Raw genomic sequence first — 109083 nt, forward strand, 5'->3', positions numbered from 1 at the left:
TCGCCCAGGTCGACCGCGATTCCCACACGGTGGACCTCTACGCGCAGGCGGCAGAGGAGGGACGGCATGAGCCGGGCGACGCCGCGGTGCTGAAGCGGCACGTTGTCGACCGCACTGCCCAGAGCACCCTGCGAGCCGCAGTGTACGTGGCGAGCTCATTTTCCGGGTCGGAACAGGTCGCGGAGGCGCTGCGCTTCGCGGCTTTGGCGGCTGGCGCGGGGGTCGCGATGGTCACCGGCGCTCTGCTTGGAGCCCTACACGGGGTCAATGTGCTGCCGGTGGAGGTGGTCAGTCGTCTCGAGTTGGCGTGGGCCACCGACATTGTCCGTGGCCGTGCCAAAGTCCCCGCTGGTGGCCATGGAGAAGTCCCCGCTGATGGCCAGGTAGGTCCTCGTCCTCGCTCGTCGTGTCGATCGTGAGCTGAGGCCCTGGGCGGTGACGGTGGCGGTGTCTAGCCAGTCACCGCACCGCCCAGGGGAGCTCCATTGAAGTCTGCGAGGGAAGAGTTGGATGTGTTGACGGCCTACCGCGAGGTGGGCAGCTACCGGGGAGCGGCCGCGATCTGCGGCACGACCCACAAGACGGTGAAGCGGATCGTCGCCCGGCACGAGGCCGGCGGGCAGCGTCCGGTCCGGGCGCCGCGGCCGGCGAACTACGAGGTCGTCCGCGAGTTGGTGGCCGGGAAGGTCGAGTCCACGCGCGGCCGGATCAGCGCCAAGCGGCTGCTGCCGGCGGCGCTGGCGGCCGGCTACGAAGGGTCGGCGCGGAACTTCCGGCGGCTGGTCGCGGCCGAGAAGAGCACCTGGCGGCAGACCAACGCCCGCAGCCGCCGGCCGGCGGTGTGGGCGCCGGGTGAGGTGCTGGCCATCGACTGGGGCGTCCTGGGCGGGCTGCACGTGTTCTGCGCGGTGCTGGCGTTCTCCCGGGTCCGGTTCGTCCGCTTCGCCACCGACGAGCGCGCCGAGACCACCCTGGCGCTTCTGGCCGAGTGCTTCGAGGTCCTCGGCGGGGTGCCGAAGATGGTGCTGGCCGACCGGATGGGCTGCCTCAAGGGCGGGGTGGTCGCCGACGTGGTGGTGCCGACCCCGGACTACGTCCGCTTCGCCGCGCACTACCGGTTCCGCCCGGACTTCTGCCGGGCCGCCGACCCGGCCAGCAAGGGCATCGTGGAGAACCTGGTCGGCTACGCCAAGACCGACCTGATGATCCCGCTGCTGGCCGACGGTGAGGCGCCGGTGGCCGACCTGGCCGCGGCGAACGCGGCCGCGGCGGCCTGGTGCGCGGAGGTCAACGGTGCGCTGCACTCGGAGATCGCCGCGGTTCCGGCGCAGCGGCTCGCGGTCGAGCGGGAGCTGCTGGGGCCGTTGCCCTCGTTGCGCCCGGCTCTGGGCCGGATGACGCTGCGCAAGGTCGACAAGCTGTCGTGCGTGCGGTTCTCCTCGGCCCGCTACTCGGTGCCGACCGCGCTGATCGGCACTCAGGTGCAGCTGCTGGCCGCCGACGGCCGGCTGACCATCCTGGTGCCGGGCACCGGGGAGGTCGTCGCCGAGCACCCGCTGATGGCCCCGGGCGGGGCCAGCGTGCTCGATGAGCACTACGGCGGCCCGCGCCGGGCCCCGCAGCGTTCGGCGCGCCCGAGAACGGCGGCGGAGAAGGCGTTCTGCGCCCTGGGCCCGGTCGCCGAGCAGTGGCTGGTCGGCGCCGCCGCCGCGGGCAACACCCGGCTGGGCCCCGAGCTGGCCGAGCTGGCCGCGCTGGAGGCCGCGCACGGACGCGACGCGCTGACCGCCGCGCTGGGCCGGGCGGTGGCCTTCGGCCGCTGGCGGGCCGCCGACATCCGCTCGATCCTGGCCGCCGGCACCGGGGTCGCGCACCCGCGCCCGGCCGGAGATGCGCTGGTCATCGAGCTGCCGGCCACCGCCACCCGGCCGCTGAGCCAGTACTCGATGGCCAACCTGAGCGGCAGCGGGGCCACGGCAGGAGGCCGGTCATGACCGCGACCGCGCCGCCGGGCCTGCCGGCCGACCTGGAGGGCGGGCTGCGCCGGCTCAAGCTCGCCGCCATGCGCGCCCTCGCCCCCGAGCTGCTGACCACCGCCAAGACCCAGCGGTGGGCACCGGAGGAGCTTCTGCGGGCTCTGATCGAGGCCGAGATCGGCGCCCGGGACGCCTCCAACACCCGGCTGCGGCTCAAGGCCGCCGGCTTCCCGATGGTCAAGACGCTCGAGGAGTTCGACCTCGCCGCCAGCAGCATCCCCGCACCGACCTGGGCCTACTTGACCAGCCTGGAGTGGATCCGCGCCCGGGAGAACCTCTGCCTCGTCGGCCCGGCCGGCACCGGCAAGAGCCACACCCTGCTCGCCCTGGGCCACGCCGCCGTGCTCGCCGGGCACCGGGTCCGCTACTTCACCGCCGCCGACCTGGTCGAGAACCTCTACCGCGGGCTGGCCGACAACAGCGTGGGCCGGGTCATCGACACCCTGCTGCGCAACGACCTGATCGTCATCGACGAGGTCGGCTTCGCGCCGCTGGACGACACCGGCACCCAACTGCTGTTCCGGTTCGTCGCCGCCGCCTACGAACGCCGCGCCCTGGGCATCGGCTCGCACTGGGCCTTCGACCAGTGGGGCCGGTTCCTGCCCGAGCACACCACCGCCGTCAGCCTGCTCGACCGGCTGCTGCACCACAGCGTCGTCATCGCCACCGACGGCGAATCCTACCGGATGCGCCAAGCCCGCACCCGAGGAGGTGACCGCCCCACCCGCTGATCAACCGCGAGGGGTGGGGACTTTCACCTGGCCACGAACGGGGACTTCAGCTTGGCCATTGACAGACATGCTGGCCCGCGACCTGGTCAGCGAGCTCTCGGAGGCGCCCGGTGGGCGCGAGCCGCTGAAGGAGACGAGGCCGGGGGAGTACCAGGTCAGCTGGCTGGAGGGCGACGACCCCGGCTGGTGGCAGCGCTATCCGGGATGGTGACCGTGAAACGCACGGCTTCGGCCTGACCGAGAGCCGACTGGTCCTCTCGCCTCATGCGGCCGACTGCAGTCGCCGCCACGTGTCTCCGGGCGCGTGGATGACTTGCGGCGACATGCGGAAGGGGCACGCGCGGTCTGGCGTACGGGAGTGGCGCGACCTCGCGGTGGCTGCATCGTTCGTGTCTGCGGCGGCGTCATGCAACCGGCGGGCACAGGCCATGCCTGTCGCAGTGGGGTCCCCGTCTGTCCAAGGTCGCTGGGGAGAGCGAGGTTAGGTCAGCTCAGATAGTCGACCTCCACGGCGGCCTGCTCCCAACTGAGCCGGTCGTCCCAGTTCGGCTCCGGCGGGAGGGCCCAGTAGGAGATGTCGCTGTTGTAGCTCCAGCGGCCGGTGCCGCGGCCGGGCCGGAAAAGCACGTTGCCCCTACGGCTGAGCTCGCCGAGGGTGCGGGCGAGGTAGGCCGACGCGGTGTACTGCGACGGCGCGAGGTGGGTGTGGCCGTGTCGCCGGACAAGCTTGCGGAAGTCCTCGGGATGGGCCTGGGCGTAGGCACGCTCGACCAGGCCGTACTCAACCCATTGCCCGGGGTAGGAGCTGAGCGCAGCGGGCAGCTCCACGTGCAGGCCGAGTGCGGCGGCCAGCCCGCTGGCGCCGGCCGCGTGGGGTGGTTCGGGGACGAAGGACCAGATCCAGGGCCCCGGCCGGGGATGGCCCTGCCGGCGGCATGCGAACACCTCGGTCTTGGCCTCGTCGTGCAGCGGAACTCCGTGGATCCCTTCATCAGCGTGGAAGGGGCAGACTTGGATCGTCATCACGAACTCCTCACAGTGCCTTGCGCCGCCGAGCCTCCCGGCGGTGACGTGCTCGTTCTCCGGTCCGGCGCAACACAGCTCCGCATCCCCGCGGCGGGGCGCGACCGTCATGCTGCCGGATGAAGTCCCCGACGGGTCTGCATGCACGGTGGAGCGGCGCTGTCAGAGGTCCCTACAGGCCAACAACAGGCAGTTACACTGTGTTGCCGTTACCGGCCCCAGGGTGAGACGCATGGTTCACTCTGCTGGACCCGACACCCCCTCGAAGACCGTCCCAAACCCGGCTCCTTCCGGCTAAAGTCCGAGACGGCGGCCGTCCGTGTTCGCCGGAACGGGGACGACGATGCCCGAACCTTGGCTGTCTGCCGACGGCATCGCCGCCCACCTGGGCGTCACGAAGGACACGGTCTACTCGTGGATCGCCGATAGAGGTATGCCCGCGCACAAGATCGGTCGGCTGTGGAAGTTCCAGGCCAGCGAGGTCGACGAGTGGGTCCGTACCGGCGGCGCTGCCGCCTCAGAAGAGCCGGCGCATGACTGAGGCGTGGCCATCCGCGGTCGGCCCAAACTGTCACAGCGTGGCGATATCTTGATCAACTTCGTTCGTGTCCAGACGGAGGAGCACGCGATGACTCGGACGTCGGGCGCATCTCGCTACGCACTGTCGTTCACCAGTGGTGCCCTCCTGATGCGCGAGGCTCCCATCGCCGCCTCGCTTCATCTCCGTGAGCAGGATTGGGGCAAGGTCCGGGAGTTGATCGAGAAGGACAACCTGCTCCAGTCGCGCACTGTGTCGACCGGCCGCCGGCTCGCCCGCGAAGTGACGCAGCGGCTCGCAGTCCTGGGCGACGACGAGCTCGAATTGTTGCTCGACTCCACCACCTCTGAGCGCGGGCATCTTCTGTGGGCTGCCGCCTGCCGCCGATACGACCTCATCGGCGAGTTCGCCGAGGAGGTGCTTCGCGAGCGCTTTCTTCTACTCGCGCCCAAGCTCGACCACGGCAACTTCGACGGCTTCATCCGGATGAAGGCGATCTGGCACGAAGAAGTCGCCGGCCTCACGGACTCCACACTGCGCAAGCTGCGATCCAACGTCTTCCGCATGCTCGTCGAGGCTGGCCTGCTTTCACAGGACGGCCACATCGTCCAAGCCGTTCTGTCTGCCCGTGTCGCTGATGCCTTCTCGTCGCGGACGCCGAGCGACCTGCGCTTCTTCCCGACGGGAGGCCCCGCCCGATGACCCGGATGAACCTGGCTGAGCAGGAGGAGCACCTCTTCAGGGTCCTGAGCGGCCAGCGCTTCCTGCGGATGGAGGGCCTCAGTAACGAGGTGCCGTTCTTCATCTACCCGTACCCACCCGAGGACGCTCTCCCGGTGGCGCAGGGAAAAAAGCGGATCAAAAACAGGCTCGGCCAGAAGGGCATCCGGGTTCGTGAGGTGAATCTCTACGAGCTGTCCGTCGCCATACTGAAGGAGCGGGGGGTCTGGGACCGCGTTCTTGCGGCGGAGTCGGCCCAGGACAAGGACGACTTCCGTGAGCTGCTCCAGGGCATGCTCGACCCGCAGCTCCACATCGCGCCCGCGATCCGCCGCGAGATCCAGGACGAGGCCTTCGACATCTTCTTCCTCACCGGAATCGGCGAGGTGTTCCCGTACATCCGGTCGCACAACGTGCTTAACAACCTTCAGAGCGTCGTGACCGGGAAGCCCATGCTCATGTTCTTCCCTGGCCGCTACGAGCAGTCCGACACCCTCGGCTCGTCACTCGTGCTCTTCGGGCGGCTCAAGGACGACCAGTACTACCGAGCCAAGAACATCTTGGAACAGGAAGCGTGACCTCATGCAGCTGAACGACATCTTTGCCAAGGACGTACAGCGCCCGATCGAGGGCGTCATCAAGGCCGACGACGTTGCGCACTTGGGCACTGAAGTCGACGAGTACGTGCTGACCAACGAGGCGGCCAAAGGTCTCGAGCTGCTGCTCGAGGCATACACCAACTACACCAACGCCAACGGGGTATGGATCTCCGGCTTCTTCGGGTCTGGTAAATCGCATCTGCTGAAGATGCTTGCGCACCTGCTCGGAGACGTCGAAGGCCAGGACTTTGACAGGGCGCAGGTCTCGGAAAGCTTCCGCTCAAAGGCGACCGGCGCGTTCCTGCCCGCCCTCCTCACCAAGGCCGACCGCATCTCGGCCAAGAGCCTGCTGTTCAACATCGACCAGAAGGCCACCCTCATCACCAAGGATCAGACCGATGCCCTGCTGAAGGTGTTCGTGAAGGTCCTCGACGAGAGTCGCGGCTACTACGGCAACCAGGGACACGTGGCGCGCTTTGAGCGTGATCTGGACAACCGAGGCCAGTACAAAGCCTTCAAGGAGGCGTACCGCCGAATCTCCGGCCGGGATTGGACGCAGGGCCGCGAAGAGGGCGTTCTTGAGGAGGCCAACGTCGCCGAGGCGTATGCCGAGATCATCGGCCGTTCTGAGGGCGCGCCGGCCAACATTCTGACCAAATACCGCAACGAGTACGCTGTGTCGATTGAAGACTTCGCCGACGAGGTCAAGGCGTGGCTTGACCGGCAGGAGGATGGCTACCGCCTCAACTTCTTTGTCGATGAGGTAGGCCAGTTCATCGGGTCGAACACGCACCTGATGCTCAATCTCCAGACCATCGCCGAGTCACTCAACACCAAGTGCGACGGGCGCGCGTGGGTGTTCGTGACCTCCCAGGAGGACATGGACAAGGTCGTCGGTGACCGGACCAGGCAGCAGGGCAACGACTTCTCCAAGATCCAGGCTCGGTTCAAGACGCGGGTCAAGCTCACCAGCGCCGATGTCGAGGAAGTGATCCGCAAGCGCCTGCTGGAGAAGAACGAGGCAGGCGCCGCCGCGCTCCGGGCGATCTACGCGAGGGAGTCAGCGAACTTCAAGACGCTGTTCGACTTCGTCGACGGCGCGAAGACGTACCGGAATTACACCGATGAAGCGCACTTCATCGGCACCTACCCGTTCGTCACCTACCAGTTCTCACTGTTCCAGGCGGCGATCGAGGGCATCTCGGACCACAACGTCTTCGAGGGGCGCAACAGCTCGGTAGGCGAACGGTCCATGCTCGGCGTCGTTCAACAGGTTGCCAAGGACATCGGCGACGTTGAGGTCGGCCGGTTGGCGACCTTCGACCACATGTACGCCGGCATCCGGGCATCGCTGAAGTCCGCGGCCCAGCGCTCCATCGACGTCGCCGAGCGCAACCTTGACAACCCGTTGGCGATCCGCCTGCTGAAGGCGCTCTTTCTCGTCAAGTACGTGGAGAGCTTCAAGGCCACTGCACGCAACCTCACCGTTCTCCTCTACGACCACTTCGGCCTTGACCTCCCCGCCTTGTCCGAGGACGTCAAAGCAGCGCTAACGCTGCTGGAGACGCAGACCTACGTACAGCGCAACGGCAACGTCTACGAATACCTGACCAACGAAGAGCAGGTCATTGAGGAAGAGATCAAGAACGTCGACATCGACTCATCCGAAGTGAGCGGTCGACTCTTCAAGATCCTCTCCGCTGACGTCATTAAGACCAACAAAATCCGTTACGCTAAGAACAGCCAGGACTTCCCCTTTGGCTACAAGCTCGACGATCAGGCCCACGGCCCCCAGCGCGATCTCTCCATCCACTTCATCACACCCGAATACCCCTACACCCCGGACGAGATCCGCATGCACAGCGCCGGCAAGGACGAGCTGCGGGTGGTCCTTGAACCGGACGAGCGGGTCCTGCCTGACCTAAGGCTGCTCCTCAAGACCGAGAAGTACATCAAGCGCAAGCAGACAACTTCCCTGACCGCGATCGAGGATCAGATCCTCCGCTCCAAGGCCGCGCAGAACGTCGAGCGCGAGAAGGAACTGATCGAGCGCATTCGCCGGGCCGTCGGCAAGTCCGCACTGGTTATCAACGCCGCCGACGCCACATCCAATTCCCAGGATGCGGTCATCCGCGTGACCGACGGGTTTCAAGACCTCATCAGCCGCACGTACACCCAGCTCAAGCTGCTCGGCGGCTTCACCTACAGCGAGCAGCAGGTAGCTGGGGCAGCAAACCCAGACAGCGGCCTGTTCGATGTCACCGGCTTGACGACGCTTTCCGCGCCGGGGGACGAGGTCTATTCATTCGTCTTGAGCAAGGAGAAGCTCGGCGAACAGGTGACAGTCAAGTCGATCGTCGACAAGTTCCAAGGCAAACCGTACGGCTGGGATCTCGGCTCCATCGAGGTGCTGGTCGCCTATCTCATCGGCAACTCCAAGGTCACGCTCACCGTCGACGGCAATACCCTCAAGCGCAGCGAGGTCGCAGCTGTCCTCCGCAACACTCAGAAGCACGCACACGAAGTCGTCGCTCCCCAGAAAACTTTCGACGAGCGAAAAGTCGCGGCATTCCGCAAGTTTTGCACGGACTTCTTCGACGAAGCGAACGCACCTAAAGACCCGCTGGAGCTGGCAAGGCACGGCGCGGACAAACTCAGGGGCAAGCTGGATGAACTCAAGGCCACAGTCACTGGCTCGAAGTACCCGTTCGTTGGGCTGCTTGCTGAGCCGATCGCACTGCTCGAAGAGGCCGTCGGCAAGCCCGACGAGTGGTACCTGAGCAACTTCGCCGTCGGAGACGAGCTGCTCGACGCCAAGGAGAGCGTGGTCGATCCGATCCAGTCCTTCCTCAACGGTGCACAGCGGAGCATCTATGACGAAGCTGCAGCCCTGCTGAGCACCCACAGCAGCAACCTGGGGTATTTGCCGGCCGGCGCCGACCAAGCAGTCCGCGGTGCTCTGGACGATCCCAACGCCTTCCGAGGTAACCGGATGGCGCAACTCAAGCAGGCTACGCACGATCTCCGCGCTCAGATCGATCAAATGATTGCCGCGAACCGGGCAGACGTCGTGGGGGCGATCGAGGTCCGCAAGAAGGAGCTGGTCGCGAGCGAGTACTACACCAAGGCGACCAGCACAGCTCAGGAAAGCGTCGTCGAAAGGATCGAGCGGACGATCGCGCGTCTGGACGCGGAGAACCAGATCGCCTTGATCCGCGAGATCGGGTCGAGCTTCGAGGCAAGCGTCTACCCCGCCTTGCTAGATCAGCTCGCCGCCTCACAGCAGGACAGTGACGATGACGCCACACCTCCGAAGCAAACCATTTCGATCAAGACCGTCTCCGTGCCCGGTCTCGCCGGAGTCCTTGAGACGGAAGAAGACCTGGATGAGTACCTCGGGGCCCTCCGCAACGCCCTCGTCCAGACCCTGAACGACGGAAAGCGAATCTCACTCTGATGGAAACCGCACCGCTCAAGGCCTTCGCTACTTGGGCGCGCATCGCGCTCATCCGCGAGGTGACAGCCCGCATTGCCGTGGTGCTGGGTCCGGCGTCAACCGAGCGGGTCGAGCAGCCGAGGACCGTCGAATCACTGCAGCGCGCGGTCAACACCGCGGGTGGCGGTGACAAGGGCAGGACAGTGGTCGCGGATCGTGTCGCCTATACATGGTTTAACCGCATCATCGCCCTCCGGTTCATGGACGCGAACGGCTACACAGGTCTCGGCGTTGTCTCGCCCGGGAGCGGAGGGGGTGGACAGCCTGAGATCCTCGCTGAAGCTAAGCGGGGCAGTTTCGACCCTGAGGTCGTCCGCCCCAGGACCCGCGATACGGTTACCGGACTGCTCGACGGCACGCGCCGCGCCGTGGATCCACAGGGCGAGGCCTACGCCCTGCTCCTTGCGGACCACTGCCGCCACTGGAACCGGGCCATGCCCTTCATGTTCGAGCGCGAGGGCGACTTCACCGAGCTGCTCATCCCGGCTAACCTCCTGGCCGACGACTCGGTCCTCAACCGCGCCGTCAACGTCCTTACCGAAACCGTCTGTCAGGACGTCGAGGTAATCGGCTGGCTGTACCAGTTCTACATCTCAGAGCGTAAGGATGAGGTCTTCGCCGGCTTCAAGAAGAACAACAAGGCTGGCGCTGCTGAGATCGCCGCTGCTACCCAGCTCTTCACCCCGCACTGGATAGTCCGGTACCTAGTCGAGAACTCGCTGGGCCGGCTCTGGATGCTGAACAGGCCGACATCGAACCTGGTCCACCAGATGGACTATTACATGTCGCCAGTCGACGAGGGCACGGAATTCGTCAAGGTCAACTCCCCTGAAGAACTCAGGATTATTGACCCGGCGTGCGGTTCAGGGCACATGCTCACGTACGCCTTCGACCTTCTTTATGCGATCTATCAGGAGGAGGGATACGCACCCTCGGAAATTCCTGCGTTGATTCTCTCGAACAATCTCTACGGGCTCGAGATCGACCCGCGCGCCGGCGCACTCGCGGCGTTCGCCTTAACGATGAAAGCACGTGCGGTACAGCGGACATTCTTCAACAAGAAGATCGAACCCCAAGTCTGCGTGTTGGAACCAATCTCATTCACACCCGATGAGCTGGATGCACTCGCTCGTTCCGACGGGGGTCGGGACGCCCAAGCAGCGTTGTGGAACAGATTTGAGCATGCCGAGGTCCTTGGATCGCTTATCCAGTCACCGGAAGCACCACACGAGCTGCTCAGCCTACTTCCGGAGGCAGACTCGTTGCCCGGGGACACACTTTTCGCATCGGATCTCCGCGATCGGGCCTCCCGGCTAATACGTCAGGCGACTTTACTTGCATCGAAGTATCACGTCGTCGTGGCGAATCCGCCCTACATGGGCAACAAGAACATGGGTGATGTACTGAGCGCCTTCGCGAAGCGCGCTTATCCAGATGCGAAATCCGACCTCTTCGCCATGTTCATGGAACGCTGCTTGGCGTTGAGTGATCGCTCAGGTCTAGTCGGCATGATCACTATGCAGTCGTGGATGTTCCTGAGCGCCTTCAAGAAGCTTCGCCTCAGTCTACTGGACCGGGTCAGCCTGCAAGTCATGGCGCATCTGGGGACAAACGCGTTTGACAGTGTCGGTGGCGAGGTCGTCTCGACGACCGCGTTCATCTCAGCCAATACCCTCAGCGAGTCTGCGGGTCAATACGTCGACCTGCGGGAAGGGCGCTCGGGTAAGGACAAGGCCGCAGCACTCCGAAGCGCGATAGAAACAGACTCTGCCTACCGCGTAACTGCGAGCCAGCTAAGGTCTATCGACGGGGCGCCAATCGCGTATTGGCTCTCTCAATCCTTCCGTCAGGCGTTTGGTAGCTTTCCACCCCTCGGCGAGAAGCTGAAGGCTGCCGTGGGTCTTAATACGGGAAACAATGACCGGTTCCTGCGATTGTGGCATGAGGTGTCGCACGATCGAATCGGGTTCGGCATAGAAACGCTCGATGACGCTCGCCATTCCGGTTACAAATGGTTCCCTTATAACAAGGGTGGCGGGCATAGGAAGTGGTACGGCAACAACGTCTATGTGATCAACTGGGAGGACGACGGTCGGGAACTAAAAGAGCTTGCGACGCTGCGAAACCAAGGACGTCACTGGTCTCGGTATATCCAGAACCTGGATGCGATGCTCAAGGAGTGCATCACCTGGTCGGATATCACGACACGAACCTTCGCGGCGCGCTACAGTCCGCCCGGCTTCTTCTTCGACGTAAAGGGGTCATCGGGCATCCCTGCGGAACATGCCGACATGGCGGATATCTTGTCGCTGCTGTGCAGCTCACTGATGCCCCAATTCATGAAAGCCTTGAACCCTACTTCAACATTCCAGGTGGGGGACCTTGCGCGAGTCCCGCTGGCCACCGGCAATGAGGCCATATCGGATCTGGGTTCCTTCCTTCCGATTATGATCGCTCGAGAGGACTGGGATAGATTCGAGCGGTCTTGGGACTTCCAGGGGTCTCCTCTGCTGACCCAAGGCCCGAGACATGGGTCTATTGAGGGGCTCTTGGACGCCGTCCGTGCTCGATGGGACTCGAAGACTGAGTTGTTGCGACGCTGGGAAGAGGACAACAGCCGCAACTTTGCTCGCCGATACAGCGTCCCTTTGCCGCCGGGCCCATCGGCGCCTGAGGATGTGACACTGACCTCTAATCCAAACTATCGCTTTCCGGGACGTCAGGATCCGGTCGAGCTTCAATCGCTTCAGCTTGCTGAAGACATGCGGGATCTCATCTCCTATGCGGTAGGTTGCATGTTCGGACGCTATAGTCTCGACACGCCAGGGCTAATCCTGGCCAGGCAGGGTGGGTCTCTTAATGAGTACCTCGATAAGGTCCCGGACCCGTCGTTCGCTCCAGATCAGGACAATGTGATCCCAATCGTCGACGGGGACTGGTTCGAGGACGACATCGTCGCGCGGTTCCGTCGCTTCCTCCGGGTTGCCTTTGGTGAAGAGCTCTTCGAGGACAACCTGCTTTTTGTCATGCAGTCGATCGGCGTGAAGGACCTACGCGACTATTTCTTACGGGACTTCTACAAAGACCACGTCCAGCGCTATAAGAAGCGACCGATCTATTGGCTGTTCTCCAGCCCTAAGGGCGCGTTCAATGCTCTGATCTACGTGCATCGATACACGCCGTCGACTGTGTCGACGGTGCTGAATGAGTACTTGCGGGAATACAAGGCCAAGCTGGAGGCCAGCCTCCAGCATCTGGAACGACTCGCGGCCGGCGGGGGTACGTCGCGACAGCAGGCTGGCGCTCTGAGGGAAGCAGATCGGCTCCGCAAGGTCCTGCTCGAGCTTGAAGAGTACGAGCACGATGTTCTGTACCCCCTGGCGTCTCGGCAGATATCCATTGACCTGGACGACGGCGTGAAGGTCAACTATGCGAAGTTCGGCGCCGCGCTGAAGAAGATTCCTGGTCTGGAGTCGAGCGAATGAGTGATGCCGCCAGCGTCCGCCCGCATCTCGAGCGCCGATTCGCGGGCCAGCGGGTCGTGTTCTGGCACGACCCAGATGGGCAGTACGCTGCCGACCTGGACGCCCTCGAGCTTTCCCAGGTACAGACGATTCGGGTAGGCAACGACGAGTACCGCATCAAGAATCGGCTGCTGCAGGAGGAGCCAACCAGCAAGTTCCTCGTCTACCGCTCGGGGCCGGTGCCGGCCGGCATCGGGAACTGGCTGCTCGATCTGGAGCTTGCCTACGGAGTCTTCACAGCGGACCGCGCCACCCTCATCGCGCAGGATCTCGGGCTCAGGCGGGAGGGCATCGACCAGGTCCTCGAGGCGCACGAGAAGTTCTTCGACTCGGCTAAGCGCGTCCAGAGCCTCAAGGCGATCTTGAGTGCGGATGATGACGCGGCGAGGCTGCGGGCAAAGATGACCGCTGTCCTGCTCGGACAGCGAGAGCACAGCCTCCTAGAGATCACCCGGACGCTGTTGGTGGAGAACTCCAAAGGTCTCCGCACGAAGTATGACGCACTCGCGGACTACGGTCTGGCGGACTTCTACTGGCGGGGAGTCGCGAGCATCTACGGCTACGAGTCGCCTTCGCCGAGCCTAGACGACCTCGTGCTGTGGATCTTCCGCAAGGCGATCGCTGGCTTCAAGTCCGAGCGCCCCAGTGGCCTTCGCAACATTCAGCTGGACTTCGCGAGTCTGCGCAACGACCGACGAAGCGAGGACGCAGTTGCAGCCCTCGCGAAGCGAGCGGCACGCGATCTCGACTATGCCTCCTCGATCGAAGACGCCAGTTTCCGTGACCTGGTAGAGGCCGACCTGTTCGAGGAGACCGACCAGAAGATCATCAGCGACCTCGCTCGCGCCGTGGCAGAGCACACAGTGACCGCCCGCGAGGTCGGTGAGGTCGTGCGGGCTCGGCAGAATAGTGTGTGGATTGACGGGTACCGACAGCTCTACACGGCGATCGGTAGTGCGTCACAGTTGCTATCCGAGCTGGCGTCGCTCGACCTAGGCATGCAGTCCTTCGATGACGGGCTGGAGCGATACCGGCGCGAGTGGTTCCGCATCGACCAACTTTACCGTCAGTTCATTCACGCCGCTCGCACTGCGGAGTACCCCAAGCCGCTGGAAGCGCTGCGGGACCAGGTCGAGAAGCGCTATACAAACAAGTTCGTCTACGAGCTTGGCAACGCCTGGCAACACAAGGTCGACGAGGCCGAGCGGTGGAGGTCCGCGGTACTCCATTCCCAAACGTCCTTCTATGCCACATATATCGAGCCGCTCGTCCGAGATGGCGACAAGAAGGCCGTCGTCATCATCTCCGACGCGCTTCGGTACGAAGTGGCCGACGAACTGGGTTCGCGCATCCGGCAGGAGGACCGCTTCGCCGCTTCTCTGGACGCCGTCCTCGGTGTGCTCCCGAGCTACACACAACTTGGCATGGCCGCCCTGCTGCCGCACTCGACGCTGAAGCACTCGGCTGATGCCAAGACGGTGCTGGCGGACGAGCAGCCCACGAACGGCACGGCCTTCCGGGCGAAGATCCTTCAGGCGGTCGGTGGTACGGCCATCCTGGCCGAGGACTTCAGCTCCCTCAGTGCGGACGAGAGGCGCGACCTCTACAAGCAGATTCGAGTCCTGTACGTCTACCACAACCGGATCGACGCCATTGGCGACAAGCCGGGCACGGAACGTCAGGTCTTCGAGGCGGTGGAGGACGCGCTGCGCGACATCGTCGACCTCGTGAAGAAGCTGGCGAGCGCCAACGCCACCAACATCTTCGTCACGGCTGACCACGGTTTTCTCTTTCAAGACGAGGCCCTGGCAGACCCGTTTTTCCTTTCGACCCAGCCTCAGGGCGACGACATCAAGGTCGTCAATCGCCGCTACGTGCTGGGGCGCGGGCTCAAGGTTGACGTCGCCTTCAGAACGTTCAACTCCGTGCAGGTAGAACTCGATGAAGACTTAGAAGTGCAGATCCCCAAGTCGATCCACCGGCTTCGCCTCGCTGGCGGTGGATCCCGATTCGTCCACGGGGGCGCGACACTCCAGGAGGTCGTTGTCCCTGTCCTCGCGGTGAACAAGAGGCGCAAGAGTGATACCCGTCCGGTCAACGTCGAGGTGTGGCCCGAGTCCGACAAGATCACTACAGGGCAAGTGGTCGTGAGGCTCTTCCAGTCCGAGCCGGTCAGCGACAAGGTCCAGCCGCGCATCCTTCGCGCCGGCCTCTACGTCGGTGAGACGCTCATCTCCAACCAGGTCGAGCTGACCTTCGATCAGCAGTCGACCGACAAGCGCGACCGTTACCAGAGCGCACACATGCTGCTCAGCCAGGACGCCAACGACCACAACAACCGCGCCGTCGAGTTCCGACTGGAGGAGCGCATACCCAACACCAACCAGTGGCGCGTCTACGCCAAGACGGTGTACACGCTCAAGCGGTCCTTCGCCTCGGACTTCGATTTCTAGGAGAGTTGTGATGAGCGAAGTGATCGAGGTCGGCGAGCAGACTGTCGAGGAGGCCGCGGGCACACCCCCGTTGCCCTCCGAGCTGGACAGGAAGATCAACCAACACTTCCCGGGCGTCGTCGTCCGCAAGGACCTGGTCAAGGCCGTCAAGGGCAACGCCATCGTGCCGTCGTACGTCCTGGAGTATCTGCTCGGTCAGTACGCGGCATCCGACGACGAAGCCACCATCCAGGCAGGTATCAACGCCGTCCGCCAGATTCTCGCCGACCACTATGTCCACCGGAACCAATCCGAATTGGTGAAGTCGACGATCCGCGAGCGTGGCCGCCACAAGATCATTGACAAGGTCACTGTCACGCTCAACGACAAGGACGACGTTTACGAGGCCGAGTTCGCGAACCTCGGCATCAAGCAGGTCCTCGTTGAGCCCGCAACGATCACAGCGCATCCGAAGCTGCTCGTCGGCGGTGTCTGGTGCATCTGTGACATCGAATACGCCCACAGCGACAGCCCGCGTGTCGTGCCGTGGATCCTGGGGTCAATCAAGCCGATCCAGCTCTCCAGCTTTGACTTCGCGGGCTACGTCACTGCGCGGCGGGAGTTCACCACCGACGAGTGGATTGACCTGTTGATCCAGTCGATCGGGTTCAACCCGGAGCTCTTTGGCCGCCGCGGGAAGCTGATCCAGCTCGTGCGGCTCATCCCGTTTGTGGAGCGCAATTACAATCTGATTGAGCTCGGTCCGAAGGGTACCGGCAAGTCGCACATCTTCTCCGAGTTCTCGCCGCACGGCATGCTGATCTCCGGTGGCGAAGTCACGGTCCCCAAGCTCTTTGTCAACAACTCTAACGGCCGTATCGGCCTGGTCGGTTACTGGGACGTTGTAGCTTTCGACGAGTTCGCAGGCAAAAAGAAGCGCGCCGACAAGGCGCTCGTCGACATCATGAAGAACTACATGGCGAACAAGTCGTTCTCGCGGGGAGTCGAGACGCTTGGCGCCGAGGCGTCGATGGTCTTCGTTGGCAACACCTCGCACAACGTGCCTTACATGCTCAAGCACTCCGACCTGTTCGACGAGCTGCCGGAGAGCTACCACGACTCGGCCTACCTCGACCGTCTGCACTTCTACATTCCCGGCTGGGAGGTCGACACGATCCGCGGGGAGATGTTCTCCAACGGCTACGGCTTCGTGGTCGACTACATCGCGGAGGTCCTGAAGTCGATGCGGGACGCGGACTATTCCGACCGTTACCAGCAGCACTTCTCGCTTGGCACTGACATCTCCACGCGTGACCGCGACGGCATCCACAAGACCTTCTCCGGCCTGATGAAGATCCTCTACCCGCATGGTGACGCGACGAAGGCGGAGATCGAGGAGATCCTCCGATTCGCTGTCGAGGGTCGCAAGCGTGTCAAGGATCAGATCCTCCGCATCGACCCGACGATGGTCGACGTCAAGTTCGGGTACCTCGATAAGGCCGGCGACTGGCACGGTGTCACGACGCTGGAAGAGGACGAGTACCCGACCTACTACGGCTTGACTTCCCACGACGGCAGCGAGGGTGAGGCCTCGGCAGCTAGGTCAAGCACTGAGCTGGAAGCGCCCGCGGCCGCGGGGGCAGCGGAGGGCGCAGGCGCGCCAGCAGCCCTGTTCGAGGGGCACAGGGAATACCAGGAGAACCAGCGCGGCGTCTCTTACGAGACTCTCCTGCTTCCGTACCTGCGCGGCGCAAGTGAGATCACCATCGTGGACCCGTACATCCGCCTGCCGCACCAGGGGCGCAACCTCGTCGACCTCCTCGCGCTGCTTGCGACGGCCAAGGATCCCGCAGATGAGATCTCGGTGAGGCTGGTGACGAAGGAGGACACGGGCGACTTCCAAAAGCAGCACCTCCTCATGCTCAAAGAGATCCAGGATGGGGCACTCGCTGTTGGAATCAAGTTCAACGTCCAGTGGGATGACACGATCCATGACCGTTCAATCCGCGCGAACAACGGCTGGAAGATCCTCCTCGGACGCGGGCTCGACATCTTCCAGAAGGGTGCTGGCGGCCAATTCGACATCGCCACGCGGCGTCAGGAATTCCGGCAGGTCGTCGCCTTTGGCGTCGCGTACATGCGCGATGCGTCCGTGCAAGCGTCGGGATAGATAGCGAGCCCGCGGTGAGTTCGCGGCTGTTGTACGTCCATGACCGAACCTTCTCGCCTAGGCTATGTCGCCGAGCTAGTCGTGGTGTCGGCGTGAGGCTCACTCGAGCGGTCGGGCAACTGCCGGGCGGATCGGGCGGAGGCCTCGTGAGCTTCTCGCCGGGAGATGTGCTCCTCAGCGATGCGGTTCTACGAGCTCCAATCCCTGCCTCGGACCTTCAGGCGCTGCTGGGCCCTCTCGGGCTCGCGGCCGAGGTACGCACCAGTCCCGGTTCCTGCCCCAGCGCATCTCGATCCCGCTGTCGACCGGCAGTCAGGTCATGCTGTACTTCCACAGCAAGGGCGCCTGGATTGTCGTGGGTCCGCTCGGGCCGCACCAGCTGGTGAGCTCACCGCGTGGCCGTTGGAGACGCCGAAGGCGACGCTTGTCGACATCGCCGGGGAGGCGGCCCGGGCGAGCATCGAGCGGCGCCCCTTGCGCAGCCCCTACTGCTGGGGCCGGGCCGAGCATTCCGTCATCACAGGACTTGCGGACGCCCTTGTCGGGCTCGGCGTGGAAGCCGGGGCCATCCACGTTCCCCGGGCCCTCGTGCCTGACATCGAGGTCAACAAGCTGGTTGGGGACGGCGGGCACCTGGAGAGGTTGGTGTTGCAGGAGGAGATGCGAGCGGCTCAGGTCGAGGTCGCGCTGAGACCCACGCTCGGTTGGACCGCCGACCTAGAGGTCCACAACGATCCGGGCCGCCCTGGGTCTGATGGAGGCGCTGAAGCCCCGGAACGGTTCGCGTGGCGCTCCGGTCGCTCCTGCTGGCCCTCGTCCTGCTGTCGGTCGCGGCCGGGAACGCCGCCGTCCGGCATGAGGCGCTGCGGCCATGAGCGAGGAGCGCCCCTGGAGGCCCCGTCTCCGGCGAAGCGCCCGCGGCCGCATCGGGCCCGGCCCCGCAGGGACCGGTCCTAGAGACGCCTGTCTACGAGACCGCCGAGAAGGGTTGAGGCGCGGAAGCCGGGAAACTCGCTAGCCCGGCCGGCGGCGTTCCACCGCTTGCGCTCACGGGAGGCGCATGCCATTGGTCGTCCAGTCGTAGGCCGCCATCTTCTCCCAGGGGTCCTCGTTGACCGCCTCGTGGTACCGACGGTCGTTGAGGGGGAACCGGACGGCGGGTGAGGACGAGGCCCACAGGGAAGCGAACAGAAAGTTTTCCCCGAGTTTATCGAGCAGCGCCTTGGCCACCTCCGGCGCGTAGTGCCAGACGAGGACCTTGGCGAACTCGTCCGGGAGCTCGTCGCCGTCGCCGTCGCTGTACGAGGCGAACCCCCGACGTTCGCTGAGCTGTCCCCACACGAACGCCGGGACGAGCGGCTCGGGGCCGCAGACTTGATCGCCCATGTCCTGCCACTCCTCGACGTGCTCGGTCTCGTGGGCGTACGCGTGGAAGACGCGATAGAGCTTGGTCAGGGCCAGGAGCCTCGCGACCGCCTCAGCCCGGTCCACCGGTTCGCCGACTGCGGTCAGGCCCGCCTCGTGGAGCGCCGACCACGCGTACCTGAGCCAGGCGTGCTCCGAACCTTGGTACCAGACGTGCGACCACTCCTGGGCCAGCTCGCCGACCACCGCCCAGCCGGTCTCCTCGTCCTCCGCCTGCGCCTCGTCCGCGTCCTGCGGCGCGTCCTCGTCGTCCTCCTCGTCGTCCTCCTCGTCGTCGTCCTCCTCCTCCTCGTCGTCCTCGTCGCGTCCCGCCGGGGGCCGCTGCACCTGCATCCAACGTTCCCAGACGGCATCCGAGTCCCCTAGTTCGCGCATCCAGGTCCCGAGCCGTCCGGGGTCCAGCCCGTGGTCCCGAGCCGTGTAGAACAGCTGGGTCAGCTCGGCCTCGCTCCAACCCCCGAGGTCCTCGTCCGTCAGCCCGTAGTCCCGTATCTCGGTGAGGAAGTCCGCCCGAAAGGCGGCCTCATCGAAGAACGGGAGGGGCCGCGCTTCGTTCGTCATGATGGCAACCTAGATTCAATCGGCCGTGGAGAAGGACAAACTCCCTGGCTTGGAGCACCCCGAGCCGTTCACAACAGCAACGTGCGCGAGGTCCCCGGCGCCACTCGTTCGGTGAGCCGGACTGGCGGCTTGAGCGCGGTCGTGGAACTGCCCCGCCGGTACCAGTGTTGTCGAAGTGCCTCTGCCCAACCGTGATCCCGGCGCGTACGGGCCCCTTGTGTCGAAGCTGGCGGGTCACGACCGGCCGGAACGCTCGGCTCGCCGGGCCGGTACCTGCCGCCGGGCTTGCGTAACCGGCTCTCGCCTGGGGGCCACGCCGCGGGGGCCTCACTCGGGGAAGAAGGGGACTGACCCCGGTCAGTCACGACGTCATGGCTGACAGACCCCTGCCGACCCGTGGAGGGCGTGCCTTATCCGTGCCTCAAGCACCGGCCAAGGTCGGTGATCAGCGGTCAGTAGCGGCCAGCATCGTGAAGGCACGGAAGGAGCGGGATTGCCCGGCCGAGCTGCGCAAACGGACATCGGGGCTGGTAAGCGCATGGAGCGGGTGACCGGGATCGAACCGGCATGGCCAGCTTGGAAGGCTGGGGCTCTACCATTGAGCTACACCCGCGAGGTGCCCGGTCAGCGTAGCCGGTCCCCGCGGTCAGTCCCGGACCGCCGTCCCGAGCACCTGGGGTCGGATCGGGTTGAGGTTCACCCGCAGCTCCGGGAAGTCGAAGCGCTCCAGCTCCTCGACCGTGAATCCGGCCGCCTCGATCGCCGCGACCGTGTCCCGCCCCGCATGGCAGCCACCGGCGAGAAAGGGCCACACCGTCGCGTCGAGCGCCCGCTGGACCCGGACGAGGGCGGGCGTGTCACCGCGCACGTGCTCCCAGAACAGCAGCCGCCCACCCGGCCGGAGCACCCGCCGGAGCTCGGCCAGCGCCCGTGCCTGGTCCGGCACGCTGCAGAGCACCAGCGAGGCGACGGCGGCGTCGAACTCGCCGTCCGCGGCCGGCAGTGCCTCGGCGTCCCCGTCGACGACCCGCACCGGCACCGGTGCGGCCACCGCGGCCTCGGCGGCCAGCGCGCGCAGCCGCGGCTCCGGCTCCACCGCCACCACCTCGGTCACCGCGGGCGGATAGTGCCCGAAGTTCGTGCCGGTGCCCGCGCCGACCTCCAGCACCCGCCCTGCCGCAGGGGACAGCAGCCGGTCCCGCAGCTCCGCCGTCCCCTGGCGCTCGCCGGCGGCGGCGAGCCGCGGCCACAGCCGCGCGAACACCGGGTGCGACACACGTGCCATCGGCGACCACCTCCCGCGCCAGCCGACCGGCAGCGTGATCCCGGGGCCGATCCCGCGTCAAGCAGTGGGGCGGCCGTACGGCGCGGCCACCTAGACTCGTTCCGCCACGGGGTGTGGCGCAGCTTGGTAGCGCACCTGCTTTGGGAGCAGGGGGCCGCAGGTTCAAATCCTGTCACCCCGACACCGCGCCCCGGCGCCGTCCCGCACGTCTCTAGACTCGTGGGTCGACCCGCGTCGTCCGCCCCGCCCGACGCCATCCCCGACTGCGAGACCCGAGGAGCACTGCGCTGTGAAGAGCACCATCGAGGAACTGGGCCCCACGCGGGTCCGGATGGCGATCGAGGTGCCCTGGGGGGACCTGGACCACGCCTTCGGTGAGGTCTACAAGGAGCTGCGCAACCAGGTGCGCATCCCCGGCTTCCGCCCGGGCAAGGTGCCCAACCGCATCATCGACCAGCGCGTCGGCCGCCCCGTCGTGCTGGAGCAGGTCGTCAACCACGCGATCCCCGAGGCCTACTCCGAGGTCGTCCGCGAGAACCAGGTGCGGGTCGTCGGCCAGCCCGACATCGAGGTGACCAAGCTCGAGGACAACGACAGCCTCGAGTTCACCGCCGAGGTCGACGTCGCCCCCAAGCTGGAGCTGCCCGACCTGGGCTCGCTCGCGGTCACCGTCGACGACGTCGAGGTCACCGACGAGGAGATCGACAACCAGGTCTCCGTCATGCGCGAGCGCTTCGCCATGCTCAACGGCGTCGAGCGCGCCGCGCAGGACGGCGACTTCGTCTCCATCGACCTGGAGGCCAAGCTCGACGGCGAGGTCCTCGAGGACGGCTCGACCAGCGGCATGTCCTACGAGGTCGGCACCGGCCAGCTCATGGAGGGCCTGGACGGCGCCGTCCGCGGCCTGTCCGCCGACGAGTCGAAGACCTTCGAGACCGCGCTGCTCCAGGGCCCGGACTCCGGCCGCATGGCCGAGGTGACCGTGACGGTCCGCTCGGTCAAGGAGAAGGAGCTCCCCGAGCTCGACGACGACTTCGCCTCCACCGCCAGCGAGTTCGACACCCTCGAGGAGCTGCGCGACGACGTCCGCACCCGCCTGTCGCGCACCAAGGTGCTGCAGCAGGGCGCGCAGGCCCGCGACAAGCTGGTCGAGCACCTGCTGGAGACCATCGAGGTGCCGATCCCGGAGAACCTCGTCGAGCGCGAGGTCGAGTGGCGCAACAACGCCATGAGCCAGGAGCTGCAGAAGGCCGGCATGGACTGGGACGGCTACCTGTCCATGGCCGGGGTCGAGGACCGCGAGACCTACGACGCCGACCTGCGCAAGAACGTGGAGGAGGCGGTCAAGACGCAGTTCCTGCTCGACGCGATCGCCGACGCCCGCGAGGTCACCGTCGACAACGACGACCTGTCCGCCCAGATCATGGCGCAGGCGCAGCGCAGCCGGGTCAGCCCCGAACAGTACGCCCAGCAGCTGCAGCAGGGCGGCAACATCGCCGAGTTCGTCGCCGACGTCCGCCGCACCAAGACCCTGGCCCAGCTCCTCGAGCAGACCGCGATCACCGACGCCTCGGGCAACGTCGTCGACCTCGACGCGCTCCGCCCGAAGACGGTGCAGGCCGAGGACACCGCTGAGGACGCCGACGACGAGGCCGCCGTCGACGAGGCCGCCGCCGACGCCGCCGACGACGAGGCGCCCGACGCCGAGGTGGCCGACGCCGCCGCGGTCGAGGCCGCCGAGGGTGCCGTCGAGGACACCGAGGACGTCAAGAACGTCTGAGCGCTGCCCACGACATGACGACGCCGTCCCTCCCCTGACCGGGGTGGGGCGGCGTCGTCCGTTCCCGGGCCGGGGCGTCCGGTCCCGGCGCTGCGCCGAGGGCGAACACCCCGCCGGCCGGGACTCCTGCCCCGGGGCCGCGCGTTAGGGTCGACAGGACTCAGGCGAGCCCCGGGGGAGACCCTTCCGGGCGGCGCGCCCCCGGGCCCTGCACCACCTGCGAACCACCCATCCCCGAGACCGAACGTCCGACCGTCCTACGGAGGTCACCACACCCGTGAGCACCCACCCGAACCAGGTCAGCGCCCCGCAGCTGCGCGGCGCGGCCGGGGGGATGAACCTCAACGACTCGGTCTACGAGCGCCTGCTGCGCGAGCGGATCATCTTCCTGGGCACCCAGGTCGACGACGTGATCGCCAACCAGCTGGCCGCGCAGATGCTGCTGCTGTCCGCCGAGGACCCCAAGAGCGACATCCACCTGTACATCAACTCGCCCGGCGGCTCCGTCAGCGCTGGCATGGCCATCTACGACACGATGCAGTTCATCGACTGCGACGTCGCCACCTACGGGATGGGCCTGGCCGCCTCGATGGGCCAGTTCCTGCTGACCGCCGGCACCAAGGGCAAGCGCTACGCCCTGCCGCACGCGCGGATCATGATGCACCAGCCCTCGGCCGGCGTCGGCGGCACCGCGGCCGACATCGCGATCCAGGCCGACCTGTTCCGCCGCACCAAGCGCGAGCTCAACGAGCTGCAGTCGCAGCACACCGGGCAGAGCGTCGAGCAGATCGAGAAGGACTCCGACCGCGACCGCTGGTTCACCGCGCAGGAGGCCCTCGAGTACGGCTTCGTCGACCACGTCGTCAGCCGCGCCACCATGACCGACCGCGCCAACCCGGTCACCGACAACTGAGCCCGCGAGGACTGACGACCATGAGCGGTTTCCAGCTGCCCTCCAGCCGCTACATCCTCCCCTCCTTCGTGGAGCGGACGAGCTACGGCATGAAGGAGAGCAACCCGTACAACAAACTCTTCGAGGAGCGCATCATCTTCCTCGGGGTGCAGATCGACGACGCGTCGGCCAACGACGTGATGGCCCAGCTGATCACGCTGGAGTCGGCCGACCCCGACCGCGACATCACGATCTACATCAACTCGCCCGGTGGCTCGTTCACCTCGCTGATGGCCATCTACGACACGATGATGTTCGTCCGCCCGGACATCCAGACCGTCTGCATGGGCCAGGCCGCCTCCGCTGCGGCCGTCCTGCTCGCGGCCGGCACCCCGGGCAAGCGGCTGGCGCTGCCCTACTCCCGGGTGCTGATCCACCAGCCCTCCGGCGAGGCCGGCGGCCAGGTCTCCGACCTGGAGATCCACGCCGCGGAGATCGAGCGGGTGCGCACGCAGATGGAGGAGATCCTCGCGCGGCACACCGGCCGGACGCCCGATCAGGTCCGGTCCGACATCGACCGCGACAAGATCCTCACGGCCCAGGAGGCCAAGGAGTACGGGATCGTCGACCAGGTGATCCAGAGCCGGAAGCTCAACGCGCTGCCCACCAGCAGCTGAGTTACTCCCGACCGGTGCGGGCCGAGGCGTCGCGTTGCGCGCCCTCGGCCCGTACCGTCTGGGGGGCGGAGTGCACGTGGGGTCCGAGTGCCGTGAGCGACGACACGGCCGGCCGGCCCCCGGCGCACCGGGGGCGTCGGTCCCCTGGGGCGTCGGGACCGGCGGGTACGGTCGACGAGCGCCCGATCCCCGGCCGGCAGCGCCGGGAGAGCACCTCGCGGAGCACGTCGCAGCGGGGTCGAGCACGGGAAGTCCAGCACCACATCGGGTTCGCGGAGCGGCGGACCATTTCCCCGATCTGGAGGTCAGCAGGTGGCACGAATCGGTGAGAGCGGTGACCTGCTCAAGTGCTCGTTCTGCGGGAAGAGCCAGAAGCAGGTCAAGAAGCTCATCGCTGGCCCCGGCGTCTACATCTGCGACGAGTGCATCGACCTCTGCAACGAGATCATCGAGGAAGAGCTCTCCGAGTCGTCGGACCTGAAGTTCGACGAGCTGCCCAAGCCCCGGGAGATCCACGACTTCCTCGGCCAGTACGTCATCGGCCAGGAGACGGCGAAGCGTGCGCTCGCAGTCGCCGTCTACAACCACTACAAGCGGGTGCAGGCCGGCGGCGGCACGCGCGACGAGTCGGTCGAGCTGGCCAAGTCCAACATCCTGCTGATGGGCCCGACCGGGTGCGGCAAGACGCACCTGGCGCAGACCCTCGCCCGGATGCTCAACGTCCCCTTCGCCATCGCCGACGCGACCGCGCTCACCGAGGCCGGCTACGTCGGTGAGGACGTCGAGAACATCCTGCTCAAGCTCATCCAGGCCGCCGACTACGACGTCAAGCGCGCCGAGACCGGGATCATCTACATCGACGAGGTCGACAAGATCGCCCGCAAGAGCGAGAACCCGTCGATCACCCGCGACGTCTCCGGTGAGGGCGTGCAGCAGGCGCTGCTGAAGATCCTCGAGGGCACCACCGCCTCGGTGCCGCCGCAGGGCGGGCGCAAGCACCCGCACCAGGAGTTCATCCAGATCGACACCACGAACGTGCTGTTCATCGTGGGTGGCGCCTTCGCCGGGCTGGAGAAGGTCATCGAGGCCCGCGTCGGCAAGCAGGGCATCGGCTTCGGTGCGGAGATCCGCGGGAAGTCCGAGGTCGACGAGTCCAACGTCTTCTCCGAGGTCATGCCGGAGGACCTGCTGAAGTTCGGGATGATCCCGGAGTTCATCGGCCGGCTCCCCGTCATCACCGCCGTGCAGAAGCTGGACCGCGAGGCGCTGATCAACATCCTCACCGAGCCGAAGAACGCCCTGGTGCGCCAGTACCGGCGGCTGTTCGAGCTCGACGGGGTGGACCTGGAGTTCTCCGACGACGCTCTCGAGGCGATCGCCGACCAGGCCATCCTCCGCGGCACCGGCGCCCGCGGCCTCCGCGCGATCATGGAGGAGGTGCTCCAGTCGGTCATGTACGAGGTGCCCAGCCGGGACGACGTCGCCTCCGTGGTGATCACCAAGGAGGTCGTGCTCGAGCACGTCAACCCGACGATCGTGCCCCGCAAGCCGACCCGCACCCCGCGCGAGAAGTCCGCGTAACCCAGCCCGCCTCGCACGAGCCCGCTCCCGACCTCGGGGGCGGGCTCGTCGCGTCGATGGGCCGGCCGTCGTCCCCAGCGCGTGGGCGTCGTCCCCGCACCGGCCAGGGCCGGGGCCCGGGTGGCCGGTCACGGGACGACGCCCAGCCGCTGCCGGTGGACGGCGGCGATCTGCCGGCGGCACCCCTCCGGGTCCCGGGTCAGCCGGCGGTAGCTGAAGCGCAGCACCAGCCAGCCGGCGGCCGCCAGTGCCGCGTCGCGGACGAGGTCCGCCTCGCGCTGCTCCCTGCTCCCGTGGAAGGCCGCGCCGTCGAGCTCGACCGCCAGCCCGACCTCCGGCCACGCGGCGTCGAGGTCCGCCCACCCGCTCGGCAGGACGACGCGGTGCTGCTGCGTGGCGCGGGGCAGCCCGGGCACGTCCAGCACGTGCAGGACCCCGAAGACCTCGAGCTCGCTCCGGCAGCCCTCGTCGATCAGGTCGAGCAACCCGACCAGCGCCGCCCGGCCCGGGAGCTCCGGGCGGGCGCCCAGCTCCGCCGCCACGGCGGCCGTCGGGACCCGCTCCTCCCGGGTGGCGTCGAGCAGGGCCCCGCGGACGACCGCAACCGCCCCACGGATCGCTCTGCTCCGGTGCGAGTCCCCCCACGCGTCGACCAGCGCCCGGGACAGCGACGTCACCCGGAATCCCCGCACCCGGACCGCCGCCACGGGCACGCGCGTGCGGTGCACCCGGAGGTCACGAGAACCGCGGACCCTGCGGCCGGACGGGACGGTGACGTGCAGCCGCGTCGCCTCGAAGTCGACCACGCCGTGGACCGACAGCGCGCTGAGGTGGCTGAGCGGGCCGCCGGCGTACCCGGTGGCGGCGGCGGCCCGCACCGATCACTCGTCCGCCAGAGCCGGCACGGTGACCCAGCCGGGGTGCAGCCGGACCAGGTCGCCGTCGGCCAGCCAGCGCCCGACGCTGCGGGGGCTGGCGGCGGCGGCGAGGAGCGACGTGGACGTCGTCCCCGTGGGACCGAGCAGGCGCCGGAGGTCGTGCACCGGGCGAGGATGCGGGGATCAGGCTCCGCTCGGGCCCGGCGCGGGAGATCTGTGGACAGCGGACCGGGAGCGTTGCCCCCGTGACGGCCAGCTCCGGGCCCGGAGTGGCCACGGGAGGGACAACGGTCACCGGGACGGCGGACGGCCAGCGCGGTCGGCGGTCGGTGGGCACAGGTCGGCGGGGGGCGATCCGGCGTGGCACATTCGGAGTCGTGCGCCTGCTGACCTCGCTGCCCGAGCAGGCGCGCGAGGCGTTCCGGGCCCGCGTCTCCGGAGATCCGACCGGCGCGCCGGACTGGGTCCGCGACATCGCCCGGGTCGGCACCGGCCCCGGCTGGTTCGAGCCCGACGGCGTCGTCTGGCGGGTGCACGGTGACCTCTCCACCCTCGTCGGCGGCGTCGCGGCCCTGCTCGGCCAGGGGGCGCACCCGCTCGCGCTGGCCGGCGTGCAGCGGCACTCGGCCTACCGCGAGGACCCGTGGAAGCGGCTGGCCGGGACCGCCCGCTGGCTCGTGGTCAGCACCTTCGGCTCGGCGGAGCTGGCCGAGCGGGAGGCCTCCCGGGTCCGCAGCATGCACGCGCGGGTCCGCGGCCGCGCCGGCGGGCGGGCCTACTCGGCGTCCGACCCGGCGCTGCTGCGCTGGGTGCACCTCGCCTTCACCGACGCCTTCCTCGCCGCCCAGCAGTCGGTGGGCAGGGACCTGGCCCCGCGGTTCGGCCGCGGCTGGCCCGACGTCTACGTGGGGGAGTGGGCCCGCGCGGCGGCGGCGCTGGGCGCGACCGACCTGCCGACGACGGCCGGCGAGCTGGCCGAGGCCCTCGCCGCGTACCGGCCCGAGCTCCGGCCTGTCCCCGACGAGCTGCGCGAGTTCCTCGCCGCCCCGCCCGGCCTCAGCGCGCCGGAGCGGCTGGTCTACCGCGGCCTGTCCGGCGCCGCGGCCCACGTGGTGTCCCCGGCGGTCGCCGGGTGCGCCGGTGTGCCCGGACGCGGTCGCGGCAAAGCCGCGCAGCTCGCCGTCACCCGGGCCCAGCTGCGGGCGCTGCGCCTGACGCTGGGCCGGTTCAGCCCCTCGGAGGAGGCGGCGCGGTGGCGGCTCGGACTGGGCCCGGCGCCGGCGTGGGCCGCCGACACCGCCGTCTGACCGCCGCCGACACCGCCGGCGGCGCCGGCAGCGGCCGCCGACACCGTCCCCTGACCGGAACCCCCCCCGGACCGCCCGGGGGGTTGGCCCTGGACCGGTCATCCGCACCGCGGTCGTGGCCGGCACAGGGACAACGCCCGGTCCAGGGCGAGGTCCAGGGCGAGGTCCGGGGCGAGGTCCGGGGCGAGGTCCGGGGCGAGGGCCGGGGCGAGGGCCCGAGGTCAGGTCTCCGACGCTAGCGGCGCCAGGACGACGTCCACCGACAGTGGGCCCTCGCCGGCGACCACCGACAGCTGCGCGATGCGGCCGGCCGAGGCGAGGTCGGCGCGCCCGGCCTCGACCTGCTCGACCTGCGCGGCGGGGGCGGTCACGGTCGCGGACTCGACGTCGGCCCGCATCGACTGCTTGGCCTCCGACTTGGCCTTGCGCACCGCCGCCAGCGCCTCGGCGACCACGGTCAGCACCGCGGGGTCACCGCCGGCCGGCAGCTCCGCGGCGGCCGGCCACGGCGCGCGGTGCACCGAGCCGGCCTGCCACCAGGACCAGACCTCCTCGGTGACGAAGGGCAGCACCGGCGCGAACAGCCGCAGCTGCACCGACAGCGCGACCGCCAGCGCGGCCTGCGCCGACCGGGCGGCTTCGTCGTCGCCGTAGGCCCGGGACTTCACCAGCTCGACGTAGTCGTCGCAGAAGGTCCAGAAGTACGCCTCGGTGACCTCGAGCGCGCGGGTGTAGTTGTAGGCCTCCATCGCCGCGGTGGCCTCCTCGACCACCGCGGCCAGGCCGGCCAGCAGGCCGCGGTCGAGCGGCTCGCTCACGGCGTCGGCCCCCGACGCGGACGTGGCCCCCAGCCCCAGCACGAACCGGCCGACGTTGAGGATCTTCATGGCCAGCCGCCGGCCGACCTTCATCTGCGCCTCGTCGAACGGCGAGTCCGCGCCCGGTCGCGCCCCGGCGGCCCGCCAGCGGACGGCGTCGGTGCCGTAGCGCTCCAGCACGTCGATCGGCGTGACGACGTTGCCCTTGGACTTCGACATCTTCTTGCGGTCCGGGTCGACGACGAAGCCGGAGATGGCCGCGTGCGACCACGGCGCGGCGTCGAACTCGTAGTGCGAGCGGACGACGGTCGAGAACAGCCAGGTCCGGATGATGTCGTGCGCCTGCGGCCGCAGGTCCATCGGGAAGACGTGCGCGAACAGCTCCGGGTCGGTGTCCCAGCCCGAGGCGACCTGCGGGGACAGCGACGACGTCGCCCAGGTGTCCATGACGTCGGGGTCGGCCACGAACCCGCCGGGCACGCCCCGCTGCTCCTCGGTGAAACCGGGGGGCACGTCGGACGAGGGGTCGACCGGCAGGGCGGCCTCGTCGGCGACGATCGGCGCGGAGTGGTCGGGCTCGCCCGCGGAGTCCAGCCGATACCAGACCGGGAACGGCACGCCGAAGAACCGCTGGCGGCTGATCAGCCAGTCGCCGTTGAGTCCCTCGACCCAGTTCTCGTACCGGTGCCGCATGTGGTCGGGCACCCACCGGATCTCCCGGCCGCGGGCGATGAGCGCGTCGCGCAGGGCGGCGTCCCGGCCGCCGTTGCGGATGTACCACTGCCGCGTGGTGACGATCTCCAGCGGCCGGTCGCCCTTCTCGTAGAACTTGACCGGGTGGGTGATCGTCTTCGGCTCGCCCTCGAGGTCACCGGACTCGCGCAGCATCTCCACGATCCGCTGCTGGGCGCTGAACGGCGTCTTCCCGGCGAGCTCGGCGTACACGCCGGCCGGGACGCCGTCGGGCGCGTCGGCGACGAACCGGCCGTCCCAGCCGATCACGGCGCGGGTGGGCAGCTGCAGCTCCCGCCACCAGGTGACGTCGTTGAGGTCACCGAAGGTGCAGATCATCGCGATGCCCGAGCCCTTGTCCGGCTCGGCGAGGCGGTGGGCGACCACGGGAACCTCGACGCCGAACAGCGGCGTGCGCACGGTCTGCCCGAACAGCGGCCGGTAGCGCTCGTCGTCGGGGTGGGCGACCAGTGCCACGCACGCCGGCAGCAGCTCGGGCCGGGTGGTCTCGATGTGCACGGGCCCGTTCGGGCCGGCGAAGGCGATCCGGTGGTAGGCGCCGGGGCGCTCCCGGTCCTCCAGCTCGGCCTGGGCGACGGCGGTGCGGAAGGTGATGTCCCAGAGCGTCGGCGCCTCCTGCGCGTAGGCCTCACCGCGCGCGAGGTTGTGCAGGAACATCCGCTGGGCGGTGGCCCGGGAGGACGCCGAGATCGTCCGGTAGACGATGTTCCAGTCGACCGACAGGCCGACCCGCCGCCACAGCTGCTCGAAGGCCTTCTCGTCCTCCTCGGTCAGCCGCTCGCACAGCTCGACGAAGTTCCGGCGGGAGACCGGCAGCTGGTCCTTGCCCGGCTTCGCCGGAGGCTCGAAGGACGGGTCGTAGTGCAGCGAGGGGTCGCAGCGCACGCCGTAGTAGTTCTGCACCCGGCGCTCGGTGGGCAGGCCGTTGTCGTCCCAGCCCATCGGGTAGAAGACGTGCCGGCCGCGCATCCGCTGGTAGCGGGCCACGATGTCGGTGTGGGTGTAGCTGAAGACGTGCCCCACGTGCAGCGACCCGCTGGCCGTCGGCGGCGGGGTGTCGATCGAGTAGACCTGCTCGCGCGGGGCGGCCAGGGCGGCGGCCCGGTCGAAGGTGTAGGTGTCCTCGGCCGCCCAGCGGCCGGTCCACTTCTCCTCGAGGCCGTCGAGCGTTGGCTTCTCGGGTACGTCGACCGTCGCTCCCTGGGCGGGGGTGTCCGGTGCCGAGGTGTCGAGAGCCATGTGCCTCAGTCTAGGAACCGCCCGGCTGGCATCCTGGGACGGATGAGCAGCACCAGCGCCGGTGACGTGGCCCGGGTCGAGAACGAGCTGCTGGCGCGGTGGCCCGAGACCCGGCTCGAGCCCTCGCTCACCCGGATCAGCGCCCTGGTCGATCTGCTCGGCTCGCCGCACCGCGCCTTCCCGGTCATCCAGGTCGCCGGCACCAACGGCAAGACGACGACGGCGCGGATGGTCGACGAGCTGCTGCGCGGGTTCGGCCTGCGCGTCGGCCGGTTCACCAGCCCGCACCTGCAGTCGCTGCGCGAGCGGATCGTGCTCGACGGCGAGCCGGTGAGCGTCGAGCGCTTCGTCGAGACCCACGCCGACATCGCGCCCTACGTGCAGATGGTGGACGCCGGGGCTGCGCACCCGATGTCGTTCTTCGAGGTGATGGTGGGCCTGGCGTACGCCCTGTTCGCCGATGCCCCGGTCGACGTCGCCGTCGTCGAGGTCGGCATGGGCGGCCGCTGGGACGCCACGAACGTGGTCGACGCGCGGGTCGCCGTCGTCACCCCGGTCGCGCTGGACCACGCCGAGTACCTCGGGCCCGACGTCGGGACGATCGCGGGGGAGAAGGCCGGGATCATCAAGGGCGACGCGATCGCCGTCCTCTCCGCGCAGCAGCCGGCGGCGCTCGACGCGCTGGTCCGCCGCGCGGTCGAGGTCGAGGCCGTCGTCGCCCGCGAGGGGACCGAGTTCGGCGTGCTCGACCGCAAGGTCGCCGTCGGCGGGCAGCAGCTGCGGCTGCAGGGCCTGGGTGGGGAGTACGACGACGTCTTCCTGCCGCTGTTCGGCGCGCACCAGGCGCAGAACGCCGCGACCGCGCTGGCCGCCGTCGAGGCGTTCCTCGGTGCCGGCGCGACCACCGGGCCGATCGACGTCGACACGGTCCGCACCGCGTTCGCCGCCGTGCGCTCACCGGGGCGGCTGGAGCGGGTGCGCACCTCGCCGACCGTGCTGGTCGACGCCGCGCACAACCCCGCCGGCATGGCCGCCACGGTCGAGGCGATCCGCGAGTCCTTCGACTTCACCCGGCTGGTCGGCGTCGTGGCCTGCGTCCGCGGCAAGGACGTCACCGGCATGCTGGCCGAGCTCGAGCCGCTGTGCGCCGAGCTCGTGGTCACCCAGCACGTCTCGCCGCGGGCGATGCCGGCCGACGAGCTGGGCGCGCTCGCCGTCGACGTCTTCGGCGCCGACCGGGTGAGCGTCTCGCCGCGGCTGCCCGACGCCATCACCGAGGCGATCGAGCTGGCCGAGGCCGGTCCCGACGACGCCCTCGGCGGCTCCGGCGTCCTGGTCACCGGCAGCGTCATCACCGCCGGAGAGGCCCGCAGCGTCCTCGGCGGGTCGCGGGCATGACCGCACCGGACCCGGCGCGGGCGGCGAAGGCGCTCCGCGGGGCCGCGGCCGCGATCCTCGCGCTCGAGGGCATCGCCGTCCTGTTCGTGCCGCGTGGCGTCGCGCCCACCGACGAGGGGCTCAGCGGAGCCTGGCTCACCGCGCTGCTCGTCCTCGCCGTCGTGCTGGTCCTGGCCGCCGGGCTGCAGCGGCGGCCGTGGGGCCTCGTGGTCGGCACGGTCCTGCAGGTTCCGCTGCTGCTGACCGGCTTCCTCACCAGCGCCATGTTCTTCGTGGGCGGCGTCTTCCTGCTGATCTGGCTGTACCTGCTCCAGGTGCGCAAGGAGCTGCTCGGCACGCCGTTCGGCGACCCGGTGGTCCCGGGGGACGACGGCGAGGCCACCGCCTCCTGAGCGGAGTGCCGCAGTGCAGGAAACCTGCACTCCGGCACTCCACTCAGCCCCAGTAGCGGGCGGTCGTGTCGTGCGCGACGCGGGCGAACTCGGCCACCGGCAGGCGGACCAGGTCGGAGTTGAGCACCTCCACGCTGACCGTGCCCGTCCAGCCGCGCCCGAGCAGGGCGGCGGCGAAGCGCTCGAGCTCGAACGTCCCCTCGCCCGGCCAGCAGCGGCGGTTCATCGTCTCGTCGAAGCCGTCCCCGGACCGCGGGGCCGGTGCGTCGCAGACCTGCAGGTAGGCGATCTCCTCGAGCGGGATGGCCGCGAGGTCGGCCCACGTGCTGTCGCCGCGGGAGAAGTGCCAGGTGTCGATCATGACGGCGGTCCGGCCGGGATCGGCGGCCGCGATCAGCTCGCGCGCGGCGGCGATCGAGGTCACCACGCCCAGCGGGCTGAACTCGACCGCCAGCCGGGCGCCGGCCTCGGCGACGACGTCGGCGCACCGGCGCAGCAGGGCCGCCGACTCCCCCGACGGCGGGGCGGCGGGCACGGTGAGCACCCAGGGGGCCGAGACCGCGGCCGCGGCGGCGGCGAGCTGCCCGGCGGCGGCGAGGGTCCGCTCCGCGCCCAACCCGATGCCTGCGAAGCCCGCGGTGCCGGCGGCGGCCGCGAGCTGCGCGGTGTCCGCGGTCCAGCGGGCGTCCGTGGTGAGCGCGAGGTCGGCGGGCATGCGGTGCAACCTAGCTAGGGCTCCGGGGCGCCGGCGGACCGCCGTCGCGTGCGGGCCTCCCGCCGCGGGCCGTTAGGCTGCCGCTCCGTGACCGAACGCACCCTCGTCCTCGTCAAGCCCGACGGCGTCGCCCGCGGCCTGGTCGGCGAGGTGATCTCGCGGCTGGAGGCCAAGGGCCTGCGCCTGGTCGCCGCCGAGCTGCGCACCCTGCCCCGCGAGGTGGCCGAGCAGCACTACGGCGAGCACCGGGAGAAGCCGTTCTTCCCGTCGCTGGTCGACTTCATCACCGGCGGTCCGCTGCTGGCGCTCGTCGTCGAGGGACCGCGGGCGATCGAGGCGTTCCGCGCGCTGGCCGGGGCGACCGACCCGGTGAAGGCCGGCCCGGGCACCATCCGCGGCGACTTCGCCCTCGAGGTGCAGAGCAACATCGTGCACGGCTCGGACTCCCCGGAGTCGGCCGCCCGCGAGATCGGCCTGTTCTTCCCCCACCTGTAGACCCGCCGCCCGAGGACCCGCGACCGCCGACCGGCGGGCGCGGGTCCTCGTCGTCCGCGGCCGGACGCGCCGCAGGGCCCTTGTCCGCCGAGGCGTCCATGTGATGGATTTACAGCCGTGGAACGATTCGAGTTACGGCGTCAGGACTTCCGCCTGGACGACGACCAGCAGGCGGTGCTCGAGGGCTTCGGCGAGTTCTTCCGCGAGCAGGTCCCCTCCTCGCTGGTGCGCGCGGCCGAGCCGCTGGGCTTCGACGCCGGCCTGTGGCAGCGGGTGGTCGGGATGGGTGCCACCGCCATGGCGCTGCCGGAGGCCGCCGGTGGGGACGACGCCACCCTCGTCGACCTGGTCCTGGTCGCCGAGGAGCTCGGCCGGGTCGTGGCGCCGGTGCCGCTGGTCTCGCACGTCGTCGCCTCGCGGCTGCTGGCCCGGGCCGGGGGTGCCGGCGAGCTGCTGGCCGCCGCGGCGGCGGGGGAGCGGATCGTCACCCTGGCCCTGCAGCCGGTCGTGGACGGCAACCGTCAGCTCGTCCCCGATGCCGCCCTCGCCCGCGACGTCCTCTCCTGGTCGGCCGAGGGGCTCGCCCTGCACACGCTCGCCGAGCCGGCCGCGCACGTGCCCAACCAGGGCTCGACCCCGCTGGCCTGGTTCGACCCGGCCGCGGGCGAGCGGACCGTGCTGGTCGCCGGCGCCGAGGCCGAGGCGCTGTTCCGCGCCGCCGTCGCCGAGTGGAAGCTGCTGACCGGCGCCGCCCTGGTGGGCATCGCCCAGTCCGCGCTGGACCTCGGCGTCGAGTTCGCCAAGACCCGGCGCACGCTCGGGGTGGCGATCGGCTCCCTGCAGGGGGTCGCCTTCCCGCTGGCCGACGCCGCCACCGAGATCGCCGGGGCGCGCAACCTCGTCCGCAAGGCCGCCTGGTACGCCACCTCCGAGCCGCGGACCCGCCCGGACCTGCCGCTGGCCGCCTTCGTGCACGCCGCGCGCGCCGCCACCGAGGCCGCCTGGGTCTCGGCGCACACCCAGGGCGGCCTGGGCTTCACCGTCGAGGCCGACATCAGCCTGTTCTTCCTGCGCGCCAAGGGCTGGAGCGTCCTGGGCGGGGACCCGGGCGCCGACCGCCGCGAGGTCGCGCGGGCCCTGCTGGCCGCGGTCTGAGAGAGGGGATCGGACATGGACTTCGCCACCGTCGAGCTGACCGCCGAGCAGGAGCAGTTCCAGAAGGAGGTGCGCGCCTTCCTCGACGAGGTCGTCACCGCCGACGTGCACGAGCACGAGCGGCGCACCGGCGACGGCTTCAACGAGGCGGTGCACCTGGCGCTGGGCAGCAAGGGGTGGCTGTTCCCGGCGTGGCCGGTCGCCGACGGGGGCGCCGGCCTGGACCGTGTCTGCCAGCGGATCCTGGCGCTGGAGCTCTCCCGCCGGGAGGTCCCGATGATCACGCACAGCACGACCGGGCTGGTCTGGAGCGCCGTCGAGCTCTCCGCCGACCCGGAGCTGGCCGCGCGGCTCAAGCCCGAGGTGGCGGCCGGTCGGGTGCGCTTCTGCCTGGGCTACAGCGATCCCGAGGGTGGGTCGGACATCGCCGGCGCGACGCTGCGTGCGGTGCGGGACGGCGACGACTGGGTGCTCAACGGCTCGAAGCTGTGGACCACCGGGGCGCACAACTGCCAGTACACGTTCCTGATCACCCGGACCGACCCCGACGCCCCCAAGCACAAGGGTCTGACGATGTTCCTGGTGCCGCTGGACTCGCCGGGGGTGGAGATCCAGGCCATCCGGACCTACGGCGGGGAGCGCACCAACGCCGTCTACTACACCGACGTGCACGTGTCCGACACGTACCGCATGGGTGACGTGAACGCGGGCTGGGCGACCCTGCAGGGCCCGCTGTCGGCCGAGCACGGCGCCGGCCGGCCCGACGACGGGTTGAGCGACGTCGGCATGACCATGGGCACCCGCGAGTTCGAGGCCGCCATCGACGCCGCGGCCCGCTGGGCCAGGCGCACCCGCCGTCCCGACGGCACCCTCGTGGCCGACGACCCGGCCTTCCTCGACCGGCTGGGCCACCTGGTCGTCGAGACCGAGGCCATCCGCGTGACCCCTGGGCCGATGGGCCGCACCAAGAGCTCGCTGGGCTACATCGCCGGCATCGCCGAGCTCGTCGACATGGTCGGACCGGAGGCGCTGCTCGCGCACGGGGCCGACGGCGCCCTCGAGGACGGCGTGATCGACTACGCCCACCGCTTCGCCCAGGGCACGGCCACCTACGGCGGCACCACCGAGGTGTTCAAGGGCATGATCGCCCAGCACGTCCTCGGGCTGCCCCGGCTCACCCTGCCCGGCAGCAAGGCCTGGGTGCGCTGACGCTCCGCGAGATCTGCACAGTCGTCACCATCAGGCGCTGATGCCGACGACTGTGCAGATCTCGCCGACGGGCGGGGGGCGGCGCAGCGGCGCGGCTACCCTGGACGGGTCATGACTGGTCAGACGCTGTACCCCCGCCTGGAGCCCCTGCTGGCCCAGGTCCAGAAGCCCATCCAGTACGTCGGTGGCGAGCTCAACGCCCAGGTCAAGCCCTGGGACGACGTCGCCGTCCACTGGGCGCTGATGTACCCCGACGCCTACGAGGTGGGGCTGCCCAACCAGGGCCTGATGATCCTGTACGAGGTGCTCAACGAGCGGCCCGACGCCCTCGCCGAGCGCACCTACGCGGTCTGGCCCGACCTCGCCGTGCTGATGCGCGAGCACGGCGTCGGGCAGTTCACCGTCGACAGCCACCGGGCCGTCGCCGACTTCGACCTGCTCGGTGTCAGCTTCGCCACCGAGCTCGGCTACACCAACCTGCTCGAGGCGCTCGACCTCGCCGGGGTGCCGCTGCACGCCGCCGAGCGCGACGAGTCGCACCCCGTCGTCGTCGCCGGCGGGCACGCGGCGTTCAACCCCGAGCCCGTCGCCGACTTCGTCGACTGCGCCGTCCTCGGCGACGGCGAGCAGGCCGTCGGGGACATCACCGACGTGGTCAAGGCGTGGAAGGAGCAGGGCCGGCCCGGTGGCCGCGTCGAGCTGCTCGCCCGCCTGGCCCGGGTCGACGGCGTCTACGTGCCGCGCTTCTACGCGGTCTCCTACGGGCCCGACGGCGCGATCGCCTCGGTTGCCCGCACCCGGGACGACGTCCCCGCGCGGGTCGGCAAGCGCACCGTCATGGACCTCGACGAGTGGCCCTACCCGAAGACGCCGCTGGTGCCGCTCGCCGAGAGCGTGCACGAGCGGATGAGCGTGGAGATCTTCCGCGGCTGCACCCGCGGCTGCCGGTTCTGCCAGGCCGGGATGATCACCCGCCCGGTGCGCGAGCGGACCATCACCGGGATCGGCTCGATGGTCGACCAGGGGCTCAAGGCCACCGGCTACCAGGAGGTCGGGCTGCTGTCGCTGTCCAGCGCCGACCACTCGGAGATCGGCCAGCTGGCCAAGGAGCTCGCCGACCGCTACGAGGGCAGCAACACCGGTCTGTCGCTGCCCAGCACCCGGGTCGACGCCTTCAACGTCACGCTGGCCAACGAGCTGTCCCGCAACGGGCGGCGCAGCGGGCTCACCTTCGCCCCCGAGGGCGGCAGCGAGCGGATCCGGCGGGTGATCAACAAGACGGTGTCCAAGGAGGACCTCGTCCGCACGGTCACCACCGCGTACGCCAACGGCTGGACGCAGGTGAAGCTCTACTTCATGTGCGGACTCCCCACGGAGACCGACGAGGACGTCCTGGAGATCGCCGAGCTCGCCACCGAGGTGATCCGGGCCGGCCGCGAGGCCAGCGGCCGCAAGGACATCCGGTGCACCGTCTCCATCGGCGGGTTCGTGCCCAAGCCGCACACCCCGTTCCAGTGGGCGGGCCAGGCCAGCGCGGAGACCATCGACCACAGGTTGAGGGTCCTGCGCCAGGCGATCAACGCCGACCGCCGCATCGGCCGCTCGATCGGCATGCGCTACCACGACGGCAAGCCCGGCGTGATCGAGGGCCTGCTCTCCCGGGGCGACCGTCGCGTCGGCCGGGTGATCGAGCGGGTGTGGCGCGACGGCGGCCGGTTCGACGGGTGGAGCGAGCACTTCTCCTACGACCGGTGGACGGCGGCCGCGGCCGAGGAGCTGGCGGCCTTCGGCGTCGACCTGGACTGGTTCACCACCCGCGAGCGCACCGAGGAGGAGGTCCTGCCCTGGGACCACCTGGACTCCGGGCTGGACAAGGAGTGGCTCTGGGAGGACTGGCAGGAGGCCCTGGCCGAGCAGGAGGTCAGCGACTGCCGCTGGACCCCCTGCTACGACTGCGGCGTCTGCCCGACCAACGGCACCGAGATCCAGATCGGCCCGACCGGGCGCAGCCTGCTGCCGCTCACCGTCGTGGGCCGCTGAGATGGGCCGCTGAGATGGCCCGCCAGCCCGACGGGCCGCCCCCGCCGCCCACCGTCCAGAAGCTGCGGCTGCGCTACACCAAGCGCGGCCCGCTGCGCTTCGCCTCGCACCGCGACCTGGCCCGCGCCCTCGAGCGGGCGCTGCGCCGAGCCGAGGTGCCCATGGCGTTCTCCGCCGGCTTCAGCCCGCACCCGAAGATCAGCTACGTGGGTGCGGCGCCGACGGGTGCGGCCAGCGAGGCCGAGTACGTCGAGATCGGCCTGACCCGCCCGTGCGACCCCGAGGCCGTGCGGGTGGCGCTGGACGCCGCGCTGCCGCCCGGCGTCGACGTCGTCGACTGCGTGGCCGCCCAGGAGGGGACCGGCGGGCTGGCCGACCGGATCGACGCCGCGGTGTGGCGCCTGGAGTTGCCCGGCGTGGAGCCCGCCGAGCTCGCGAGCGCCCTGGCGACCTTCCTGGCGCGCGAGGAGGTCACCGTCGCGCGGCGCACCAAGAGCGGCCTGCGCGACGTCGACGCCCGCGCGGCGGTGGCCTCCGCGACGGCGGGCGGCGAGGCGGGCTGTGCCATACTGACCGTGGTCGTCCGGCAGGTGACGCCCGCCGTTCGACCAGACGACGTGGTGGCCGCCCTGGCTGCCGTCGCCGACCTGCGCCCGCCGTCGCCCCCCCGGGCCGTGCGTGAGGCGCAGGGCCGGCTCGACGACACCGGGACGGTGGCCGACCCGCTCGGGCCCGACCGGCTCGTGCGAACCCGCTGCCAGGGGGAGCGCGCGACCGTCTGAGTTCAGGAGCGCCCGCGCCGTCGCGCGGCACGGCTGCCAGACGTGCTGCACCGAGAGCCAGCACCACGCAGCCAGACCAGCGCACCTGCACGACAGCACCACCGGCCCCCGGCCGCGGCAACCGTCGCGAGCCGGAGCCGTCCACAGACTTCGCAGGACGGGCGGACCCGCGCCAGATCCGAGGGCCCGCCCGACCCGCCCAACCCGTGCCCCTGCGCGGCCGCCGCAGCCATCGGCGCCCGGGGGCACCACACAGGAGGCGAGCCCTTCGTGGCCGACCAGGACGACACCACCTCGACGACCATCGAGGACACCGCAGCGGAGGAGACCGGATCGGCCCCCGCGCCCAGCGACCAGGGGTCCCCCCACGGGGCCTCGGGCATCGAGGGCCAGGCGGCCGCGCCGGCCGCCGCGCTCGCCGGGGACGAGGACGACGATGTCGCGGCGGTCGCGCCCGGCGCCGCGGAGCTCCCCGCCGAGGACCCGGAGACCGAGGCCCCGGAGGCGGAGGAGCCGGCGGACCCGGAGACCGGGCCGGAGGCGGAGACCGGGCCGGAGGCGGAGACCGAGCCGGAGGCCCCGGAGACCGGGCCGGAGGCCCCGGAGGCCGAGCCCGAGCCGCGGTCCCGATTCGGGGCGCAGTTCAGCTCCCCCGAGCCCACCGCCGTGGTCGCGCGCCCCCGCCGGCGGGCCACCCGCCCGGCCGCCTCGGCCGACCCCGACGCCTACGAGGCGCCGCCGGCAGCCCCGCCGGTCGCGCCGGCGTTCATCAGTTTCGTGGCCCCGGCCGAGCAAGAGGCGCCCGCGCCGCGCCGGCGCAGCCGGCGGCCGCTGGCCGAGTCGCCCGACGAGCCCGAGGACACCGGCGGGTCGTCCCCGGACGAGGACGACGAGACGCCGGCCCCGCGCTCGCGCCGCGGCCGCTCGCGCCGCCGCGGCGGCGCCGGCGACGGCGAGGGCGCCGACCCGGCGACCGACGAGGGCACCGGGGCCGAGGACGAGGCCGGTGACGAGAGCGCCGACGACTCCGACGACCGCGACGAGTCCGGGGGCGGCAGCCGCCGCCGTCGCCGCGGGCGCCGCGGTCGCGGCCGGGGCCGCAGCGGGGAGGACGCCGACGACGCCGACGAGTCCGGCGACGACGGCGAGGCCGACGGGCAGCCCCGCGATGCCTCCCGCGCCGCGGCGGACGACGAGGACTCCGACGAGTCCGACGAGGGTGACGCCGAGGACGGCGAGGGTGACGAGGGCGACGAGGAGACCGGGTCCAGCACGCGGCGCCGCCGGCGCCGGCGCCGCCGGGGCGGCTCGGAGTCCGGCGGGGACGCCGGCGGGGACAGCGAGCGGCCCGAGCGCGCCGGCCGGGACGGTCGCACCACCAGCGAGGACGACGTCAAGGGCGTCTCCGGCTCCACGCGTCTGGAGGCCAAGCGCCAGCGCCGGCGGGACGGGCGGGACACCGGCCGCCGCCGCGCCCCCATCCTCTCCGAGGCCGAGTTCCTCGCCCGCCGCGAGGCCGTGGACCGGGCGATGGTCATCCGCCAGCGCGGCGAGCGCACCCAGATCGCCGTCCTCGAGGACGACGTCCTCGTCGAGCACTACGTCACCCAGGCCTCGGCGACCTCGTTCGCCGGCAACGTCTACCTCGGCCGGGTGCAGAACGTGCTGCCCAGCATGGAGGCCGCGTTCGTCGACATCGGGAAGGGGCGCAACGCCGTCCTCTACGCCGGTGAGGTCAACTGGGACGCCGTCGGGCTGACCGGGAAGCAGCGGTCGATCGAGACGGCGCTCAAGTCCGGCGACAAGGTCCTGGTGCAGGTCACCAAGGACCCGATCGGGCACAAGGGCGCGCGGCTCACCCAGCAGATCAACCTGCCCGGTCGCTTCCTGGTCTACGTGCCGGGCGGCTCGATGACCGGGATCAGCCGCAAGCTGCCCGACACCGAGCGGCAGCGGCTCAAGGACATCCTCAAGAAGATCGTCCCCGAGGACGCCGGCGTGATCATCCGGACCGCCGCGGAGGGCGCCTCGGAGGAGGAGCTGACCCGCGACGTGGCCCGGCTGCAGGCGCAGTGGGACGTCATCCAGAAGAAGGCCGAGGCCGCGCAGAACGGCTCCGGCGGCGGTCCGACGCTGCTCTACGGCGAGCCGGACCTGGCCATCCGGGTCATCCGCGACGTCTTCAACGAGGACTTCAAGGAGCTCGTCGTCCAGGGCGACGACGCCTGGGACACCGTCGAGGCCTACGTCGCGCACGTGTCGCCGGAGCTGGTCGGCCGGCTGCGCCGCTACACCGGTGAGGGCGACGTGTTCCGCGACCTGCGGATCGACGAGCAGCTGACCAAGGCGCTCGACCGCAAGGTGTGGCTGCCCTCCGGCGGCTCGCTGGTCATCGACCGCACCGAGGCGATGACGGTCGTCGACGTCAACACCGGGAAGTTCACCGGCTCGGGCGGCAACCTGGAGCAGACGGTGACGCGCAACAACATGGAGGCGGCCGAGGAGATCGTCCGCCAGCTCCGGTTGCGTGACATCGGCGGGATCATCGTCATCGACTTCATCGACATGGTCCTGGAGAGCAACCGGGACCTGGTGCTGCGCCGGCTCACCGAGTGCCTGGGGCGCGACCGCACCAAGCACCAGGTCGCCGAGGTGACCTCGCTCGGCCTGGTGCAGATGACCCGCAAGCGCGTCGGCCAGGGCCTGCTCGAGGTGTTCAGCGAGCCGTGCGAGCACTGCCGCGGCCGCGGGATCCTGGTGCACACCGACCCCGTCGACGAGAAGCGCCGCGGCGGCAACGGCTCCGGCGGCTCCGGCGGCTCCGGCGGTGGTCCGGGCGGGAACGGTGGTGGCCGCAACCGCGACCGCGACCAGACCCGCTCCGAGCGGCGGGACACCCCGGTCGAGACGCCGGCCGAACCGGCGGCCGAGGTTGTCGCCAAGGACGCCGAGCCGGACGCCGTGCCGGCCGCCGAGCCGGCCGCCGAGGGCGGCGAGCCGCGCTCCGGTGGTCGCCGCAACCGTGGTCGTCGCAACCGGGGGCAGTCGGGGGAGGAGCGCGCCGCCGAGGACGCCGCGGTGCTCACCGCCGTCGGCCCGTCCGGGGACGACGGTGCCGCCGAGGGCACCGGGGGGACCGCCGGGGCGGGCACCCCGGCCGCCACGGACGCCGTCCCCACGGCCGACGGCACCCCGGCCGACGCGCCGGGCATCGCACCCGAGCCGACCGCGCAGGATGCCGCCCAGGCCCCGGCCGCGGCTCCCGAGCCGCAGGAGCCGGCGGCCGCGGACGCGCCGCCCGCGGACGCGCCGCCCGCGGACGACGCGGCCGTCGCGGAGCAGCAGGACGAGCCCGACGAGGACGACGTCCCCGCCGGGGCCGGCCCCGACGAGCCGGCCGCCCCCGCGGTGGTCGGGGGCGGCCGTCCGCGGCGCCGCCGGGCGGCCAGCCGGCCGGCCGGACCCCCGGCCTCCTGAGCAACGACCCCCGTGCCCCCGCCGGCTCCCGGCGGGACCCCGCACGGGGGCCGAGCCGCCGGGACCGCGTTCGACCCGGTCCCGGCGGCTCGGGTACGCTGGTCGGGTTGCACCGCCACGGGCAGGGCACCGCACGGTGCCGCCCGGGAGGCGCGTGCAGCCCGTCCCGCACCCCGCGTCCCCGCGGGCGTGCGCCCAGGACAGACACGAGCACGCGATCGAGGAGTCAGTGGTGTACGCAGTCGTCAAGGCCGGTGGCCGGCAGCACAAGGTGGCCGTGGGCGACCGGTTCACGGTCAACCGCCTGGCCGGTGAGGCGGGCGACCAGGTCGCGCTGCCCGCAGTCCTGCTCGTCGACGGCGACACCGTCACCACCGACGCGGCCGCGCTGGCCGGCGTCACGGTGACCGGCGAGATCGTCGGGCACGGCAAGGGCCCGAAGATCCGCATCCACAAGTTCAAAAACAAGACCGGCTACCACAAGCGCCAGGGGCACCGTCAGCCGCTGACCGACGTGGTCGTCCGCGACATCACGAAGGGCTGACGACGACATGGCACACAAGAAGGGCGCCTCGTCCTCCCGCAACGGCCGCGACTCGAACGCCCAGCGCCTCGGCGTGAAGCGTTTCGGCGGCCAGGTCGTCAAGGCCGGCGAGATCATCGTCCGCCAGCGCGGCACCCACTTCCACCCGGGTCTGGGTGTCGGCCGCGGTGGCGACGACACGCTGTTCGCCCTGGAGCCGGGCTCGGTGACCTTCGGTACCCGCCGCGGTCGCAAGACGGTCTCCATCACGGCCGTCGAGGCCTGACGAAGGACCTCCTCGCCCCCCACGACTCGCCAGCTCGTCGCGGGGCCCTGCGAGGGGGCCGACACCTACGTGCCGTCGAGCGCACGGGCCGACCCGGCCCGTGCGCTCGCGGCGCTTGACAGGCAGACAGAGGAGGCGGCGCGGACATGGCCGCTTTCGTCGACCGCGTGGTCGTCCACGTCTCCGCCGGCAACGGCGGCCACGGCGTGGCCTCGATCCACCGGGAGAAGTTCAAGCCGCTCGGCGGTCCCGACGGCGGCAACGGCGGCAACGGGGGCGACGTCGTCCTCGAGGTCGACCCGAACGTGCACACGCTGCTGGACTTCCACCACCGTCCGCACCACAAGGCCGGGAACGGTCGCCCCGGGGAGGGCAGCAACCGGCACGGCGCCCGCGGTGAGGAGCGCGTGCTGCGCGTCCCCCCGGGGAGCGTCGTCAGCACGCCCGACGGCGAGGTCCTGGCCGACCTCGTCGGCGTCGGCACCCGCGTCGTCGTCGCCCACGGCGGGAAGGGCGGGCTGGGCAACGCCGCCCTGGCCAACACCCGGCGCAAGGCCCCCGGCTTCGCCCTGCTCGGCGAGCCGGGCGAGGCGCTCGACATCGTCATCGAGCTCAAGAGCATCGCCGACGTCGGGCTGGTGGGCTTCCCCTCGGCGGGCAAGTCGTCGTTGATCGCCGCGATGTCGGCGGCCCGCCCGAAGATCGCCGACTACCCGTTCACCACGCTGGTCCCGAACCTCGGCGTGATCCGGGCCGGCGACGTCAGCTTCACGATGGCCGACGTCCCCGGCCTCATCCCCGGCGCCTCGGCCGGCAAGGGCCTCGGCCTGGAGTTCCTCCGCCACATCGAGCGCTGCGCCGTCCTGGTGCACGTCGTCGACATGGCCACGATGGAGCCCGGCCGCGACCCGGAGAGCGACATCGAGGCCCTCGAGCACGAGCTCGCGGAGTACTCGGGCGAGGAGATCGACCTCGTGGGGCGGCTGCGGATCGCCGTCCTCAACAAGATCGACGTGCCGGACGCCCGCGAGCTCGTCGACCTCGTCCGCGCCACCCTGACCGACCGCGGGCTGCAGGTGTTCCCGATCAGCGCCGTGACGGGGGAGGGGCTGCCCGAGCTCGGCTTCGCGCTGGCCGCCGCGGTCGAGGAGCACCGGGCCTCGCTGCCCGAGCCCGAGCCGGTGCGCCTGACGCTGACCCCGCGCGCGGTCGACGACACCGGGTTCACCGTCGAGCCGGACCCCGAGTACGGCGGCTTCGTCGTCCGCGGCGTCAAGCCCGAGCGGTGGGTGCGCCAGACCGACTTCACCAACGACGAGGCCGTCGGCTTCCTCGCCGACCGGCTCAACCGGCTCGGCGTCGAGGACGCCCTGGAGAAGGCCGGGGCGGTCGAGGGCGACCAGGTCACCATCGGCGACGTCAGCTTCGACTTCGTGCCGACGCTGCCCGCCGGGACGCTGTCGGTCGAGGAGACCGCCGGCCTGGGTGGGCGGGGGACCGACGCGCGCATCGACGCCCCGCACCGGGTCCGGGCCGCCGAGCGCCTGGCGGCCAAGAAGGCCCGCCGGGTGCCCTACGAGCTGACCGAGACCTGGTCCGACGACGACCTCCCCGGGGACGACCGGTGAGCCTGCGGGAGCAGATCGCCGGTGCCCGCCGGGTTGTGGTGAAGGTCGGCTCGTCGTCGCTGACCACGCTGCCCGGCGGGCTGGACGTGGCCAAGCTGACCGCGCTGGTCGACGCGCTCGGCACCGTGCGGACCGGGGGCCGCGAGGTGGTGCTGGTGTCCTCGGGGGCCATCGCTGCGGGGCTCGCGCCGCTGGGCGTCGAGGGCCGGCCGCGGGACCTGGCCACCGCGCAGGCCGCGGCCAGCGTCGGGCAGCTGCGGCTGGTGCAGACCTACGCCGACGCCTTCGGCCGGCACGGCGTGACCGTCGGCCAGGTCCTGCTGACCGCGGACGACCTGACCCGGCGCAGCCACTACCGCAACGCCCACCGCACCGTCGACCGGCTGCTCACCCTCGGCGTCCTCCCGATCGTCAACGAGAACGACACGGTGGCCACCGAGGAGATCCGGTTCGGCGACAACGACCGGCTGGCGGCGCTGGTCGCCCACGTGGCGCAGGCCGACGCGCTGCTGCTGCTGTCCGACGTCGACGGCGTGTACGACGGCGATCCCCGCACCGGCCCGGCGCAGCTGGTCGACACGGTGGCCGACGCCGCCGACCTGGCCGCGGTCACCCTCGGCTCGGCCTCCCGCAACGGCGTGGGCACCGGCGGGATGGCGACGAAGGTGGAGGCCGCGCTGATCGCGGCCCGCGCGGGCGTGCCCGTCGTCGTCACCTCGACCGTCCAGGTGGCCGCGGCGCTGGCCGGCGAGCGGGTGGGCACGCTCTTCCTCCCGTCCGGCCGGCGGCCCTCCGCGCGGCAGTTCTGGTTGCGCTACGCCAGCCGCCCGCGCGGCCGGCTGGTGCTCGACGAGGGCGCGGTGCGCGCGGTCCGCGAGCGCAACGCCTCGCTGCTCGCCGCCGGGATCACCGGCGCGATCGGCGAGTTCCTGGCCGACGACCCGGTCGAGCTCGTCGGGCCGGACGGCGTCGTCGTCGCCCGCGGCCTGGTCGCCTACGACGCCTCCGAGCTGCCGGCGCTGTTCGGCCGCAAGACCGGCGACCTCGACCCGGAGTACCGCCGGGAGGTCGTCCACCGCGACGAGATGGTGCTGGTCGGCCCCCGGCCCCCGAAGCCGGTTCCGACCGCCTGAGAGACTGCCGCGCGTGACGATCCGCCCGATCCGCGAACTCGGCGACCCGGTGCTGCGCACCCCGGCCGACCCCGTGCGCGCCTTCGACAAGGAGCTCGCCGCCCTCGTCCGCGACCTCGAGGAGACCGTCGACCACCCCGGCCGGGCCGGCCTCGCGGCCCCGCAGATCGGGGTGAGCGCCCGGGCGTTCAGCTACAACATCGACGGCGTCATCGGCCACGTGGTCAACCCGCGGTTGGTGGAGCTGTCGGAGGAGACCCAGGACGGCGACGAGGGCTGCCTGTCCGTGCCGGGCATCTGGGCCCCGACGGTGCGCGCGATGCACGCCGCGGTGGAGGGCTTCGACGTGCACGGGGCACCGGTGCGGGTCGAGGGCAGCGGGCTGATGGCCCGCTGCCTGCAGCACGAGGTGGACCACCTCGACGGCAAGGTCTTCCTCGACCGGCTGACCGGTGACGCGCGCAAGGCCGCGCTGCGCGCGCTGAACGCGCGCTAGCGCGGCTGGTTACGGTCGCCGGGTGACCGACCTCGCCGCCCGCGCCCGCACGCTCCTCGACCTGCACGCCGCCCCGGAGATCCTCGTCCTCGCCAACGTGTGGGACGTCGTCTCCGCGCGGGTCGTCGCCGCCACCGACGGGGTCCGCGCGCTGGCCACCGCCAGCCACTCCATCGCCGCGACCTTCGGCTACGAGGACGGCGAGAACATCCCGCTGGCCCTGCACCTGGACATGGTCGAGCTGATCACCTCCGCGGTGGACCTGCCGGTGAGCATGGACATGGAGGCCGGTTACGGCGACCCGGGGGAGACGGCGCGCCGGGCGATCGTCGCCGGCGCGGTCGGGGGCAACCTCGAGGACGAGATGCGGCCGCTGGACGACGCCGTCGCCGCGGTCGAGGCGGTGCTCCGGGCCGGCCGGGACGCCGGCATCGACTTCGTGCTCAACGCCCGCACCGACGCGTTCCTCCTGGCCCCCCGGGACGCCGACCGCGGCGAGCTGGTCGCCGAGGCGGTCCGCCGCGGCCGCGCGTTCCTCGAGGCCGGCGCCCCGGTGGTGTTCGTGCCCCGGTTGGTCGACCGGGACGAGATCGCCGCGGTCGTCGAGGGGCTGGGCCGGGGGAAGCTGTCGCTGATCAGCGTGCCCGGCGCCTCGCCGTCGGCGCGGGAGATGCAGGAGCTGGGCGTCGCCCGGGTCTCCACCGGCCCGTTCACCCAGCGGGTCGCGCTGACCGCGCTGCAGGACGCCACCGCCGAGCTGGTCGGCGGCGGCGTCCTGCCGCCCGGCACCCGCACGCTGAACTGAGCGGTCAGACCGCGACCCCGGCCGCCGGGAGGACCAGCCCGCGGACCTCGAACGGGGTGATGACCTCCTCCGGGGGTGCTGCCCCGGCCAGGACCTCGGCCATCACCGGCCCGACGACCTCGCGGCCGGCGCGCTCGTAGTCCTCCCGGGACCGCCACACCTCGATGACCTGCATGCCGTCGGTGGTCTGCCGGGCCAGGTGCACCAGCAGGCCGTCGAACGAGTCCCCGAACCGCTCGAGCATCCTCCGGTGCACGTCGTCGTAGACCTCCGCCGGCAGGCCGGGGACGTCCGTCGTCACCGCGTACGTCATGTCGTCCTCCTCGTCCCGTCGCGGTGGACCGGTGCCGCCGCGAGCTCGCGGGCGCCGTCGCCCTCGAGGTGCTCCAGCGCGGCCGCCGTCCGTCCGGTCACCAGGAGCAGGACGGCGGATGCGGGGCCGCGGACGGGCGCGCCCTCGCCGAGCACGAGGTCCGCGTCCTCCGCGGTGAGCCGGTAGCCGGCCAGCCGCCGCCGGACGCCGAACGGGAAGCTCATCGCGTACGCCCGCCGGGCCGCGACGGCCGCCGCCTCCGGCGGCACCGGGCGGCTGCGGCCGAGCGGGACGGTCATGTCCTGCCCGTGGACGAGGACGTCGGTCAGCGGCTCGACCGGGCTGACGAACGGAGCCCGGCGACGGGAGCCGACCATCGCGCGCAGCTGCGCGGCGTACTCGGCGGGCGGACGGCCGGCGGCGCGCAGGGCGGTGTCGCGGATCATCCGGTCGAAGCTCCCCCGGGCCCGGATCGCCTCGACGGTCGCGGCCCGGTAGCCCATGTGGGCGAGGGTCAGGTGGGCCGCGACGTGGCCCACCTGCCAGGCGTCGCATAGGGACGGGGCCGCCCACTCCGCCGGTGTGAGGTCCTCGAGGAGGTCGGCGAGGCCGGCCCGCTCGGTGTCGATCGTGCGCCAGACGGTGTCGACGTCCATGAGCGCTCCCGGGTCGTCAGTTAGACTGACAGTCTCGTCAGAGAGGCTGACCATCGTCAAGGGGTGCGCGTGACCGTCGAGCCGAACCTGGGGTTGCTCTGCTTCTTCCCCTACCGCGCCCTGGAGTCGCGCGTGCTGGCGGCGCTGGCCGAGGCGGGGTTCGACGACATCACCCTGGCGCAGGGCCGGATCGCGGCGCGGATCGGCGAGCACGGGACCCGCCTGACCGCCCTCGCGGCGCAGGCGCAGGTCACCAAGCAGACCGCGGGCTTCCTCGTCGAGCAGCTCGAACGCGCCGGGTACGTGCACCGGGTCCCCGATCCGACCGACGGCCGCGCCCGGCTGGTCTGCTTCGCCGACCGCGGCCGGGCCGCCGTCGCCGTCGCGCGCCGGGTGGAGGCCCAGGTCGAGGCGGAGTGGACCGCTCACCTCGGCGAAGACGACACCCGGACCCTGCGGCGGTCGCTCACCCGGCTGCGCGAGGTCACCGACCCCTGGCGCTGAGGCGCCGGGAGGCGGGCGCCTGCGCGCTACCCTCGCGGACGTGTCCGCCGTCGCCTCCCTGCCGTTGATCGGGGCCGCCGCGCTGCGCGCCCGCGCCGCCTCGAGGGTGCTGCGCACGCTGCCGACCGACGTGAAGGACGCCGCGCTCTCGGCGATGGCCGACGCGCTGGTCGAGCGGACCGAGGAGATCCTGGCGGCCAACGCGGCCGACGTGGCGGCCGCCGCGGCCGACGGCACCGCGGAGTCGGTGCTGGACCGGCTGCGGCTGGACGCGGCCCGGGTCGCCGGCGTGGCCGCGGCGCTGCGCGAGCTCGTGGCACTGCCCGACCCGGTGGGCGACGTCGTCCGCGGGTCGCGGCTGCCCAACGGGCTGCAGCTGCGCCAGGTCCGGGTGCCCTTCGGCGTGGTGGGCGTCGTCTACGAGGCCCGGCCCAACGTGACCGTGGACGCGGCCGGGCTGTGCCTGAAGAGCGGCAACGCGGCCCTGCTGCGCGGGTCGGCCTCGGCCTTCGGCACCAACACCGCACTGGTCGCCGTCCTCGCCGAGGCCGCGGAGAAGGCCGGGCTGCCGGCCGGCTCGATCGAGCTGCTGCCGGCCGACCGCGCGTCGGTGGGGGAGCTGCTCGGGGCGCGCGGCTTCGTCGACGTGGTCATCCCGCGCGGTGGCGCCTCGCTGATCCAGCGGGTGGTGCTCGAGGCGAAGGTGCCGGTGATCGAGACCGGCGTCGGCAACTGCCACGTCTACGTCGACGCCTCGGCCGACCCGGCGATGGCCGAGGCGATCGTGCTGAACTCCAAGACCCACCGGGTCAGCGTCTGCAACTCCGCCGAGACGCTGCTGGTGCACCGCGACTTCCCCGCCCTGCCGCGGCTGCTGGCCGCGCTCGGGCAGGCGGGGGTGACGCTGCACGGGGACGACCCGGTGCAGGCCGCCTTCGGCGCCGTCGTCCCGGCGACCGACGAGGACTGGGCCGCCGAGTACCTGTCGATGGACATGGCCGTGCGCGTGGTCGAGGACCTGCCCGCCGCCCTGGAGCACATCGCGCGGTGGGGGAGCGGGCACACCGAGGCGATCGTGGCCGACTCCGCCCGTGCGATCGCGGACTTCACCGCGGGCGTCGACGCGGCCGCGATCATGGTCAACGCCTCGACCCGGTTCACCGACGGCGGGGAGTTCGGCTTCGGCGCCGAGATCGGCATCTCCACCCAGAAGCTGCACGCCCGGGGGCCGCTGGGCCTGCCGGAGCTGACCTCCACCACCTACGTCGTCACCGGAGACGGTCACACCCGCTGACCCGCTCCGCTGGCACCCAGCCCCTTCCGTCAGGAGCCCCATGCCCCGCCCGCCGACGCAGCTGCCGCAGTTCTCCTCGGTCTCCGACGTCGCCAAGCGGTTGTCGGCGGCGGGCTACCTGCCGGACAAGCAGATCGCCACGACCGTCTTCCTCGCCGACCGCCTGGGCAAGCCGCTGCTGGTCGAGGGACCGGCCGGTACCGGCAAGACCGAGCTGGCCAAGGCCCTGGCCGCCGCCACGGACGCCGAGCTGATCCGGCTGCAGTGCTACGAGGGGCTCGACGAGGCCCGCGCGCTCTACGAGTGGAACTACAAGAAGCAGCTGCTGCGCATCCAGGCGTCGCAGGCCTCGGCGGAGGCCGCGGACTGGGAGACCGTGCACGACGACATCTTCGGCGAGGAGTTCCTGCTCGCCCGGCCGCTGCTCACCGCGATCCGGCGGACCGAGCCGACCGTGCTGCTCATCGACGAGACCGACAAGGCCGACGTCGAGGTGGAGGGCCTGCTGCTGGAGGTGCTCAGCGACTTCCAGGTCACCATCCCCGAGCTCGGCACCGTCACGGCCACCCGCCGCCCGACCGTCGTCCTCACCTCGAACGCGACCCGGGAGCTGTCCGAGGCGCTCAAGCGCCGGTGCCTGTACCTGGCGCTGGACTACCCGAGCGCCGAGCGGGAGCGGGAGATCGTGCTCTCCCGGGTGCCCGATCTGGCGCCGGGGCTGGCCGAGCAGCTGGTGCGCACCATCCGCACGCTGCGGGCGCTGGAGCTCAAGAAGTCGCCGTCGATCTCCGAGACGCTCGACTGGGCGCAGACCCTGCTCGAGCTGGGCCTGGACACCCTGGACGAGTCGGCGATCGGCGAGACGCTGGGCGTGGTGCTCAAGCACGCCAGCGACCAGGAGCGGGCCGCGGCCGAGCTGCGGTTGAACTGATGACGGCCGCGGCGCCCGTGCCGGCCGCCCCGGGCGGGCTGGCCGGCCACCTCGACGGGTTCGTGCGGGCCGTGCGCGAGGCCGGCATCCCGGTCGGCATCAGCCAGGCGGTCGACGCCGCGGAGATCCTCACCGTGGTCGACCTGCTCGACCGCGAGCAGTTGCGCCACGGCCTGGCGGCGGTGCTGCTGCAGCGCGGCAACCAGCGGCCGATCTACGACACCCTGTTCGACCTGTGGTGGCCGCTGGGCGACCGGCCCGTCGTCGTGGCCGACGGGGACGGGGAGGACGCCGACGGCGAGGCGCTGACGCTGGACGCGCCGGACGGCGACGCCGACCTCGACCCGGCCGCGCGGCTGCGCGAGGAGCTGGCCCGGCTGCTGGCCGAGGGCGACGAGGCCGAGCTGGCCCGCTTCGCCCGCCGGGCGGTCGCGATGCTGGGGCAGACGACGCCCTCGCCGTCCGGACAGTCGTGGTTCAGCTACCGCGTGATGCGGGCGCTGTCGCCGGACTCGCTGGTCACCTCGCTGCTCGAGGGACTGCTCGCCGGGACCGACCGCGGGGGCCTGGCCGAGCAGGTCGCCCGCGGCCAGGTCCGGGAGAGGCTGAAGGCGTTCAAGGACGCCGTCGACACCGAGGTCCGCCGCCGCCAGGCCGACGAGCGGGGACGCGACCGGATCGCGAAGAGCGCCGTCAAGCCGCTGGCCGACCAGATCGACTTCCTGCGGGCCCAGCAGGGCGACCTGGTCGAGCTGCGCCGCATGGTGGCGCCGCTGGCCCGTCGGCTGGCGGTGCGGTTGTCGGCCCGCCGCCGGATGGGCCGCGAGGGCCGGCTGGACTTCCGCAAGACCGTGCGGGCGTCGCTGGGCACCGGCGGCGTCCCCGTGGTCACCCACCACCGGCCGCGGAAGATCCACAAGCCGGAACTGGTCGTCCTCTGCGACATCAGCGGCTCGGTGGCCGGCTTCAGCCACTTCACCCTGATGCTGACCCAGGCGCTGCGCGAGCACTTCTCCGGCGTGCGGGCGTTCGCCTTCGTCGACTCCACCGACGAGGTCACCCGGTTCTTCTCCCCGGGCGCCGACGTCTCCGACGCGGTCCGGCGCATCGGCCGGGAGGCCGACGTCGTCGCGTTCGAGGGGCACAGCGACTACGGCAACGCGCTCGAGGTGTTCGCCGACCGCTGGCCGACGGTCGTGGGCCCGAAGACCTCGCTGATGGTGCTGGGCGACGGCCGGACCAACTACCGGCCGCCGGGCCTGCCGGTACTGGCCGACCTGGTGTCGCGGGCCCGTTCGGCGCACTGGCTCAACCCCGAGCCACGGCGGCTCTGGGGCAGCGGGGACTCGGCGGCGCTGAAGTACGCCGAGGTCGTCGACATGGTGGAGTGCCGCAACGCCGCGCAGCTGGCCGACTTCGTCACCACCCTCTGAGCCCGCGGCCCGTCCCGCCCCTGCCCGGCCGTGGGACCGGACCTCGCCCCGGTCCGAGCGGCACACGGGGGCGTCCGGGCACGAGGAGGCCGAGCGCAGCGGGGACCGCGCAGAGCGGTGGAGACGCTCGCGCGGCACCGCCGGCCGCCTCGGCAGGAGCCCGGTGGCGCGGCCCGATTAGTCTCGATCGGGTGGCGGGTGGTCGGGTCGGTGTCATGGGTGGGACCTTCGATCCCATCCACCACGGTCACCTCGTGGCGGCGAGCGAGGTCGCGGGCCTGTTCGGGCTCGACGAGGTGGTCTTCGTCCCCACGGGGGAGCCGTGGCAGAAGACCGACCGCGACGTCAGCCCGGCGGAGGACCGCTACCTGATGACCGTCATCGCCACCGCCTCCAACCCCCGCTTCTCCGTCAGCCGCGTGGACGTCGACCGCGGTGGTCCGACCTACACGATCGACACCCTGCGCGACCTCCGGGCACAGCGGCCCGACGCGGAGCTGTTCTTCATCACCGGCGCCGACGCGCTCGCCCAGATCCTCAGCTGGCGCGACAGCGACCGGTTCCTGGAGCTGGCCCACTTCATCGGCGTGACCCGGCCGGGCTTCCAGCTCGCCGACGGGCACCTGCCCTCGGGCACGGTGAGCCTGGTCGAGGTGCCGGCGCTGGCCATCAGCTCCACCGACTGCCGGGACCGCGTGGGCCGGGGCATGCCCGTCTGGTACCTCGTGCCCGACGGCGTCGTGCAGTACATCGAGAAGCGGGGGCTGTACCGGTCCACCCGGCGGGCCGGGTCGGCCGGGAGCGCCCGCCCGCCCGCGGACCGCCCCACCTACGACCGGCCCCCCGCCGGCGGATCCGCCGCCGCACCCCCGGCCGGCGGGTCCGCCGCCGCACCCCCGGCCGGCGCACCGCCGGCCACCGATCCTCAGGAGGTACCCCGATGACCGCCTCGGTCGAGGCGCGGGAGACCGCTCAGCTGGCCGCCCAGGCCGCCGCGGACAAGCTCGCCACCGACGTCTCCATCATCGACGTCAGTGACCGGCTGGCCATCACCGACGCCTTCGTGCTCGCCTCGGCGCCCAACGAGCGGCAGGTGCAGGCCATCGTCGACGAGGTGGAGGAGCGACTGCGCGGGCACGGCGTCAAGCCGGTCCGCCGCGAGGGTGTGGCCGAGGCCCGCTGGGTGCTGCTCGACTTCGTCGACGTCGTCGTGCACGTGCAGCACGCCGAGGAGCGCGCCTACTACGCACTCGAGCGGCTGTGGAAGGACTGCCCGACCATCCCCTTCGTGGACCGGGACGCACCCCCGGCCGCCGCCGGCGCGGGGCCGTCGGGCGCGGGCGGTGCCGGAACCGGGTCGCTGTCGGCCGACGACGTCGACCCGGGCAGCGCCGACCCCACCGCGCTGGCTCCGGAGCCGCCGGGCGGGGAGGGCCCCGCGCCCGGCGAGGCCGCGGGGCGGTGAGCAGCGCGCCCGAGCCGCCGGCCGTCCGGGTGGAGCGCCTGGTCCTCTGGCGCCACGGGCGCACCGAGTGGAACGCCGAGGGGCGCTTCCAGGGCCAGCAGGACCCGCCGCTGGACGCGGAGGGCCGGCGCCAGGCGGCGGTGGCCGCAGCACACCTGGTCGCGGGACTCGCGCTGACGGGGGAGGACACCGTCGTGGTGTCCAGCGACCTGAGCCGCGCGGTGGAGACCGCGACGGCCCTGACCGGACGGCTGGGACTTCCCCTGGAGGTCGATGCCCGCCTGCGGGAGCACAGCCTGGGCCGGTGGGAGGGGTTGACCCGCGACGAGGTCGCCGCACGCCACCCCGAGCAGTACGCCGACTGGCTCGCCGGCCGGCCGGTCCGCGACCGTGGGGGCGAGGAGCCCGCCGCGGTCGCGGACCGAGCGCTGTCGCTGGTCCGGGAGCTGCCCGAGTCCCGGGTGGCGGTCCTGGTGACCCACGGCGGGACCAGCGGCCGCCTGCTCGAGGCGCTGCTCGACCTCGGGCCCGGGCACCGACGGCTGTTCGGGCCCCTGGGCAATTGCGCCTGGACCGAGCTCGTGCCGCAGGGGTCGCGCTGGCGGGTGCTGCGGCACAACTGGGCTCCGCCGGCCGGCGAGCGAACCGGTCTCCTGCGCGAGGGGACCGCGCCCGGCGGGCAGGTCGACGACGCCACCCCGGAGGGCGCACCGCCACCCGCCCAGGACGCCGACGCGGTCGGCTGACCGAGCCGGGCAGGGGACGCTCCGCCGGTCGGCCGGCCCGGTCGGGCTAGCCTCGCGGGATGCCCGTCGCCGTGGTCACCGATTCCACGGCCTATCTCCCGGCCGAGCTGATCGCGCGGCACGGCGTCGAGGTCGTCCCGCTCTACGTCGTCCTCGCCGGGCGGTCCGGGTGCGAGGGCGACGACATCTCCCCGCAGGACGTGGCCCGTGCCCTCGGGACCCGGGGGCAGCAGGTGTCGACGTCCCGGCCGACGACCGGCGACTTCGTGGCCGCGTACCGCCGCCGCCTGGACGCCGGCGCCGACCGCGTCGTCTCCGTGCACCTGTCCGCGGAGCTCTCGGGCACGTGGGACGCCGCCCGGATGGCCGCGGCGCAGGTCGGCGAGCACGTGGTCACGGTGATCGACTCCCGCTCGGCAGCGATGGGCACCGGATTCGCCGTCCTCGCCGCCGCGGCGGCCGCTCAGCGGGGCGCCGGCGCGGCCGCCGTCGCCGATGCCGCACGCGCCACCGCCGCGGGGACCCGGACGTTCTTCGTCGTCGACACCCTCGAGCACCTGCGGCGGGGCGGGCGGATCGGCTCCGCGGCGTCGCTGTTCGGCACGGCCCTCGCGGTCAAGCCCGTGCTGCACGTGGCCGACGGCCGGGTCGTACCGCTGGAGAAGGTGCGCACCTCCGCGCGGGCCCTCTCCCGGCTGGTCCAGCGCGTCGTCGAGACCGCGGCCGGCCGGCCGGTCGACCTGGCCGTGCACCACCTCGCCGCGCCGGACCGGGCGCAGCGGCTGGCCGGGGACCTGCGCGAGGCCCTCCCGGACATCGGTGTGCTCCTGGTGAGCGAGCTCGGCGCGGCGATCGGAGCGCACGTGGGACCGGGTGCCGTCGGCGTCGTCGTCTCGCCGCGGCCCGCCGCCGCGGAGACCGCCGAGGAGAGCCCGAGCGGCGACGACGACCGCGCGGGCGGCGGCGAGGACGGCGGCGGGGATCCGGCTCCCTGAGGGCTCGAACGGCACGGGTCCACCCTGCCGCTGCCCCCGACGGGATCGGCCGCGTCGTCCACAGCCGGGAGGCCCGTCCACAGGTCCGTCCTGAGCCGGGGCCCGCCCGCGCCTGCTGCCTAGCGTCCGCGGGGTGCGCCTCTCCTCCCGCCGTGCCGACGACGCCGACGTGATCCGGGCCCGCTTGCGGCTGCTGCTCGACGAGGGCCGCCGCGGCGGCGGCTGGCTCCCCGACGACCTGCCCGGGGACGAGGGGGCGACGCGCGGATGCCCGCGGCTCCCGCAGCCCGAGGACGGGGGCCACGACGACCTGCACCCGGACGACCCCGACCTCGACCGGCACGACGGCGGGCCGGCGGGCACCGGACGGCACCGGGCACCCGGACCGGCCGTCCGGGTGGTCCCGGCCCGCACGAGCGTCCGGGCGCTCGTCCTCGCCGCGGTGGTGGGTGCTCTGCTCCTGGTCGGCTGGACCGTGCTCGATCGACCGCGCGCCGAGCCGGTGGACGCCGAGCCGGTACCGGTGAGCGACCCCGGCCAGGCGCCGGCCACCCCCTCGGTGGGCACCGCGGCGGACACGTCCTCGACCGTCACCGTGTCGGTCGTCGGCCAGGTCGCCCGCCCCGGCCTGGTGGTCCTGCCCCAGGGGGCGCGGATCGCCGATGCGATCGCCGCCGCGGGTGGGCTGCTCCCCGACGCGGATCCCAGCGCGGTCAACCTGGCCGCGGTCGTCTCCGACGGTCAGCAGATCGCCGTGGCGGTCCCCGGTGCGCCTGCCCCGGCGGGGGCGCCACCGACGGCGCCCTCGGGCCGGGTGTCGCTGAACACCGCAGGGGTGGCCGAGCTCGACGCGCTGCCGGGGATCGGTCCGGTGCTGGCGCAGCGGATCGTCGACCACCGCACGACGAACGGCCCCTTCACCGCGATCGAGCAGCTCGAGGACGTGCCCGGCATCGGGCCGGTCGTGTTCGACGAGCTCGCCGACCTGGTGACCGTGTGAGGGAACTGCCGGCCGAGGCCGACCGGCGGTGGACGTGGACGGATCTGCGGTTGGCCCCGGCAGCCGCGGTCGTCTGGGGAACCGCTCTGGTGGGGCCCGCGGCGCCCTGGCCGGTGCTCGCCGTCATCGCCCTGGTCGCGGCCGGCGCCGCCGCCACCCTGGTCCGCGCCGGCCGGTCGGCGTCCTCCTCCCTCGTGGCGGTGGCCCTGGCCGCTCTGGTCGTGGCGGCGGCGGGCACGGCGGTGCGCACCTGGGCACGGGACACATCGCCGCTGACGGCCGCGGCGGAGGGGGCCGGCACGGTCGTGCTGGAGCTGGAGACCACCGGCGACCCGCGGCGGATGGCCGGCGCGGGTCCGCCGCGGGTCGCCGTCGAGGCGACGGCGACGCGACTGTCACCCGGGGGCGGGGTGAGCGTGCCGCTCGACGACCGGGTGGTCGTCTTCGCCGAGGCGGAGGGCTGGACCGGCCTGCTCCCCGGGCAGGTCGTGCGCATCCGCGCCGTCCTCGGCCCGGGCGACGCGGCCGACGGCGTCGTCGCACGGGTGTCCGCGCGCGGGCCGCCCGAGCTGATCGGCGAGCCGCCCTGGAGCCAGCGGGCCGCCGGCGGTATCCGGGCGGGCCTGACCGCCTCCGCGGCCCGGGTGCTCGAGCAGGCCGCGGCAGGACTCCTGCCGGGGCTCGTGGTGGGGGACACCAGCGGCATGGATCCGGCGCTCGGCGAGGACTTCCGGCGCGCCGGTCTGTCGCACCTGACCGCCGTGTCCGGGGCGAACGTGGCGATCGTGCTCGCCGGGGTCCTGGCGCCGCTCCGCCGCCGGGCGGTCGACCGCCGCGTGCAGGCCGCCGTGGCCGTCCTCGCGCTGCTGGGCTTCGTCCTGCTGGCCCGGCCGACCGCCAGCGTGCTGCGGGCGGCCGGGATGGGGGCCGTCTCGCTCCTCGCGCTGGCCTCGGGCCGCTCCCGAGCAGCCGTGCCGGCGCTGTGCGGGACGGTCGTGGTCCTGCTGGTGGCGGACCCGCGGCTGGCCCGGGACGTCGGCTTCGCCCTCTCCGTGGCCGCCACCGGCGCGATCGTGCTGCTGGCACCGAGGTGGTCGCGCCGGCTGCGCGCCCACCGCTGGCCCCGGCTGCTCGCCGACGCCGTGGCGGTGAGCGCCGCCGCCGGCCTGGCGACCGCCCCTCTGATCGCCGGCTTCTCGGGGGTGGTCAGCCTGGTGTCCCTGCCGGCCAACCTGCTCGCGGCCCCGGCCGTCGCGCCGGCGACCGTCCTCGGCCTGCTCGCGGCGGTCCTCGGCCCCGTCGCCCCGCTGCTCGCCGACGGCCTGACCTGGCTGGCGGGGTGGCCGGTCCGGTGGCTGGTGCTCCTCGCCCGGTCCGCGGCCGCCGTCCCCGACGCCGCCGTGGGCTGGCCGGCCGGCGTCCGCGGAGCCGTCGTCCTCACCGTCCTCGTGCTCGGCGGCGGTCTGGCGCTGTGGCGGTGGCACCGGCTGCGCGGGCTGGCGCTCGCGCTCGTCGTCGGCCTCGTGCTCGTCGGCTGGCCGCTGCGCCAGGTGACGCGGGGCTGGCCGCCGGCCGGTGCGGTGCTCGTGGCCTGCGACGTGGGCCAGGGCGACGCCCTGGTGGTCCCCACCGCTCCCGGGGAGGGGCTGCTCGTCGACGCGGGGCCGGACGTCGGCGCCGTCGACGGTTGCCTCGACCGGCTGGGCATCGACCGGCTGCCACTGGTCCTGCTCTCCCACCTGGACGCCGACCACGCCGGTGGGCTGGCCGGCGCGCTCGGGGGACGCGACGTCGGCGTCATCGCGACCGGGACCCTGTCTCCGGCCGACGACCGCGCCGAGATGCTCGAGCGGACGGTTGGACGGGCCGGTGCGCGCCGCGAGGTCCTCGTCCCCGGGGACCGGCGGAGGGTCGGCGCGGCCACGGTCGAGATCCTGGCCCCGGCCCCCGAGATCGCCACGCGGGGCGCCGAGCCCAACGACCTGTCCGTGGTGGCCCGGGTGACCGTCCGGGGCGTCCGCGTGCTGCTGACCGGGGACCTCAGCGCGCAGGCCGAGCAGCGGCTGATGCGGCGAGGAGTCGACCTGCGGGCCGACGTGCTCAAGGTGCCGCACCACGGCAGCGCCGACAACGATCCGGGCTTCCTGGCTGCCAGCGGCGCCCGGGTGGCCATCGTGTCCGTCGGCGCCGGCAACACCTACGGCCATCCCGCGCGACGGCTCCTCGACTGGCTGGCCCGTGACGGGATGCGGGTCTACCGGACCGACCGCTCCGGAGACGTCGCGGTGACGGGAACGGGCGAGCGCTGGGCGGTGGTGCCCCGCGGACGCTCCGGCGACGCCGTCGCGGCGCCGGCGGCGGACCTCCACGGGCCGCTCGCGCCGCAGCCGGCCGGAGCCCTCGCGGCGCGGCGGGACCGTCGGCAGCCCGTGACACGATGCCGGTGTGCCCGCACCACCCCCGCCCCCGACGTCGCACCTGCGGGTCGTGGTGGGGGAGGAGGAGCTGCTGCGCGCCCGCGCGGTGTCCGCGGTCCGCGCCGCGGTGCACGCCCGCCACCCCGACGTGGAGATGCACGAGCTCGTCGCGGCAGGTCTCCCGGTGGGGGAGCTGGCCGACGTGCTGGCTCCCTCCCTGTTCGGCGGTCACCGGCTCGTGGTGGTCACCGGGGTCCACGAGGCGGCCGGGGCGCTGTGCGAGGCCCTCACCGGGTACGCGAAGGACCCGGACCCCGACCTCACGCTCGTGGTCGTGCACCACGGGGGCAAGCGCAACGAGGCCCTGGTGAAGGCCTTCCGCTCCGCCGGCGCGGCCGTCGACGAGTGCCCCAAGGTCTGGCCGAACGAGCTCGGCGGGTTCGTCCGCAACGAGGTCCGGCGGGCCGGCGGGCGCATCACGCCCGACGCGGTCACGGCCCTGGTCGAGGCCGTCGGCAACGACCTGCGGGAACTGTCCTCGGCGGCGAGCCAGCTGGTGAGCGACTTCGAGGGCAGCATCGACGCCGACGCGGTCGCGCGGTTCCACCGGGGGCAGGCCGAGGCCAACGGGTTCGCCGTGGCGGACCGGGCGATGTCGGGGGACGGCGCCGGCTCCGTCGAGGTCCTGCGGTGGGCGCTGGAGGGCGGTGTGCCGCACGTCCTGATCGCCGACGCGCTGGCCGAGGCCGTCCGGACCGCGGCCCGGGCCAAGGCGGTCAACGTCCGCTCGTCCGGCGAGCTCATGCGGACCTTCAAGTGGCCCAAGCGCAAGGCCGAGGACGGGCTGCGGCACGCCCGCGGCTGGTCCATCGACGGGCTCCAGCGGGCCGTCGCGGTGACCGCGGAGCTCAACGCCGACGTCAAGGGCGCCGCCGCCAGCGCCGACTACGCGCTGGAGCGGGCGGTGCGCCGGATCGTCGGCATCCGGGCAGCCACCGCCGGCCGCCGCTGACCGATCCGTCCCGGAAACGACGAGCCCCCCTCCCGCCGGGGCGGGAGGGGGGCTCGTCGAGGCGTTCGGTCAGCCCTGGAGGCCGGCGACCTGCTTGGCCAGACCCGACTTGCGGTTGGCGGCCTGGTTCTTGTGGATGATGCCCTTGCTGGCGGCCTTGTCCAGCTGCTTGGAGGCGGCCTGCAGGGCGGTGGCCGCGGCGGCGGCGTCCCCGGCCTCGGTGGCGGTGCGGACCCGCCGCACGGCCGTCTTCAGCGCGGACTTGACCGCGACGTTGCGCTGCCGCGCCTTCTCGTTGGTCTTGATCCGCTTCATCTGGGACTTGATGTTCGCCACGCGTGAGCCTCGGTGTCTCGCTGGAGGGAGTCTGACAGTGCGTCCGGACACGGGCTCGGCAGCCTGCGATCACGGACCGGCCTATCAAGATACCAGCGCCGACGGGTCGCTCCCACACCACGTGGTGGACGCCGCAGACCCGGCCCGGCGGCGCGCTGCCGGGAAGGCGCTCGCCACCCCGGCCGGGCATGGGACGATGGGCAGCACTGTGACGACTCCCGCTGCCACCGACCCGGCCCGCATCCGGAACTTCTGCATCATCGCCCACATCGACCACGGCAAGTCGACGCTGGCCGACCGGATGCTCGAGGTCACCGGGATCATCGAGGCACGGCAGATGCGCGCCCAGTACCTCGACCGCATGGACATCGAGCGCGAACGCGGCATCACGATCAAGGCGCAGAACGTGCGGCTGCCCTGGTCCGTCGACGGCACCGAGTACGTGCTCGACATGATCGACACGCCAGGTCACGTCGACTTCACCTACGAGGTGTCCCGCTCGCTGGCCGCCTGCGAGGGTGCCGTGCTGCTGGTCGACGCCGCTCAGGGCATCGAGGCCCAGACCTTGGCGAACCTGTACCTGGCGCTGGAGAACGACCTCACGATCATCCCGGTACTCAACAAGATCGACCTGCCGGCGGCCCAGCCGGAGAAGTACGCGGCGGAGATCGCGCACATCATCGGCTGCGACCCCGCCGACGTGCTCAGGGTCAGCGGCAAGACCGGCGAGGGCGTGCCCGCCCTGCTCGACGCGATCGTCGCGCAGATCCCGCCGCCGGAGGGCGAGGCCGGGTCACCCGCCCGGGCGATGATCTTCGACTCGGTCTACGACATCTACCGCGGCGTCATCACCTACGTCCGGGTCGTCGACGGCCGGATCTCCGCCCGCGAGCGGATCAAGATGATGTCCACCGGCGCCACCCACGAGCTGCTGGAGATCGGCGTCATCTCGCCGGAACCCAAGCCGGTCGAGAGCCTCGGCGTCGGCGAGGTGGGGTACTTCATCACCGGTGTGAAGGACGTGCGGCAGTCCCGCGTCGGCGACACCGTCACGCTGCAGCACAAGCCGGCGGCCGAGCCGATCGGGGGCTACAGCGACCCCAAGCCGATGGTCTACTCCGGCCTCTACCCGATCGACGGCAGCGACTACCCGCTGCTGCGCGAGGCGCTGGACAAGCTCCTGCTCAACGACGCCGCCCTCACCTACGAGCCGGAGACCTCCGCGGCGCTGGGCTTCGGGTTCCGGGTCGGCTTCCTCGGCCTGCTGCACCTGGAGATCGTCCGCGAGCGGCTGGAGCGCGAGGCCGGCATCAGCCTCATCTCCACCGCTCCGAACGTCGTCTACCGGGTCGTGATGGAGGACCGCTCGGAGGTCACCGTGACCAATCCGAGCGACTGGCCCGAGGGCAAGATCGACACCGTCTACGAGCCGATCGTCAACGCCACGATCATCGCGCCCAGCGACTACACCGGCGCCATCATGGAGCTGTGCCAGAGCCGGCGCGGGCAGCTCGGCGGCATGGACTACCTGAGCGAGTCCCGGGTCGAGCTGCGCTACACGCTGCCCCTCGGGGAGATCATCTTCGACTTCTTCGATGCGCTGAAGTCGCGCACCCGCGGCTACGCCTCGCTCGACTACCAGGAGGCCGGCGAGCAGGAGTCGAGCCTGGTGAAGGTCGACATCCTGCTGCAGGGCGAGGCCGTCGACGCGTTCAGCGCGATCGTGCACAAGGACAAGGCCTACAGCTACGGCGTGATGATGGCCGGCAAGCTGCGCGAGCTCATCCCGCGTCAGCAGTTCGAGGTGCCCATCCAGGCCGCCGTCGGCTCCCGGGTCATCGCCCGCGAGACGGTGCGCGCCATCCGTAAGGACGTCCTCGCCAAGTGCTACGGCGGTGACATCACCCGCAAGCGGAAGCTGCTGGAGAAGCAGAAGGAGGGCAAGAAGCGGATGAAGATGGTGGGTCGCGTCGAGGTCCCCCAGGAGGCCTTCGTCGCCGCGCTCTCCACCAACGAGTCCACCGCCTCCAAGAAGTGACGGGGCGGCTCGAGGCCGTCTGCGTGTCCGGCACCGACCTCCCGGCCGTCCCCCATCGCAAGCCGACGCGCACCGGCATCGACAAGCGCCCGGTGGCCGGCCGGGTCGCCGTCCACCCGCTCGGCCTGGACGGCGACGTCCAGGTCAACCGGCGCTACCACGGCGGCGAGGGGCAGGCGGTCTACGCCTACGCCCAGGAGGACGCCGACTGGTGGGCCGCTGAGCTCGACCGCGACCTGCCACCGGGCCGATTCGGCGAGAACCTGCGCACCAGCGGCCTCGACCTGACCGGCGCGGTGCTGGGGGAGCGCTGGCGGATCGGCACCGCGCTGCTGCAGGTCACCGACTGCCGCATCCCGTGTGCCAACTTCGAGCGCTTCTGGGGTGTGCCGCGGCTGGTCCGGCGCTTCACCGACCGCGGCGCGCCCGGCGCCTACCTGCGCGTCCTCGAGCCGGGACACCTGGGTGCCGGTGACGTCGTCGAGGTGCTCGACCGCCCCGGTCACGGCGTCACGGTGGGGACGGCGTTCCGCGCCTACACCACCGAGAAGGACCGCCTGCCCGAACTGGCGCCGGCGGTCCCCACGCTGCCCGAGCGGACCCGGGCCAGGATTGCCGCCCGCATCGAGCGCCGGTCGGCCGCCGGCCGCTGAGAACCGGCGGCCGACTCGCACCTGTGCGCGCCGCCGCTGACCCGGACGAGCAGCCCTGTCCCTGGACGTGCCCGCTCCTCTACGTTCGCGTCGGCGAGGAGGGGTGGTGAGTGGGGCCGAGCGACTGCGGATCAGCCTCCTGGGCCAGCTCGCCGCCACCTGCGACGGTGAGCCCCTCGACCTGGGCGGTCCCCGGCAGCGCGCTGTGCTCGCCGTGCTGCTGCTGGCCCGCGGGGAGACCGTGCCCGCAGGCCGGCTCGCCGCGTCGGTGTGGCCGGACCGGCCGCCGGTGGACACCCCCGCCGCGCTCCAGTCCTACGTCTCGCACCTGCGCCGGCGACTCGAGCCGGGCAGCGCGGCGCGCGCCCGCTCGGCGGTCATCGTCCGGGAACGGCCGGGTTACGCGGTCCGACTGCCTGCCGACGCGGTCGACGCCTGGCGGTTCGAGCAGTTGCTGCAGGAGGCCGCGGGGGCGTCCGCGCTGGCGGCGGTGCCGCTGCTCGAGGAGGCGCTGGGCCTGTGGCACGGCCCGGCCCTGGCCGAGTACGCGGACGCCGGCTGGGCGCAGCCCGAGATCGCTCGCCTGACCGACCTGCGGGCCACTGCCCGCGAGCAGCTGGCCGCGGCCCGGCTCGAGCTGGGCGGGGCGGGGATCCTCGTGCCCGACCTCGAGGCGCTGGTCGCCGAGGAGCCGCTGCGCGAGGAGCGGTGGCGGCTGCTGGCGCTCGCCCTCTACCGGGTCGGCCGGCAGGCCGACGCCCTCGCCGCACTGCGCCGGGCCCGGGCCGTGCTCGCCGAGGAGCTCGGCGTCGACCCCGGCCCGGCGCTGCGCGCGCTGGAGGACGACGTCCTGGCCCAGTCCCCGGCGCTGGGCCCACCCGCCCGTGCAGCGTTCGGTGCCGCAGCGCCCACCCCTGCAGCGCCTACCCCGGCACCGCCCGCTCCCGCGCCCCGGCCCGCGCCGGACGACGTCCCGAGATCTGCCCCGCCGGGGGCCGAGGAACTCGCCGAGCGCGACCGCGAGCTGGCCGCCATCCGCGCGGCCCTCGACGACCTCGCCGACGGGCGGCCGGGGGTACTGCTCGTCGAGGGACCGGCCGGCATCGGCAAGAGCCGCTTGCTCGCCGAGGCCCGCCGGCTGGCCGCCGAGCGCTCGATCCGGGTGCTCGCCGCGCGCGGCAGCCCCCTGGAGCGGTCGTTCGGGTTCGGGGCCGTCCGGCAGCTGTTCGAGCCCGAGCTCGCCGATGCGGGGCGCCGGGAGGAACTGCTGGCCCGCGCGGCCGCGCCGGCCGGCGCGGTGTTCGACCTCGCGCCCGGCGAGTGCCCCGACGGCTCGTTCGCGGTGCTGCACGGGCTCTACTGGCTGGCGGTGAACCTGGCCGCGACCGGCCCGCTCGTGCTCGCCCTCGATGACCTGCAGTGGTGCGACGACGCCTCGCTGCGCGCCTTGACCTACCTGGTCCGGCGGATGGATGCCGTCCCGGTCCTGGTGGCCGGCACCGTGCGCACCGGCGAGCAGGCCGGGGAGGACGCGCTGCTGGCCGAACTGGCCCTCGATCCGGCGACGACCGTGCTGCGTCCCGCGCCGCTGTCACCGGAGGGGATCGGCGCCCTGATCGAGCAGCGGCTGCCCGGGCCGGTCTCCCCGCTGTTCGCCCGCGCCGTCGAGAGGACCACCTCGGGGAACCCGTTGCTGCTGCGGCAGTTGCTGCGCGGGCTCGAGGTCGAGGGGGTCCGGCCCGACGCGGCGCACGCCGACACCGTCGTGGCGATCGGCTCCCGGGCGGTCTCCAGCATGGTCGTGCTGCGGCTGCGGCGGCTGCCCGAGGAGGTGCGTGCCGTGGCACGTGCTGCCGCGGTGCTCGGCGACGGCGCGCCGCTGCCGGTGCTCGCGGCCCTGGCCGGGACGTCCGAGGAGCGCACCGCCGCCGCTCTCGCGGTGCTGGCGCGGGTGGAGGTGGTGACCGACGAGGATCCGCCGGCGTTCGTGCACCCCCTGGTCCGCGACGCCGTCCACCACGATCTGCCGGCGGCCGAACGCGGCCTGCGGCACGAGGAGGCCGCCCGGCTGCTCGCCGCGACCGGCGCCGGTGACGAGCAGGTCGCCGCCCACCTGCTGCTGGCCCCGCCCCGCGGGGAGCGGATGACCGTGGAGGTGCTGCGGCGGGCTGCGCGGGGCGCCGCCGACCGCGGCGCCTCGGACAGCGCGGTGACCCTGTTGCGGCGCGCGCTGGCGGAACCGCCACCGCCCGACCTGCGGGCCGCGGTCCTCGTCGAGCTCGGCGCGGTGGAGTCCCGCGTCGACGGCGTCGGCAGCATCGAGCACCTGCAGCAGGCCCTCGCGCTGCTCGACGACCCTCGGGAACGGGCGCAGCTCGCCGTCCTCGTCGCCCACGTGCAGACCTTCGCCGCGGCGCCCGGCGTGGCCACCGCCTTCGCCCGGGAGGCTCGCGCGGCGGTCCCGCCGGAGCTCGACGACTGCCGGCAGGCGCTGCTGGCGCTGGAGCGGACCAGCGGCTTCATGCACGGGGTCGACCCGGCGACCTGGCGCGGCCCGCATCGACCGGAGCCGAGCGGCGACGGCGACGGCTCGCGCATGCTGGCGGCCACGGTGGGCTTCGAGGCGATGCTCCAGGGGCGCGACCGCGGGCGGGCCGTCGCGCTGGCCCGCGCCGCGCTCGACGGCGACCGGCTGTGGGAGGTCGACAACGGGCTGCTGTGGGTGGCGGCCGCCGTCACCCGGATCGTCGCGGATGACGACATCGGGGACTTCTGGCAGCGGGCGCGGGCGTTCGCCCACCGCCGTGGCTCGGTGTTCGCGGTGCACGCGGTCAACCTGTGGGAGGGGTTCTGGCGGTGGCGACGCGGCGAACTGGACGAGGCCCTCGCGTCGCTCCGCGTCGCCTCCGACCAGGGCCGGATCTGGGGCGACGGGAGGATCGGGAACTCCTACACCTGCGCGTTCGCCGTGGCCTGCCACCTCGACCGCGGTGACCCGTCCGCCGCCCGGCGCGCCGCCGACGCCGGCCTGGCCGCGCCGCATCCGGGTGAGGGCGGGCGGCTGCTGGAGCACGCGGTCGCCCGGCTGCTGGTGGCCGAGGGCCGGTTCGAGGAGGCGCTGGCCGCCGTCGTCCGGATCCCCGCCCCGGTGCCGGTGCCCAATCCCGTGTGGCATCCCTGGCGCAGCACCGGCGCGCTGGCCCTCGCCGGGCTCGGCCGCCCCGCCGAGGCGGTCACCCTGGTGGAGGAGGAGGTGCGGCGGCTGCGCGAGTGGGGCGCCCCCGGCCCCCTGGGCGCCGGGCTGTCGCTGCTGGGCCGGCTGCGCGGCGCGGCGGCCCTGCCCGACCTGCGGGCGGCCGTCGGGCTGCTGGAGACCACGACCGCCACCGTCGATCTCGCACGAGCCCGTTGCGCGCTGGCCAGCCGTCCGGAGCTGCCCGACGAGGAGGCCCGGCCGTTGCTGCGGGCCGCTGCCGAGGGTGCGGCCGCGACCGGCGCCGCCGGGCTCGCCGACCGGGTGCGGGCCGCGCTGGCCGCCCGTGGGCTGCCGGACGAGACGCCGGCGGAGTGCCACCGGGTCTCGGCCACGGAGCGGCGGATCCTCGACCTCGCGGCCACCGGCCTGGGCGCCCGGGAGATCGCCGAGAGGCTGTTCCTGGAGCCCGGCACCGTGCACGGCGTCCTCGAGGCCGCCGACGGGAGCCGTCTCAGGTTCTTCTCAAGTCCACCGGCGGATCGTGGGACAGCGCTGACGGGAGGCGACCGGTGACCACGCAGCAGGCCAGCACGGCGCCCGATTCCCGCGCGCGCTCGCTGCGCGGGCTGTGCGGCGGGTCGGTGCACCTGCCCGGCGACCCCGCCTACGACCTGGCCCGGTCACCGTGGAACCTGCAGATGTGCGACTCCCCGGCGGCGGTCGCCTACCCGGCGTTCCCCGAGGAGGTGGCCCAGGTGCTGCGTGCGGCTGCTGCGGCCGGCCTGTCCGTGGCGCCGCAGGGCACGGGGCACGGCGCGCCGCCCCTGCAGGGCCACCTCGCCGAGGCCGTCCTGCTGCGCACCGCGGCGATGACCGAGCTGTCCGTCGATGCCGAGCGGGGCACGGCTCGGGTGGGGGCCGGGGTGCTCTGGGGCGACCTGGCCGTCGCCGCCGGGCGGGCCGGGCTGGCCGCCCGGCACCCGTCCTCCCCTGACGTCGGGGTCGTCGGCTACAGCCTCGGCGGCGGCATCGGCTGGTACGCCCGCGCCCTGGGCCTGCAGTGCAACGCGGTGACGGCGGTCGAGATGGTGCTCGCCGACGGCACCTGCGTGCGCGCCACCGCCGACCGGGACGCCGACCTGTTCTGGGCGGCCCGAGGCGGTGCGGCCCCGCTCGGTGTGGTGACCGCTCTGGAGTTCTCGCTGTTCCCCCTCGAGACGGTGGTCGCGGGCCTGCTGGCGTGGGACGCCGCGCACGTCGAGCGGGTGCTGCCGGCGTGGGTGGAGTGGTGCGCCGGTGCGCCCGACGCCGCGACCACCGCATTCCGGGTGCTGGACGTGCCGGCCGCCGAGGTGGTCCCCGCCCCGCTGCGCGGCCGGCGGCTGGCCATCGTCGACGGCGCCGTCCTCGGGGACGACGCCGCGGCCGCGGCGGTCCTCGCGCCGCTGCGCGCCCTGGCGCCGGAGGTCGACACCGTCACCCGGGTCCCCGCCGCCTCGCTGGTCCGGCTGCACCTGGACCCCGAGGGGCCCACCCCGGCCTACGCCAGCAGCAGCCTCGTCAGCGGACTGCCCGACGACGCCGTCGCCGCGGTCCTCGCGGCCGTGGGGCCCGGCGCCGACCGCGGTCTGGCCGCCGCGGAGCTGCGCCAGCTGGGTGGTGCGCTGGGTCGGCCCGACCCAGCCGGCGGCGCGCTGGACTCCCTCGACGGCGCGTTCCTGGCGCTCGGCCTCGGGCTGGAGGGTGGCCCGGACGACTGGCCGCGGCAGCGGGAGGCGGCCGCCCGGTTCCTCACCGCGCTCGACCCCTGGGCCACCGGGGCCTCCTACCTGCCGATGCTCGACGAGCGCACCGACACCCGCAAGGTCTTCCCCCCGGGCGTGCACGCGCGGCTGTCGGCCATCCGCCGGGCCGCCGACCCGGCCGGACTGTTCGTCAGCCCGCACCCGGCCTGACCGCGTCAAGCGGATCTCAAGGTCCCCGCTCAGGTGGCGCTCAACCCCGCGTCAAGGCCCCGGGCCCACCGTCTGTCCAGCGACGTCGCACCGACGTCCCGGACCTCCGGAGGACACCGTGACCGCCATCCTGGACACCACTGCCATCACCGCCGCCACCACCGGCGCCGCCTACGACGAGCTGGCCACCCGGCTGACCGGCGCCGTGCACCTCCCGGGTGACCCCGGCTACGACGCCCTGGTCACCCCGTGGAACCTGGCCGTGCCGATGCGCCCGGCCGCGGTCGTCGAGGCCCGCACGGCCGCCGACGTGGTCGCCGCCGTCCGGTTCGCCGGGGAGCACGGGCTCACCGCGGGCGTGCAGGCCACCGGGCACGGCGCGGAGTCCGCGCTGGCCGGGCACCTGCTGATCGCCACCCGTGGACTGGACGAGGTCACCGTGCACCCCGAGGGCTGGGCGCGGGTCGGCGCCGGCGTGAAGTGGTCGGGCCTGGTCGCCGCGGCGGCGCCCCACGGGCTGGCCGCGCTCAACGGCTCGACCACCGACGTCGGCATCGTCGGCTACACCACCGGCGGCGGCGTCGGCCCGCTGGCCCGCACCTTCGGCCTGGCCGCCGACCGGGTGCGCGCCTTCGACGTGGTCACCGGCGACGCCAAGTTCCGCCGGGTCACGCCGACGTCCTACCCGGACCTGTTCGCGGCGCTGCGCGGCGGCAAAGGCGCGGCCGGCATCGTCACCGCGGTCGAGTTCGACCTGATCCGGCTGCCGGAGTTCTACGGCGGGGCGGTCTACTTCGACGGCGCCGACGCCGCCGCCGTGGTCGACCACTGGCGCGGCTGGGCCGACGCGCTGCCGGAGGAGGGGACGACGTCCTTCGTGATCTTCCAGCTGCCGCCGCTGCCCGACGTCCCGCCGCCGCTGGCCGGGCGGATGACCCTCGGCGTGCGCCTGACGTGGACCGGGGACCCGGCCGAGGGGAAGCGGCTGCTCGACGAGATCCGCGCCCTGGCGCCGGTCATCCTCGACGACGCGATGCTGCGGCCCTATGCCGAGATCGACCACGTGCACGCCGACCCGGTCGACCCCATGCCGGTCACCGACCCGGCGATCCTGCTGAGCGCGTTCCCCGCCGAGGCCGCCGAGCGGCTGTTCGCCGTCGCCGGCCCGGGGTCGGGGTCGCCGCAGGACCTGGTCGAGGTGCGGCACCTGGGCGGGGCCTACGCCCGGGAACCTCGGTATCCGGACTCCTTCGACCACCGCGACGCCCGGTTCAGCGTGCTCGCCGTCGGGATCGCTTCGGACGCCGACGCGGCCGCCGCCGCGTTGGCCCACGCCGACCGGCTCTTCGCGGAGCTGGCCGACTGGGCCACCGGCGGGGTGTGGCCGAACTTCGGGCTCCCGCACGACGCCGCCTCGGCGCGCCGCTGCTACACCCCGGAGACACTCGCCCGGCTGGCCGAGGTGACCCGCACCTATGACCCGCGGGGAGTCCTGCAGGCCGGGCACTACACCCGGGCGGTCTGAGCGAGGACCCCGTCCTCCTCGCGCCACGCTTCGCGCGGCGCGAGGAGGACGGGCCGGGCTCCGAGCGGAGCCCGGCCCGTCGTCAGAGCGTGAAGACGATCTTCCCGTTGGTACGGCCCTCGAGCATGCGGGCGAAGCCCTCGCGGGCCTCGGTCAGGGGCAGCTCGACGTCGATCTGCGGCCGGATGCCGGAGGTCCGGCACAGGCTGACGAGGTCGGCCAGTTCGTCCCGGGTGCCCATCGTCGAGCCGATCACCGACAGCTGGGTGAAGAACACCCGGTTGAGCTCGGCGCCGGGGTTGAAGCCGGTGGTCGCGCCCGAGGTGACGATGACGCCGCCGGGCTTGAGCGACTTGACGCTGTGCGACCAGGTGGCCTCGCCCACGGTCTCCATCACGCCGTCCACCCGCTCGGGCAGCCGGGCGCCGGACTCGAAGGCCTGGTCGGCGCCGAGTGCGAGCGCGGCCGCGCGCTTGTCCTCGCTGCGGCCGGTCACCCACACCCGGAGCCCCGCCGCCCTGCCGAGCACGACGAGCGCGGTCGCCACGCCGCCGCTGGCACCCTGCACGAGCACGGTCTGCCCGGGCCGCAGGCCGGACTTCACGAAGAGCATCCGGTAGGCGGTCAGCCACGCCGTCGGCAGGCAGGCAGCCTCGGCGAACGACAGCTCGGCCGGCTTGGGCAGCACGTTGCGGCGGGGGACGACGACCCGCTCGGCCATGGTGCCCTGGTGCAGCTCGGAGAAGAGCGTGCGCTTGGGATCGAGGGTCTCGTCACCGGTCCAGCCCGGGGTGCCGACGACGACGCCGTGCACCACCACCTCGTTGCCGTCCTCGTCCAGACCCGCGGCGTCGGTGCCCAGGATCATCGGCATCCGCTCCTGCGGCAGGCCGACGCCGCGCAGGCTGAACAGGTCGTGGTGGTTCAGCGAGACGGCCTTCACCTGGACCGTCGTCCAGCCCTCGGGGGCCTGCGGCTCGGGGCGGTCGCCGATCTCCAGGACGGAGAGCGGGTCCTCCGGGGACGGGGTCGAGACGAAGGCAGCCAGCATGGTCCCGGACGCTAGCCGACCAGCCGGGACCCCTCTCGGCGAGATCTGCACACTCGCCGGCATCAGCCGCTGATGGTGACGAGTGTGCAGATCTCGCCGGGGGACGGGCGCCGGGTCACGCTCGGACGACGACCACGTGCTCCCCGCGGGGCACGAACTCACCGATCACCGGCGCGCCGGGCACCTCGCCGCCCAGCAGCAGCCCGCCCGAGGTCTGCGCGTCGGCGAGCAGCAGCGCCTCGTCCTCCGGCACCCCGGACAGGTCGGCGTGCGGGCGCACCCAGTCCAGGTTGCGGCGCGTCCCACCGGAGACGAAGCCGGCCGACAGGGCCTCGCGGGCCCCGGCCAGGTACGGGACGGCGGCGGCGTCGACCACGGCGGTGACCCCGCTGGCCCGCGCCATCTTGTACAGGTGACCGAGCAGGCCGAAGCCGGTGACGTCGGTGCCGGCCCGGATGCCGGCGGCGACCGCGGCGCGGCCGGCGTCCCGGTTGAGCGTGGTCATCGAGGCCACCGCCTCCTCCGACACCTCGCCGGTGGCCTTCATCCGGCTGTTGAGCACGCCGACACCCAGCGGCTTGGTCAGCGACAGCGGCGTCCCGGCGACGGCGGCGGAGTTGGCGATGATCGAGTCCACGTCCACCACGCCGGTGACCGCCATGCCGTACTTGGGCTCCGGGTCGTCGATCGAGTGCCCGCCGCCCACGTGGCAGCCGGCCTCCTGGGCCACCTCCAGCCCGCCGCGCAGTACCTCGGCGGCGAGCTCGGCCGGCAGCACGTCGCGTGGCCAGCCCAGCAGGTTGACCGCCACGACCGGGGTGCCGCCCATCGCGTACACGTCGGACAGCGCGTTGGCCGCGGCGATCCGGCCGAAGGTGTGCGCGTCGTCGACCACGGGGGTGAAGAAGTCGGTCGTCAGCACGATCCCCTGGCCCCCGGCGATGCGGACGACCGCCGCGTCGTCCCCGTCGTCCAGTCCCACCACGAGCTCTGCGGCCGGGGAGGCCGGGCCACCCAGCGCCAGCCCGGCGACCACCTGCTCCAGCTCTCCCGGCGGGATCTTGCAGGCGCAGCCGCCGCCGTGCGCGTACTGGGTGAGTCGGATCCGGGCCGGTGCGGTGGTCACCGCCTCAACGTAGGCGGGTGCCCGGCTCCCGGCGCGGTGCGGCGGTCAGCCCTCGCGGCCGCCCTGCAGGACGGTGAGCCGGGGCGGCTGCGACTCGACCGGCGGACGCGCCGCCGGGACGCGGGCGCCCCGGCCCAGGGCGCGGCCGGCGGGGTGCGTGGTCGACGGGGCGCCGAACAGCCCGGGGTCGCGGCGCGGCGCGGTCTCGCCGGTCGACTCCACCGACTCGATGCGGTCCTCGCGGAACCAGCGGGGAGCCTGCCGCTCGCGGCACCAGGCCACGAGGTACCAGTGGTCGGCGCCGCGGGTGAGCAGCTGCGGCTCGACCTCGCGCCGGGTCGCCCGGCCCCTCCCGTCGCGGTAGCGCAGCACGAGGACGCGGCGCTGGGTCACGGCCCGCTCGACCGACGCCCGCAGCTCGGCGGAGTGCCCGGCCTCCGCGCCGACCCACAGGCTGGTGGCGAGCAGCTGCGCCCGGCGCTGCGGATCGGGCTCCAGGACGGCGAACACCTTCTCCAGCGCCGCGCGCCCGGCCTCGGCGTAGGGCCCGTCGGGCTGGGCGGACAGCGCGACGGCGACGGCGGCGGCCTCCTCGGGGGCGAGGGTCACCGGCGGCAGCGTGGCGGCGTGGCGTGACTGTGTGCGGCGGCTCACGGGAGGGATGCTGACACCGGCCACCGACAGTTCCTCGGGAGCGACGCCGGGCGCGCGCGTGACTTTCTGCGACACGCCGACGACACGCCGGAGCCGGTGTTGGCAAGTAGTGTGGTTCCCGGAGGCGTCAGGGCGCCTGGTGGCCCCCGCGGCCTCTAAAGCCGACGTGGCCGAGCACCTCGGTCAGGCGGGTTCGATTCCCGTCCGCCTCCGCCAACCGTCCCCGCGCCGGGCCGTCCCCCGTCCGGCGCCTACACTCCGCGGTCGATGAGTGCCGACCCGCGGCGACAGGTCCCGCGCACCGACACGCTGCTCGCCGACGGGCGACTCGCGCCCGCGATCGAGCGCCTGGGCCGCGACCTGGTGAAGGACGCGGTGCGCGGCGTCCAGGCGCGCATCCGCTCCGGCGAGGTGGCCCCCGCCGCCGCGGTTCCGGCCGTCCTCGCCGCCCTGCCGGCCACCGCGGCGAGCCTGCGCCCGGTGCTCAACGCCACCGGCGTGCTGGTGCACACCAACCTCGGGCGCGCCCCGCTGTCGGCCGCGGCCCTCGCGGCGGTCGCGGCCGCCGGCGGCACCACCGACGTCGAGCTCGACCTCGCCACCGGCCGGCGCGGACCCCGGGGCGAGGCCGCCCTCGCGGTCCTGCGGGCGGCCGTCCCCGCCGCGGAGGCGGCGCTGGTGGTCAACAACTGCGCGGCGGCGCTGGCGCTGGTCGCCACCGCGCTCGGCCGTGGCCGCGAGCTGGTCATCGCCCGCGGGGAGCTGGTCGAGATCGGCGACGGCTTCCGCATCCCCGAGCTGCTGGAGTCCACCGGCGCCCGGCTGCGCGAGGTGGGGACGACGAACCGGGTGACCGCCGACGACTACCGCGACGCCCTGCACGACGAGACCGGCGCGGTGCTCAAGGTGCACCCGTCGAACTTCGTCGTCCGTGGCTTCACGCGCTCCGTGCCGGTGCACGAGCTCGCCGTGGCCCTGCGCGGCAGCGGCGTCCCGCTGGTCGCCGACGTCGGCTCCGGCCTGCTCGGCCCGGACCCGGTGCTGCCCGACGAGCCGGACCTGCAGACCGCTCTCGCCGACGGCGCCGACCTCGTGCTGGCCTCCGGCGACAAGCTGCTCGGCGGCCCGCAGGCCGGTCTCGTCCTCGGCCGGGCCGACCTGGTCCAGCGGGTGCGCCGCCATCCGCTGTACCGCGCGCTGCGGGTCGACAAGACGACCCTCGCCGCGCTGGAGGCGACCCTGCGCGGCCCGCTGCCGCCGGTCCGCCGGATGCTCGCCGCCGACGCCGCCGGGCTGCGCGCCCGCGCCGGGGCGCTGGCCGGGCGGCTGGTCGCCGCCGGCCTCGACGCCGTGGCCGTGGACAGCGCGGCCCGCGTCGGCGGGGGAGGGGCGCCCGAGCACCCGCTGCCCAGCGCCGCCGTCTCGCTGCCCGAGGCGATGGCCGGGCCGCTGCGCGCGGGCGCGCTCCCGGTCGTCGGGTACGTCGAGGGCGGTCGCACCCTGCTGGACCTGCGCAGCGTGCTCCCGGAGGACGACGACGCGCTGGGAGCCGCGGTCCTCGAGGCGGCCGCGCGGTGACCGGTGCGGACGCGCGGATGGACGTGATCGCCACCGCGGGCCACGTCGACCACGGCAAGTCCACGCTGGTCCGGGCCCTCACCGGGATGGAGCCCGACCGCTGGGCCGAGGAGCGCCGCCGCGGGCTGACCATCGACCTCGGCTTCGCCTGGACGACGCTGCCCTCGGGTCGGCGGGTGGCGGTGGTCGACGTCCCGGGCCACGAGCGGTTCGTCGGCAACATGCTCGCCGGCGTCGGCTCGGTGCCGGCGGCGCTCGTGGTCGTCGCCGCCGACGACGGCTGGTCGGCGCAGACCGCCGAGCACGTAGCCGTGCTCGACGCGCTCGGCGTGCGGCACGCCCTGCTCGCGGTGACCAAGGCCGACGTCGCCGACCCCGCGCCGGTGCTGGCCGACGCCGGCGAGCGCCTGGCCGGCACGTCGATGGGCGCCGTTCCCGGGGTCGCGGTCAGCGGGGTCACCGGCTCCGGGGTCCCCGAGCTCGCCGCCGCGCTCGAGTCGCTGCTGGACGGCCTCCCCGCGCCGGACCCGGCGGCGTCGGTGCGGCTGTGGGTCGACCGGGCGTTCCCGATCCGCGGCGCGGGGACCGTCGTCACCGGCACCCTCGCCGCCGGGAACGTCGCCGCCGGGGACCGCCTGCTCCTGGGCGACCGGGAGGTGACCGTGCGCGGCCTGCAGTCCCTGGGCGAGCCGGTGCGGCGGGCGGGAGCGACCGCGCGGGTCGCGCTCAACCTGCGCGGCGTCGCGGTGGAGGACCTCGCCCGCGGCGATGCGCTCCTGACCCCCGGCGCGTTCCTGTCCACCGACCTGCTCGACGTCTCGCTCGCCGCCGGGGCGCAGGACCGCCTGCCGGCCGAGCTCGTCGTGCACGTCGGGTCGGCCGCCGTCACCGCCCGGGTACGCATCCTCGACGGGACGGCGGTGCGGCTGCGGCTGTCGGCGCCGCTGCCGCTGCGGGTCGGCGACCGCGTGCTGCTGCGCGACCCGGGCGCCCGGCGGGTGCTCGGTGCCGACGTCCGCGACGTCGCCCCACCGCCGCTGCGCCGCCGCGGCGCGGCGCGGCAGCGGGCGGCCGAGCTCGCCGCCCAGCCGCCCGGGCCCGCAGGTGCCGCCGCCGACCTCGCGCGGCGGCGGGTGCATCCGGCCGCCGACTGGTCCGCCATGGGCTGGCCCGTGCCGCCCGGCGCGGACCGGGTCGGGCCGTGGCTGGTGGCCCCGGGCCTGCTCGACGAGCTGGCCGCCGCCCTGCCCGGGCTGGTCGCCGCCCACCGGTCGGCGCACCCGCTGGAGGCCGGCCCGCCGGTCGCCGTCGTCCGCCGGGAGCTGGACCTGCCGGGTGACGAGCTGGTCCGGGCCGTCGTCCGCCCGCCGCTGGCGCTGCGCGACGGTCGGGTCGCGGCCGCCGCGGCGGACCTGCCGCCGGCCGTGCAACGGGCGGTCGACGCGGTGCGCGCCCGGCTGGCCGAGGACCCCTTCGCCGCCCCCGACACCGAGCAGCTGGCCGCGGCGCGGCTAGGGCCCAGGGAGCTGGCCGCCGCGGTCCGCGCGGGCCAGCTCGTGCGGATCGCCGAGGGTGTCGTCCTCGCCCCGGGCGTCGAGGAGGAGGCCCGGCGGCGGCTGGCCGGCCTCCCGGCCCCGTTCACGGTGAGCCAGGCCCGCGGCGCCTGGGGGACCAGCCGCCGGGTCGCCGTCCCGCTCATGGAGTGGCTGGACGCGCGCGGGGTCACCGAGCGGCTGCCCGACGCCACCCGCCGGCTGCGGTAGCCGCCGGTCAGCCGGCGGAGGTGCGCAGCATCCGGTCGTGCTCGGGATCGTCGTCCGGACCCGGCAGCACCGAGGTGTCCAGCGACTCGACGGTGTCCTCCGGACCCACCGGCTCGGGCAGGGAGCGGAACCGGGCGCGCGGGTCCTCGGGAACGGTCACGCCGGGGAGCGTCCGCGTACCCGCCGGTGCGGTCAAGGCGTCAGGGCACCCAGCGGGGCGGGCGCTTCTCCCGGAACGCCGCGATGCCCTCCTGCCCCTCCTCGCCGGCGAACCGGCGGGCCGAGATCTCCTGCAGCTCGGCGAACGAGCCGCGCAGCCCCCCGGAGCGCAGCAGCCGCTTGGTCTCCGCCAGCGCTCCCGGTGCCCCCGCGGCCAGCGCCGCGACCTGGGCGTCGACGGTCGCGTCGACCTCGTCGTCGCCGACGGCGAGGTCGACCAGGCCGGCGGCGGCGGCGAGGTCCGGGCCGAAGACCTCGCCGGTCAGCGCCAGCCGGTGCGCCAGGTGCGGCACCATCCGCGGCAGCAGCACCGCGGAGATCACCGCGGGCACCAGCCCGACGCGCACCTCGCTGATCGCGAACGTCGCCGACGCCCCCGCGACGACGACGTCGCAGGCCGCCATCAGCCCGATCCCCCCGGCCCGGGCCGGACCGCGCACCGCGGCGAGCACCGGCTTGGGCGCGTGCCACAGCGCGGTGAGCAGGTCCGGGAACGCCAGCACCCCCTGGTCCCCGGCCCCGGCGCCGGCGGCTTCGGACAGGTCCATCCCCGAGCAGAAGACCCGCCCGGTGTGGTCGAGCACCAGGACCCGCACCTCGTCGTCGGCGAGCGCCTCGTCGACCGCCGCGCGCAGCTGCGCCAGCATCGCCCGGGAGAGCGCGTTGCGGTTGGCGGGGGAGTCCAGCGTCAGCCGGGCCACCCCTCGGTCGACGGACACCTGCAGCACCGGGTCGGGGGTCACAGCCCGATCCTGCCGGGCACCGGCCCGCGGCGCGGCACACTGGGTGCAGATGGACGCCGCCCTGCCCCTCCTGCCCGCCCCGCCGGCCGCGCCGTTCGAGCTGCCCGCGCCGGCGCGCGAGGGCCTGGCGACGACGCCGTTCGGGCTCTACGTGCACGTGCCGTTCTGCGCCACCCGCTGCGGCTACTGCGACTTCAACACCTACACCTCCGACGAGCTCGGACCCGGGGCGAGCCGGGCCGACTACGCCGGCACGGTCGTCGCCGAGCTGCGCCGGGCGGCCGAGGTGCTCGGCCCCGACCGCCCGCAGGTGTCCACCGTCTTCGTCGGCGGCGGCACCCCCACGCTGCTGCCGGCCGGCGACCTGGTCGCCGTCCTCGCCGCGGTGCGGGAGCTGTTCCCGGTGGCCGCCGACGTGGAGGTGACCACGGAGGCCAACCCGGAGTCGGTGACCCCGGCGTCGCTGGCGACGCTGCGGGAGGGCGGGTTCACCCGGATCAGCCTGGGCATGCAGTCGGCCGCCGAGCACGTGCTCGCCGTGCTGGACCGCCGGCACACCCCGGGGCGCGCCGCGGAGGCAGCGCACGAGGCGCGCGCCGCGGGCTTCGAGCACGTGAACCTCGACCTCATCTACGGCACGCCCGGGGAGACCGACGCCGACTGGGCCGCCTCCCTCGACGTCGTGCTCGCCGCTCCGGTCGACCACGTCAGCGCCTACGCCCTCATCGTGGAGGAGGGCACCCGGCTCGCCCGGCGGATCGCCCGCGGCGAGCTGCCGATGCCCGACGACGACGTCCTCGCCGACCGCTACGTGCAGGCCGACGCAGCCCTCGGCCGGGCCGGCCTGGACTGGTACGAGGTCTCCAACTGGGCGCGCGGTCCGCTCGCCCGCTGCAGGCACAACGAGCTCTACTGGGCAGGCGCCAACTGGTGGGGCGTCGGCCCGGGCGCCCACAGCCACGTCGGCGGGCTGCGCTGGTGGAACGTCAAGCACCCCGCCGCGCACGCCGCGCGGGTGGCGGCCGGGGAGAGCCCGGCGGCCGGCTCGGAGCTGCTCGACGACTCCGATCGCGCGCTGGAGGCGGTGATGCTGGGTTTGCGGCTGCGCGACGGGCTGCCGCTGACCCGGTTGTCGCCCGCCGGCCGGCTGCGCGCCGCCGGCGCCGTGGCGCGCGGCCTGCTCGAGCCGGCCGCGCACGAGGCCGGGCGCGCGGTGCTCACCGACCGGGGCCGGCTGCTCGCCGACGCCGTCGTCCGCGACCTCGCCGACTGACCGCGGCGCCGCTGCGCGCCGTCCACCGGTCCCGGCGGTCACTACCGTCCGGCCTCCGGACGCGACGAGGCGTTCCGGCGGGGCGCGCGCCCCGCCCACCGGCAGGTCGGAGGACCAGACGATGGCAGGACGGGTCGAGGGCAAGGTCGCCTTCATCACGGGCGCGGCGCACGGCCAGGGGCGCAGCCACGCGCGGCGGCTCGCGCAGGAGGGCGCGGACATCATCGCCGTGGACCTGTGCCAGGACTACGACACGGTCGGCTACCCCATGGGCACCGAGGCGGAGCTGGACCAGACGGTCAAGGACGTCGAGGCCCTCGACCGGCGCGCCGTCAAGGTGATCGCCGACGTGCGCGACCCGAACGCGATGAAGGCCGCGTTCGAGACGGGCATCGCCGAGCTGGGCAAGGTCGACGTCATCTGCGCCAACGCGGGCATCGCGTCCTACGACCCGGAGCAGACCCGCCAGCACTACATCGACGTCCTCAACGTCAACCTGGTCGGCGTCGTCAACACGGTGCTGGCCGGGCTGCCGCACCTGCCCCGCGGCGGCTCGGTCATCGTGACCGGCTCGCTGGCCGCCCTCCTCAAGGGTGGCATCGGTGAGAGCGGCAGCGCCTACACGCTGGCGAAGCGCTCGCTCGTCCCGTTCGTCCAGGCCACCGCCGCCGCCGTGGCCAAGGAGATGATCCGGGTCAACGGCGTTCACCCGACCAACTGCAACACGAACCTGCTGATGAACGACGGGCTCTACAAGCTCTTCCGGCCCGACCTGGAGAACCCGACGCAGGAGGACGCCATCCCGGCCTTCCACACCCTGCAGCAGATGCCGGTGCCCTACGTCGAGCCCGAGGACATCAGCGAGGTCGTCCTCTTCCTCGCCTCCGACGCCTCCCGGTACGTCACCGGCCAGTTCATCAACTGCGACGCCGGGGGCCACCTCAAGACGCTGGACTGACCCCGACCGGTCTCCCCTGACGGATGTCAGGGGAGACCGGCGACGTCCCGCACTACCGCCCGCCGGGCGGGGCGCCGCACGCTCGGGGGCGTGTCCGTCCGCGTCCCGCTAGCGTCGCCGTCCATGGACCGCCGGCGCGACCTGCGGCGCCTGGGCTGGGCGCTGCCGTGGCTGCTGTTCCAGTTCTTCCCCCTGGCCGACCTGGTCACCACGCCCCGGGCCGGGTGGGTACGCGCGGTCGCCGCGGCCGGCCTGGTGGCCTTCACCGCCTGCTACCTCGTCGTCTTCGGCCGGTTCTTCGACCGCCGCCCGGTCCCGTGGCGCCACCTCGTGGCCGTCGCCGTCCTCGGCGTGGCCCTGGCCGTGTGGCTCGGCCCGTCGTGGGCCGGCCTGATGATCTACGTGTCCGCCGCGTCGGCCGGGGCGCTGCCGCAGCGGTGGGTGTGGCCGGCCGTGCTCGCCTGCGCCGGGGTCAGCGCCGCCGTCCTCGGCGCGGCGGGAGAGCTGGACTCGCTGTTCGTCCTCCCGGTGATGTGCCTGCTCGCCGCGTTCGCGCTGCAGGGCACCCGCACGCTGGTCTCGCTGAACGCCGAGCTGTCCGAGGCGCGGGAGGAGCTCGCGCGCAACGCCGTCGCCGAGGAGCGGCTGCGCTTCGCCCGTGACCTGCACGACCTGCTCGGCCACAGCCTGTCGCTCATCGCGCTCAAGAGCGAGCTGGCCGGGCGGCTGAGCGAGCGCGACCCGGCGCGCGCCCGCGCGGAGATGGCCGACGTCGAGGCGACCGCCCGGCGGGCACTGGCCGACGTGCGCGACGCGGTCGGCGGCTACCGGCAGGTCAGCTGCGCCGGCGCGCTGGCCGAGGCCCGCGCCGCGCTCTCGGCCGCCGGCATCACGCTGTCGGCGCCGCCGTCCCTCCCGGTCCTGCCCGGTCCGGTGGACGCCGTGCTCGGCTGGGTCGTGCGCGAGGCCACCACCAACGTGCTCCGGCACAGCGGCGCCCGCTCGGTCACCGTCACCGTCGAGGAGGGGGACGACGTCGCGACGCTGGCCGTGACCGACGACGGCCGCGGCGCCGACGGCCCGGCGGGGACGGGCCTGTCCGGTCTGGAGGAGCGGCTGGCCGCGCTCGGCGGGCGGCTGGAGGCCGGTCCCGGCCCGGACGGCCGCGGGTTCCGGCTGGCGGCCCGCGTGCCGGCCGGCGCGGTCCTGGCCCCGCGGTGACGGACCCCGGGAAGGCCGGTGCCGTGATCCGGGTGCTCATCGCCGAGGACCAGTCGATGGTCCGCGGCGCGCTGCGGGCGCTGCTCGAGCTCGAGGACGACATCCGCGTCGTGGCCGAGGTCGGCCGCGGGGACGAGGTGGTGCCCGCCGCGCGCGAGCACGCCCCGGACGTCGCGCTGCTCGACATCGAGATGCCCGGCTGCGACGGGATCGAGGCCGCCCGGCTGCTGGCCGCCGAGGTGCCCGGCACCCGCGCCGTCGTCCTCACCACCTTCGGCCGGCCCGGCTTCCTGCGGCGGGCCATGGAGGTCGGGGCCGCCGGGTTCCTGGTGAAGGACGCCCCGGTCGCCGAGCTCGCCCGGTCCATCCGCGCGGTCGTGGCGGGCGAGCGGGTCATCGACCGCGACCTCGCCGCCGCCGCGCTGGCGCTCGGGGCCACCCCGCTGTCGCCCCGCGAGGCCGACGTCCTGCGCGAGGCGGCGGGCGGCGCGACGGTCGCCGAGATCGCCCGCCGGCTGTTCCTCTCCGAGGGGACCGTGCGCAACTACCTGTCCTCGGCGATCGGCAAGACCGGGGCGCGGACCCGGGTGGAGGCCGCGCGCGCCGCCGAGGAGCGCGGCTGGCTGTAGGGGGCCCTCAGCGGGCCGGCTCGGCCGGCATGAGGGCGTCGAGGTCGAGCACCCGCACGTGGATGACCGTGCGCTGCTGCAGCGCCGCCCGCAACGCACGGTGCAGCCCGTCCTCCAGGTACATCTCGCCGTGCCACAGGACGGCGTGCGGGAAGAGGTCGCCGTAGAAGGTCGAGTCGTCGGCGAGCAGCGCGTCGAGGGCCAGCTCGCGCTTGGTCGTGACGAGGGTGTCCAGCCGGATCTGCCGGGGCGGGATCATCGCCCAGTCCTTGGTCGACATGCCGTGCTCGGGATAGGGACGGCCCTCGCGCACCGCTTTGAAGATCAGGGAACCGACCTCCGTCCAGCGAGCTCTTCGTCCGGCCCCGTCCCGAGGCTCGCGCCGAGCGTGCGAGGCGTGAGGAGGACGGGGTCCTTCGATCGACCACCGGTCAGCCTATCGGCCGCTCCGGCGCGACGCCCCGGCCGGGCGGGCGGTCGACAGGTCCGCCGCCCGCGAGCCGCGCGACGGGGTGGACCGGCGGTCGTATGCTGGGCTGGCACTCCGTCCGTGCGAGTGCCAGCCCCTGCCGACGGTGCGACGGAGCGGTGCGGCGCGGCACTGCGGCCCTCTCGCACGGCAGTCGACCGGTACGGGGAGGTGTCACCGTGGCGCACGACGAACGGCGCCTGCAGGTCCTGCGGGCGATCGTCCAGGACTACGTCTCCACCAACGACCCGGTGGGCAGCAAGGCCCTCGCCGAGCGGCACGACCTCGGCGTCTCGCCGGCGACCATCCGCAACGACATGGCGGTGCTCGAGGAGCAGGGCTACATCGCCCAGCCGCACACCAGCGCCGGGCGGGTGCCGACCGACAAGGGGTACCGGCTCTTCGTCGACCGGCTCTCGGCCGTCAAGCCGCTGTCGGCCGCCGAGCGCAAGGCGATCGAGCGGTTCCTCGACGGTGCCGTCGACCTGCACGACGTGCTGGGCCGCACGGTCCGCCTGCTCGCGCAGCTGACCCGCCAGGTCGCCGTCGTCCAGTACCCGACCCTGTCGCGCAGCGCCGTCCGCCACCTGGAGGTCGTCCAGGTGGCCGGCTCCCGGCTGCTGCTCGTCCTGATCACCGACACCGGCCGGGTCGAGCAGCGGGTCGTCGAGTGCCCGGTCGACATCGACCACGACACCGTCGCCGAGCTGCGCTCGCTCCTGGGCGGCGCCTTCACCGGCGCCCGGCTCACCGACGCCGGGAGCAAGGTGCCCGACCTGGTCGAGTCCGCTCCGCCGCACCTGCGCCCGCTGGTCGCCGCGCTCAGCGCCACGCTGGTCGAGACGCTGGTCGAGCCGGGGGAGGACCGCCTCGTCGTCGGGGGGACGGCGAACCTGACCCGCACCGCGCTGGACCTGCCCGGCACGGTGCGGCCGATCCTCGAGGCGCTGGAGGAGCAGGTCGTCGTCCTCAAGCTGATCAGCGAGGTCGACACCGGCGGCGCGGTCGTCGTCCGGATCGGCGAGGAGAACGCGCACGAGGGCCTGACGGGTGCCTCCGTCGTCTCCGTCGGGTACGGCTCGGCGGACCGGGCCCTCGGGGGCCTGGGCATCGTCGGCCCGACCCGGATGGACTACCCAACGAACATGGCCGCGGTCCGTGCCGTGGCCCGCTACGTCGGCCAGCTGCTGGCCGAGAGCTGAGGCTGAGACCTTCCCATGGCAACCGACTACTACGGCGTCCTCGGCCTGGCCCGCGGCGCCTCCGACAGCGACATCAAGAAGGCCTACCGCCGGCTCGCGCGCGACCTCCACCCGGACGTCAACCCCGACCCGGGCGCCAAGGAGCGCTTCCAGGAGGTCAGCCGCGCGTACCAGGCGCTGACCGACCCGGAGAAGCGCCGCATCGTCGACCTCGGCGGCGACCCGTTCGACACCAACGGGGGCGGGGGCGGCAGCCCGTTCGGGGGCGCCGGCTTCGGCGGGCTGGGCGACATCATGGACGCCTTCTTCGGCGGCGGGATGGGCGCGCGCGGACCGCGCAGCCGCACCCGCGCCGGCGGGGACGCGCTGATCCGCCTGGACCTCGAACTGGACCAGACGGTCTTCGGCACGACCGAGGACATCACCGTCGACACCGCCGTCCTCTGCGACACCTGCGCGGGTGCGGGCACCGCGCCGGGCACCCACCCGACCACCTGCACCACGTGCTCGGGCCGGGGCGAGGTGCAGAGCGTGCAGCGTTCCTTCCTCGGCCAGGTCGTCTCCAGCCGGGTGTGCCCCACCTGCGAGGGGACCGGCCAGGTCATCCCCGAGCCGTGCATGAAGTGCGGCGGCGACGGGCGGGTGCGGGCGCGGCGCAACATCACCGTCAAGGTGCCCGCGGGCGTCGAGGACGGCATGCGGATCCGGCTGACCGGCCACGGCGAGGTCGGCCCCGGCGGCGGCCCGGCCGGCGACCTGTACGTCGAGATCTCCGAGCGGCCGCACCCGGTGTTCACCCGCGACGGCGAGGACCTGCACTGCCGCGTCACGCTGCCGATGACCGCCGCCGCGCTGGGCACGACGCTGTCGCTGACCACGCTGGACGGCGAGGAGGACGTCGACATCCGGCCGGGCACGCAGTCCGGCACGGTGCTCACCCTCCGCGGCCGCGGCGCACCGCGGCTGCGGGCCACCGGCCGCGGGAACCTGATGGTGCACGTCGAGGTCGAGACGCCGACCCGGCTGGACGCCGAGCAGGAGAAGCTGCTGCGGGAGCTCGCCGTGCTGCGCGGGGAGGACCGGCCCGGAGCTGCCCCGGAAGGGCAGGGCGGGCTGTTCTCCCGGCTGCGCGACGTGCTGAAGTGAGGGCATGAGCACCACCGGAACGGGCCTGCCCGAGCTCGACGGCGCCCCGCTCTTCCTGCTGGAGGAGCTGCCGCCCGGCGACGAGGTGCTCGTCGCCGGGCCGGAGGGCCGGCACGCGGTGGACGTGCTCCGGCTCGCGCCGGGGGAGCGGGTGCGGGTCGGCGACGGCCGGGGCGCGGTCGCCGAGGGGGAGGTCGCCGCCGCCGGTCCCGAGGGACTGCGCGTGCGCGTGGACACCCGGCTGGAGGTGCCGCAGGCGCAGCCCCGGCTGGTGCTGGTGCAGGCCCTGCCCAAGGGCGACCGCGGTCCGCTGGCCGTGGAGCTCGCCACCGAGCTCGGCGTGGACCGCATCGTGCCGTGGTCGGCGTCCCGGTGCGTCACCCGCTGGCGGGAGGACCGGGCCGCGAAGGGGGTCGCGCGGTGGCGGGCGGTGGCCCACGCGGCGAGCAAGCAGTCGCGGCGGCCGCGGCTGCCCGAGGTCGCCGAGCTGGCCAGCACCCGGGAGGTCTGCGGCGAGCTCGCCGAGGTCGACCTCGCCATCGTGCTGCACGAGCAGGCGCGGGCCCGGATCAGCGGCCTCGACGTGCCCGCGGAGGGCACGGTCGCCGTCGTCGTCGGGCCCGAGGGCGGGCTCACCGACGGCGAGGTGCTGGCCTTCCGGGCGGCCGGCGCGGAGCCGGTGCGGCTGGGGCCCGAGGTGCTGCGCACCTCGACGGCCGGCGCCGCCGCCCTGGCCGCGCTGTCGAGCAGGACGCGCTGGGGCTGAGCCCGCCGACCGGCCGCGCCGCCGCACTAGGGTCTCCGGATGTGAGCGACTGCCTGTTCTGCCGCATGGTCGCCGGCGAGATCCCGGCCGACGTCGTCTCCGAGACCGAGCGCACGCTCGCCTTCCGCGACATCAACCCGCAGGCCCCGACGCACGTGCTGGTGATCCCCAAGGACCACCACCGCAACCTCGGTGCGCTGGCCGCCGCCGACCCCGACCTGCTCGGCGCGGTGGTGCGCACCGCCGCCGACGTGGCCCGGCAGGAGGGGCTGGTCACCGGCGACGGCGTCGAGCCGGGCTACCGCGTGGTCACCAACACCGGCCCGCAGGCCGGGCAGTCGGTCGACCACCTGCACCTGCACGTGCTCGGCGGCCGCTCCCTGGGCTGGCCGCCCGGCTGACGCGCCGCCGCCGGTGACCGGTGCCGCGTCGCGGTCCTGGGTGCCGCGCTGCAGCACGGCACCGGGCACCACACCGCGGCAGCGGCCGGGCGACCCGCCTGCCAGGGTGGGGGCATGACCGAGAGCCCCGTGCGCGTCGAGCGGGACGGCGGCGTCGCCGTCGTCGTCCTGGACGCCCCGCCGCTGAACCTGTTCGACGAGACCGTCTTCGCCGGCTACGAGGCGGCGGTGGCCGAGCTGGTCGCCCTCACCGAGCCGGGCCGGCCGGACCGCGCGCGGGCCGTGCTGCTCGAGGCGCGCGGCAGGGTCGTGTCCGCCGGCGTCGACGTCCACCACTTCCAGGCGATCGCCGAGGGCCCGGACCCGGCCGGCGGGGGGACGGCGCTGTGGGCCCGGCTCATCCGGCTGGCGCAGACGCTCGAGGAGCTGCCGGTGCCGACGGTCTTCGCCGCGCACGGGCTGACCCTGACCGCTGCCTTCGAGCTGGCGCTGGCCTGCGACCTGCTGGTGGCCGCCGAGCGCGCCTCGTTCGGGCTGGTCGAGATCGTCGTCGGCCTGACCCCGTCGATGGGCGGGCCGCAGCGGCTGGCCGAGCGGGCCGGCCCGGCGCGCGCCAAGGAACTCATCTACACCGGCGGGCGCTACCCGGCCGCCGAGCTCGAGCGCTGGGGCGTGGTCAACCGGGTGCTGCCCGACGAGGGCTTCGCCGAGGCCGCCCGCGCCTACACCGCCGGGCTGGCCGCCGGCCCGACGGTCGCGCACGCGGCGACCAAGCGGCTGGTCGGCACGGCGCTGCGCGACGGCGTGCGGGCGGCCGACGCGGTGATGCCGCAGCTGTCCGGGCCGCTGTTCGCCACCGCGGACCTGCGCGGGGCCGTCGCGTCCTTCCTCGCCGACGGTCCGGGCAAGGCGACCTACGAGGGCCGCTGACCCGTTCGGGCGAGCCCGGTTCCGGAGGGCGTCGCGCGGGTATCCTCGACCGGTCCGATCGCCTCAGCAGGAAGGCAGGGTCGAGGGTTCTTGCCCGACTCCTCCCCGAACGTCCCCGTGCCGGGAGCCCCCACGTCGCGTGAGGCCTCGGCCTCCGCCGCCGCGGTGGACGGCGCCACGGGTACGTCGGCACTGGCGGGCAGCGCGCCCGCACCCGTCCGCACCACCATCGCCGTCCCCGAGAGCGTCTCGATGGTGGGGCTGCTCGGCTCCGGCGACGAGCTCCTCCGGCTGGTCGAGGCCGAGGTCGCCGCCGACGTCCACGTCCGCGGCAACGAGATCTCGGTGACCGGCCAGCCGGCCGACAACGCGTTCGCCGTCGCCGTGTTCGACGAGCTCATCGCGCTGCTGGGCACCGGCCAGGCGCTGCGGCCGGACTCGGTCCGCCGCGTCATCGGCATGCTGCGCAGCGGCGGTTCCGAGCGCCCGGCCGACGTGCTGAGCCTCGACATCATCAGCCGCCGGGGCCGCACCATCCGGCCCAAGACGCTGAACCAGAAGCGCTACGTCGACGCCATCGACGCGCACACCATCGTCTTCGGCATCGGCCCGGCCGGTACCGGCAAGACCTACCTGGCCATGGCCAAGGCCGTGCAGGCGCTGCAGACCAAGCAGGTCAACCGGATCATCCTGACCCGCCCGGCGGTCGAGGCCGGCGAGCGGCTGGGGTACCTGCCGGGCACGCTGTCGGAGAAGATCGACCCCTACCTGCGGCCGCTGTACGACGCGCTGCACGACATGGTCGACCCGGAATCCATTCCACGATTGATGGCTGCCGGAACAATTGAAGTGGCGCCATTGGCATACATGAGGGGACGCGCCCAGCCGTACGACGCCCAGGTCCTGACCCCCGACGGTTACCTCCCGATGGGGACGCTGCGCGTCGGCGATCTGGTCATCGGCTCCGACGGCCGGCCGACGCCGGTGCTGGGCGTCTACCCGCAGGGCCGCAAGGAGGTGTTCCGGGTCGCCACCCAGGACGGCGCCTGGACGCTGGCCTGTGGCGAACACCTGTGGACCGTGCGGACCGCGTCGGACAAGCGCCGGGGCCGCACCCGGACGCTGGAGACGAAGGAGATGATCGGCAAGCTCCGTGCGGCGCGAGCCCGGCGCTACGAGCTGCCGGTCGTCGCGCCCGTGGAGTTCGAGCCCCAGGTCGTGCCTCTGGACCCGTACGCGCTGGGTCTCCTGCTCGGCGACGGCTGCCTCACGACGACGACCACGCCAGCCTTCACCACGGCGGACCCGGAGCTCGCGGTCGCCCTGGAGGCAGCACTGGAGGGCGTCGAGGTCCGACACAAGGGCGGGTACGACTACGTGCTCCACCACGTCGACGGTGGCCGCGGCGGGCTGCGGATCGCCAACCCGGTGACCGCCTCGCTGCGCCGGCTCGACCTGGCGGGGACGACCTCGGCCACGAAGTTCGTTCCCGAGCAGTACCTGCACAACTCCGTCGCCGTCCGCACGGCGCTGCTGCAGGGGCTCCTCGACTCCGACGGCGGGCCGGTCTCCCAGCGTGCGCGTACGTGCCGCGTCCAGTACACGACCACCTCTCCGGGCCTCAAGGACGACGTCACGTTCCTCGTGCGGTCCCTGGGAGGCGTCGTGTACACGCGCCTGCGGGAGGCGGTGGGTCGCCCGCCGGGGCTGGTGAACGGTCGCCCCGTCGAGTACCGCGAGGACGCGTACGTGCTCGACATCCGGCTGCCGTCGGAGGTGCAACCCTTCCGACTGGAGCGCAAGCGCCGGGTGTACGAGAGCACTGGTGGCGGCCGGCCGATGCGGTTCATCGACAGCATCGAGCCGGTGGGTGAGCAGGAGACCCTCTGCATCCAGGTCGCCGCGCAGGACTCCCTGTACGTGACCGACGACTTCCTCGTCACCCACAACACGCTGAACGACGCGTTCGTCATCCTCGACGAGGCGCAGAACACCACCGCGGAACAGATGAAGATGTTCCTCACGCGACTGGGATTCGGCTCGAAGATCGTGGTCACCGGGGACGTCACCCAGGTCGACCTCCCGGGCGGCGCGCAGAGCGGGCTCCGGATCGTGCGGGAGATCCTCGACGGCGTCGAGGACGTCCACTTCGCCAACCTCACCAGCTCCGACGTGGTCCGGCACCGGCTGGTCGGCGACATCGTCGACGCCTACGAGCGGTGGGACGCCGCCCACCAGCAGGCGCCCGCCCGCCCGGCCGGTCCGGCGCCGGCCCGGGGTTCCCGACCGCGCCGGCAGGGGAGCTGAGCGCCGTGCCCGTCGAGGTGGCCAACGAGTCCGAGATCGCCGTCGACGAGGCCGAGCTGGCCGGCATCTGCCGGTTCGTCCTCACCGAGATGGGCGTGAACCCGATGGCCGAGCTGTCGGTGCTGTGCGTGGACCCCGAGTACATGGCGACGCTGCACGAGCGGTGGATGGGCGAGAAGGGCCCCACCGACGTGCTCGCGTTCTCCATGGACGAGCTGGACACGTCCCGGCCCGACGACCCGGAGCCGGGGCCGGCGCTGCTCGGCGACGTCGTCCTGTGCCCGTCGGTCGCCGTCCGGCAGGCCCGCGCGGCCGGCCACACGATGGACGACGAGCTGGTGCTGCTGGCCACCCACGGCGTGCTGCACATCCTCGGCTACGACCACATGGAGCCCGAGGAGGAGAAGGAGATGTTCGCCCTGCAGACCAAGCTCCTCGACGCGTGGCGCTCCGCGCCCCGCCAGCCGGTGACCGGGGAGCCCGCGGAGCGGGAGCCCCGCACCCGGTGAGACGCCGATGACAACCTCCCAGATCACCCTGCTGGTCGTCGCCGTCCTGCTGGTCCCGCTGGCCGGGCTCTTCGGCGCGATGGAGGCGGCCCTGCAGCGCGTCTCGGCCGCCCGTGTGCAGGAGATGCGCCGCGAGGGCACGAAGCGGGCCGTCGCGCTCGAGCAGGTCCTGCAGGAGCGGCCGCGGCACGTCTCGCTGCTCCTGCTGCTGCGGATCGTCTGCGAGATGGTCGCCGCGGTGCTGGTCGCCGTCGTCCTCTACGAGCTGTGGGGGAGCGGCTGGCAGTCGGTCCTGGCAGCGGCCGGGATCATGACCGTCGTCAGCTACGTGCTGGTCGGGGTGGGGCCGCGCACGCTGGGCCGCCAGCACGCCTACGGCACCGCGCTGGCCACCGCCGGCGTCGTCCGGGTGCTCGGCCGGGTGCTCGGGCCGGTGGCCACCCTGCTCATCCTCGTCGGCAACGCCATCACGCCCGGGCGCGGCTTCCGCGACGGGCCGTTCTCCTCCGAGGTCGAGCTGCGCGAGCTGGTCGACATGGCCGAGGAGCGCGGCGTGGTGGAGTCCGGCGAGCGGAACATGATCCACTCGGTCTTCGAGCTGGGTGACACGATCGCCCGCGAGGTCATGGTCCCGCGCACCGACGTGGTCTACATCGAGCGCACCAAGACCGTGCGGCAGGCGCTGGCGCTCGCGCTGCGCAGCGGCTTCAGCCGCATCCCCGTCATCGGCGAGAACGTCGACGACGTCGTCGGCGTCGTCTACCTCAAGGACCTGGTCCGCCGCTCGCAGAACCTCGGCGACGGGCGGGGCCCCCGCGTCGAGGAGCTGATGCGCCCGCCGACGTTCGTCCCCGAGTCCAAGCCGGTCGACGAGCTGCTGCGCGACATGCAGGCGCAGCGCATCCACATCGCGATCGTGGTCGACGAGTACGGCGGCTTCGCCGGCCTGGTGACCATCGAGGACATCCTCGAGGAGATCGTCGGCGAGATCGCCGACGAGCACGACGCCTTCCAGCGCCCGCCCGTGGAGGAGCTCGACGACGGCTCCATGCGGGTCACCGCGCGGCTGCCGGTGGAGGACCTGGCCGCGCTCTTCGACGTCGAGCTGCCCGCCGACGAGGGCGTCGAGACCGTCGGCGGCCTGCTCGCCCGCGAGCTCGGCCTGGTCCCGATCGAGGGCTCGGCGACCGAGGTCGCCGGGCTCCGGCTGGTGGCGGAGAGCACCGGCGGGCGGCGCAACCGGATCGACACGCTGCTGGTCTGCCGCGTCCCCGAGCCCGCCGATGCCGACGACGGGGAGACGCCGAGGACGTCCGGGGCGACCCGCGCCGAGGAGCCGGCCGCCGTCGTGGAAGGGTGAAGGACCCTCCCGCCCCCACCGCTCGCAGGCTCGCGGCGGGCCCCTGTGCGAGGGCCGCCCCCGATCGAACGAGGACCTCTCCGTGCCGGATCTCCAGCCCGAGGACGCCAAGCTCGTCACCCTCGCCCGCTCCGCGCTCGGCCGGACCGGCGCCCCGGAGGGCGCGGCCGTCCGCGACACCGACGGCCGGACCTACCTGGCGGCGACGGTCGACCTGCCCTCGCTGCAGCTGTCCGCGCTCCAGGCCGCCGTCGCCGCGGCCGTGTCGAGCGGGGTCACCGGCCTGGAGGCCGCGGCGGTCGTCTCCTCCGCCGACGCCGTGGAGGCCGCCGGGCTCGCCGCCGTCCACGACCTGACGCCGTCCGCGCCGGTCCACCTCGCCGGCCCCGACGGGACGCTGCGCACCACCGCCTGAGCCGGCGATCCGGAGCTCAGCCCAGCGCGCCGGCGAACGCCTCGGGATCGCGCGCCCAGTAGCGGACGGCCCGCTCCCCGCCGTCGTCCGCGGCGTACCGGACGGCGATGCGCGACCGGCCCGGCCACCACCGGCCCGCCCGCGTCGCCGCCGGCCAGTCCGACGGCGGCCGGCCGAGGTGCACCTCGCGCACCTGGGCCAGCGCGACGACGTCGGCGGGGTCGGGACGGGTGGCGGCGGTGTGGGTGGACAGCCCGTGGTCGGAGACCGTCGTCCGGCGGGTGTTGAGCACCAGCACGACCGCGGCGGCGCCCACCGCCCACGGCAGCTCGTTGCCGACCTCGCCCCAGCCGCCGCTCCAGCCGAACAGCGCCAGCCAGCCGGCCGCGAGTGCGGCGGCCAGCGCCACCGCCACCGGGCCCGGTGCCTCGTACTGCCAGTACCGCAGCGGCTCGGGGACGACGGTCGCCGAGCGCCGCGGGCCCCAGCCGGCCACGAACCGGTGGCCGCGCACCTGCTCCACGTGCCGGCGCCGCTGCCCGCTCCACACCGCCGGAGAACCGCGCCGTCCTCGTCCCGCCACGTCCCCATCCTCGCGCGCCGGCCGCGCGGCCCGCCCGCGCGGCCCTGTCGTCCCGGGGTGGGAGGATGCTCGGGTGAGCACGCCGGAGCAGCCGTACCGCAGCGGCTTCGCCTGCCTGGTCGGCCGCCCCAACGCCGGCAAGACCACGCTGACCAACGCGATGGTCGGCGAGAAGGTCGGCATCGTCAGCAACCGCCCGCAGACCACCCGGCACGCCATCCGCGGCGTCGTGCACCGGCCGGGTGGGCAGCTGGTGCTGGTCGACACCCCTGGCCTGCACAAGCCGAGGAGCCTGCTGGGCCGGCGGCTCAACGACGTCGTCCGCGACACCCTCGCCGACGTCGACGTCGTGGTGCTCTGCGTGCCGGCCGACCAGCCGGTCGGCAGCGGCGACGCGTTCATCGCCCGTCAGCTGACGGAGGTGAGGGCGCCCAAGGTCGTCGTCGTCACCAAGACCGACGCGGCGTCGAAGAAGCAGGTCGCCGAGCAGCTGGTGGCCGCCAGCCGGCTGGTCGAGGCCGCCGAGGTCGTGCCCGTCAGCGCCGTGGCCGGGGACCAGGTGGAGCTGCTGGAGGACCTGCTGGTCGGGCTGCTGCCCGAGGGCCCGCCGCTGTACCCGGAGGAGCAGACCACCGACTCCGACGTCGAGCGGCAGCTGGCCGAGCTCGTCCGCGAGGCGGCGCTGGAGAAGGTGTTCCAGGAGGTGCCCCACTCGCTCGCGGTGACGATCGAGGAGATGAACCGGCGCCCCGACCCCAAGCGGGCGGGCGGCCAGCTCGTCGAGGTCCACGCGCTGCTGCACTGCGAGCGGCCCAGCCAGAAGCCGATGCTGCTGGGGAAGGGCGGGTCGGTCATCAAGGCGATCGGCAGCGAGGCCCGCACCGGCATGGAGGTCCTGCTCGGCGCCCGGGTGCACCTGGACCTGCACGTCACCGTCCTCGGCGAGTGGCAGGACGACCCGAAGAAGCTCAACCGGCTGGGCTACTGAGTGAGCACCACACCGCAGTCGCTGTACCGCGACGAGGGCGTCGTCCTGCGCACCCAGAAGCTGGGGGAGGCCGACCGCATCGTCACGGTCCTCACCCGCCGGCACGGCAAGGTCCGCGCGGTGGCCAAGGGCGTGCGCCGCACCAAGAGCAAGTTCGGCGCCCGGCTCGAGCCGTTCAGCCACGTCGACCTGCAGCTGTACACCGGCCGCAACCTCGACGTGGTCAGCCAGGCCGAGTCGATCCGCGCCTACGGGCAGGCGGTGGTCGGCGACTACCCGGCCTACACCGCCGGCACCGCCGTCCTGGAGACCGCCGACCGGCTCACCGCGGAGGAGAAGGAGCCCTCCCTGCGGATGTTCCTGCTCGTCATCGGTGCCCTGCGGGCGCTGGCCGAGCGCAGCCACCCCGCCCCGCTGGTGCTCGACGCCTTCCTGCTGCGCGCGATGTCGGTGGCCGGCTGGGAGCCGGCCCTGGGGGCCTGCGCCCGCTGCGGCGAGGACGGCCCGCACCGGCACTTCTCCGTACCGGCCGGCGGGTCGGTCTGCCGCGACTGCCGCCCGACCGGCTCGGCCATGCCCAACCCGGTGACCCTCGAGCTGCTGGAGGCGCTGCTGTCCGGTGACTGGTCGCGCGCCGAGGCCAGCGAGAGCGCGCAGCGCCGGGAGGGCAGCGGCCTGGTGGCCGCGCTGCTGCAGTGGCACCTGGAGCGCGGCCTGCGCTCGCTGGCCCTGGTCGACCGGTCGTGAGCGGACAGGGGCGCGAGCATCGCAGCGAGCGCCGGCGAGCGAGGAGCGGGGCGCTCTGCGGTAGCGAACCGAGGACGTCGTGATGCGGTCCAGGTCCACCACCCGGCGGGAGGTCCGGCCGCCGGACCCGCACCCCTCCGGGGTCCGGCCGCCGGAGATCCCGGCCGACAAGGTGCCCGGCCACGTCGCCATCGTCATGGACGGCAACGGCCGCTGGGCCAAGCAGCGGGGACTGCCGCGGACCGCCGGGCACGAGGCCGGGGAGTCCTCGCTGTTCGACTGCGTCGAGGGCGCGATCGAGCTGGGGATCAGCTCGCTGTCGGCCTATGCCTTCTCCACCGAGAACTGGCGGCGCAGCCCCGAGGAGGTCCGCTTCCTCATGGGCTTCAACCGCGACGTCATCCGCCGCCGCCGCGACGAGATGCACGAGCTCGGGGTGCGGGTGCGCTGGGCCGGCCGCCGCCCGCGGCTGTGGCGCAGCGTCGTCCGGGAGCTCGAGATCGCCGAGGAGCTCACGAAGGACAACGACGTCCTCACCCTCACCATGTGCGTCAACTACGGCGGCCGGGCCGAGATCGCCGACGCCGCCGCCGCCATCGCCCGCGAGGTCGCCGCCGGCCGGCTCGACCCGGAGAAGGTCACCGAGGCCACGGTCGCCCGCTACCTCGACGAGCCGGGCATGCCCGACGTCGACCTGTTCGTCCGCAGCTCCGGGGAGAACCGCACGAGCAACTTCCTGCTGTGGCAGTCGGCCTACGCCGAGCTGGTCTTCCTCGACACCCTCTGGCCGGACTTCGACCGCCGGCACCTGTGGGCTGCCTGCGAGGAGTACGCCTCGCGGCAGCGCCGCTTCGGCTCCGCCTAGGAACGGCCTCCAGGACCTGCCGCGCCTCCGGCTACCCGCCGAAGACCGCGACGTCGGTGTCGCGCCACCAGTCGGTGAGCGCGGTCAGCCCCTGCGTGCCGCCGCCGGGGATCCGCACGACGGCCTCGACGGCGTCCTCGTCCTCGGTCCAGATCAGGACCGCGTCGTTGCGCCGGTCGACGTAGCAGGCGATGCGACCGGAGCCGATGCCCTCGTCCTCCCACGTGCCGTGCCCCTGCGTCGCGGGGCAGGACGTGCCGGCGGGCTGCTCCTCCAGGTCGACGCGGGCCACGTCGTCGAGGAACACCCGGTCGGCGGTCGGCTGGTCGGGGTAGAGGAAGAACCGGGAGACGGCCGGCCCGGGCTGGGAGGCGCTGGCGCCGCAGTCGATCGCCGCCACCTCGCCGTCGTCGGCCGCCGGCGCGGGACGGCAGTCCCCGGCGTCGTAGTCGGGCGGCAGGATCGCCAGCAGGTCGTCGTGCCGGGGCCCGGCCACCGGCGGATCGGGGCGGTCCAGCGGCGCCTGACCGCCGTCGGTGAGCAGCAGGACGGCGACGAGCGCGGCGACGAGCGCGGCCGCCGTCCAGACCGCCGCCACGGCCGCCCGTCCCGGGCCACGCCGCCGGCCCGCCGCCGTCGCGCTGCCGCCCGCCGGGGTGCTGCCCGCCGGCGTCGGTCCGGCGCCGGGCGGAGGCGGGACGCTGCCCGCCCGGGTCGGCTCCGGCTCCGACGCCACCGGCGCCCCGCTCCCGGGCCCGGCCGACGTGCCCGGTGGGCCGCCGGCGGACGGCGGGGCGGACGGCGGGCCGACGGCCGCCACCGGCGGGAGCACCGTCACCCGCGGGGTGCCCGGCGCGACGCTCGGGATCCGGGCGGTGGACGTCAGCACCCTCCGCGCGGCGGTGGCCATCGCCCCGGCGGAGGGCCAGCGCTGCGCGGGGTCCTTGGCCAGGCCCTTCGCGATCACCTCGTCCAGGCCGCGGGGGAGCTCCGGTCGCGCTGCGGTCGTCGAGGGCGGCGCCTCGTTGAGGTGCGCCCACATGAGCGGGGCCAGGCCGGTGACCGGGAACGGCCGGCTCCCGGTCAGGGACTCGTAGAGCACGCAGGCCAGGGAGTACACGTCGGACCGGGCATCGGCGGGGTGCTCGAGGAAGCGCTCGGGTGCCATGTAGTCGAAGCTGCCGACCGCCGAGCCGGCCCGGGTGAGACTCGGCTGGCCCGGGTCGGGCATGACCGGCTGCGCGATGCCGAAGTCGACGAGGTAGACGAACTCCTCCTCGTCGTCGTCGGCCTCCTCGGGGCGGGTGCACACGAGCACGTTGGACGGCTTGACGTCGCGGTGGACCAGGCCCTCGGCGTGCGCGGAGTCGAGGGCGTGGGCGACCTGCGAGACGATGCCCACCGCCCGGCGCGGGGCGAGCGGCCCGCGGTCGGCGAGCACCGCCGACAGGTCGGCGCCCCGCACCAGGCGCATGTCGAGGAACAGCCGCCCGTCGATGTCGCCGTAGCGGTGGATCGGCACGATGTGCGGGTCGTTGAGGCGCGCCGCGGCGTAGGCCTCGCGGCGGAACCGCTCGCGGTAGGCAGAGTCGGCGGCGAGGTCCTCGGCCAGCACCTTGAGCGCCACCCGGCGCTGGTGGTCGGTGTCGAAGGCCTCGTACACGACCCCCATGCCGCCACGGCCGAGCAGGCCCTCGATCCGGTAGGGACCGAACTCACGGAACTCCACCGTCGACCTCCCCGCCGCCCGCGCAGCCGGACCGTTGCCCGGGCGCGCGGGTCGCCGCGGAATTCTAGGTGCCGGCCGGCCTCGGCGGGCCCCGGACCTGCGCCGGGAGCCGTTCCGGCGCCGCCCGGTCACCCCCTCGGAGGGTCCGCGCAACGGTTCACCGATGCCGCGGCGGATCCCGTTGACACGGGAGGCGGGGTCCCCCGACAGTGGCGGCTCCCCGAGCAAGGACGGAACACCCCCGTGAGCGAGAGCACGATCGCGCCCCAGCACGCCCAGCCGCCGTCCGGGCCGCCGCAGCCCGGAGACTTGAACGACCAGCTGATCAACACCCACGTCTGGACCGACCAGATGCTGGCCGAGGCCGGCATCCCCATCATCGACGTCCCGTTCGTCACCTTCGGGGGCGGCATCGGGTCGTTCGTGACCGTCGACTACCTGCGGATCTGCGGCGTGCCGACCAGCGCCATGCGGGTGCTCACGCCGCTGAAGACGCCGTGGGAGAGCTACGAGTACCTCACGACCGTGTCGCAGATCCCGCGTGGCGAGCGGCTGCGGTCGGACTCGGCCTCCACCCCGGACAACATCTGGGGCTTCCCCAGCTACGCGCTGCGCGAGGGCCCCAAGCAGTGGTGGAACGTCTTCCTCGAGCCGATCTTCAAGCGCTACTACACGCCGAAGGCCGGGCACGCGTTCACGTCCATGGAGCGGGAGATGTACCGGATCCGGTACCCCGAGATGGTGGTGCACGGCCAGGTCCGCATGGTGCGCCGCCGGGTGGGCGGCGGCTACTTCACGATCCTCACCCCGCCGGAGGGTGCCGCCGGCACGCGGCGGATCGCCTACCGCAGCCAGTGGGTGCACGTCGCCGTCGGCTACCCGGGCCTGAAGTTCCTCCCCGACCTGCAGAAGTACCGGCAGGAGCACAACGACTTCTCCAAGGTGGTCAACGCCTACGAGCCGCACGAGCACGTGTACGAGCGGCTGCACAACCGCCCCGGCACCGTGCTGATCCGCGGGGGCGGCATCGTGGCCTCGCGCGTGCTGCAGCGGCTGATCGACGACCGCGACCAGCGGGGCCTGCAGACGCAGATCGTGCACCTGTTCCGCACCTACGTGGACAAGGCCCACGGCCCCAGCATCTTCAAGCGCCGCCGCGGCGCCGACGGCTGGGCCTACCAGGGCTTCAACTACCCGAAGTCGGTGTGGGGCGGCCAGCTCAAGCAGCAGGTCCGCAAGAGCCACGGCGAGGAGCGCGCGAAGCTCTACAAGGAGATGGGCGGCACCAACACCCCGCTGCGCAACGACTGGCTCGAGCAGCTCGACCGCGGGCGTCGCGAGGGCTGGTACCGCGTGATGATCGGGCAGATCGACAACATGCGGCCGGTGGGGGACCTCGTCGAGGTCGCGGTGAGCAGCGACCAGGGGCCGCAGCTGGGCACCTTCGACTTCGTCATCGACTGCACCGGCCTCGAGGCCGACATCCGCGAGCACCGGGTCCTCGCCGACCTGCTCGACCACTCCGGCGCCGGCCGCAACCCGGTCGGCCGCCTCGACGTCGGCACCAACTTCGAGCTCCTGGGCACGCAGAACGGCGGCAAGATCTACGCCTCCGGCAGCGCGACTCTCGGCGGCCCGTTCCCCGGGGTCGACACGTTCTTCGGCCTGCAGATCGCCGCACAGGAGATCGCCGACGACCTCATCAAGCAGGGTTTCGCGCAGAAGCTGGGCCCGGGCCGTTCGACCAGCCAGTGGTGGAAGTGGGTCCGCAACAAGCAGATCTGACCCCTCGCCGCTCCCGACCCGCCACTGCCTGACCTCGACCCGAGAGAGACCTCCGTGCTCCCCACCCTGAACGGCCGCATCCAGACCAGGATCTTCCTGCTGGTCGTGGTCGGCGGCCTCTGGACGCTGATCATCACGCCGATCCTGCCCACCGGCGTGGGCATCGGTGCCTCTTACGCCGCCACCTTCTCCGTCATCATCGTGGTCACCGTGCTGGGCGTGCTCTGGGAGCTGCTCTACCACGCCATCCAGCAGTTCCGGTGGGAGAAGGACTGGCCGACCCTGTTCGGCTTCCTCACCGGCATCAACGAGGGCCTGCTCGTCTGGTTCTTCTTCGCCGGCGGGCTCGTGTTCTGGCACGACGGGATCCCCGGCCCGGCCTTCGTGATCCACTTCGTGACGACGTGGATCATCGTGTGGCTGGTCGCCAACGGCCCCATGCGCGTGCCGTTCGTCCACTGGCGGATCAACGGCGGGCGGCTCGTCTGATGGCCTCGCCCGTCGTCCCGCCCGCCGTCCCCTCCGCTCCTGCCGCCGCGGCTCCCGCGGCGGCCGTCGGCGTGCCGCCGTTCGACCAGGTCGGTGTCGCCGTCACCCCCGGTGCGGACCTCGTCGTCCGGCTGCCCGGCATCGTGCTCGTCGTGGCCGTCGAGGCCACCGCCGCCCCGGCCCCCGCGCCCAGCGCAGGACTGGGCGGCTGGGGCGTCAGCCCCTCGGCGCCGGCGGCCGCCCCGGCCGGTGACCGCCGGCTCGGGGAGCTCGTCGGCCTGTGCCGCCGGGTCTCCGCCGCGGGCCGGCGGGCGCCGGGCCGCCGGCTGCACGAGGAGTTGCGCGCCTGGCTGCCCACCGCGCCGGAGGTGCCGTCCTTCGCCGTGGCCGCCGCGACCGAGGAGGGCCTGGCGCTGGCGCTGCTGGGGGACGGCGTCGCCGAGGTGCCCGACCTGGGCCTGCGGCTCACCAGCGGGCTGGGGGACACCCCGCTGGCCGACGGCCGGGCCTACCTGGACCGCCTGGTCGACTGGCCGCCCGCCGCGCTGCGGTTGTCGGCGGGCCCGGCGGGCGACATGGGGCCGCACCCGCTGGCCGACCTCGAGGCCGGTGCGGTGCCCGGCGCCGCGGCGGTGCTCTCGCCGGCGCCCGTGCCGGCCACGCCGGTGGCGCCGGCTCCGCCGGTCGTCACCGGCGGCACGATGATCGCCCAGCTGCCGCCGCTCCCGGTCGCCGGCCGCGTCACCACGCCGCCGGTGCCGCCGCCGGCCGCGGCCGCCCCGCCGCCCCCGGCGCAGGAGCACGCGCACGCCGGTCACGACCACGCCGGGCACGACCACGAGCACGCGGGCCCGGTCGCCGCGCCGGCCGAGCCCCCGGCGCCGGTCGTCCCCCCGCCGGTGGAGCTGCCGCCGCCGTCCCGCTCGGTGTCGTTCCTGCAGCCGCCGCCCGCCGACGAGGTCGAGCCGCCGCGCGAGCCGCTCCCGGTGGTCACCGACGAGCAGCCGCCGGCCGCGCTCGCCCCCCAGGAGGAGGGCGACACCCGGCCCAAGGTCAAGGGCATCCTCTGCAAGAACGGCCACCTCAACGACCCGCGGGTGCTCTTCTGCGCGCAGTGCGGGATCCGCACCACGCAGCAGACCGCGGTGTTCGTCGAAGGCGTGCGACCGCCGCTGGGGCTGCTGGTGTTCGACAACGGGGCCACGGTGAGCCTCGATGCCGACTACCTGCTCGGCCGGGAGCCCGAGACCGACGAGCGGGTGCGGGACGGCAGCCACCGGCCGCTGCTGGTGGTCGACCAGACCGGCGGGGTCAGCCGGCACCACGCGGAGATCCGGCTCGAGGGGTGGGACGTCGTCCTCACCGACATCGGCTCGGCCAACGGCACGCTCTTCGCCCGCCGCGGCGAGCTGGCCTGGACCTCGCTGATCCCCGGCCAGCCGGTGCAGCTGACCCCGGGCATGACGGTGCGCATGGGCGGGCGGCAGTTCGCCTTCGAGTCGCCGCACGGCGGCTACTGACCCACCACGACGGCGCCCCCGTCCCCGCCGCGGGGACGCGGGCGCCGTCGTGCTGTCGGGGGCGGGGACGCGGGTCCCCGGGCCGGTCGGGCTGCCGGTCGGCCACTCTGCCGGCGTCCTGGGCACCTTGCCTGCGGGGTCCGCCCGGCAACGCCGGGGATCCACCCGCAGAGCGGGCACGCCGGCCCGCGCGTGCCCGGCCGGGCGGTCCCGGGGACGACGGCCGCGCCCGCCCCCGCAGCGGGGACGGGCGCCGTCGTGGCCGCCGGTGCGGTCAGGCCGGGGCCGCGCCGCTGCTGATGCCGGCCAGTGTCTCGTCCATGTCGCGGTCGCTGTCGGCGGTGCCGGCGTGCACCACGAGGACGGGCGTGAGGTCGTCGGAGGACGTGACCGCGGCGCCGGCCGGCGCCACCAGGAGCGAGGGGAGGGCGTCGGCCTCCTCGTCGGGGACCACGAGGACCCCGGCGCGCCGCAGGGAGTCGGCCACGCCGGCGGCCCGCCGCTCGGCCCGGCGGCCGTCGCCGGCCTGCAGCAGCAGCGGCACCGAGCGGCCCATCGAGGCCTGGGCGGCCAGGCGGAGGGCGGCCCGGCCGTGGGCGTCGCCGTCCTGGACCACGGAGACGGGGCCGCGCGGGCTGAGCCCGGGCTCCCCGAGCTCGCCGCTGACCACCACGACGGTGCCCTGCAGTCCCGGGGGCACCGGGGTCTCGCCGGTCGCCCCCTCGGGGAGGCCCCAGCCGCTGCGCACGAGCACCACGTCGGCGTCCGAGCTGGCGGCCAGGTCGGCGATCTCGGCCCACGGGTCGTCGCTGAAGCGGGAGGCGACCGAGGACTTGAGCCCCCGGGCCTCCACCTGGCCGGCCAGCTGCCGGAGTTCTCCGGCAGCGGTCGCCATGAGCATGAGGTCGGCGCCGAGGCCGCTGGCGACCTCGGGCTTGGCCTGGGTGCGCTTGACCACGCGGGTGACGACCACCTGGGCGGGGGTCTCGCGGCCCACCAGGTCGCAGGCCAGGTCGACCAGGCCGGCGTCCTTCTTCGGGTCCTCCACCACGACGACCACCGTGTAGGCCTCCTCCAACCCCATGGCGGCGCGTTCGGCGGCGGCGATGTCCCGTTGCAGGACCCGGTCGGGGTAGACCAGGTGCAGCAGCGGCGAGGTCATCACCGTGGTCACCACCGCCATGATCACCATCAGCGTGAACATCTGGTCGTCGAGGACCTCGTTCTCCCGGCCGAGGTTGAGGATCACCAGCTCGGTCAGCCCGCGGGTGTTCATCAGGACGGCCAGCGCGCTGGCCTGGCGCCGGGGCACCCGGTTGGCCCGGGCGGCGGCGAAGGCGCCGATGAACTTGCCGGCGATCGCCACCAGCAGGATCAGGCCCAGCTCCCCGAGCCCGGCGAGGTCGATGGCGCCGACGTCCACGCCGAGGCCGGTGACCACGAAGAACACCGGGAGCAGCAGCAGCACGCTCACCTGCTCGAGCCGGTCGATGACCTCGTGGTTGAGCTTCGCGGCGCCCTTGCGCGGCATGATGACGCCGAAGATGAACGCCCCGAAGATGAAGTGGATGCCGATCTCCTCGGTGATCCACGCGCTGCCGAGGATCCCGATGAGGACGACGGCCAGCATCTCCGGCGTCAGCCGGCCGAACCGCTCGTAGCGCGTCACGAGCTGCTGCAGGAGCGGCTTGACGACGAGGAACATCACCAGCGCGAAGATGACCGACCACAGCAGGATCAGGAAGACCCCGCTCACCGAGCCGGCGGCGACGACGGCGACGACCACCGCGAGCAGCGCCCACGCGAGGACGTCGTCCACCGCCGCGCAGGCCAGCGCGAGGACTCCGGTGGGGATCCTGTGCATGCCCCGCTCGGCCAGGATGCGCGCCAGGACCGGGAACGCCGTGATGGACATCGCCACGCCCATGAACAGCGCGAAGCCGGCGAACCCGATCATCTGGGTCGAGCCGTCGGCCCGGGTGAAGACGTCGTGCCGGGTGTGCAGCAGCGTCGCCAGCAGCACTCCCAGGGAGAACGGCAGGATGATCGACGCCATCGACACCGAGACGGCGATGCGTTCGCGACCCCGGATGAAGGACAGGTCGACCTCCAGGCCGACCAGGAACATGAACAGGACCAGGCCGAGCTGGGCGAGCACCTGCAGGTAGGGCCGGACGTCCTCGGGGAACAACAACTCGTCCAGGTTGCCCGGGAGGGCCCCCAGCAGGGTCGGGCCGAGCAGGATGCCGGCGATGATCTCGCCCATCACCGCCGGCTGGCCGACCTTCACCGCCAGCCGCCCCATGAGCCGGGCCACCACGATGATGACCGCGAGGTCGATGAAGACGTAGGCGGTGATCTCCGCGACGTCGTGGTTCACAGGAGCTCCGGGTGTGCGGATGGACCCGTGCTGCCGGGTCCAGCAGGGCGGAGGGGACGGTCCTGGGCGGCCGCCGCAGCAGGCGTGCGCCGGGCGGGGATGCTAGCTCCGGACTCCGCCCCGTGGCGGCTTCCCGCGCGCGCCTGATCGGGCGAACCACCGGGAGCGATCGCCTTCCCGCACGGGCCCGGCGCGGGCACACTGACCCGCTGCCGCACCGGCGGCGGCCCGGCGTCGTCCGGGAGCACCACAGCTGCAGGAGGTAATGCATGGATGCCGTCGGCCTGGTGGGCGCGGCGCCTGCCACGATCGCGGACTACCAGGTGATCCGGGTCCTCGGTGAGGGCAACAACGGGCGCTTCTACCTGGCCCGCCCGCCGGCGCGGCTGGGACTGCCCGACGAGTACGTCGCGGTCAAGGTCTTCACCGGCAGCCACAGCGAGCAGGCCTACGAGCGCGGGGTGCGGGAGCTGCGCGCCTTCGCCCAGGTCTCCTCGCCGTACCTGGTCCGCGTCTACGACGCGGTGCTGCAGGACAGCTTCCTGTACGCCATGGAGTACTGCCCGCTGGGTTCGCTGGCCGCGCCCGCACGGCCGCTCAGCCGCGGCGAGGTGCTGCGCGCGGTCGCGCACGCGGCGCACGCGCTGCACGCCCTGCACGAGGCCGGCCTGACCCACGGTGACCTCAAGCCGGCCAACATCCTCCTCACCGAGGAGGGGGGCAAGCTGTCCGACCTCGGCCTGGCCCGCTTCCTCACCCCGGGCGTCACGCTGACCGGCATGGCCAGCGCCGCGTCGGTGGAGTTCCTGGACCCGGCGCTGCTGCGCGGCGACCGCCCCTCCCGGGCGACCGAGGTCTTCGCGCTCGGCGCCACCCTCCACCGGGCGCTGACCGGCAACGGCCTCTACGGGGAGCTGCCCGACAGCGAGCCGCTGCTGGCCATCCGCCGGGTGATGAGCGCCGAGCCGGCACTGGCCCCGGGGCTCACGCACGAGGAGGCGGCCCTGGTGAGCGACTGCCTGGCCCCGGTGGGGCAGCGGCCGGCCACCGCCGAGCAGGTGGCGCAGCGCCTCGACGCGCTGGCCGCCGCCGCCCTGGGCGCCGGCTCCTGAGCGCAGCGAGGGCCCCGTCCTCGCGGGCGGGGCCCTCGCCGGCGGTCAGCGCGGCAGGAACGCGCCGGTCTCCTCCTCGTCGAAGGTGAACCAGGCCCACAGCGCATCGAGGCCGGGCTGGCCCCCGTCGATGATCACGACCCAGCCCTCGGCGCCGACGTCGTCCTGCGTCCACGCCATGATCGCGTCGTTGTCCTCGGTGAGGAAGCAGGCGAGCCGGCCGGTGCGGTCGTCGTCGGTGTACGTGCCGTGCCCCTGGGCCTGCGGGCACTCCTCCCCGTCGGCCAGCGGCGGCACGCCGTTGCGTTCCATGTCGGCCAGGAAGACGGCCTCGGCCGTGGCCGGGTCCTCGTAGAGGTAGAAGACCGAGTCCTCGGGTCCGGGCTGGCCGGACGAGGAGCCGCAGCCGAGGACGGCGAGCGCGCCGTCGCCGGTGGGCTCGCCGGGGTCGCAGTCCACGGCGATCCACTCGGGCGGGATGATCGAGCGCAGCCGCTCCTCGGCCTCGGGGTCCGCCGGGGGAGGGGAGGCGGTGACCGGGCCGGTCGGCGCCGGCGCGGCCCGCGCGGGAGCGCCGTCGTCGTCCAGGACCCGCAGCACGACGACGAGGACGACGGCCACGAGCGCCAGCGCCACGACGCCGGCCAGGGCGGCCACCAGCGGCCGCGGGCCGCGGCGGCCCCCCGAGGCCGTCGCCCCGCCGGACCCCTCGAGGGCGGACCGTGCCGCTGCGGCGAGCTCCGCGCCGCTGCGATAGCGCTCGGCGGGGTCCTCGGCCAGGCCGGTGAGGACGACCGCGTCCAGCCGCGGCGGCAGCCCGGGGCGGGCGGCGGACGGCGGCTGGACCCCGGGAGAGGTCGGCCGTGAGCCGGTGAGGCACTCGTGCAGCAGGCCGGCCAGCCCCGCCACGTCGTCGCCCGGGCCGGCCGGGGCCGGGGACGGGACGCCGAGACCGGTCAGCCGGACGGCGTCGTCGGCGCCGAGCAGGACGTCGGCCGCCGGCACGTCGCCGACGGCGAGCCCCGCGCCGCGGGCGGCGTCCACGCCGGCGGCGACCCGGCCGACCACGGACACCGCGCGGGCGGGCTCGAGCGGGCCCTCCTCGGCGAGGACGGCGGCGAGATCCCGGCCGGCGAGCAGCGGCCGCTCGACGTACAGCCGGCCCTCGAGCTCGCCCGAGCGGTGCACGGGCACGACGGAGGCCTCGTCGAGCCCTTCGGCGAGGGCGGCGTCCCGGTGGAAGCGCTCCCGGTAACCGGGGTCGGCCGACAGCTCCTCCGGCAGCACCTCGAGCACCACGACCCGGTCCCGGTCGGTGTCCACCGCGCGGTGGCGCTCACCGGTGGGGCCCCGGCCGAGGGGTGCCTCGAGCCGGTAGGGGCCGAACGATTCGGACTGCACGTGCTGAGGTCCTCCTGTGTGCGACCGTCCCGCCGGCCGTCCCCGGTCGACGATGACACGGATCGGGCCCCTCCCGCCGTCTCCGGGGAGAGGGGCCCGATCGCGCCGGCTCAGCGTGGCACGAAGTCGCTGTTGCCCTGCTCGGTCCACCACTCGTAGAGGGTGGCCAGCCCCTCCTGGCCCCCGCCGGCGATGCCGATGAGCCCCTCGGCCCCGACGTCGTCCTGCGTCCACACGATGATCGCGTTGTCGTCGTCGTCGATGTAGCACGCCAGCCGCCCGGCCTGCTGCCCCTGGATCCGGTAGTAGCCGTAACCCTGGGCGTCGGGGCAGAGGGTCCCGGCGGGCAGCGGGGCGATGGCGTTGCGCTCCATGTCGGCCAGGAACACCTCGTCGACGGTCTGCGCGTCGTCGTACAGGTAGAAGGTGCCCGCCGACGGGCCCGGCTGGGTGAGCGCCGCACCGCAGTCGAGGACCGCCAGGGCGCCGTCCCCGGTGGGTGATCCGGTGTCGCAGTCCGCCTCGTCGAACCCGCCCGGGAGGATGGCGCGCAGGTCCTGCTCGGCCGCGTCGGGGTCCTCGCTCGGCGGCGTGGTCGGTGGCGTGGTCGGTGGCGTGGTGTCCACCGGGGTCGTCGTGTCCTGGGCCGTGCCGCCGCCTCCGCCGGAGCCGCCGGCGAGTGCGATCACCAGCACGACGGCCAGAACCACCAGGAGTGCGACGCCGCCGAGGATCAGCGGCAGCCGGTTCGGCTTCGTCCCGGTCCCCGAGGGGGACGAGCCGTGGCCGATGTAGCCCCCGCCGGTCGCGCCGGGGCCGCCGGGGCCGTACCCCGTCGTCCCGCCGGGGCCGTATCCCGTCGTCCCGCCCGGGCCCTGGGCCGCGAAGCCGGGCGGGCCGGGGTTGGACGGCGGGCCGTAACCGCCGGTGACCGACGGCGCCGGGTACCCGGTGCCGGCCGCGGGCGCGTAGCCGGGCTGGCCGGGGTTGGACGGCGGCCCGTAGCCGGGCTGGCCGGGGTTGGACGGCGGCCCGTAGCCGGGCGGGCCGGGGTTGGACGGCGGCCCGTACCCGGGCGGGCCGGGGTTGGAGAACCCGACGGTCTGCGGCCGGAACGGCAGGGGGGTGACCGAGGTCGGCGGGGCGGCGGGGATGACCGCCTCGGTGACCCCGGAGTCGCGCAGGGCCGCGCGCGCGGCGGCGGCGAGCTCGCCGCAGGTCGCGTAGCGCTCGTCGGGGTCCTTGGCCAGGCCCTTGAGGACGACCTCGTCGAGCTTGCGGGGCAGGCCGGCGCGCACGGACGAGGGCGCCTGCGCGTCGGTGTTCAGGTGCGCGTACATCAGCGTGGCCAGGCCGTCCCCCGTGAAGGGGCGGCGGCCGGTCAGGCACTCGAAGAGCACGCAGGCCAGCGCGTAGACGTCCACGCGCTTGTCGATCGGCTTCTCGAGGAAGCGCTCGGGCGCCATGTAGTCGAAGGAGCCGAGCGCGGCCCCGGTCTGGGTGAGTGCCGGGCCGGCGGCGTCGGAGGTGGAGCGGGCGATGCCGAAGTCGACGAGGTAGACGAACTCGTCGTCCCCGGAGCCGGTGACGAGGACGTTCGAGGGCTTGACATCCCGGTGGACCAGCCCGTCGGCGTGCGCGGAGTCCAGCGCGCGGGCGGTCTGGCTGATGATCGACACCGCCCGCGCCGGCTCCATCGGACCCTCCTCGGCGAGGACGGCGGCGACGTCACGGCCGGGCACCAGGCGCATGTCGAGGAACAGGCGGCCCTCGATCTCGCCGTAGCGGTGGATCGGGACGATGTGCGGCTCGTTCAACCGCGCGGCCAGGTGCGCCTCGCGGCGGAAGCGCTCCCGGTAGCCGGTGTCGGCCGCCAGCGCCTCGGAGAGCACCTTCAGCGCGACGACGCGGTCGTGCTCGGTGTCGAAGGCGCGGTAGACCTCGCCCATCCCGCCCCGGCCGAGCATGGCCTCGATCCGGTACGGGCCGAACTGTTCCAACTCCACGTGCTGACGTCCCCTCCGTGTGCCGCTGCTCGGCCGCCCGTCCGAGCCGGCGCCGGGAAGCGGTCGTCGGCGGAGTGTAGGGACGCGGCCGGACGCCGACCAGCGACCCGGCCGCAGGAATGCGCAGCTTCCCCCGTCCGGGGCTGCCGTGTGCGGGGCGCGGGACGGTTCGTGACGCACCTGTGACAACTCGCGCGCGCGAACCGGTAGGCGCGGTGGCGCCGCGTGGCTACCTTGCTGTCCGCTCGGGGCCGCCGCCCCGGCCTGCCGAGACGAGAGAAGCACCATGAGCCAACCCCCCGGTCAGTACGGCGGCCAGTACGGCCAGCCCGGTCAGTACGGCCAGCCCGGCCCCGGTCAGTACGGGCAGCCCGGCCCCGGCCAGTACGGGCAGCCCGGCGGCTACGGCCAGCCGGGCGGCTACGGCCAGCCGGGCGGCTACGGCCCCCCCGGGGGCGGCCCGGGCTTCGGCCCGGGCGGCTACGGCCAGCCGCCGCAGAAGAAGAGCGTCCTGCCGTGGGTGATCACCGCCGCCGTGGTGGTGCTCGCCGGCGTCGGCGTCCTGCTGTTCTTCCTGCTCGGCGGGGACGACGACGACTCGACCACCGCCGCGGGCACCTCCGCGCCGGCGACGGCGTCGGTCTCGGCGCAGGGCATGGGGTCCGAGCAGATGGGCGAGGACGACCCGCCGGCGATGAACCTGCCCACCGGTGCCCAGGTGCCCATGGACGACATGGACCCCCCGAGCAGCGGTGGCAGCGGCGAGGAGACGATCACCGGCTCGACCGAGCTGGCCGCCCAGTGGCTGGTCGCGGTCGCGCAGGCCGACACGGCCACCGCGTGGGCCCTGACCGACCCGACGCTGCAGGACGCGGCGGCGCAGGGCGCGGCCAGCGCCGGCGTCACCCCCGAGGAGTACCTCGTGGGCTACATCTACGCGAACGTCTTCGAGGGCGAGGCGCCGACCGATGCCTCGCTCGTGACGGTGGAGTACGACTCGCAGAGCGGCAGCGACGTCATCGTCGTCGAGGTCGTCCTCGAGGGCGGCGGCACGGTGGACATCGCCATCTTCGTCAACGAGGCGCTGCTGGTGCAGGACTTCGGCACGCTCTGACCGCACCGCGTCCCGGCGGCCGGTCCCCTCACCCGGGGGGCCGGCCGTCGGCCGTTCCGGGGCCCGCCGGTCTGCGACGATGCACCGGGCCCGGTCCGCGGGCCGGGAGGCGGTGGGCGTGGTGTTCGTGGTGACCCGGTTCCGCGTGGCCGCCGGCGACGGGCCCGCCCTCGCCCGCGACGCCGCCGCGCTGCTGGCCGCGCTGGCCGGCCGCCCCGGTTTCCGCGACGGGCACGTCGGCGAGGCCGTGGAGGAGCCGGGGCTCTGGGCGCTGGTGACGGTCTGGGACGGCGTCGGCACCTACCGGCGGGCGTTGTCGGCCGCCGAGGTCAAGATCGCCGGCGCGCCGGTGTGGGTGCACGCCGTCGACGAGCCCGGGGCCTTCCTGCCGCCGTCCTGAGGAGGCCGCCCGGGCCGCGACTACCGTGGACGGGTCAACCGCCGACCGCCAGCCGGATGGAGCCTGAGAGCCCGTGGCCGAGAGCCCGACCAAGCACGACCCCGCCCGCCTCGACAAGGTGGTCAACCTCTGCAAGCGCCGGGGGTTCGTCTTCCCCTCCGGCGAGATCTACGGGGGCACCCGCTCCGCCTGGGACTACGGGCCGCTGGGCGTCGAGCTCAAGGAGAACATCAAGCGGCAGTGGTGGCGGACCGTGGTCCAGAGCCGTGACGACATCGTCGGCCTGGACTCCTCGGTGATCCTGCCGCGGCAGACCTGGGTCGCCTCCGGTCACGTCGGCGTCTTCACCGACCCGCTCACCGAGTGCCAGAGCTGCCACAAGCGGTTCCGGGCCGACCACCTCGAGGAGGACTTCGAGGCGCGCAAGGGCCGCCTGCCGGAGAACGGCCTGGCCGACATCAGCTGCCCGAACTGCGGCACGAAGGGCGCGTGGACCGAGCCGCGCGACTTCAACATGATGCTGAAGACCTACCTCGGCCCGGTCGAGGACGAGTCGGGGCTGCACTACCTGCGCCCGGAGACCGCGCAGGGCATCTTCGTCAACTTCGCCAACGTCATGGGCGCCGCCCGGAAGAAGCCGCCGTTCGGCATCGGCCAGATCGGCAAGTCCTTCCGCAACGAGATCACGCCGGGCAACTTCATCTTCCGCACCCGCGAGTTCGAGCAGATGGAGATGGAGTTCTTCGTCGAGCCCGGCAGCGACGAGCAGTGGCACCAGTACTGGATCGACGAGCGCACCCGCTGGTACACCGACCTCGGCATCTCCCCGGACAACCTGCGCCACTTCGAGCACCCGAAGGAGAAGCTCTCGCACTACTCGAAGCGCACCGTCGACATCGAGTACCGCTTCGGCTTCCAGGGCTCGGAGTGGGGCGAGCTCGAGGGCATCGCCAACCGCACCGACTTCGACCTGTCCACGCACACCGAGCACTCCGGCACGGACCTGTCGTACTTCGACCAGAGCACCAACACCCGCTGGACGCCGTACGTCATCGAGCCGGCGGCCGGGCTCACCCGCTCGCTGATGGCGTTCCTCGTCGAGGCCTACACCGAGGACGAGGCGCCCAACGCCAAGGGCGGCGTCGACACCCGCACGGTGCTGCGGCTGGACCCCCGGCTGGCGCCGGTGAAGGCCGCCGTCCTGCCGCTGTCGCGCAACGCCGACCTGTCACCCAAGGCGCGCGACCTGGCCACCGCGCTGCGGCGGAACTGGAACGTCGACTTCGACGACGCCGGGGCGATCGGCCGCCGGTACCGCCGTCAGGACGAGGTCGGGACGCCGTTCTGCCTCACCGTCGACTTCGACACCCTCGAGGACGAGGCGGTGACCGTCCGCGAGCGCGACTCCATGAGCCAGCAGCGGATCGCCCTCGGCCAGGTCGAGTCCTTCCTGGCCGCCCGCCTCCCCGGCTGCTGACCTCCCCGGAGGAGATCCGTGGGCGTCACGCCCATGTCGTGTCCCCGGACATGTGTCGTGGTGTGGGCTCATGACATGTGTCGCGGTTGGGTTCAGGCGGCGTCCATCCTGGCGTAGCGCTGGTGGGGGTCGAGGGTGAGGTGGCCCAGGGGTTGGCCGTCGAGGGCGTGGAAGACCACGCAGGGTCCGTTGACCAGCAGGGTGATGTGCTGGCCGGCGTAGGCCGCGCCCAGGCGGAGGTCGTGTGCGCCGAGGCCGACGCGGCCGTCGGGGCGCACGGTGCGCCGGTGCAAGGTGGC

92 protein-coding genes, 3 tRNA genes and 1 pseudogene (1 of these 96 cut by a window edge) are annotated in these 109083 nt (G+C 73.3%); 73 read left to right on the top strand and 23 right to left on the bottom strand.

The window, feature by feature from the left end:
• The 4 genes from ACK586_RS02805 to ACK586_RS02820 form a co-directional block, all read left to right on the top strand.
• Nucleotides 1-419: the final stretch of an ADP-ribosylglycohydrolase family protein gene (locus ACK586_RS02805; protein ID WP_409328932.1), read on the top strand. The gene continues 604 nt to the left of window position 1, outside the view; the window shows 419 of its 1023 coding nt (coding positions 605-1023); the start codon falls outside the window, past its left edge; its stop codon occupies nt 417-419.
• A 66-nt stretch (nt 420-485) separates the two neighbouring features.
• Nucleotides 486-1994: an IS21 family transposase gene (istA, locus tag ACK586_RS02810; protein ID WP_409328933.1), complete on the top strand. Its 1509-nt coding sequence runs from the start codon at nt 486-488 to the stop codon at nt 1992-1994.
• Complete coding sequence (gene istB, locus ACK586_RS02815) at nt 1991-2767, top strand: IS21-like element helper ATPase IstB (protein WP_409328934.1); 777 nt, start codon at nt 1991-1993, stop codon at nt 2765-2767. The genes istA and istB overlap by 4 nt, the downstream gene beginning before the upstream one ends.
• Before the next feature lie 67 nt (nt 2768-2834).
• Nucleotides 2835-2978 carry a hypothetical protein gene (locus ACK586_RS02820; protein WP_409328935.1) on the top strand — a complete coding sequence of 48 codons (144 nt, stop codon included), beginning with the start codon at nt 2835-2837 and terminating at the stop codon, nt 2976-2978.
• A 275-nt stretch (nt 2979-3253) separates the two neighbouring features.
• Here ACK586_RS02820 and ACK586_RS02825 read toward each other — a convergent pair whose 3' ends face one another.
• On the bottom strand, nt 3254-3793 hold the full coding sequence (locus ACK586_RS02825; protein ID WP_409328936.1) for a hypothetical protein: 540 nt from the start codon (nt 3791-3793) through the stop codon (nt 3254-3256).
• 316 nt (nt 3794-4109) lie between these two features.
• On the opposite strand from ACK586_RS02825, the gene ACK586_RS02830 reads away from it, so the two are divergent.
• Genes ACK586_RS02830 through brxL form a run of 7 tightly spaced genes read left to right on the top strand, consistent with a single transcriptional unit; the run spans nt 4110 to nt 17269 of the window.
• The gene (locus ACK586_RS02830; protein ID WP_425330360.1) at nt 4110-4331 is read left to right on the top strand and encodes a helix-turn-helix domain-containing protein; all 222 of its coding nucleotides are present in this window, start codon (nt 4110-4112) and stop codon (nt 4329-4331) included.
• Between the two features lie 3 nt (nt 4332-4334).
• On the top strand, nt 4335-5030 hold the full coding sequence (locus ACK586_RS02835) for a DUF1819 family protein (RefSeq protein WP_409328937.1): 696 nt from the start codon (nt 4335-4337) through the stop codon (nt 5028-5030).
• On the top strand, nt 5027-5626 hold the full coding sequence (locus ACK586_RS02840) for a DUF1788 domain-containing protein (RefSeq protein WP_409328938.1): 600 nt from the start codon (nt 5027-5029) through the stop codon (nt 5624-5626). Before ACK586_RS02835 ends, ACK586_RS02840 begins: the two co-directional genes overlap by 4 nt.
• 4 nt (nt 5627-5630) lie before the next feature.
• The gene (gene brxC / locus ACK586_RS02845; protein WP_409328939.1) at nt 5631-9104 is read left to right on the top strand and encodes a BREX system P-loop protein BrxC; all 3474 of its coding nucleotides are present in this window, start codon (nt 5631-5633) and stop codon (nt 9102-9104) included.
• Nucleotides 9104-12628, top strand: a complete 3525-nt coding sequence (gene pglX, locus ACK586_RS02850; RefSeq protein ID WP_409328940.1) for a BREX-1 system adenine-specific DNA-methyltransferase PglX — start codon at nt 9104-9106, stop codon at nt 12626-12628. The genes brxC and pglX overlap by 1 nt, the downstream gene beginning before the upstream one ends.
• Nucleotides 12625-15120 carry a BREX-1 system phosphatase PglZ type A gene (pglZ, locus tag ACK586_RS02855; protein ID WP_409328941.1) on the top strand — a complete coding sequence of 832 codons (2496 nt, stop codon included), beginning with the start codon at nt 12625-12627 and terminating at the stop codon, nt 15118-15120. The genes pglX and pglZ overlap by 4 nt, the downstream gene beginning before the upstream one ends.
• A 10-nt stretch (nt 15121-15130) precedes the next feature.
• A complete protein-coding gene (gene brxL, locus ACK586_RS02860) occupies nt 15131-17269 on the top strand; it encodes a BREX system Lon protease-like protein BrxL (RefSeq protein WP_409328942.1) in 2139 nt (712 codons plus the stop codon).
• Between the two features lie 1047 nt (nt 17270-18316).
• On the opposite strand, the gene ACK586_RS02865 is transcribed toward brxL, so the two are convergent.
• The 3 genes from ACK586_RS02865 to ACK586_RS02875 all read right to left on the bottom strand — a co-directional run bounded on the left by ACK586_RS02865 (nt 18317) and on the right by ACK586_RS02875 (nt 20540).
• Nucleotides 18317-19255 carry a hypothetical protein gene (locus ACK586_RS02865; RefSeq protein ID WP_409328943.1) on the bottom strand — a complete coding sequence of 313 codons (939 nt, stop codon included), beginning with the start codon at nt 19253-19255 and terminating at the stop codon, nt 18317-18319.
• Between the two features lie 539 nt (nt 19256-19794).
• Nucleotides 19795-19868 (bottom strand) — tRNA-Gly (locus ACK586_RS02870).
• A 33-nt stretch (nt 19869-19901) separates the two neighbouring features.
• Nucleotides 19902-20540, bottom strand: a complete 639-nt coding sequence (locus ACK586_RS02875) for a class I SAM-dependent methyltransferase (RefSeq protein ID WP_409328944.1) — start codon at nt 20538-20540, stop codon at nt 19902-19904.
• 107 nt (nt 20541-20647) lie between these two features.
• On the opposite strand from ACK586_RS02875, the gene ACK586_RS02880 reads away from it, so the two are divergent.
• From ACK586_RS02880 to clpX, 5 genes are all read left to right on the top strand, one after another.
• Nucleotides 20648-20721: transfer RNA gene (locus ACK586_RS02880), tRNA-Pro, on the top strand.
• Nucleotides 20722-20829: 108 nt separating this feature from the next.
• Entirely contained in the window at nt 20830-22320 is a 1491-nt protein-coding gene (gene tig, locus ACK586_RS02885) for a trigger factor (protein WP_409328945.1), read from the top strand.
• Nucleotides 22321-22597: 277 nt separating this feature from the next.
• Nucleotides 22598-23233 carry an ATP-dependent Clp protease proteolytic subunit gene (locus ACK586_RS02890; protein WP_425330361.1) on the top strand — a complete coding sequence of 212 codons (636 nt, stop codon included), beginning with the start codon at nt 22598-22600 and terminating at the stop codon, nt 23231-23233.
• 20 nt (nt 23234-23253) lie between these two features.
• A complete protein-coding gene (locus tag ACK586_RS02895; protein ID WP_409328946.1) occupies nt 23254-23889 on the top strand; it encodes an ATP-dependent Clp protease proteolytic subunit in 636 nt (211 codons plus the stop codon).
• 312 nt (nt 23890-24201) lie between these two features.
• Nucleotides 24202-25470 (top strand): ATP-dependent Clp protease ATP-binding subunit ClpX, encoded by a 1269-nt coding sequence (gene clpX / locus ACK586_RS02900; protein ID WP_409328947.1) that lies wholly within the window; start codon nt 24202-24204, stop codon nt 25468-25470.
• 128 nt (nt 25471-25598) lie between these two features.
• Here clpX and ACK586_RS02905 read toward each other — a convergent pair whose 3' ends face one another.
• Complete coding sequence (locus ACK586_RS02905; RefSeq protein ID WP_409328948.1) at nt 25599-26348, bottom strand: DUF559 domain-containing protein; 750 nt, start codon at nt 26346-26348, stop codon at nt 25599-25601.
• A 3-nt stretch (nt 26349-26351) separates the two neighbouring features.
• On the bottom strand, nt 26352-26513 hold the full coding sequence (locus ACK586_RS02910; protein ID WP_409328949.1) for a hypothetical protein: 162 nt from the start codon (nt 26511-26513) through the stop codon (nt 26352-26354).
• Between the two features lie 212 nt (nt 26514-26725).
• On the opposite strand from ACK586_RS02910, the gene ACK586_RS02915 reads away from it, so the two are divergent.
• Nucleotides 26726-27655 carry an oxygenase MpaB family protein gene (locus tag ACK586_RS02915; RefSeq protein WP_409328950.1) on the top strand — a complete coding sequence of 310 codons (930 nt, stop codon included), beginning with the start codon at nt 26726-26728 and terminating at the stop codon, nt 27653-27655.
• Between the two features lie 221 nt (nt 27656-27876).
• Here the strand turns inward: ACK586_RS02915 and valS are convergent, their stop codons facing one another.
• Nucleotides 27877-30465, bottom strand: a complete 2589-nt coding sequence (gene valS, locus ACK586_RS02920) for a valine--tRNA ligase (RefSeq protein WP_409328951.1) — start codon at nt 30463-30465, stop codon at nt 27877-27879.
• Nucleotides 30466-30507: 42 nt separating this feature from the next.
• Here valS and ACK586_RS02925 point away from each other — a divergent pair, with 42 nt between their 5' ends.
• Both ACK586_RS02925 and ACK586_RS02930 read left to right on the top strand, forming a co-directional pair.
• Entirely contained in the window at nt 30508-31863 is a 1356-nt protein-coding gene (locus ACK586_RS02925; protein WP_409328952.1) for a bifunctional folylpolyglutamate synthase/dihydrofolate synthase, read from the top strand.
• Nucleotides 31860-32255, top strand: coding sequence for a DUF4233 domain-containing protein (locus ACK586_RS02930; RefSeq protein WP_409328953.1), 396 nt, complete (start codon nt 31860-31862; stop codon nt 32253-32255). The genes ACK586_RS02925 and ACK586_RS02930 overlap by 4 nt, the downstream gene beginning before the upstream one ends.
• A gap of 43 nt (nt 32256-32298) precedes the next feature.
• Here the strand turns inward: ACK586_RS02930 and ACK586_RS02935 are convergent, their stop codons facing one another.
• Nucleotides 32299-32970, bottom strand: coding sequence for a sugar phosphate isomerase/epimerase family protein (locus ACK586_RS02935; RefSeq protein WP_409328954.1), 672 nt, complete (start codon nt 32968-32970; stop codon nt 32299-32301).
• A gap of 87 nt (nt 32971-33057) precedes the next feature.
• Here ACK586_RS02935 and ndk point away from each other — a divergent pair, with 87 nt between their 5' ends.
• The 12 genes from ndk (at nt 33058) to ACK586_RS02995 (ending at nt 46999) form a co-directional block, all read left to right on the top strand.
• On the top strand, nt 33058-33465 hold the full coding sequence (ndk, locus tag ACK586_RS02940; protein WP_409328955.1) for a nucleoside-diphosphate kinase: 408 nt from the start codon (nt 33058-33060) through the stop codon (nt 33463-33465).
• Between the two features lie 117 nt (nt 33466-33582).
• Nucleotides 33583-34620, top strand: a complete 1038-nt coding sequence (locus ACK586_RS02945) for an acyl-CoA dehydrogenase family protein (protein ID WP_409328956.1) — start codon at nt 33583-33585, stop codon at nt 34618-34620.
• 15 nt (nt 34621-34635) lie between these two features.
• Nucleotides 34636-35829: an acyl-CoA dehydrogenase family protein gene (locus ACK586_RS02950; RefSeq protein WP_409328957.1), complete on the top strand. Its 1194-nt coding sequence runs from the start codon at nt 34636-34638 to the stop codon at nt 35827-35829.
• Nucleotides 35830-35940: 111 nt separating this feature from the next.
• Nucleotides 35941-37869 carry a TIGR03960 family B12-binding radical SAM protein gene (locus ACK586_RS02955; RefSeq protein WP_409328958.1) on the top strand — a complete coding sequence of 643 codons (1929 nt, stop codon included), beginning with the start codon at nt 35941-35943 and terminating at the stop codon, nt 37867-37869.
• A 14-nt stretch (nt 37870-37883) separates the two neighbouring features.
• Nucleotides 37884-38651: a TIGR03936 family radical SAM-associated protein gene (locus tag ACK586_RS02960; RefSeq protein ID WP_409328959.1), complete on the top strand. Its 768-nt coding sequence runs from the start codon at nt 37884-37886 to the stop codon at nt 38649-38651.
• Nucleotides 38652-38921: 270 nt separating this feature from the next.
• On the top strand, nt 38922-42128 hold the full coding sequence (locus ACK586_RS02965; RefSeq protein ID WP_409328960.1) for an Rne/Rng family ribonuclease: 3207 nt from the start codon (nt 38922-38924) through the stop codon (nt 42126-42128).
• 232 nt (nt 42129-42360) lie between these two features.
• The gene (gene rplU, locus ACK586_RS02970) at nt 42361-42672 is read left to right on the top strand and encodes a 50S ribosomal protein L21 (RefSeq protein ID WP_409328961.1); all 312 of its coding nucleotides are present in this window, start codon (nt 42361-42363) and stop codon (nt 42670-42672) included.
• 7 nt (nt 42673-42679) lie between these two features.
• A complete protein-coding gene (gene rpmA / locus ACK586_RS02975) occupies nt 42680-42937 on the top strand; it encodes a 50S ribosomal protein L27 (RefSeq protein ID WP_113840870.1) in 258 nt (85 codons plus the stop codon).
• Nucleotides 42938-43083: 146 nt separating this feature from the next.
• Nucleotides 43084-44565, top strand: a complete 1482-nt coding sequence (gene obgE / locus ACK586_RS02980; protein ID WP_409328962.1) for a GTPase ObgE — start codon at nt 43084-43086, stop codon at nt 44563-44565.
• Complete coding sequence (gene proB / locus ACK586_RS02985; RefSeq protein ID WP_409328963.1) at nt 44562-45698, top strand: glutamate 5-kinase; 1137 nt, start codon at nt 44562-44564, stop codon at nt 45696-45698. Before obgE ends, proB begins: the two co-directional genes overlap by 4 nt.
• A gap of 13 nt (nt 45699-45711) precedes the next feature.
• Nucleotides 45712-46194, top strand: coding sequence for a peptide deformylase (gene def / locus ACK586_RS02990; protein ID WP_409328964.1), 483 nt, complete (start codon nt 45712-45714; stop codon nt 46192-46194).
• Between the two features lie 22 nt (nt 46195-46216).
• Nucleotides 46217-46999 (top strand): isocitrate lyase/PEP mutase family protein, encoded by a 783-nt coding sequence (locus ACK586_RS02995; protein ID WP_409328965.1) that lies wholly within the window; start codon nt 46217-46219, stop codon nt 46997-46999.
• A 4-nt stretch (nt 47000-47003) separates the two neighbouring features.
• Here the strand turns inward: ACK586_RS02995 and ACK586_RS03000 are convergent, their stop codons facing one another.
• Both ACK586_RS03000 and ACK586_RS03005 read right to left on the bottom strand, forming a co-directional pair.
• Nucleotides 47004-47312 carry a hypothetical protein gene (locus tag ACK586_RS03000; RefSeq protein WP_409328966.1) on the bottom strand — a complete coding sequence of 103 codons (309 nt, stop codon included), beginning with the start codon at nt 47310-47312 and terminating at the stop codon, nt 47004-47006.
• Nucleotides 47309-47968, bottom strand: coding sequence for a maleylpyruvate isomerase family mycothiol-dependent enzyme (locus ACK586_RS03005; protein WP_409328967.1), 660 nt, complete (start codon nt 47966-47968; stop codon nt 47309-47311). The genes ACK586_RS03000 and ACK586_RS03005 overlap by 4 nt, the downstream gene beginning before the upstream one ends.
• Nucleotides 47969-48037: 69 nt before the next feature.
• On the opposite strand from ACK586_RS03005, the gene ACK586_RS03010 reads away from it, so the two are divergent.
• The 11 genes and pseudogenes from ACK586_RS03010 to holA all read left to right on the top strand — a co-directional run bounded on the left by ACK586_RS03010 (nt 48038) and on the right by holA (nt 59765).
• On the top strand, nt 48038-48472 hold the full coding sequence (locus ACK586_RS03010) for a MarR family winged helix-turn-helix transcriptional regulator (RefSeq protein WP_409328968.1): 435 nt from the start codon (nt 48038-48040) through the stop codon (nt 48470-48472).
• A 40-nt stretch (nt 48473-48512) separates the two neighbouring features.
• Entirely contained in the window at nt 48513-49766 is a 1254-nt protein-coding gene (locus tag ACK586_RS03015) for a glutamate-5-semialdehyde dehydrogenase (protein ID WP_409328969.1), read from the top strand.
• A 40-nt stretch (nt 49767-49806) separates the two neighbouring features.
• Nucleotides 49807-50697 carry an AAA family ATPase gene (locus tag ACK586_RS03020; RefSeq protein ID WP_409328970.1) on the top strand — a complete coding sequence of 297 codons (891 nt, stop codon included), beginning with the start codon at nt 49807-49809 and terminating at the stop codon, nt 50695-50697.
• Nucleotides 50697-52130, top strand: a complete 1434-nt coding sequence (locus tag ACK586_RS03025) for a vWA domain-containing protein (RefSeq protein ID WP_409328971.1) — start codon at nt 50697-50699, stop codon at nt 52128-52130. Before ACK586_RS03020 ends, ACK586_RS03025 begins: the two co-directional genes overlap by 1 nt.
• 215 nt (nt 52131-52345) lie before the next feature.
• On the top strand, nt 52346-53074 hold the full coding sequence (gene nadD, locus ACK586_RS03030; RefSeq protein ID WP_409328972.1) for a nicotinate-nucleotide adenylyltransferase: 729 nt from the start codon (nt 52346-52348) through the stop codon (nt 53072-53074).
• Nucleotides 53071-53595, top strand: coding sequence for a ribosome silencing factor (rsfS, locus tag ACK586_RS03035; protein WP_409328973.1), 525 nt, complete (start codon nt 53071-53073; stop codon nt 53593-53595). Before nadD ends, rsfS begins: the two co-directional genes overlap by 4 nt.
• The gene (locus tag ACK586_RS03040) at nt 53592-54341 is read left to right on the top strand and encodes a histidine phosphatase family protein (RefSeq protein ID WP_409328974.1); all 750 of its coding nucleotides are present in this window, start codon (nt 53592-53594) and stop codon (nt 54339-54341) included. Before rsfS ends, ACK586_RS03040 begins: the two co-directional genes overlap by 4 nt.
• A gap of 59 nt (nt 54342-54400) precedes the next feature.
• Nucleotides 54401-55336, top strand: coding sequence for a DegV family protein (locus tag ACK586_RS03045; RefSeq protein ID WP_409328975.1), 936 nt, complete (start codon nt 54401-54403; stop codon nt 55334-55336).
• 133 nt (nt 55337-55469) lie between these two features.
• On the top strand, nt 55470-56336 hold the full coding sequence (locus ACK586_RS03050) for a ComEA family DNA-binding protein (protein WP_409328976.1): 867 nt from the start codon (nt 55470-55472) through the stop codon (nt 56334-56336).
• Nucleotides 56337-57040: 704 nt separating this feature from the next.
• Nucleotides 57041-58405: pseudogene (locus ACK586_RS03055) on the top strand (ComEC/Rec2 family competence protein); the annotation flags it as partial.
• Nucleotides 58406-58781: 376 nt separating this feature from the next.
• Nucleotides 58782-59765: a DNA polymerase III subunit delta gene (gene holA, locus ACK586_RS03060; protein ID WP_409328977.1), complete on the top strand. Its 984-nt coding sequence runs from the start codon at nt 58782-58784 to the stop codon at nt 59763-59765.
• Nucleotides 59766-59834: 69 nt separating this feature from the next.
• Here holA and rpsT read toward each other — a convergent pair whose 3' ends face one another.
• Nucleotides 59835-60101: a 30S ribosomal protein S20 gene (gene rpsT / locus ACK586_RS03065; RefSeq protein WP_409328978.1), complete on the bottom strand. Its 267-nt coding sequence runs from the start codon at nt 60099-60101 to the stop codon at nt 59835-59837.
• 208 nt (nt 60102-60309) lie between these two features.
• Between rpsT and lepA the strand changes: the two genes are divergently transcribed.
• The 5 genes from lepA (at nt 60310) to ACK586_RS03090 (ending at nt 69468) form a co-directional block, all read left to right on the top strand.
• Nucleotides 60310-62139, top strand: a complete 1830-nt coding sequence (gene lepA / locus ACK586_RS03070) for a translation elongation factor 4 (protein ID WP_425330362.1) — start codon at nt 60310-60312, stop codon at nt 62137-62139.
• 23 nt (nt 62140-62162) lie between these two features.
• Nucleotides 62163-62792: an MOSC domain-containing protein gene (locus tag ACK586_RS03075; protein ID WP_409328980.1), complete on the top strand. Its 630-nt coding sequence runs from the start codon at nt 62163-62165 to the stop codon at nt 62790-62792.
• A 106-nt stretch (nt 62793-62898) separates the two neighbouring features.
• Complete coding sequence (locus ACK586_RS03080) at nt 62899-66561, top strand: ATP-binding protein (protein WP_409328981.1); 3663 nt, start codon at nt 62899-62901, stop codon at nt 66559-66561.
• On the top strand, nt 66558-67943 hold the full coding sequence (locus ACK586_RS03085) for an FAD-binding oxidoreductase (RefSeq protein ID WP_409328982.1): 1386 nt from the start codon (nt 66558-66560) through the stop codon (nt 67941-67943). Before ACK586_RS03080 ends, ACK586_RS03085 begins: the two co-directional genes overlap by 4 nt.
• Before the next feature lie 118 nt (nt 67944-68061).
• Nucleotides 68062-69468 carry an FAD-binding oxidoreductase gene (locus ACK586_RS03090; protein WP_409328983.1) on the top strand — a complete coding sequence of 469 codons (1407 nt, stop codon included), beginning with the start codon at nt 68062-68064 and terminating at the stop codon, nt 69466-69468.
• Nucleotides 69469-69550: 82 nt separating this feature from the next.
• On the opposite strand, the gene ACK586_RS03095 is transcribed toward ACK586_RS03090, so the two are convergent.
• The 3 genes from ACK586_RS03095 to ACK586_RS03105 form a co-directional block, all read right to left on the bottom strand.
• Nucleotides 69551-70519: a zinc-binding dehydrogenase gene (locus tag ACK586_RS03095; RefSeq protein ID WP_409328984.1), complete on the bottom strand. Its 969-nt coding sequence runs from the start codon at nt 70517-70519 to the stop codon at nt 69551-69553.
• A gap of 115 nt (nt 70520-70634) precedes the next feature.
• Complete coding sequence (selD, locus tag ACK586_RS03100; protein WP_409328985.1) at nt 70635-71645, bottom strand: selenide, water dikinase SelD; 1011 nt, start codon at nt 71643-71645, stop codon at nt 70635-70637.
• 45 nt (nt 71646-71690) lie between these two features.
• The gene (locus tag ACK586_RS03105; protein WP_409328986.1) at nt 71691-72299 is read right to left on the bottom strand and encodes a helix-turn-helix transcriptional regulator; all 609 of its coding nucleotides are present in this window, start codon (nt 72297-72299) and stop codon (nt 71691-71693) included.
• 120 nt (nt 72300-72419) lie between these two features.
• On the opposite strand from ACK586_RS03105, the gene ACK586_RS03110 reads away from it, so the two are divergent.
• The 3 genes from ACK586_RS03110 to selB all read left to right on the top strand — a co-directional run bounded on the left by ACK586_RS03110 (nt 72420) and on the right by selB (nt 75640).
• A tRNA-OTHER gene (locus ACK586_RS03110) sits at nt 72420-72515 on the top strand.
• Nucleotides 72516-72566: 51 nt separating this feature from the next.
• The gene (selA, locus tag ACK586_RS03115; protein WP_409328987.1) at nt 72567-73877 is read left to right on the top strand and encodes an L-seryl-tRNA(Sec) selenium transferase; all 1311 of its coding nucleotides are present in this window, start codon (nt 72567-72569) and stop codon (nt 73875-73877) included.
• The gene (gene selB / locus ACK586_RS03120; RefSeq protein WP_409328988.1) at nt 73874-75640 is read left to right on the top strand and encodes a selenocysteine-specific translation elongation factor; all 1767 of its coding nucleotides are present in this window, start codon (nt 73874-73876) and stop codon (nt 75638-75640) included. Before selA ends, selB begins: the two co-directional genes overlap by 4 nt.
• A gap of 7 nt (nt 75641-75647) precedes the next feature.
• Here selB and ACK586_RS03125 read toward each other — a convergent pair whose 3' ends face one another.
• Both ACK586_RS03125 and ACK586_RS03130 read right to left on the bottom strand, forming a co-directional pair.
• Nucleotides 75648-75800, bottom strand: coding sequence for a hypothetical protein (locus ACK586_RS03125; RefSeq protein ID WP_409328989.1), 153 nt, complete (start codon nt 75798-75800; stop codon nt 75648-75650).
• Nucleotides 75801-75840: 40 nt separating this feature from the next.
• The gene (locus ACK586_RS03130) at nt 75841-76602 is read right to left on the bottom strand and encodes an enoyl-CoA hydratase-related protein (RefSeq protein ID WP_409328990.1); all 762 of its coding nucleotides are present in this window, start codon (nt 76600-76602) and stop codon (nt 75841-75843) included.
• Nucleotides 76603-76651: 49 nt separating this feature from the next.
• Between ACK586_RS03130 and hemW the strand changes: the two genes are divergently transcribed.
• The 4 genes from hemW (at nt 76652) to ACK586_RS03150 (ending at nt 80683) form a co-directional block, all read left to right on the top strand.
• Complete coding sequence (gene hemW / locus ACK586_RS03135; protein ID WP_409328991.1) at nt 76652-77875, top strand: radical SAM family heme chaperone HemW; 1224 nt, start codon at nt 76652-76654, stop codon at nt 77873-77875.
• 121 nt (nt 77876-77996) lie between these two features.
• Nucleotides 77997-78833 (top strand): mycofactocin-coupled SDR family oxidoreductase, encoded by an 837-nt coding sequence (locus tag ACK586_RS03140; protein WP_409328992.1) that lies wholly within the window; start codon nt 77997-77999, stop codon nt 78831-78833.
• A gap of 123 nt (nt 78834-78956) precedes the next feature.
• Entirely contained in the window at nt 78957-80054 is a 1098-nt protein-coding gene (locus ACK586_RS03145) for a histidine kinase (protein ID WP_409328993.1), read from the top strand.
• Complete coding sequence (locus tag ACK586_RS03150) at nt 80051-80683, top strand: response regulator (protein WP_425330363.1); 633 nt, start codon at nt 80051-80053, stop codon at nt 80681-80683. The genes ACK586_RS03145 and ACK586_RS03150 overlap by 4 nt, the downstream gene beginning before the upstream one ends.
• 7 nt (nt 80684-80690) lie before the next feature.
• On the opposite strand, the gene ACK586_RS03155 is transcribed toward ACK586_RS03150, so the two are convergent.
• Nucleotides 80691-81104, bottom strand: a complete 414-nt coding sequence (locus ACK586_RS03155) for a type II toxin-antitoxin system VapB family antitoxin (protein ID WP_425330366.1) — start codon at nt 81102-81104, stop codon at nt 80691-80693.
• Nucleotides 81105-81331: 227 nt separating this feature from the next.
• Between ACK586_RS03155 and hrcA the strand changes: the two genes are divergently transcribed.
• The 9 genes from hrcA (at nt 81332) to ACK586_RS03205 (ending at nt 90188) form a co-directional block, all read left to right on the top strand.
• Complete coding sequence (gene hrcA, locus ACK586_RS03160) at nt 81332-82354, top strand: heat-inducible transcriptional repressor HrcA (protein ID WP_409328994.1); 1023 nt, start codon at nt 81332-81334, stop codon at nt 82352-82354.
• 15 nt (nt 82355-82369) lie between these two features.
• Nucleotides 82370-83500, top strand: a complete 1131-nt coding sequence (gene dnaJ / locus ACK586_RS03165; RefSeq protein ID WP_409328995.1) for a molecular chaperone DnaJ — start codon at nt 82370-82372, stop codon at nt 83498-83500.
• Nucleotides 83501-83504: 4 nt separating this feature from the next.
• A complete protein-coding gene (locus ACK586_RS03170; protein ID WP_409328996.1) occupies nt 83505-84266 on the top strand; it encodes a 16S rRNA (uracil(1498)-N(3))-methyltransferase in 762 nt (253 codons plus the stop codon).
• Between the two features lie 41 nt (nt 84267-84307).
• The gene (locus tag ACK586_RS03175) at nt 84308-84667 is read left to right on the top strand and encodes a histidine triad nucleotide-binding protein (protein WP_409328997.1); all 360 of its coding nucleotides are present in this window, start codon (nt 84308-84310) and stop codon (nt 84665-84667) included.
• 114 nt (nt 84668-84781) lie between these two features.
• Nucleotides 84782-85597 carry an enoyl-CoA hydratase/isomerase family protein gene (locus ACK586_RS03180; RefSeq protein ID WP_409328998.1) on the top strand — a complete coding sequence of 272 codons (816 nt, stop codon included), beginning with the start codon at nt 84782-84784 and terminating at the stop codon, nt 85595-85597.
• A 165-nt stretch (nt 85598-85762) separates the two neighbouring features.
• Nucleotides 85763-87904, top strand: a complete 2142-nt coding sequence (locus ACK586_RS25595; RefSeq protein WP_425330364.1) for a PhoH family protein — start codon at nt 85763-85765, stop codon at nt 87902-87904.
• Nucleotides 87905-87909: 5 nt separating this feature from the next.
• Nucleotides 87910-88413, top strand: coding sequence for an rRNA maturation RNase YbeY (gene ybeY, locus ACK586_RS03195; protein ID WP_409328999.1), 504 nt, complete (start codon nt 87910-87912; stop codon nt 88411-88413).
• 7 nt (nt 88414-88420) lie between these two features.
• A complete protein-coding gene (locus ACK586_RS03200; protein ID WP_409329000.1) occupies nt 88421-89773 on the top strand; it encodes a hemolysin family protein in 1353 nt (450 codons plus the stop codon).
• A gap of 82 nt (nt 89774-89855) precedes the next feature.
• Entirely contained in the window at nt 89856-90188 is a 333-nt protein-coding gene (locus ACK586_RS03205; protein WP_409329001.1) for a cytidine deaminase, read from the top strand.
• 16 nt (nt 90189-90204) lie between these two features.
• Here the strand turns inward: ACK586_RS03205 and ACK586_RS03210 are convergent, their stop codons facing one another.
• The gene (locus ACK586_RS03210) at nt 90205-90771 is read right to left on the bottom strand and encodes a hypothetical protein (RefSeq protein WP_409329002.1); all 567 of its coding nucleotides are present in this window, start codon (nt 90769-90771) and stop codon (nt 90205-90207) included.
• 73 nt (nt 90772-90844) lie between these two features.
• Between ACK586_RS03210 and era the strand changes: the two genes are divergently transcribed.
• The 3 genes from era to ACK586_RS03225 all read left to right on the top strand — a co-directional run bounded on the left by era (nt 90845) and on the right by ACK586_RS03225 (nt 93371).
• Nucleotides 90845-91759, top strand: coding sequence for a GTPase Era (era, locus tag ACK586_RS03215; protein WP_409329003.1), 915 nt, complete (start codon nt 90845-90847; stop codon nt 91757-91759).
• On the top strand, nt 91760-92506 hold the full coding sequence (gene recO, locus ACK586_RS03220) for a DNA repair protein RecO (protein WP_409329004.1): 747 nt from the start codon (nt 91760-91762) through the stop codon (nt 92504-92506).
• Between the two features lie 82 nt (nt 92507-92588).
• A complete protein-coding gene (locus ACK586_RS03225; protein WP_409329005.1) occupies nt 92589-93371 on the top strand; it encodes an isoprenyl transferase in 783 nt (260 codons plus the stop codon).
• 31 nt (nt 93372-93402) lie between these two features.
• On the opposite strand, the gene ACK586_RS03230 is transcribed toward ACK586_RS03225, so the two are convergent.
• Nucleotides 93403-95100 carry a serine/threonine-protein kinase gene (locus tag ACK586_RS03230; RefSeq protein WP_409329006.1) on the bottom strand — a complete coding sequence of 566 codons (1698 nt, stop codon included), beginning with the start codon at nt 95098-95100 and terminating at the stop codon, nt 93403-93405.
• Nucleotides 95101-95343: 243 nt separating this feature from the next.
• Here ACK586_RS03230 and ACK586_RS03235 point away from each other — a divergent pair, with 243 nt between their 5' ends.
• Genes ACK586_RS03235 through ACK586_RS03245 form a run of 3 tightly spaced genes read left to right on the top strand, consistent with a single transcriptional unit; the run spans nt 95344 to nt 98894 of the window.
• Nucleotides 95344-96885 carry an FAD/NAD(P)-binding protein gene (locus ACK586_RS03235; RefSeq protein ID WP_409329007.1) on the top strand — a complete coding sequence of 514 codons (1542 nt, stop codon included), beginning with the start codon at nt 95344-95346 and terminating at the stop codon, nt 96883-96885.
• Nucleotides 96886-96939: 54 nt separating this feature from the next.
• Nucleotides 96940-97374, top strand: coding sequence for a hypothetical protein (locus ACK586_RS03240; protein ID WP_409329008.1), 435 nt, complete (start codon nt 96940-96942; stop codon nt 97372-97374).
• On the top strand, nt 97374-98894 hold the full coding sequence (locus tag ACK586_RS03245; RefSeq protein ID WP_409329009.1) for an FHA domain-containing protein: 1521 nt from the start codon (nt 97374-97376) through the stop codon (nt 98892-98894). The genes ACK586_RS03240 and ACK586_RS03245 overlap by 1 nt, the downstream gene beginning before the upstream one ends.
• 274 nt (nt 98895-99168) lie before the next feature.
• Here the strand turns inward: ACK586_RS03245 and ACK586_RS03250 are convergent, their stop codons facing one another.
• Nucleotides 99169-101274, bottom strand: coding sequence for a cation:proton antiporter (locus ACK586_RS03250; protein ID WP_409329010.1), 2106 nt, complete (start codon nt 101272-101274; stop codon nt 99169-99171).
• Nucleotides 101275-101543: 269 nt separating this feature from the next.
• On the opposite strand from ACK586_RS03250, the gene ACK586_RS03255 reads away from it, so the two are divergent.
• A complete protein-coding gene (locus ACK586_RS03255) occupies nt 101544-102386 on the top strand; it encodes a protein kinase domain-containing protein (protein ID WP_409329011.1) in 843 nt (280 codons plus the stop codon).
• 45 nt (nt 102387-102431) lie between these two features.
• On the opposite strand, the gene ACK586_RS03260 is transcribed toward ACK586_RS03255, so the two are convergent.
• Nucleotides 102432-103787: a serine/threonine-protein kinase gene (locus tag ACK586_RS03260; protein ID WP_409329012.1), complete on the bottom strand. Its 1356-nt coding sequence runs from the start codon at nt 103785-103787 to the stop codon at nt 102432-102434.
• A 110-nt stretch (nt 103788-103897) separates the two neighbouring features.
• Complete coding sequence (locus tag ACK586_RS03265; protein ID WP_409329013.1) at nt 103898-105793, bottom strand: serine/threonine-protein kinase; 1896 nt, start codon at nt 105791-105793, stop codon at nt 103898-103900.
• Between the two features lie 286 nt (nt 105794-106079).
• Here ACK586_RS03265 and ACK586_RS03270 point away from each other — a divergent pair, with 286 nt between their 5' ends.
• The 3 genes from ACK586_RS03270 (at nt 106080) to ACK586_RS03280 (ending at nt 108784) form a co-directional block, all read left to right on the top strand.
• On the top strand, nt 106080-106907 hold the full coding sequence (locus ACK586_RS03270; RefSeq protein WP_409329014.1) for a hypothetical protein: 828 nt from the start codon (nt 106080-106082) through the stop codon (nt 106905-106907).
• Between the two features lie 118 nt (nt 106908-107025).
• Nucleotides 107026-107307 carry an antibiotic biosynthesis monooxygenase gene (locus ACK586_RS03275; protein ID WP_409329015.1) on the top strand — a complete coding sequence of 94 codons (282 nt, stop codon included), beginning with the start codon at nt 107026-107028 and terminating at the stop codon, nt 107305-107307.
• Nucleotides 107308-107380: 73 nt separating this feature from the next.
• Nucleotides 107381-108784: a glycine--tRNA ligase gene (locus ACK586_RS03280; protein WP_409329016.1), complete on the top strand. Its 1404-nt coding sequence runs from the start codon at nt 107381-107383 to the stop codon at nt 108782-108784.
• 92 nt (nt 108785-108876) lie between these two features.
• Here ACK586_RS03280 and ACK586_RS03285 read toward each other — a convergent pair.
• Nucleotides 108877-109083, bottom strand: a 207-nt coding sequence (locus ACK586_RS03285) for a hypothetical protein (protein WP_425330365.1), incomplete at its 5' end; no start/stop codon positions are given.

This window comes from Trujillonella humicola (assembly GCF_046233715.1).
Lineage (GTDB): Bacteria > Actinomycetota > Actinomycetes > Mycobacteriales > Geodermatophilaceae > Trujillonella > Trujillonella humicola.

Coding starts and splice junctions, on each gene's coding strand:
- istB (WP_409328934.1), top strand. CDS start 1,991: ATGACCGCGACCGCGCCGCCGGGCCTGCCGGCCGACCTGGAGGGCGGG.
- ACK586_RS02820 (WP_409328935.1), top strand. CDS start 2,835: ATGCTGGCCCGCGACCTGGTCAGCGAGCTCTCGGAGGCGCCCGGTGGG.
- ACK586_RS02840 (WP_409328938.1), top strand. CDS start 5,027: ATGACCCGGATGAACCTGGCTGAGCAGGAGGAGCACCTCTTCAGGGTC.
- brxC (WP_409328939.1), top strand. CDS start 5,631: ATGCAGCTGAACGACATCTTTGCCAAGGACGTACAGCGCCCGATCGAG.
- pglX (WP_409328940.1), top strand. CDS start 9,104: ATGGAAACCGCACCGCTCAAGGCCTTCGCTACTTGGGCGCGCATCGCG.
- pglZ (WP_409328941.1), top strand. CDS start 12,625: ATGAGTGATGCCGCCAGCGTCCGCCCGCATCTCGAGCGCCGATTCGCG.
- brxL (WP_409328942.1), top strand. CDS start 15,131: ATGAGCGAAGTGATCGAGGTCGGCGAGCAGACTGTCGAGGAGGCCGCG.
- ACK586_RS02865 (WP_409328943.1), bottom strand. CDS start 19,255: ATGACGAACGAAGCGCGGCCCCTCCCGTTCTTCGATGAGGCCGCCTTT.
- ACK586_RS02875 (WP_409328944.1), bottom strand. CDS start 20,540: ATGGCACGTGTGTCGCACCCGGTGTTCGCGCGGCTGTGGCCGCGGCTC.
- ACK586_RS02895 (WP_409328946.1), top strand. CDS start 23,254: ATGAGCGGTTTCCAGCTGCCCTCCAGCCGCTACATCCTCCCCTCCTTC.
- valS (WP_409328951.1), bottom strand. CDS start 30,465: ATGGCTCTCGACACCTCGGCACCGGACACCCCCGCCCAGGGAGCGACG.
- ACK586_RS02925 (WP_409328952.1), top strand. CDS start 30,508: ATGAGCAGCACCAGCGCCGGTGACGTGGCCCGGGTCGAGAACGAGCTG.
- ACK586_RS02930 (WP_409328953.1), top strand. CDS start 31,860: ATGACCGCACCGGACCCGGCGCGGGCGGCGAAGGCGCTCCGCGGGGCC.
- ACK586_RS02935 (WP_409328954.1), bottom strand. CDS start 32,970: ATGCCCGCCGACCTCGCGCTCACCACGGACGCCCGCTGGACCGCGGAC.
- ACK586_RS02950 (WP_409328957.1), top strand. CDS start 34,636: ATGGACTTCGCCACCGTCGAGCTGACCGCCGAGCAGGAGCAGTTCCAG.
- ACK586_RS02955 (WP_409328958.1), top strand. CDS start 35,941: ATGACTGGTCAGACGCTGTACCCCCGCCTGGAGCCCCTGCTGGCCCAG.
- ACK586_RS02960 (WP_409328959.1), top strand. CDS start 37,884: ATGGCCCGCCAGCCCGACGGGCCGCCCCCGCCGCCCACCGTCCAGAAG.
- rpmA (WP_113840870.1), top strand. CDS start 42,680: ATGGCACACAAGAAGGGCGCCTCGTCCTCCCGCAACGGCCGCGACTCG.
- obgE (WP_409328962.1), top strand. CDS start 43,084: ATGGCCGCTTTCGTCGACCGCGTGGTCGTCCACGTCTCCGCCGGCAAC.
- ACK586_RS03000 (WP_409328966.1), bottom strand. CDS start 47,312: ATGACGTACGCGGTGACGACGGACGTCCCCGGCCTGCCGGCGGAGGTC.
- ACK586_RS03005 (WP_409328967.1), bottom strand. CDS start 47,968: ATGGACGTCGACACCGTCTGGCGCACGATCGACACCGAGCGGGCCGGC.
- ACK586_RS03020 (WP_409328970.1), top strand. CDS start 49,807: ATGCCCCGCCCGCCGACGCAGCTGCCGCAGTTCTCCTCGGTCTCCGAC.
- ACK586_RS03025 (WP_409328971.1), top strand. CDS start 50,697: ATGACGGCCGCGGCGCCCGTGCCGGCCGCCCCGGGCGGGCTGGCCGGC.
- nadD (WP_409328972.1), top strand. CDS start 52,346: ATGGGTGGGACCTTCGATCCCATCCACCACGGTCACCTCGTGGCGGCG.
- rsfS (WP_409328973.1), top strand. CDS start 53,071: ATGACCGCCTCGGTCGAGGCGCGGGAGACCGCTCAGCTGGCCGCCCAG.
- ACK586_RS03045 (WP_409328975.1), top strand. CDS start 54,401: ATGCCCGTCGCCGTGGTCACCGATTCCACGGCCTATCTCCCGGCCGAG.
- ACK586_RS03095 (WP_409328984.1), bottom strand. CDS start 70,519: ATGCTGGCTGCCTTCGTCTCGACCCCGTCCCCGGAGGACCCGCTCTCC.
- selA (WP_409328987.1), top strand. CDS start 72,567: ATGAGTGCCGACCCGCGGCGACAGGTCCCGCGCACCGACACGCTGCTC.
- hemW (WP_409328991.1), top strand. CDS start 76,652: ATGGACGCCGCCCTGCCCCTCCTGCCCGCCCCGCCGGCCGCGCCGTTC.
- ACK586_RS03140 (WP_409328992.1), top strand. CDS start 77,997: ATGGCAGGACGGGTCGAGGGCAAGGTCGCCTTCATCACGGGCGCGGCG.
- ACK586_RS03145 (WP_409328993.1), top strand. CDS start 78,957: ATGGACCGCCGGCGCGACCTGCGGCGCCTGGGCTGGGCGCTGCCGTGG.
- dnaJ (WP_409328995.1), top strand. CDS start 82,370: ATGGCAACCGACTACTACGGCGTCCTCGGCCTGGCCCGCGGCGCCTCC.
- ACK586_RS03170 (WP_409328996.1), top strand. CDS start 83,505: ATGAGCACCACCGGAACGGGCCTGCCCGAGCTCGACGGCGCCCCGCTC.
- ACK586_RS03180 (WP_409328998.1), top strand. CDS start 84,782: ATGACCGAGAGCCCCGTGCGCGTCGAGCGGGACGGCGGCGTCGCCGTC.
- ACK586_RS03200 (WP_409329000.1), top strand. CDS start 88,421: ATGACAACCTCCCAGATCACCCTGCTGGTCGTCGCCGTCCTGCTGGTC.
- ACK586_RS03225 (WP_409329005.1), top strand. CDS start 92,589: ATGCGGTCCAGGTCCACCACCCGGCGGGAGGTCCGGCCGCCGGACCCG.
- ACK586_RS03245 (WP_409329009.1), top strand. CDS start 97,374: ATGGCCTCGCCCGTCGTCCCGCCCGCCGTCCCCTCCGCTCCTGCCGCC.
- ACK586_RS03255 (WP_409329011.1), top strand. CDS start 101,544: ATGGATGCCGTCGGCCTGGTGGGCGCGGCGCCTGCCACGATCGCGGAC.
- ACK586_RS03270 (WP_409329014.1), top strand. CDS start 106,080: ATGAGCCAACCCCCCGGTCAGTACGGCGGCCAGTACGGCCAGCCCGGT.